Annotated in this window: 107 protein-coding genes, 1 other RNA gene and 5 pseudogenes (1 of these 113 cut by a window edge); 52 read left to right on the top strand and 61 right to left on the bottom strand. The window is 56.6% G+C overall.

Annotated elements, in window-relative coordinates; all coding sequences use genetic code 11:
- Both pepP and FHL16_RS00560 read right to left on the bottom strand, forming a co-directional pair.
- On the bottom strand, positions 1 to 159 hold the start of the coding sequence (pepP, locus tag FHL16_RS00565) for a Xaa-Pro aminopeptidase (RefSeq protein WP_077747170.1). It extends 1,176 nt beyond the left edge of the window; 159 of the gene's 1,335 nt are visible here — the first part of the coding sequence; its start codon is at positions 157 to 159; its stop codon lies beyond the left edge, outside the window.
- A gap of 26 nt (positions 160 to 185) precedes the next feature.
- On the bottom strand, positions 186 to 746 hold the full coding sequence (locus tag FHL16_RS00560; RefSeq protein ID WP_010464994.1) for a YecA/YgfB family protein: 561 nt from the start codon (positions 744 to 746) through the stop codon (positions 186 to 188).
- A gap of 124 nt (positions 747 to 870) precedes the next feature.
- On the opposite strand from FHL16_RS00560, the gene FHL16_RS00555 reads away from it, so the two are divergent.
- The 4 genes from FHL16_RS00555 to FHL16_RS00540 all read left to right on the top strand — a co-directional run bounded on the left by FHL16_RS00555 (position 871) and on the right by FHL16_RS00540 (position 2,295).
- A complete protein-coding gene (locus FHL16_RS00555) occupies positions 871 to 1,080 on the top strand; it encodes a TIGR02449 family protein (protein ID WP_003213954.1) in 210 nt (69 codons plus the stop codon).
- Entirely contained in the window at positions 1,077 to 1,394 is a 318-nt protein-coding gene (locus FHL16_RS00550; RefSeq protein WP_007942435.1) for a cell division protein ZapA, read from the top strand. The genes FHL16_RS00555 and FHL16_RS00550 overlap by 4 nt, the downstream gene beginning before the upstream one ends.
- 30 nt (positions 1,395 to 1,424) lie before the next feature.
- Positions 1,425 to 1,603: non-coding RNA, 6S RNA (ssrS, locus tag FHL16_RS00545), on the top strand.
- Positions 1,604 to 1,689: 86 nt separating this feature from the next.
- On the top strand, positions 1,690 to 2,295 hold the full coding sequence (locus tag FHL16_RS00540; protein ID WP_077747169.1) for a 5-formyltetrahydrofolate cyclo-ligase: 606 nt from the start codon (positions 1,690 to 1,692) through the stop codon (positions 2,293 to 2,295).
- A 35-nt stretch (positions 2,296 to 2,330) separates the two neighbouring features.
- Here the strand turns inward: FHL16_RS00540 and FHL16_RS00535 are convergent, their stop codons facing one another.
- Entirely contained in the window at positions 2,331 to 2,483 is a 153-nt protein-coding gene (locus tag FHL16_RS00535) for a hypothetical protein (RefSeq protein ID WP_007942433.1), read from the bottom strand.
- A gap of 201 nt (positions 2,484 to 2,684) precedes the next feature.
- Between FHL16_RS00535 and FHL16_RS00530 the strand changes: the two genes are divergently transcribed.
- The 4 genes from FHL16_RS00530 to FHL16_RS00515 all read left to right on the top strand — a co-directional run bounded on the left by FHL16_RS00530 (position 2,685) and on the right by FHL16_RS00515 (position 8,059).
- Positions 2,685 to 3,134, top strand: a complete 450-nt coding sequence (locus FHL16_RS00530; protein WP_077747168.1) for an EVE domain-containing protein — start codon at positions 2,685 to 2,687, stop codon at positions 3,132 to 3,134.
- A 121-nt stretch (positions 3,135 to 3,255) separates the two neighbouring features.
- Positions 3,256 to 4,221 (top strand): HlyD family secretion protein, encoded by a 966-nt coding sequence (locus FHL16_RS00525; RefSeq protein WP_077747167.1) that lies wholly within the window; start codon positions 3,256 to 3,258, stop codon positions 4,219 to 4,221.
- On the top strand, positions 4,218 to 6,941 hold the full coding sequence (rbbA, locus tag FHL16_RS00520; RefSeq protein ID WP_077747166.1) for a ribosome-associated ATPase/putative transporter RbbA: 2,724 nt from the start codon (positions 4,218 to 4,220) through the stop codon (positions 6,939 to 6,941). Before FHL16_RS00525 ends, rbbA begins: the two co-directional genes overlap by 4 nt.
- Positions 6,941 to 8,059 carry an ABC transporter permease gene (locus tag FHL16_RS00515; RefSeq protein ID WP_077747165.1) on the top strand — a complete coding sequence of 373 codons (1,119 nt, stop codon included), beginning with the start codon at positions 6,941 to 6,943 and terminating at the stop codon, positions 8,057 to 8,059. The genes rbbA and FHL16_RS00515 overlap by 1 nt, the downstream gene beginning before the upstream one ends.
- Positions 8,060 to 8,149: 90 nt before the next feature.
- Here FHL16_RS00515 and FHL16_RS00510 read toward each other — a convergent pair whose 3' ends face one another.
- Positions 8,150 to 8,557, bottom strand: coding sequence for a flagellar basal body-associated protein FliL (locus FHL16_RS00510; protein WP_010465012.1), 408 nt, complete (start codon positions 8,555 to 8,557; stop codon positions 8,150 to 8,152).
- A 150-nt stretch (positions 8,558 to 8,707) separates the two neighbouring features.
- Here FHL16_RS00510 and FHL16_RS00505 point away from each other — a divergent pair, with 150 nt between their 5' ends.
- Together FHL16_RS00505 and glpT are read left to right on the top strand one after the other, a co-directional pair.
- Positions 8,708 to 9,685, top strand: a complete 978-nt coding sequence (locus tag FHL16_RS00505; protein WP_077747164.1) for an NADPH:quinone oxidoreductase family protein — start codon at positions 8,708 to 8,710, stop codon at positions 9,683 to 9,685.
- 240 nt (positions 9,686 to 9,925) lie between these two features.
- The gene (glpT, locus tag FHL16_RS00500) at positions 9,926 to 11,278 is read left to right on the top strand and encodes a glycerol-3-phosphate transporter (protein WP_010465017.1); all 1,353 of its coding nucleotides are present in this window, start codon (positions 9,926 to 9,928) and stop codon (positions 11,276 to 11,278) included.
- On the opposite strand, the gene FHL16_RS00495 is transcribed toward glpT, so the two are convergent.
- The 7 genes from FHL16_RS00495 to FHL16_RS00465 form a co-directional block, all read right to left on the bottom strand.
- Positions 11,251 to 11,922, bottom strand: a complete 672-nt coding sequence (locus tag FHL16_RS00495; RefSeq protein WP_010465019.1) for a gamma-glutamylcyclotransferase — start codon at positions 11,920 to 11,922, stop codon at positions 11,251 to 11,253. The two genes, glpT and FHL16_RS00495, sit on opposite strands and share 28 nt — an antisense overlap.
- 221 nt (positions 11,923 to 12,143) lie before the next feature.
- Complete coding sequence (locus tag FHL16_RS00490) at positions 12,144 to 13,112, bottom strand: CDP-6-deoxy-delta-3,4-glucoseen reductase (protein WP_010465021.1); 969 nt, start codon at positions 13,110 to 13,112, stop codon at positions 12,144 to 12,146.
- Positions 13,112 to 14,578 carry a 4-hydroxy-3-polyprenylbenzoate decarboxylase gene (gene ubiD, locus FHL16_RS00485; protein ID WP_007942423.1) on the bottom strand — a complete coding sequence of 489 codons (1,467 nt, stop codon included), beginning with the start codon at positions 14,576 to 14,578 and terminating at the stop codon, positions 13,112 to 13,114. Before ubiD ends, FHL16_RS00490 begins: the two co-directional genes overlap by 1 nt.
- Positions 14,579 to 14,647: 69 nt before the next feature.
- A complete protein-coding gene (locus tag FHL16_RS00480; RefSeq protein ID WP_077747163.1) occupies positions 14,648 to 16,648 on the bottom strand; it encodes an acyltransferase family protein in 2,001 nt (666 codons plus the stop codon).
- 144 nt (positions 16,649 to 16,792) lie between these two features.
- A complete protein-coding gene (gene rho, locus FHL16_RS00475) occupies positions 16,793 to 18,052 on the bottom strand; it encodes a transcription termination factor Rho (RefSeq protein WP_007942421.1) in 1,260 nt (419 codons plus the stop codon).
- 248 nt (positions 18,053 to 18,300) lie between these two features.
- The gene (trxA, locus tag FHL16_RS00470; RefSeq protein WP_008150340.1) at positions 18,301 to 18,630 is read right to left on the bottom strand and encodes a thioredoxin TrxA; all 330 of its coding nucleotides are present in this window, start codon (positions 18,628 to 18,630) and stop codon (positions 18,301 to 18,303) included.
- A 120-nt stretch (positions 18,631 to 18,750) separates the two neighbouring features.
- Positions 18,751 to 19,458 carry a FadR/GntR family transcriptional regulator gene (locus FHL16_RS00465; protein WP_077747162.1) on the bottom strand — a complete coding sequence of 236 codons (708 nt, stop codon included), beginning with the start codon at positions 19,456 to 19,458 and terminating at the stop codon, positions 18,751 to 18,753.
- A 257-nt stretch (positions 19,459 to 19,715) separates the two neighbouring features.
- On the opposite strand from FHL16_RS00465, the gene FHL16_RS00460 reads away from it, so the two are divergent.
- From FHL16_RS00460 to ppx, 5 genes are all read left to right on the top strand, one after another.
- Positions 19,716 to 20,501 carry a transporter substrate-binding domain-containing protein gene (locus tag FHL16_RS00460; RefSeq protein WP_077747161.1) on the top strand — a complete coding sequence of 262 codons (786 nt, stop codon included), beginning with the start codon at positions 19,716 to 19,718 and terminating at the stop codon, positions 20,499 to 20,501.
- A gap of 21 nt (positions 20,502 to 20,522) precedes the next feature.
- The gene (locus FHL16_RS00455; protein ID WP_010465033.1) at positions 20,523 to 21,191 is read left to right on the top strand and encodes an amino acid ABC transporter permease; all 669 of its coding nucleotides are present in this window, start codon (positions 20,523 to 20,525) and stop codon (positions 21,189 to 21,191) included.
- Complete coding sequence (locus tag FHL16_RS00450; protein ID WP_010465035.1) at positions 21,188 to 21,838, top strand: amino acid ABC transporter permease; 651 nt, start codon at positions 21,188 to 21,190, stop codon at positions 21,836 to 21,838. Before FHL16_RS00455 ends, FHL16_RS00450 begins: the two co-directional genes overlap by 4 nt.
- Complete coding sequence (locus FHL16_RS00445; protein ID WP_010465037.1) at positions 21,825 to 22,562, top strand: amino acid ABC transporter ATP-binding protein; 738 nt, start codon at positions 21,825 to 21,827, stop codon at positions 22,560 to 22,562. The genes FHL16_RS00450 and FHL16_RS00445 overlap by 14 nt, the downstream gene beginning before the upstream one ends.
- Positions 22,563 to 22,805: 243 nt before the next feature.
- Positions 22,806 to 24,308 carry an exopolyphosphatase gene (gene ppx, locus FHL16_RS00440; protein ID WP_010465038.1) on the top strand — a complete coding sequence of 501 codons (1,503 nt, stop codon included), beginning with the start codon at positions 22,806 to 22,808 and terminating at the stop codon, positions 24,306 to 24,308.
- Positions 24,309 to 24,503: 195 nt separating this feature from the next.
- Here ppx and ppk1 read toward each other — a convergent pair whose 3' ends face one another.
- Positions 24,504 to 26,726: a polyphosphate kinase 1 gene (gene ppk1, locus FHL16_RS00435; RefSeq protein WP_010465040.1), complete on the bottom strand. Its 2,223-nt coding sequence runs from the start codon at positions 26,724 to 26,726 to the stop codon at positions 24,504 to 24,506.
- An 18-nt stretch (positions 26,727 to 26,744) separates the two neighbouring features.
- Complete coding sequence (hemB, locus tag FHL16_RS00430) at positions 26,745 to 27,758, bottom strand: porphobilinogen synthase (RefSeq protein WP_077747160.1); 1,014 nt, start codon at positions 27,756 to 27,758, stop codon at positions 26,745 to 26,747.
- Positions 27,759 to 27,964: 206 nt separating this feature from the next.
- On the opposite strand from hemB, the gene FHL16_RS00425 reads away from it, so the two are divergent.
- Positions 27,965 to 28,588: a DedA family protein gene (locus FHL16_RS00425; RefSeq protein WP_077747159.1), complete on the top strand. Its 624-nt coding sequence runs from the start codon at positions 27,965 to 27,967 to the stop codon at positions 28,586 to 28,588.
- On the opposite strand, the gene FHL16_RS00420 is transcribed toward FHL16_RS00425, so the two are convergent.
- On the bottom strand, positions 28,569 to 29,804 hold the full coding sequence (locus FHL16_RS00420; RefSeq protein WP_077747158.1) for a sterol desaturase family protein: 1,236 nt from the start codon (positions 29,802 to 29,804) through the stop codon (positions 28,569 to 28,571). The two genes, FHL16_RS00425 and FHL16_RS00420, sit on opposite strands and share 20 nt — an antisense overlap.
- A gap of 116 nt (positions 29,805 to 29,920) precedes the next feature.
- Here FHL16_RS00420 and elbB point away from each other — a divergent pair, with 116 nt between their 5' ends.
- Entirely contained in the window at positions 29,921 to 30,589 is a 669-nt protein-coding gene (gene elbB, locus FHL16_RS00415; RefSeq protein ID WP_077747157.1) for an isoprenoid biosynthesis glyoxalase ElbB, read from the top strand.
- 56 nt (positions 30,590 to 30,645) lie between these two features.
- Here the strand turns inward: elbB and FHL16_RS00410 are convergent, their stop codons facing one another.
- The 5 genes from FHL16_RS00410 to FHL16_RS00390 form a co-directional block, all read right to left on the bottom strand.
- Entirely contained in the window at positions 30,646 to 31,101 is a 456-nt protein-coding gene (locus FHL16_RS00410; RefSeq protein ID WP_010465051.1) for a YaiI/YqxD family protein, read from the bottom strand.
- 125 nt (positions 31,102 to 31,226) lie between these two features.
- Complete coding sequence (locus tag FHL16_RS00405) at positions 31,227 to 33,125, bottom strand: FTR1 family protein (protein WP_077747156.1); 1,899 nt, start codon at positions 33,123 to 33,125, stop codon at positions 31,227 to 31,229.
- A gap of 150 nt (positions 33,126 to 33,275) precedes the next feature.
- The gene (gene rhtB, locus FHL16_RS00400) at positions 33,276 to 33,908 is read right to left on the bottom strand and encodes a homoserine/homoserine lactone efflux protein (protein WP_010465055.1); all 633 of its coding nucleotides are present in this window, start codon (positions 33,906 to 33,908) and stop codon (positions 33,276 to 33,278) included.
- A 208-nt stretch (positions 33,909 to 34,116) separates the two neighbouring features.
- Entirely contained in the window at positions 34,117 to 34,698 is a 582-nt protein-coding gene (locus FHL16_RS00395; protein ID WP_077747155.1) for a mechanosensitive ion channel family protein, read from the bottom strand.
- A complete protein-coding gene (locus FHL16_RS00390; protein ID WP_077747154.1) occupies positions 34,698 to 36,608 on the bottom strand; it encodes an ATP-binding cassette domain-containing protein in 1,911 nt (636 codons plus the stop codon). The genes FHL16_RS00395 and FHL16_RS00390 overlap by 1 nt, the downstream gene beginning before the upstream one ends.
- 50 nt (positions 36,609 to 36,658) lie before the next feature.
- Here FHL16_RS00390 and FHL16_RS00385 point away from each other — a divergent pair, with 50 nt between their 5' ends.
- Entirely contained in the window at positions 36,659 to 37,123 is a 465-nt protein-coding gene (locus FHL16_RS00385) for a TIGR02444 family protein (RefSeq protein WP_010465061.1), read from the top strand.
- Here the strand turns inward: FHL16_RS00385 and FHL16_RS34250 are convergent.
- Positions 37,120 to 38,268, bottom strand: coding sequence for an AlgP family protein (locus FHL16_RS34250; RefSeq protein ID WP_077747153.1), 1,149 nt, complete (start codon positions 38,266 to 38,268; stop codon positions 37,120 to 37,122). The two genes, FHL16_RS00385 and FHL16_RS34250, sit on opposite strands and share 4 nt — an antisense overlap.
- 192 nt (positions 38,269 to 38,460) lie before the next feature.
- On the opposite strand from FHL16_RS34250, the gene FHL16_RS00375 reads away from it, so the two are divergent.
- A complete protein-coding gene (locus FHL16_RS00375; RefSeq protein ID WP_010465064.1) occupies positions 38,461 to 39,126 on the top strand; it encodes an FKBP-type peptidyl-prolyl cis-trans isomerase in 666 nt (221 codons plus the stop codon).
- A gap of 59 nt (positions 39,127 to 39,185) precedes the next feature.
- Here the strand turns inward: FHL16_RS00375 and FHL16_RS00370 are convergent, their stop codons facing one another.
- The 7 genes from FHL16_RS00370 to FHL16_RS00340 form a co-directional block, all read right to left on the bottom strand.
- Positions 39,186 to 39,644: an Rsd/AlgQ family anti-sigma factor gene (locus FHL16_RS00370; protein WP_007899333.1), complete on the bottom strand. Its 459-nt coding sequence runs from the start codon at positions 39,642 to 39,644 to the stop codon at positions 39,186 to 39,188.
- 177 nt (positions 39,645 to 39,821) lie between these two features.
- Positions 39,822 to 40,373 carry a disulfide bond formation protein B gene (locus FHL16_RS00365; protein WP_077747152.1) on the bottom strand — a complete coding sequence of 184 codons (552 nt, stop codon included), beginning with the start codon at positions 40,371 to 40,373 and terminating at the stop codon, positions 39,822 to 39,824.
- A gap of 359 nt (positions 40,374 to 40,732) precedes the next feature.
- Positions 40,733 to 41,971: a heme biosynthesis protein HemY gene (locus tag FHL16_RS00360; protein ID WP_077747151.1), complete on the bottom strand. Its 1,239-nt coding sequence runs from the start codon at positions 41,969 to 41,971 to the stop codon at positions 40,733 to 40,735.
- Entirely contained in the window at positions 41,968 to 43,110 is a 1,143-nt protein-coding gene (locus FHL16_RS00355; protein ID WP_010465071.1) for a uroporphyrinogen-III C-methyltransferase, read from the bottom strand. Before FHL16_RS00355 ends, FHL16_RS00360 begins: the two co-directional genes overlap by 4 nt.
- Before the next feature lie 16 nt (positions 43,111 to 43,126).
- Positions 43,127 to 43,894 (bottom strand): uroporphyrinogen-III synthase, encoded by a 768-nt coding sequence (locus FHL16_RS00350; protein WP_077747150.1) that lies wholly within the window; start codon positions 43,892 to 43,894, stop codon positions 43,127 to 43,129.
- On the bottom strand, positions 43,891 to 44,832 hold the full coding sequence (gene hemC / locus FHL16_RS00345; RefSeq protein ID WP_010465075.1) for a hydroxymethylbilane synthase: 942 nt from the start codon (positions 44,830 to 44,832) through the stop codon (positions 43,891 to 43,893). The genes FHL16_RS00350 and hemC overlap by 4 nt, the downstream gene beginning before the upstream one ends.
- Positions 44,833 to 44,970: 138 nt before the next feature.
- A complete protein-coding gene (locus FHL16_RS00340; RefSeq protein WP_010465077.1) occupies positions 44,971 to 45,717 on the bottom strand; it encodes a LytR/AlgR family response regulator transcription factor in 747 nt (248 codons plus the stop codon).
- A 461-nt stretch (positions 45,718 to 46,178) separates the two neighbouring features.
- Here FHL16_RS00340 and argH point away from each other — a divergent pair, with 461 nt between their 5' ends.
- The gene (argH, locus tag FHL16_RS00335) at positions 46,179 to 47,573 is read left to right on the top strand and encodes an argininosuccinate lyase (RefSeq protein ID WP_010465079.1); all 1,395 of its coding nucleotides are present in this window, start codon (positions 46,179 to 46,181) and stop codon (positions 47,571 to 47,573) included.
- Between the two features lie 121 nt (positions 47,574 to 47,694).
- On the opposite strand, the gene FHL16_RS00330 is transcribed toward argH, so the two are convergent.
- Positions 47,695 to 48,354, bottom strand: coding sequence for a glutathione S-transferase family protein (locus FHL16_RS00330; protein ID WP_010465081.1), 660 nt, complete (start codon positions 48,352 to 48,354; stop codon positions 47,695 to 47,697).
- Between the two features lie 125 nt (positions 48,355 to 48,479).
- Between FHL16_RS00330 and FHL16_RS00325 the strand changes: the two genes are divergently transcribed.
- From FHL16_RS00325 to FHL16_RS00315, 3 genes are all read left to right on the top strand, one after another.
- Entirely contained in the window at positions 48,480 to 48,764 is a 285-nt protein-coding gene (locus FHL16_RS00325; protein WP_010465083.1) for a hypothetical protein, read from the top strand.
- 235 nt (positions 48,765 to 48,999) lie between these two features.
- Complete coding sequence (locus FHL16_RS00320; RefSeq protein WP_010465085.1) at positions 49,000 to 49,245, top strand: TIGR02647 family protein; 246 nt, start codon at positions 49,000 to 49,002, stop codon at positions 49,243 to 49,245.
- 192 nt (positions 49,246 to 49,437) lie between these two features.
- The gene (locus tag FHL16_RS00315) at positions 49,438 to 52,281 is read left to right on the top strand and encodes a class I adenylate cyclase (RefSeq protein WP_077747149.1); all 2,844 of its coding nucleotides are present in this window, start codon (positions 49,438 to 49,440) and stop codon (positions 52,279 to 52,281) included.
- Positions 52,282 to 52,286: 5 nt separating this feature from the next.
- On the opposite strand, the gene rnk is transcribed toward FHL16_RS00315, so the two are convergent.
- The 3 genes from rnk to cyaY form a co-directional block, all read right to left on the bottom strand.
- Positions 52,287 to 52,697: a nucleoside diphosphate kinase regulator gene (gene rnk / locus FHL16_RS00310; RefSeq protein WP_010465090.1), complete on the bottom strand. Its 411-nt coding sequence runs from the start codon at positions 52,695 to 52,697 to the stop codon at positions 52,287 to 52,289.
- 276 nt (positions 52,698 to 52,973) lie between these two features.
- Positions 52,974 to 53,192, bottom strand: coding sequence for a DUF1289 domain-containing protein (locus FHL16_RS00305; RefSeq protein WP_010465092.1), 219 nt, complete (start codon positions 53,190 to 53,192; stop codon positions 52,974 to 52,976).
- Between the two features lie 4 nt (positions 53,193 to 53,196).
- Positions 53,197 to 53,529 carry an iron donor protein CyaY gene (gene cyaY / locus FHL16_RS00300; RefSeq protein WP_010465094.1) on the bottom strand — a complete coding sequence of 111 codons (333 nt, stop codon included), beginning with the start codon at positions 53,527 to 53,529 and terminating at the stop codon, positions 53,197 to 53,199.
- 314 nt (positions 53,530 to 53,843) lie between these two features.
- On the opposite strand from cyaY, the gene lptM reads away from it, so the two are divergent.
- From lptM to FHL16_RS00265, 6 genes are read left to right on the top strand one after another with little or no spacing between them, the layout of a single operon-like run.
- Positions 53,844 to 54,017 carry an LPS translocon maturation chaperone LptM gene (gene lptM / locus FHL16_RS00290; RefSeq protein ID WP_010465096.1) on the top strand — a complete coding sequence of 58 codons (174 nt, stop codon included), beginning with the start codon at positions 53,844 to 53,846 and terminating at the stop codon, positions 54,015 to 54,017.
- A gap of 9 nt (positions 54,018 to 54,026) precedes the next feature.
- Positions 54,027 to 55,274, top strand: a complete 1,248-nt coding sequence (lysA, locus tag FHL16_RS00285; protein WP_010465097.1) for a diaminopimelate decarboxylase — start codon at positions 54,027 to 54,029, stop codon at positions 55,272 to 55,274.
- Between the two features lie 4 nt (positions 55,275 to 55,278).
- Positions 55,279 to 56,109: a diaminopimelate epimerase gene (gene dapF / locus FHL16_RS00280; protein WP_010465099.1), complete on the top strand. Its 831-nt coding sequence runs from the start codon at positions 55,279 to 55,281 to the stop codon at positions 56,107 to 56,109.
- Positions 56,110 to 56,122: 13 nt separating this feature from the next.
- On the top strand, positions 56,123 to 56,848 hold the full coding sequence (locus FHL16_RS00275; protein ID WP_010465101.1) for a DUF484 family protein: 726 nt from the start codon (positions 56,123 to 56,125) through the stop codon (positions 56,846 to 56,848).
- Positions 56,849 to 56,850: 2 nt separating this feature from the next.
- Positions 56,851 to 57,750 carry a tyrosine recombinase XerC gene (xerC, locus tag FHL16_RS00270; RefSeq protein WP_010465103.1) on the top strand — a complete coding sequence of 300 codons (900 nt, stop codon included), beginning with the start codon at positions 56,851 to 56,853 and terminating at the stop codon, positions 57,748 to 57,750.
- Positions 57,747 to 58,451, top strand: coding sequence for an HAD family hydrolase (locus FHL16_RS00265; protein WP_077747148.1), 705 nt, complete (start codon positions 57,747 to 57,749; stop codon positions 58,449 to 58,451). The genes xerC and FHL16_RS00265 overlap by 4 nt, the downstream gene beginning before the upstream one ends.
- 200 nt (positions 58,452 to 58,651) lie before the next feature.
- Here FHL16_RS00265 and sutA read toward each other — a convergent pair whose 3' ends face one another.
- From sutA to glnK, 4 genes are all read right to left on the bottom strand, one after another.
- Positions 58,652 to 58,972 (bottom strand): transcriptional regulator SutA, encoded by a 321-nt coding sequence (gene sutA, locus FHL16_RS00260; RefSeq protein WP_077747147.1) that lies wholly within the window; start codon positions 58,970 to 58,972, stop codon positions 58,652 to 58,654.
- Positions 58,973 to 59,073: 101 nt separating this feature from the next.
- On the bottom strand, positions 59,074 to 59,499 hold the full coding sequence (locus tag FHL16_RS00255; protein ID WP_008030499.1) for a secondary thiamine-phosphate synthase enzyme YjbQ: 426 nt from the start codon (positions 59,497 to 59,499) through the stop codon (positions 59,074 to 59,076).
- Between the two features lie 214 nt (positions 59,500 to 59,713).
- Positions 59,714 to 61,051 carry an ammonium transporter gene (locus tag FHL16_RS00250; protein WP_010465110.1) on the bottom strand — a complete coding sequence of 446 codons (1,338 nt, stop codon included), beginning with the start codon at positions 61,049 to 61,051 and terminating at the stop codon, positions 59,714 to 59,716.
- A gap of 37 nt (positions 61,052 to 61,088) precedes the next feature.
- Positions 61,089 to 61,427: a P-II family nitrogen regulator gene (gene glnK / locus FHL16_RS00245; RefSeq protein WP_002555808.1), complete on the bottom strand. Its 339-nt coding sequence runs from the start codon at positions 61,425 to 61,427 to the stop codon at positions 61,089 to 61,091.
- 417 nt (positions 61,428 to 61,844) lie between these two features.
- On the opposite strand from glnK, the gene FHL16_RS00240 reads away from it, so the two are divergent.
- Positions 61,845 to 62,105 carry an accessory factor UbiK family protein gene (locus tag FHL16_RS00240; protein ID WP_010465113.1) on the top strand — a complete coding sequence of 87 codons (261 nt, stop codon included), beginning with the start codon at positions 61,845 to 61,847 and terminating at the stop codon, positions 62,103 to 62,105.
- Positions 62,106 to 62,525: 420 nt separating this feature from the next.
- Entirely contained in the window at positions 62,526 to 63,053 is a 528-nt protein-coding gene (locus FHL16_RS00235) for a BRO-N domain-containing protein (RefSeq protein ID WP_077747145.1), read from the top strand.
- Here FHL16_RS00235 and FHL16_RS00230 read toward each other — a convergent pair.
- Positions 63,050 to 63,328 carry a HigA family addiction module antitoxin gene (locus FHL16_RS00230; RefSeq protein WP_077747144.1) on the bottom strand — a complete coding sequence of 93 codons (279 nt, stop codon included), beginning with the start codon at positions 63,326 to 63,328 and terminating at the stop codon, positions 63,050 to 63,052. The genes FHL16_RS00235 and FHL16_RS00230 overlap by 4 nt on opposite strands.
- Positions 63,329 to 63,622: 294 nt before the next feature.
- Here FHL16_RS00230 and FHL16_RS00225 point away from each other — a divergent pair.
- The 11 genes and pseudogenes from FHL16_RS00225 to FHL16_RS00175 form a co-directional block, all read left to right on the top strand.
- Positions 63,623 to 63,859, top strand: a pseudogene (locus FHL16_RS00225) (magnesium chelatase domain-containing protein); the annotation flags it as partial.
- A 124-nt stretch (positions 63,860 to 63,983) separates the two neighbouring features.
- Complete coding sequence (locus FHL16_RS00220) at positions 63,984 to 65,264, top strand: site-specific integrase (protein WP_077747143.1); 1,281 nt, start codon at positions 63,984 to 63,986, stop codon at positions 65,262 to 65,264.
- The gene (locus tag FHL16_RS00215; RefSeq protein ID WP_138739000.1) at positions 65,261 to 66,943 is read left to right on the top strand and encodes a site-specific integrase; all 1,683 of its coding nucleotides are present in this window, start codon (positions 65,261 to 65,263) and stop codon (positions 66,941 to 66,943) included. Before FHL16_RS00220 ends, FHL16_RS00215 begins: the two co-directional genes overlap by 4 nt.
- Positions 66,944 to 68,962, top strand: a complete 2,019-nt coding sequence (locus tag FHL16_RS34290) for a hypothetical protein (protein WP_238706144.1) — start codon at positions 66,944 to 66,946, stop codon at positions 68,960 to 68,962.
- Positions 68,959 to 69,363: a hypothetical protein gene (locus tag FHL16_RS00205; protein WP_077747141.1), complete on the top strand. Its 405-nt coding sequence runs from the start codon at positions 68,959 to 68,961 to the stop codon at positions 69,361 to 69,363. The genes FHL16_RS34290 and FHL16_RS00205 overlap by 4 nt, the downstream gene beginning before the upstream one ends.
- A 151-nt stretch (positions 69,364 to 69,514) precedes the next feature.
- Positions 69,515 to 70,189 (top strand): annotated as a pseudogene (locus FHL16_RS00200) (ATP-binding protein); the annotation flags it as partial.
- 61 nt (positions 70,190 to 70,250) lie between these two features.
- Complete coding sequence (locus FHL16_RS00195) at positions 70,251 to 72,533, top strand: hypothetical protein (RefSeq protein WP_138738999.1); 2,283 nt, start codon at positions 70,251 to 70,253, stop codon at positions 72,531 to 72,533.
- Positions 72,534 to 74,627 carry a hypothetical protein gene (locus tag FHL16_RS00190; protein ID WP_077747140.1) on the top strand — a complete coding sequence of 698 codons (2,094 nt, stop codon included), beginning with the start codon at positions 72,534 to 72,536 and terminating at the stop codon, positions 74,625 to 74,627.
- Positions 74,628 to 74,838: 211 nt separating this feature from the next.
- Positions 74,839 to 75,129, top strand: a complete 291-nt coding sequence (locus tag FHL16_RS00185) for a hypothetical protein (protein ID WP_046487096.1) — start codon at positions 74,839 to 74,841, stop codon at positions 75,127 to 75,129.
- Positions 75,122 to 76,495: a tyrosine-type recombinase/integrase gene (locus FHL16_RS00180; protein ID WP_238706143.1), complete on the top strand. Its 1,374-nt coding sequence runs from the start codon at positions 75,122 to 75,124 to the stop codon at positions 76,493 to 76,495. The genes FHL16_RS00185 and FHL16_RS00180 overlap by 8 nt, the downstream gene beginning before the upstream one ends.
- A 537-nt stretch (positions 76,496 to 77,032) precedes the next feature.
- Complete coding sequence (locus FHL16_RS00175; protein WP_077747138.1) at positions 77,033 to 77,863, top strand: inositol monophosphatase family protein; 831 nt, start codon at positions 77,033 to 77,035, stop codon at positions 77,861 to 77,863.
- 131 nt (positions 77,864 to 77,994) lie between these two features.
- On the opposite strand, the gene FHL16_RS00170 is transcribed toward FHL16_RS00175, so the two are convergent.
- Positions 77,995 to 78,420: a hypothetical protein gene (locus tag FHL16_RS00170; protein WP_046487091.1), complete on the bottom strand. Its 426-nt coding sequence runs from the start codon at positions 78,418 to 78,420 to the stop codon at positions 77,995 to 77,997.
- Positions 78,417 to 80,273, bottom strand: coding sequence for a DEAD/DEAH box helicase (locus FHL16_RS00165; protein ID WP_077747137.1), 1,857 nt, complete (start codon positions 80,271 to 80,273; stop codon positions 78,417 to 78,419). The genes FHL16_RS00170 and FHL16_RS00165 overlap by 4 nt, the downstream gene beginning before the upstream one ends.
- Between FHL16_RS00165 and FHL16_RS33960 the strand changes: the two genes are divergently transcribed.
- Positions 80,272 to 80,415 carry a hypothetical protein gene (locus FHL16_RS33960; RefSeq protein WP_156176573.1) on the top strand — a complete coding sequence of 48 codons (144 nt, stop codon included), beginning with the start codon at positions 80,272 to 80,274 and terminating at the stop codon, positions 80,413 to 80,415. The two genes, FHL16_RS00165 and FHL16_RS33960, sit on opposite strands and share 2 nt — an antisense overlap.
- 168 nt (positions 80,416 to 80,583) lie before the next feature.
- On the opposite strand, the gene FHL16_RS00160 is transcribed toward FHL16_RS33960, so the two are convergent.
- The 3 genes from FHL16_RS00160 to FHL16_RS00150 all read right to left on the bottom strand — a co-directional run bounded on the left by FHL16_RS00160 (position 80,584) and on the right by FHL16_RS00150 (position 84,964).
- On the bottom strand, positions 80,584 to 82,488 hold the full coding sequence (locus FHL16_RS00160) for a UvrD-helicase domain-containing protein (RefSeq protein WP_077747136.1): 1,905 nt from the start codon (positions 82,486 to 82,488) through the stop codon (positions 80,584 to 80,586).
- A 2-nt stretch (positions 82,489 to 82,490) separates the two neighbouring features.
- Entirely contained in the window at positions 82,491 to 84,473 is a 1,983-nt protein-coding gene (locus tag FHL16_RS00155) for an ATP-dependent nuclease (protein WP_046487085.1), read from the bottom strand.
- Between the two features lie 272 nt (positions 84,474 to 84,745).
- Positions 84,746 to 84,964, bottom strand: coding sequence for a helix-turn-helix domain-containing protein (locus FHL16_RS00150; protein WP_077747135.1), 219 nt, complete (start codon positions 84,962 to 84,964; stop codon positions 84,746 to 84,748).
- Between the two features lie 105 nt (positions 84,965 to 85,069).
- Between FHL16_RS00150 and FHL16_RS00145 the strand changes: the two genes are divergently transcribed.
- The 5 genes and pseudogenes from FHL16_RS00145 (at position 85,070) to FHL16_RS00125 (ending at position 89,844) form a co-directional block, all read left to right on the top strand.
- Positions 85,070 to 85,630, top strand: a complete 561-nt coding sequence (locus tag FHL16_RS00145; protein ID WP_046487081.1) for a hypothetical protein — start codon at positions 85,070 to 85,072, stop codon at positions 85,628 to 85,630.
- On the top strand, positions 85,627 to 87,015 hold the full coding sequence (locus FHL16_RS00140; RefSeq protein ID WP_077747134.1) for a DEAD/DEAH box helicase: 1,389 nt from the start codon (positions 85,627 to 85,629) through the stop codon (positions 87,013 to 87,015). The genes FHL16_RS00145 and FHL16_RS00140 overlap by 4 nt, the downstream gene beginning before the upstream one ends.
- A gap of 621 nt (positions 87,016 to 87,636) precedes the next feature.
- On the top strand, positions 87,637 to 87,969 hold the full coding sequence (locus tag FHL16_RS00135; protein ID WP_077747133.1) for a DUF2790 domain-containing protein: 333 nt from the start codon (positions 87,637 to 87,639) through the stop codon (positions 87,967 to 87,969).
- A gap of 219 nt (positions 87,970 to 88,188) precedes the next feature.
- A pseudogene (locus FHL16_RS00130) lies at positions 88,189 to 89,217 on the top strand (OprD family outer membrane porin); the annotation flags it as partial.
- Positions 89,218 to 89,628: 411 nt separating this feature from the next.
- Positions 89,629 to 89,844, top strand: a complete 216-nt coding sequence (locus tag FHL16_RS00125) for a hypothetical protein (RefSeq protein ID WP_138738998.1) — start codon at positions 89,629 to 89,631, stop codon at positions 89,842 to 89,844.
- Positions 89,845 to 90,131: 287 nt separating this feature from the next.
- On the opposite strand, the gene FHL16_RS00120 is transcribed toward FHL16_RS00125, so the two are convergent.
- From FHL16_RS00120 to FHL16_RS00065, 12 genes are all read right to left on the bottom strand, one after another.
- Complete coding sequence (locus FHL16_RS00120; protein WP_238706142.1) at positions 90,132 to 91,361, bottom strand: MFS transporter; 1,230 nt, start codon at positions 91,359 to 91,361, stop codon at positions 90,132 to 90,134.
- 116 nt (positions 91,362 to 91,477) lie between these two features.
- On the bottom strand, positions 91,478 to 91,732 hold the full coding sequence (locus FHL16_RS00115) for a heavy-metal-associated domain-containing protein (protein WP_077747444.1): 255 nt from the start codon (positions 91,730 to 91,732) through the stop codon (positions 91,478 to 91,480).
- Between the two features lie 51 nt (positions 91,733 to 91,783).
- The gene (locus FHL16_RS00110; RefSeq protein WP_077747130.1) at positions 91,784 to 92,332 is read right to left on the bottom strand and encodes a general stress protein; all 549 of its coding nucleotides are present in this window, start codon (positions 92,330 to 92,332) and stop codon (positions 91,784 to 91,786) included.
- 61 nt (positions 92,333 to 92,393) lie between these two features.
- The gene (locus FHL16_RS00105) at positions 92,394 to 92,891 is read right to left on the bottom strand and encodes a TPM domain-containing protein (RefSeq protein WP_077747129.1); all 498 of its coding nucleotides are present in this window, start codon (positions 92,889 to 92,891) and stop codon (positions 92,394 to 92,396) included.
- Between the two features lie 2 nt (positions 92,892 to 92,893).
- On the bottom strand, positions 92,894 to 93,694 hold the full coding sequence (locus FHL16_RS00100) for a TPM domain-containing protein (RefSeq protein ID WP_077747443.1): 801 nt from the start codon (positions 93,692 to 93,694) through the stop codon (positions 92,894 to 92,896).
- Between the two features lie 41 nt (positions 93,695 to 93,735).
- Positions 93,736 to 94,368 carry a LemA family protein gene (locus FHL16_RS00095; RefSeq protein WP_077747128.1) on the bottom strand — a complete coding sequence of 211 codons (633 nt, stop codon included), beginning with the start codon at positions 94,366 to 94,368 and terminating at the stop codon, positions 93,736 to 93,738.
- A gap of 1 nt (position 94,369) precedes the next feature.
- The gene (locus FHL16_RS00090; protein WP_138738997.1) at positions 94,370 to 94,651 is read right to left on the bottom strand and encodes a hypothetical protein; all 282 of its coding nucleotides are present in this window, start codon (positions 94,649 to 94,651) and stop codon (positions 94,370 to 94,372) included.
- A 630-nt stretch (positions 94,652 to 95,281) separates the two neighbouring features.
- Positions 95,282 to 97,711 carry a heavy metal translocating P-type ATPase gene (locus tag FHL16_RS00085; protein ID WP_077747126.1) on the bottom strand — a complete coding sequence of 810 codons (2,430 nt, stop codon included), beginning with the start codon at positions 97,709 to 97,711 and terminating at the stop codon, positions 95,282 to 95,284.
- 22 nt (positions 97,712 to 97,733) lie between these two features.
- A complete protein-coding gene (gene ppk2 / locus FHL16_RS00080) occupies positions 97,734 to 98,609 on the bottom strand; it encodes a polyphosphate kinase 2 (protein WP_138738996.1) in 876 nt (291 codons plus the stop codon).
- 319 nt (positions 98,610 to 98,928) lie between these two features.
- Positions 98,929 to 99,576 (bottom strand): methyltransferase family protein, encoded by a 648-nt coding sequence (locus FHL16_RS00075; protein ID WP_077747125.1) that lies wholly within the window; start codon positions 99,574 to 99,576, stop codon positions 98,929 to 98,931.
- Between the two features lie 2 nt (positions 99,577 to 99,578).
- Positions 99,579 to 99,848 (bottom strand): DUF2933 domain-containing protein, encoded by a 270-nt coding sequence (locus FHL16_RS00070; RefSeq protein ID WP_077747124.1) that lies wholly within the window; start codon positions 99,846 to 99,848, stop codon positions 99,579 to 99,581.
- A 75-nt stretch (positions 99,849 to 99,923) separates the two neighbouring features.
- Positions 99,924 to 100,331, bottom strand: coding sequence for a DUF305 domain-containing protein (locus FHL16_RS00065; protein WP_238706141.1), 408 nt, complete (start codon positions 100,329 to 100,331; stop codon positions 99,924 to 99,926).
- Positions 100,332 to 100,996: 665 nt separating this feature from the next.
- Between FHL16_RS00065 and FHL16_RS00060 the strand changes: the two are divergent.
- The 4 genes and pseudogenes from FHL16_RS00060 to FHL16_RS00045 form a co-directional block, all read left to right on the top strand.
- Positions 100,997 to 101,232 (top strand): annotated as a pseudogene (locus FHL16_RS00060) (OprD family outer membrane porin); the annotation flags it as partial.
- Between the two features lie 548 nt (positions 101,233 to 101,780).
- Positions 101,781 to 102,266, top strand: a complete 486-nt coding sequence (locus FHL16_RS00050; protein WP_077747123.1) for a hypothetical protein — start codon at positions 101,781 to 101,783, stop codon at positions 102,264 to 102,266.
- Positions 102,267 to 102,719: 453 nt separating this feature from the next.
- Positions 102,720 to 102,950 (top strand): annotated as a pseudogene (locus tag FHL16_RS34285) (TIGR03756 family integrating conjugative element protein); the annotation flags it as partial.
- Positions 102,951 to 103,106: 156 nt separating this feature from the next.
- Positions 103,107 to 104,476, top strand: a protein-coding gene (locus FHL16_RS00045; protein WP_138739012.1) for an IS3 family transposase whose coding sequence is annotated in 2 segments (ribosomal slippage) — positions 103,107 to 103,575 and positions 103,575 to 104,476 — 1,371 coding nt in all. Because the reading frame shifts where the segments join, the coding sequence is not laid out codon by codon here.
- 218 nt (positions 104,477 to 104,694) lie between these two features.
- On the opposite strand, the gene FHL16_RS00040 is transcribed toward FHL16_RS00045, so the two are convergent.
- The 8 genes from FHL16_RS00040 to FHL16_RS00005 all read right to left on the bottom strand — a co-directional run.
- On the bottom strand, positions 104,695 to 105,090 hold the full coding sequence (locus FHL16_RS00040; protein WP_077747122.1) for a DUF6957 family protein: 396 nt from the start codon (positions 105,088 to 105,090) through the stop codon (positions 104,695 to 104,697).
- A 239-nt stretch (positions 105,091 to 105,329) separates the two neighbouring features.
- A complete protein-coding gene (locus FHL16_RS00035; RefSeq protein ID WP_077747121.1) occupies positions 105,330 to 108,488 on the bottom strand; it encodes an efflux RND transporter permease subunit in 3,159 nt (1,052 codons plus the stop codon).
- Positions 108,485 to 109,969, bottom strand: a complete 1,485-nt coding sequence (locus tag FHL16_RS00030) for an efflux RND transporter periplasmic adaptor subunit (protein WP_077747120.1) — start codon at positions 109,967 to 109,969, stop codon at positions 108,485 to 108,487. The genes FHL16_RS00035 and FHL16_RS00030 overlap by 4 nt, the downstream gene beginning before the upstream one ends.
- A complete protein-coding gene (locus FHL16_RS00025) occupies positions 109,966 to 111,222 on the bottom strand; it encodes a TolC family protein (RefSeq protein WP_077747119.1) in 1,257 nt (418 codons plus the stop codon). The genes FHL16_RS00030 and FHL16_RS00025 overlap by 4 nt, the downstream gene beginning before the upstream one ends.
- 101 nt (positions 111,223 to 111,323) lie before the next feature.
- Complete coding sequence (locus tag FHL16_RS34280) at positions 111,324 to 111,665, bottom strand: hypothetical protein (protein ID WP_042933189.1); 342 nt, start codon at positions 111,663 to 111,665, stop codon at positions 111,324 to 111,326.
- 248 nt (positions 111,666 to 111,913) lie between these two features.
- The gene (locus FHL16_RS00015; RefSeq protein WP_077747118.1) at positions 111,914 to 112,783 is read right to left on the bottom strand and encodes a sterol desaturase family protein; all 870 of its coding nucleotides are present in this window, start codon (positions 112,781 to 112,783) and stop codon (positions 111,914 to 111,916) included.
- Between the two features lie 68 nt (positions 112,784 to 112,851).
- Positions 112,852 to 113,598: a helix-turn-helix transcriptional regulator gene (locus FHL16_RS00010; protein WP_238706140.1), complete on the bottom strand. Its 747-nt coding sequence runs from the start codon at positions 113,596 to 113,598 to the stop codon at positions 112,852 to 112,854.
- Positions 113,599 to 113,815: 217 nt separating this feature from the next.
- On the bottom strand, positions 113,816 to 114,115 hold a 300-nt coding region (locus FHL16_RS00005), incomplete at its 5' end, for a DUF411 domain-containing protein (protein WP_274595788.1).

Raw genomic sequence — 114,115 nt, 5'->3', positions numbered from 1 at the left:
GAGGTACTGGAAGTCGCTGTCCTGCCGGTAGACGTGCTCGACGTCGCGGTTGCGTATGGCTACTGCGGCGGCGGGCAGGATGGCGATGCTGTTGGGTTCCATCTGCGCCATCAGGGCCTTGCGGCGACGGCTGTATTCCGATTTCGGGATATGAATCATGGGCAGATGGCGTTCCCTGGCAACAATTAATGCAGCGACGGCTTGGCCGCAGCCGGCTCTTCCGCTTTTTTGGTTTCGGAGAACAGCAGCAGCGGCGCAACGCGCAGGTATTCCATCACTTCCATGTAGTCGCTTTCGCCGTCTTCGGACTCTTCCAGGGCGTCTTGCACCTGGGAAATGGCCGCCAGATCCTGCAACACTTCGGTGGCTTCGGTGCTCAGCATGCTGCTGTCACGGCAGTTCAGGCCGAAACCGCTGAGAAAGCCCTGGCACCATTGGCCCAGTGCCGCGGCACGGTCAGCCAGTGGCGCGTCATCGGTCGGCAGCAGCAGAACGACAGTGACGTCGTCGCCGGTGAGCTCGCCCTTGACCATCTCCTGCAAGCCGATCAAGGCATTGCGGACATTATCCTGGGGCTCAGTTTCGAGCAGTTCGGCGGCATCGACCAGCCAGCCTTCGGCATCGAAACCGGCACCGGCGCAGCTGCGGCCGAGCAGCAGGCCGTGCAGTTCGGCAGGCGAGACGTTATGACCGCTGGAAGTCAGCAGGGTGGCGAAGGCTTGGTACGGGGAATTCTGAATGGGCATGGGCAGCTAGGCGCCAGACGGCGCTATGTCTAGAATGAAGGCCTTGTATCCTACATCGACAGACTCGCCAAGACTATTAAAGGCTGTCCGCCCGTTACCCCCATCAGACTATTCAGTGGACACAATGGAAGACACCGACCTGCAAGCGCTGATGGCCAGACTCGAACTGCTAATTAATCGGGTCGAGCAACTTAAGAGTCAAAACGGACTCCTATTAGCTCAGGAAAAAACCTGGCGCGAGGAACGCGCTCACCTCATTGAAAAGAACGAAATCGCCCGGCGTAAGGTCGAATCAATGATTTCGCGCCTCAAGGCCCTGGAGCAAGACTCATGAGTTCAAGCAATAGCGTTACCGTGCAGATCCTCGATAAAGAATATTCGATCATCTGCCCCCAGGAAGAGCGCAGCAACCTGGTGAGCGCCGCCCGTTACCTGGACGGGAAGATGCGTGAAATCCGCAGCAGCGGCAAAGTCATCGGCGCCGACCGCATTGCCGTGATGGCCGCGCTGAACATCACGCACGATCTTCTGCACAAGGAAGAACGCCCGGATGTGCAGGCCAGTGGCTCGACTCGCGAGCAGGTTCGCGACCTGCTGGATCGCGTCGATCTGGTGCTTGCCACCGATCCGGACGTCACCAAGGGCTGAAACACGAAACCGCTTGGGGTATACTCGCATCACTCCCTGGGGTGCTTGCCAGTTGACCACGTCCCTGAGCCGATTCGCACTACCCTGGAGGCTGCACGTTGGGCTGGTGTGCATGTCCGCTAGACGGAAAGCCTTAAAGCCTACTGCATCTTCCACCTTGAACTTTCGGGTTCAAGGGCTAAGTCAGCAGCGGTTCATCCGGGGAGCCTGATTCCAGTCCGATGCCGGTTTAAATACCGGCATCGGCTTTTTTACGGGTACGCTTTACGTATCTGTCCTGTCGAAGCCTGAATCCATGACCGAACCTGCGCTGCTGCCCCGCCCGCAACTTCGACGCATGCTGCGCAAGGCCCGCCGCGCACTGCCCCCCAGTCAGCAACGCCAGGCTGCTCGCGGGCTGTACAAGCAATTGGCTCAGCAGCCGTTGTTTCGCCGGGCCAAACACATCTCCCTCTACCTGCCCACCGACGGTGAAATCGACCCGCGCCTGTTGCTGCGCGCAGCGCAACGTCGGGGCAAGGCGACTTATCTACCGGTACTCAGTGCCTGGCCGCGGACCAAAATGGTGTTCCAGCGGATTCGTCCCGGTGAAAAACTCAAACCCAACCGCTTTCGTATTCTCGAACCCCGGCACAACCTCGCCCGCCAGCGCAAAGTCTGGGCGCTGGACCTGGTGCTGTTGCCATTGGTGGGATTTGACGACGTCGGCGGCCGCCTGGGAATGGGCGGCGGTTTCTACGATCGAAGCCTCGCCTACCTGGCGCGGCGAAAAAACTGGCGCAAGCCGACGCTGCTGGGCCTGGCCCATGAATGTCAGAAGGTAGAACGATTGGCTCAGGCGAGCTGGGATGTGCCGTTGCAAGGAACGGTTACCGACAAGGCGTGGTATTTCGCAGGCTAGACGCCACTGGAATCAGCGGCGCCCGAAAAACACGCTCAGCGCTTGAAGGCCGACGGCTGTTGTTGCTGTGCGATTTCGATTGGCGCGTCAGTCTTGTTGTTCCACAGGCTTTGGGCATAGCCGGTGGTCACGACGCCGAGGCCGAACAAAATAACCAAAATCCATAGTAAATCCGGTTTGCGTTTCATCGATTGCCCCCCAAAGGCACATCAACACGATGACAGCAGCGGTTTCCGTTGTAGGTGTAGGCCGTGCAGCAGCGTCAAGCTTAGAAGGCCGGCATTTTGCGGCAACGTGAACTGACACGCAAACGCTGGCGTCAACCGACTGTCGGTTTGTCATAAAATTGCCCGACAACTTGCCCAATCACCTCGCAAGGAGCAAAAACCATGGCCTATTGGCTGATGAAATCCGAGCCCGATGAACTCTCGATCAAAGACCTGGCGAAGCTTGGCAAAGCGCGCTGGGATGGGGTTCGCAACTATCAGGCGCGTAACTTTTTGCGGACGATGGCGGTGGGCGACGAGTTTTTCTTCTATCACTCCAGCTGCCCGGAGCCCGGGATTGCAGGGATCGGAAAGATTATTCAAGCGGCGTATCCGGACCCAACGGCGCTGGAGCCGGAAAGTCATTACTACGATCCAAAGGCCACGCCAGAGAAAAACGCCTGGAGCGCGATTGATGTTGCGCATGTCGAGACGTTTTCCAAGGTGTTGAAGCTGGATTACTTGAAGCAGCAGACGGCGTTGGCCGAGATGCCATTGGTGCAGAAAGGCTCAAGGTTGTCGGTGATGCCGGTTACCGCCGAGCAATGGACAGCGGTGCTCGGCCTGCGCTAAACAAGCTGAACCGCCCGACGCTCTGGCCTGGATCGGTCAGACGTGACACCCCGTTGACGGATATCAAGTCGCCCCGCCGCTTGCCTGTCAGACTACGACGCTACAGACGCAGGATGCCGACATGTCGATTCACCGCCGCTCTTCACTTTTTTTCGCCTTTTTACTGGGGGCAGTGTTACTGGCCGCTGGGGGTTTTGGTTATTGGAAGTCGACCCTTAGCCGACTGCCCGAAGGGTTGTATGTCGGTAATGGCCGACTTGAAGCCACTGAAGTACAGATCGCCAGCAAAACAGCCGGCCGGCTGGCCGAAGTCCTGGTCGATGAAGGCGACAAGGTGACCAAGGGTCAGCTGCTGGCACGCATGGACACCCGGACCCTCGAAGCCCAGCGCAACCAGGCCGAAGCCGAAGTGATACGCGCCCGGGAAAACCTCAATGCCGCCCAGGCCAATGTGCAACTGCGCCAGAGCGAGCAACGGCTTGCCCACCAAGAGCTCAGCCGTTCTCAGGAATTGTTCAAGCGCGGCTTCTCCAGTGGCCAGACCATCGATCAGCAACAATCTCGCTTCGAAACGAGCAACGCGGCCGTCACCGCGGCCCGTGCGCAGGTGTCCGCCGTCGGCGCCGCCATTGGCGCGGCGCAGGCACAAGTCGCTCAGCTGACCAGCGAGATTGACGACAGCAGCCTGCGGGCGCCCATTGACGGGGTGATTCAGCTGCGCATGGCCGAACCCGGTGAAGTCCTCGGTGCCGGTGGGCGGGTGTTGTTGCTGATTGATCCGAACGATCAGTACATGAACCTCTATCTCGCCACATCCGTAGTGGGACGCCTGGCGGTCGGTGATGAAGCGCGGATCCTGCTGGACGCCCTGCCCGGCCAGCCGTTGCCGGCGAAAATCAGCTTCGTGGCAGCCAAATCGCAATTCACCCCCAAAGAAGTCGAGACCCGCGACGAACGTCAGAAACTGGTGTTTCGGGTCAAGCTGCGCCTGACCCAACCCAGCAGCGTGCCCCAGGCCAAACCGGGGATGCCCGGTAACGGCTACGTGCGCACCGCGCCCATTGGCTGGCCGGCCAATCTTCAATGACCGGCCTGGCGCTGCAAGCCACCGGCCTTCAGCACCGTTACGGCCAACAGCAGGTGCTGACCGACATCACGTTCAGCCTGCCCGCCGGCACCCGGTGCGGCTTGATCGGTCCGGACGGCGCCGGGAAATCCAGCCTGCTGGGATTGATTGCCGGTGTGAAGACGCTGCAAGACGGCCAACTGGACGTGCTCAGCGGCTCGATCCAGGACCGGCGCCACCGTATCAGCCTCTATTCGCGAATTGCGTTCATGCCTCAAGGCCTGGGCGGCAACCTGTATCCCGAGCTGTCGATCAGCGAAAACATTCACTTCTTCGCCACTTTGTTCGGCCTGTCCGGAGCCGAATGCGATCAGCGCATGCAAAGTCTGTTGCTGGCCACCGACCTGCAGCGGTTTGCCGAGCGCCCGGCGGGCAAGTTATCGGGCGGCATGAAACAGAAGCTGGGCCTCTGTTGTGCGCTGATTCATGAACCCGACCTGTTGATCCTCGATGAACCGACCACCGGCGTCGATCCGCTGTCCCGGCGGCGCTTCTGGGAATTGATTGATGACGTCCGGCGTCAACGTCCGCAATTGACGCTGTTGGTTGCCACCGCGTACATGGAAGAGGCCGAGCAATTCGAACACTGCCTGATGCTCGATGGCGGCAAACTGATTGCCGCCGGCTTGACCCGCGACCTCGGAGCAGCGACCCCCAGCGGCAAGCTCGATGAGGCCTTTACTCACTTCCAGGGCGACAGCGGCCGTGACAACCAGCCGCTGGTGATCCCTGCCCGAACCAACGCCACGGCCGACATCGCCATCGAAGCCCATGACCTGACCCTGCGCTTCGGCGATTTTACGGCGGTGGACAAGGTCAGCTTCGCCATCGGCCGCGGCGAGATCTTCGGGTTTCTGGGCTCCAATGGCTGCGGCAAAACCACCACCATGAAAGTCCTCACCGGGCTGATCCCGGCCAGCGAAGGCCGCGCCACGCTGCTGGGCAATCCAGTGAATGCCAAGGATCTTGCCACCCGCAAACGCGTCGGCTTCATGTCCCAGAGTTTCTCGCTCTATGGCGAACTCAGCGTGCGGCAGAATCTGGACTTGCACGCCCGGCTGTTCGATTTGCCCAAGGCCGAGAGCGCACAACGCATCGATGAGCTGATCCAGCGCTTCAACCTGGGCAGCGTCGCTCATCAGCCGTCCGGAGCACTGCCACTGGGCCTGCGCCAACGCTTATCCCTGGCGGTGGCGGTGCTACATCGCCCCGAAGTGCTGATCCTCGACGAACCGACGTCCGGCGTCGACCCGGCCGCACGGGATGATTTCTGGCGGCTGCTGATCGAACTGTCTCGCGAACAGGGCGTGACAATTTTCCTCTCCACGCATTTCATGAACGAAGCCCAGCGCTGTGACCGCATCTCGCTGATGCACGCCGGCAAGGTCCTGGCCTGCGACACCCCGGCGGCTCTGCAACTGCAGTTCAAGGGCCAGACTCTGGAGGCGGCGTTCGTCACCTGCCTGGAGCAGGCCCAGGGCCCGATCGTAACGGCGGCGCCACCAACGCCCATCGACACGACGCTCGCCCCCGTCGCCCCGATGCAAGACAGCCGCTTCAGTTTTGGACGGTTGCGGGCGCTGGCGAGTCGTGAAGGCAAGGAGTTGCTGCGCGATAAAGTGCGCATGGCCTTTGCCCTGCTCGGGGCGATGTTCATGATGGTGATTTTCGGCTACGGCATTTCCCTGGATGTGGAAAAACTCGCCTTCGCGGTCTACGACCAGGACCAGACGCCACAAAGCCGGGCGTATCTGGAGGCTTTCCGCAGCTCCCGTTACTTCGACGAACAACCGCCCATCAGCGATCCGGCGCAATTGCATCGACGATTACAGCGCTCGGAAATCAAACTGGCGCTGGAAGTCCCGCCGGGATTCGGCCGGGACTTGTTCGCCGGTCGCCAACCCGCTGTCGCGGCCTGGCTCGATGGCGGCATGCCGTTTCGCGCCGAAACCAGCCGCAATTACGTGGAAGCGGTACACCAGGGCAACCTGGTGCAATTGGCCGAGCAGTCCAGCCCCGCACTGAACCGGCAAGCCGCAGCCCAACTGGAAACCCGCTTCCGCTACAACCAGGATGTCGTCAGCGTCAACGCCATCGGTCCCGGGGTGATGGCGCTGATCCTGGCGTTCATCCCGGCCATGCTGACGGCGCTGGGCATCGTGCGGGAGAAAGAACTGGGCTCGATCACCAACTTCTACGCCACACCGCTGACGCGACTGGAGTTCCTGCTAGGTAAGCAAGCGCCATATCTGGCCATCAGCTTGATCAACCTCGCCGTCCTGACGGCTATGAATCGCTGGCTGTTCGGCGTGCCTTTCAAGGGCAGCGGCCTGACCCTGGCCTTCGGCGGGCTGCTCTACGTGCTGGCGACCACCAGCATGGGCCTGTTGATTTCGGCGTTCACCCGAACCCAGATTGCCGCCATTCTCGGCACCATGATCATTACCAGTCTGCCGACCATTCAGTTCTCCGGCTTGATCGTGCCGCGCTCGTCACTCGATGGCGCGGCCGCTGTCATGGGGATGCTGTTCCCGGCGGGTTACTTCCTCGATATTGCCGTTGGCACGTTTACCAAGGCCCTGGATATCCGGCAGTTGTGGCCGCAATGCCTGGCACTGTTCGGGTTTTTCCTGGGGTTTACCGGCCTTAGCCTGGCCATGCTGAAAAAGCAGGAGGCCTGATGCACAAGCTTGCGCACATCCTGCGACTTGGCCTCAAGGAACTCACCAGCCTGCGACACGACAGCGTGTTGCTACTGTTCCTGTTCTATGCCTTCACCGTCGCGATCTACATGCCGGCCGCGGGCTCGGTGATTGGCGTGCACAACGCCAGCGTGGCCATGGTCGATGAAGATCACAGCCACCTGTCACGACAATTGGCGCAAGCCCTGCAGCCGCCGGAATTCCAGGCGCCGGTGTCGTTGCCCTATGAACAACTGGACGATGTGCTGGACAGCGGTCGATTCACCTTCGTCATCAATATTCCGGCCAATTTCCAGGCAGATCTGTTGGCTGGCCGCCAGCCAGCCGTGCAGGTCAACGTCGACGCCACAGCCATGAGCCAGGCGTTCATGGGGGCGGGCTACATCGGACGGATTTTCCAGCGCGAACTGCAGACCTACAGTGAACAAGGCGATGCAGCGAGCAAAGCCCCCGTGCTGCTGACCACCCGAGCGCTGTTCAATACCAATCTGGAGGGCGGCTGGTTCCTGGCGGTGATTCAAATCGTCAACAACATCACCATCCTCGCCATCATCCTGACCGGCACAGCGTTGTTGCGTGAGCGCGAACACGGCACCCTCGACCATTTGCTGGTGCTGCCCCTCACGGCGCTTGAAATCATGCTGGCGAAAATCTGGAGCAACATGCTGGTGGTGGTGCTGTGCACCTGGATCTCGCTGGAGGTGATCGTCAAAGGTGCACTCGGCGTGCCGCTGGCCGGTTCCATGACCCTGTTCCTGATGGTGACGGCCGTTTATCTGTTCGCCAGCACAGCGCTGGGGATATTCCTTGCGACCCTCGCCCGCTCGACGCCGCAATTCGGCCTGCTGGCGATTCCGGTGATCATCCCGATGTTGCTGCTCTCCGGCGGCAGTACGCCGCTCGACAGCATGCCGCAATGGCTGCAATGGGTCATGCAGGGCTCGCCATCGACCCACTTCGTCAGCCTCAGCGCCGCGATACTGTTTCGCGACGCGGGGATCAATGTGGTGTGGCCGGACTTGCTGGCATTGAGCGCCATTGGCCTGCTGTTTTTTAGCGTGGCGCTGATGCGGTTTCGCAAGAGCCTGGCGTCCTGAATCGCGGGCAAGCCGGCGCCCACAGGGTTCTGCTCAGTTCCTGTGGGAGCGGGATTGCTCGTGAAGAGGCCGGCCCGGGCAGCGAGAGACTTACTGAATGATGAGGTTGTTGAACAACAAATCCTCAACCATCGGCTTGCCGGTCTCATCGTTCATCACTTGCTGAGTCTGCTTCAGGGCTTCCTGACGCAGCTTTTCCTTGGCTTCAACGTTGCTCATCGCTTCGGTCGTCTGCTGGGCAAACAACGCCACCAGCTGATTACGGATCAACGGCTCGTTGGCCTTCACTGCCTTGGTCGCCTCCTCACCGGTCACGCGCAATGCCACATCGGCCTTGTAGACCTTGAGCTTCGGCGTACCGTCCAGCCCATAGTTGCCCACGAACGGCGGGCTCAGGGTGATGTAATTGACCTTCGGAGCTTCACCTTCTTTGGCTTCTTCGGCCATCGCTGCCACAGGCAGAGACAGGGCCAGCAACAACATGATCCACGCTTTCACAATTCGCTCCTTATCCGGTTTGCGGCCTAGCATAACGACCCGCCGCTCAAGCACAAGCTTATGGCTGACTATCAGGGTCGGGCATGCTCGTTGACCCATCGACTCACACACCTACACTTATCGGCCATCACTCCCAAAGGAATAGCCCTGATGAAAGCCGTGCTGTGCAAAGCCTTCGGCCCTGCCGAATCGCTGGTGCTGGAAGACGTCGCCAGCCCTGTCGCGAAGAAGAATGAAATCCTGCTGGACGTGCATGCCGCCGGGGTGAATTTCCCGGACACGCTGATCATCGAGGGCAAATACCAGTTCAAGCCGCCCTTCCCGTTTTCCCCGGGTGGCGAAGCGGCCGGTGTGGTCAGTGCAGTGGGCGAAAAAGTCAGCCACCTCAAGGTCGGTGACCGGGTCATGGCCCTGACCGGCTGGGGCAGTTTCGCCGAGCAGGTCGCCGTGCCGGGCTACAACGTGCTGCCGATCCCGCCCTCGATGGACTTCAACACCGCTGCCGCGTTCAGCATGACTTACGGCACCTCGATGCACGCACTCAAGCAACGGGCCAACCTGCAACCGGGTGAAACCCTGCTGGTGCTCGGCGCTTCCGGCGGTGTAGGCCTGGCCGCCGTAGAAATCGGCAAAGCCATGGGCGCCCGCGTGATTGCCGCCGCCAGCAGCGCCGAAAAACTTGCGGTGGCCAAGGCAGCCGGCGCCGATGAACTGATCAACTACAGCGAAACCAGCCTCAAGGACGAAATCAAACGCCTGACCGACGGCCAGGGTGCCGACGTGATTTACGACCCGGTCGGCGGCGATCTGTTCGACCAGGCCATCCGCGCCATCGCCTGGAACGGCCGCTTGCTGGTGGTCGGTTTCGCCAGCGGACGCATTCCAGAACTACCGGTGAACCTGGCGCTGCTCAAGGGCGCGGCCGTAGTCGGCGTGTTCTGGGGTTCGTTTGTCCAACGCCAGCCGCAGGACAACGCGGCGAACTTCCAGCAGTTATTTGGCTGGTTTGCCGAGGGCAAACTGAGGCCGTTGGTTTCGCAGGTGTATCCGCTGAGCAATGCGGCGCAGGCGATCAATGATCTTGGACAGCGCAAGGCGGTCGGGAAAGTGGTGGTACAGGTTCGCTGAACCTTAAAAAGCGGGCCGGATTGTCCGGGCCGCTTTTTCAGGACGCTTGAAATGCCTCATCAACCGCCGCCCAGGACCATTCCCATAACGCCCTTCACTTATACCTGTGCGACATGTTCATAAAGGAACACGCAACTGCCCACATTTCCGCTGTTTGGTCGATGCGAACCGGTGCTATTTTCGGTAACGAAACTGTAACATTCGCATCCGCAGTCAAAACAAGAAATCTGGAGCTCTTGAATGTTTGCTTTCTTTCGTCCTGCCGCACATCAGGCTCCATTGCCTGAAGAAAAAATAGACGACACCTATAAACGCCTCCGCTGGCAGATCTTCGCCGGGATTTTCATCGGGTATGCGGGTTACTACCTGCTGCGCAAGAACTTCACCCTGGCGTTCCCCGATCTGATCGCCCAAGGCTATACGAAGGGTCAACTGGGTGTGGCCATGTCGGCGATTGCCATCGCCTACGGTCTGTCCAAGTTTTTGATGGGCATCGTGTCCGACCGCTCCAACCCGCGTTACTTCCTGCCCTTCGGCCTGGTGGTCTCCGCCGGGGTGATGTTCGTTTTCGGTTTCGCACCGTGGGCGACATCCAGCGTGACCATGATGTTCATCCTGTTGTTCATCAACGGCTGGGCGCAAGGCATGGGCTGGCCGCCAAGTGGCCGCACCATGGTGCATTGGTGGTCGCAGAAAGAACGCGGCCAAGTGGTGTCGATCTGGAACACCGCGCATAACGTCGGCGGTGGCTTGATCGGCCCGCTGGCGATTCTCGGCATGGGCTGGTTCAACGACTGGCACAGCAAGTTCTACGTCCCGGCCGCCGTGGCGCTGCTGGTTGCGGTCTTTGCGTTCATTGTGATGCGCGACACGCCGCAATCGACAGGCCTGCCGCCGATCGAGAAGTACAAGAACGATTACCCGGAAGGCTACGACGCCAGCCACGAAGAAGAATTCAGCGCCAAGGACATCTTCGTCAAATACGTGCTGCGCAACAAAATGCTCTGGTTCATTGCCCTGGCTAACGTCTTCGTCTACCTGCTGCGCTACGGCATTCTGGACTGGGCACCGACTTACCTCAAAGAGGTCAAGCACTTCGACTTCGACAAGAGTTCGTGGGCGTATTTCCTCTATGAGTGGGCAGGCATTCCGGGCACGTTGCTGTGCGGCTGGATGTCGGACAAGGTTTTCCGTGGCAACCGTGGCCTGACCGGCATGGTGTTCATGGCGTTGGTGACCGTTGCGACGATCGTGTACTGGCTGAATCCGCCGGGTAACCCGATGGTCGACATGATCTCGCTGTTCGCGATCGGCTTCCTGATCTACGGCCCGGTGATGCTGGTGGGCTTGCAAGCGCTGGAACTGGTACCGAAAAAGGCCGCCGGTACCGCCGCGGGCTTTACCGGTCTGTTCGGTTACTTGGGCGGGTCAGTCGCGGCCAGTGCGCTGATGGGCTACACCGTAGACTACTTCGGCTGGGATGGCGGCTTCATCCTGTTGGTCGCCGCCTGCTTGCTGGCAATGGCGTTCCTGGCGCCCACGCTGGGGCACAAGCAAATCGCCAGTCAGACCCGCGAAGAAGCGATCGCCTGATCGGCTTTTGATTGGCAGCGCTTGAGCCGCGCCTCCAGATTCCGGTCTGGCATGGCGTGGCTACGCAGGGCGTTGGCGGTCTGCTCGACATAATCGCGAGTGGTGCCGTAACGCCCGCAAGCGTTTTCGAACACATGGCTCAGCACATGATCCGGCAAGTTGCCGGCATAGCTGGGCAAGTGCCGCTCCAACACAAACCCCAAGGCCTGAACCTGGCTTCCGTCTTCGAGACGGCAGTTGAGCCAGTGTGGCCGATAAGACGGGAACGGCATTTCGCGCTGCCAAAGCGCATAAAGCGAGGCTTCCAGTTGTTCTTCGGGCAAACGGTAAGCGAAGCCGCTGCAAGAACCGCCGCGATCCAGGCCAAAGACCAGACCAGGGACTTCCGGCGTGCCGCGATGTTCGTGGGACCACAGGTATAACCCGCGATGGTAGCCATGCACTCGGCCGCGCACTCGCTCCACCGCCGCACATTCAGGGCGCCAGATCAGCGAACCATAAGCGAATAACCAGACGGGCCCGCCCTTGTGTCGAGCCATGGTCGACTGCATCGAGCTGAGTAATTGTTCGTGCGTAAGCTGCGGCCCCAGATCGAGCCGCGGAGGGTAAGCCAGATTCAAAAATGAAGATTCAATGGCGCTCATGGCGAATAGCGTTCAGCTCCCCGCGGATAAAGAATTACTAAATAGAACGCACCGCTGTAACAATAAGGCACATATGTTTTAAGGCAATTTAAGTGCCATGGCACAGTTCTTAAATAATTGCCTTCCTTGGATATAACCTACCGGCATTTATATAAATTTATAAATACCGATCGGCTATATATGGAGTTATAACGATTAGAATCGCGGATCAAGATCGTGGATCAAGATCGTGGCGCGTACGCAAAGACGTCGGCACGCATTTGATGGGCATCCATCCCCGCTTCAACCAACGCATCCAGCGTGCCGTAGACCATGGCCGGTGAGCCGCTGGCATATACGTGCAGCGCTTTCAGATCAGGGAAGTCCTCACACACTGCCTCATGCAACATGCCGCAACGCCCCTGCCAGCCGCATTGATCGCTGACGACTTTATGCAGGAACAGATTGGGCAGTTTCAGCCACTCATCCCAATGTTCGATTTCATAAAAGTCTTCAGGCCGACGCACACCCCAATACAGATGCACCGGATGTTTAAAACCCGCAGCCCGGCAATGTTCGATCAGGCTGTGGATCTGGCCCATGCCGGTGCCGGCGGCAATCAGCACCAGCGGACCGTCCGGCAGTTCCGCCAGATGGGTATCGCCGAACGGCATCTCGATCCGCACCATCGGGTTGCGTTGCAGTTGTTCGATCAGGCTCAGCGCACTGCTTTCGCGCGCCAACACATGAATTTCCAGGTCGCGGCCGGAATGCGGTGCCGAGGCCAGGGAGAAGGCGGATTTCTCGCCGTTTTCACGTTCGATCATCAAATACTGGCCGGCGTGATAACGCGGTGGCTTGCCGGCTGGCGCCCGCAGATGCACGCGAAAGGTATCGCCGCCGACGTCCCTGCATTCAATGACCTGACACGAAAAGCTGCGCACCGGCAGTTCTCCCAGCGCGAGCACGCCATCCCACAGCACGATGCAGTCTTCCAGCGGCTCTGCTATGCAAGTGTAGAACTCGCCATGGTCACGCACACCGCCGTCCTGTTCGACCCGGCCTTCCACCAGCAACGCCGCGCACACGTGACAATTGCCGTTACGACAGCTTTGCGGGCATTCATAGCCCAGGCGCCGCGCGCCATCGAGAATACGCTCGCCGGGCAGAATCTCTAGCACTGCTCCGGAAGGCTGCAAGGTTACACGCATCAATCTATTCCTAACTGATTCCAGATGGCATCGATCCGTTGGGTCACGGCGTCGTCCTTGACGATCACCCGGCCCCACTCGCGAGTGGTTTCGCCCGGCCATTTATGCGTGGCATCGAGCCCCATCTTCGAACCCAGGCCGGAGACCGGCGAGGCGAAGTCGAGGTAGTCGATCGGCGTGTTGTCGATCATCACCGTGTCGCGCTTGGGGTCCATGCGCGTGGTGATGGCCCAGATCACGTCGTTCCAGTCTCGCGCATTGATATCGTCGTCTGTGACGATAACGAACTTGGTGTACATGAACTGTCGCAAAAACGACCAGACACCGAGCATTACCCGCTTGGCGTGGCCCGGATACGACTTCTTCATGGTCACGATGGCCATGCGGTACGAGCAACCTTCCGGCGGCAAGTAGAAGTCGGTGATTTCCGGGAACTGCTTCTGCAGGATCGGCACGAACACTTCGTTCAGCGCCACGCCGAGAATCGCCGGTTCATCCGGCGGACGGCCGGTGTAGGTGCTGTGGTAGATCGGTTTGATCCGATGGGTAATGCGCTCGACGGTGAACACCGGAAAGCTGTCGACTTCGTTGTAGTAGCCAGTGTGGTCGCCGTAAGGGCCTTCGTCTGCCATCTCGCCCGGATGGATCACGCCTTCAAGGATGATCTCGGCGGTGGCCGGCACTTGCAGGTCGTTGCCGCGGCACTTCACCAGTTCGGTGCGGTTGCCGCGCAGCAGACCGGCGAAGGCGTATTCGGAGAGGCTGTCCGGTACCGGCGTCACGGCGCCAAGGATGGTCGCCGGGTCAGCGCCCAGGGCCACGGAGACCGGGAACGGCTGGCCGGGATGCTTTTCGCACCACTCACGGTAATCCAGCGCGCCGCCCCGGTGGCTCAGCCAGCGCATGATGACCTTGTTGCGGCCAATCACTTGCTGACGGTAGATGCCGAGGTTCTGGCGGTCTTTGTTCGGACCTTTGGTGACGGTCAGGCCCCAGGTGATCAGCGGGCCGACGTCGCCGGGCCAGCAGGTCTGCACCGGCAGCATCGCCAGATCGACGTCGTCGCCTTCGATGACCACTTCCTGGCACACCGCGTCTTTCACGACTTTCGGCGCCATCGCAATGATCTTGCGGAAGATCGGCAGCTTGGACCAGGCGTCCTTCAAGCCCTTCGGCGGCTCGGGCTCTTTGAGGAAGGCCAGCAGCTTGCCGATCTCGCGCAGCTCGCTGACCGCCTCGGCGCCCATGCCCATCGCCACCCGCTCGGGGGTGCCGAACAGGTTGCCGAGCACCGGAATGTCGTAGCCGGTCGGGTTTTCGAACAACAGCGCCGGGCCTTTTGCCCGAAGCGTGCGATCACAGACTTCGGTCATCTCCAGCACTGGAGAGACGGGGATCTGGATGCGTTTCAACTCTCCGCGCTGCTCAAGCTGCTGCACGAAATCCCGAAGATCCTTGAATTTCATTGACGATGGCACCCCTAAAATAGGCGTACATCCTACCTGCTCTGCCGCCCGCTGGCAGCTTATCGCTGCTTACTTGGCCGCATTTGCGTTGCCATTGCCCAGTGTCGTGCGGGCTTGCAAGCGCTTGAACAGCGGCTCAAGCACCGGCGCGATAAAGCGCGCACCGACTTCCGACAGGTGATTGTCGTCGGTATACAGCGAATGACCGTCGAGTTGGGCGCGGCACAAGCCCGCGTGATCGCACAGCAATGGCGCCGGATCAACCACGGTCACGCCGGGGTTCGCCGCCGCTATCTGCGCGAACAGTTGGCTGATGAACGCCTGGCGCTTGAAGTGCTCAGCCACTGCTAAACCGACGTCATCGGTCGGACGATGCAGCATGGCCAGGCGGCTGAGGCGGTAAGGCGGGCTGAAGGGTTGCAACGGCGCTTCCTTGATCAGCCAGACGCGATGCCCGCCATTGCGCAATTGCCGGATGGTCGCCTGCAACCCTTCCGCCAGTTGCTGCTCGGCATTGGCCCTTTCGTAACGACCATGGGCATCTTTCAGTGCATGCCCGAGATCGCCTTTCGCATCACCATAGAGATACAGGCTCCAGCGCGCGACAAGCACCACATCGCCCACCGACTGCGGCTTCAACTCCTGCTCGACCCGGCGATTGAAACGGGCGCACCGTTGATCGTGCTCAAGCCCTTCCACCGGGAGGCAGCCCGTGGAGCTGGCGAGAATCACGCTGACGCCATGCTTCTGCGCCCCCTCATCGAATACCGGAATCAGCGCGGTGGCGTGACTGTCGCCCCAGACCAGCACCCGTGACGACAACGCCGGCGCCCCGTAGTGACAGAAGAGCTTGTCGTCAGGGGTTTTGTCGTCGGCTAAACAGCGCATCAGTTCCGGACGCCATTCCTTCGCCTTGGCGTACTGCAACGCTTGATCGGACAGGCGCGAAGGCAAGCCATGGGTCCAGCGCAACGTTTGCCCGGCCAGCCCCAGCACCAGTACACCGACGCCCGCCGCCACCAGCATCTGCCGACGCCCCGCCAGCAGCCGTCGTTCACGGAACGGCGTCTCGACAAATTTCCACGACAAGTAGCCCAGCACCAGGGTGAGCAGAATCAAGCCGGCAATATCAAACGGGCCGGGCTCCTCGACACTGGCGTAACTGGCGAAGACAAACACCGGCCAATGCCACAGGTACCAGGAATAGGAAATCAGCCCGACGCCGACCAGTACGCGACTGGCCAGCAGCCCCCCGACCAGGGTCTGCCGATGGCCGTTGGCCCAGATCAGTGCAACCACGCCCAAGGTCGGCAACAACGCCGCGACACCGGGGAATGGCGTGCTTTTGTCGTAACCTACTATCGCCAGCAGAATCAACCCGAACCCGGCCAGGCTGACCACTTGAGCCCCGGCGGTGGTCAGGCGCCATTGGCTTCTGGGCGCCACGGCCAGCATGGCGCCGGCCAACAACTCCCAGGCGCGCATCGGCAACAGGAAAAACGCTTTCTCAGGGTGATGCGCAACGGCCCACACACTGAGCCCGAAAGACACCAGCAATACGGCGAACAGCGCCAGACGCCAGGCTTTCAGGCGACTCGACAACAGCGTCAGCAACAGCGGGAAAACGATATAGAACTGCTCTTCAACCGCCAGCGACCAGGTATGCAGCAACGGCTTGAGGTCGGAAGCAACGTCAAAGTAGCCGTCCTGACGCATGAACAGGATGTTGGAGACAAACATCACCTGGTAACGCACCGAGCGCCCCAGTTCTTCATAGTCCTTGGGCGCTAACAGAAACCAGCCCACCGCCAGCACGGCAATGATCATGGCAAACAGCGCGGGGAGGATTCGCCGGGCACGGCGGGCCCAGAAGTCGACAAAGCTGAAACGCCCGGCCTGACGCTGGTTCCAGATGATCGAGGTGATCAGGTAGCCGGAAATCACAAAGAAGATGTCCACGCCGACGAACCCGCCGGTAAACCCTGGAACGCCAAAATGGAACAGCACCACGGCAATCACGGCGATTGCGCGTAAACCGTCGATATCCCTTCGATAAGCAAGCGTGCTCATAAACAGTAAGGCCAGTCAGTTGATTGTTTTTACGATCGTTTTTTTGTTTTCTAACTGACCGGAGTTAATCACAAACCTCCCATTTTTCTGGCAAAAAAAATGGCGCCCCGAAGGACGCCATTTTAAGCGGATGTAAAAACCGCCTTACTTACGCTTCATCGACAAGAAGAACTCGTCGTTGGTCTTGGTCGTTTTCAGCTTGTCGACCAGGAACTCGATGGCCGCAATTTCGTCCATCGGGTGCAGCAGCTTGCGCAGAATCCACATGCGCTGCAACTCGTCGTCGGCCGTCAGCAACTCTTCGCGGCGGGTGCCGGAACGGTTGATATTGATGGCCGGGAAGACGCGTTTTTCAGCGATACGACGGTCCAGAGGCAGTTCCATGTTGCCGGTGCCTTTGAATTCTTCGTAGATCACTTCGTCCATCTTCGAGCCGGTTTCAACCAGCGCGGTGGCGATGATGGTCAGCGAACCGCCTTCCTCGATGTTCCGCGCGGCGCCGAAGAAACGTTTCGGTTTCTCCAGTGCGTGGGCATCGACACCACCGGTGAGTACTTTGCCGGAGCTCGGGATCACGGTGTTGTAGGCACGAGCCAAACGGGTGATGGAATCGAGCAGGATCACCACGTCTTTCTTGTGTTCGACCAGGCGCTTGGCCTTCTCGATCACCATTTCTGCAACCTGCACGTGGCGGGTTGGCGGCTCATCGAACGTCGAGGCAACCACTTCGCCGCGCACGGTGCGCTGCATTTCGGTCACTTCTTCCGGACGTTCATCGATCAGCAATACGATCAGGTGAACTTCAGGGTTGTTACGAGCGATGTTGGCGGCGATGTTCTGCAGCATGATCGTTTTACCGGCTTTCGGCGGTGCAACGATCAGACCGCGCTGGCCTTTGCCGATCGGGGCGCACAGGTCGATGACACGACCGGTCAAGTCTTCGGTGGAACCGTTGCCGGCTTCCATCTTCATGCGCACGGTCGGGAACAGCGGGGTCAGGTTCTCGAAGAGAATCTTGTTTTTCGCGTTCTCGGGACGATCGTAGTTGATCGTGTCGACCTTGAGCAGCGCGAAATAACGCTCGCCTTCCTTCGGAGGGCGGATCTTGCCAACGATGGTGTCACCGGTGCGCAAGTTGAAGCGACGGATCTGGCTCGGCGAGACGTAGATATCGTCTGGGCCGGCGAGATAGGAAGCGTCAGCGGAGCGCAGGAAGCCGAAGCCGTCCTGGAGAATCTCCAGCACGCCATCACCGGAGATTTCCTCGCCGCTTTTCGCGTGCTTTTTGAGCAGGGAGAAAATCACGTCCTGCTTGCGCGAACGGGCCATATTTTCTATGCCCATCTGTTCGGCCAATTCGAGCAGTTCGGTAATCGGCTTTTGCTTGAGTTCAGTCAGATTCATATAGGAATGACGTAATCATTTATGGAGGGGGGGAAATTAAGCTTTTGGCTTAATGAGGCCGCGCCGCAGAGAAGGCGACAGGATCGCGTACTTATTCGAAAAGGAGTGCGTCGGCGACGGCTAGCAGGGGGCAATGGAGAAACCAGTGCGGGGCCGAATGTACCACCTGAGTTTCGGAGCGTCTAGCCCTCAATAACGAAAAGGCCCCGCATTATGCGGGGCCTTTTCATGACGCTTTATAACAACGCTTAAATGTTGGCGTCGAGGAAGGCCGCCAGTTGCGACTTCGACAGTGCGCCGACCTTGGTCGCTTCAACGTTGCCGTTCTTGAACAGCATCAGAGTCGGGATACCACGCACGCCATGCTTGGCCGGGGTTTCCTGGTTCTCGTCGATGTTCAGCTTGGCAACGGTCAGTTTGCCTTTGTAGGTTTCAGCAATTTCGTCCAGGACAGGAGCGATCATTTTGCAAGGGCCGCACCATTCAGCCCAGTAGTCGACCAGTACAGCGCCTTCGGCCTTGAGGACGTCGACGTCGAAGCTAGCGTCGGTGACGTGTTTGATAAGATCGCTGCTCATGGAAGTCTCCAGGTTGTAAGCAAAAAAACGTGGCCCATCATAGCCGCCCTTCCCTCGTTCAGGAAGGTGCAGTTGATTGAGTCTCGCTATGGTGGCGCATGACTTTGGGTATAGCTCAAGTCACGGGGTGGCGGGAGCGACGAAGGCAATTCCGGTACGCAGGGCTGCATTGCGTACATGTTCCTGCATGGCTTTCTGCGCCGCGCCGGACGAACGCCGGGCTAGCGCACGGAGGATTTTGCGGTGTTCCTGCCAGGTTTCCATGGCGCGTTCGGCCCGGATGAACGGTAGCTTCTGGCTCTCCAGAAAGATGTCGGCGCTGGCCGTGAGGATGCTCAGCATCGCCTGATTACCGCTGGCCAGCAGGATGCGTCGGTGAAAATCGAAATCCAGTCGTGCCGCCGCCTCGAAGTCGCCTGCCTTCAATTCGTTGCGCATGGCGGCCACGTTGTCTTCCAGCGTATCGAGCTCGTGAGTGCTCAGGGTCACCGCGGCCAAACCGGCGGCAAAACCTTCCAGGGCATAACGCAACTGGAAAATATCCAACGGCGATGCCTGGGCTGCGAAGGGCCAGCTCAGTGCCGCATCGCCGCGCGGCAAATCCACCGGCGACTGCACGAATACGCCCTTGCCCGGCTGGATGCTGATCACGCCCAACGCACTCAACGACGACAGCGCCTCACGCAGGGACGCCCGACTCACCCCCAATTGCACCGCCAGATCTCGCTGCGAAGGCAAGGCATCGCCCGGCGCGAAACCCTGTTCGGTGATCAGTTTACGGATGGCTTGCAGCGCCACTTCAGGTACGGCTCTGGAAATCAAATTCATGGTTTTTTCAGACGAACCAGGACAATGAGCGGCTAGTTGTAAAGCTATTCGCAGCCCTCGGCAAGTCGTGCCCCATGGGGGTTCGGCACGTTTCACGGATGCGCCATGAGGGTGCGAAACGCCCATTCACTGTTCAGACCAGTAAGACCGAAAGAATCCAGTAAAACCGTGGCCTGCGGCCCCCAAATCCGCTTCTTGGCATGGCCCGTGCTCTGTCGATCCGCAGAATTCATTCCTCGTCGATTCGGAGATTCGCCATGACCCTGCGTTACAGCGCCCTTCTCACTGCCCTGTTTGCCAGCCTGATGTTGAGCCAGGCACCCGCTCACGCCGACGGCCTGGAGGATGTAGTCAAACGCGGCGTCCTCAAGGTCGCCGTGCCTCAGGACTTTCCGCCGTTCGGCTCGGTCGGCCCGGACATGAAACCCCGAGGCCTCGACATCGACACCGCCAAACTGCTGGCCGAGCAACTCAAGGTCAAACTTGAACTGACCCCGGTCAACAGCACCAACCGCATTCCATTCCTGACCACCGGCAAGGTCGACCTGGTGATCTCCAGCCTGGGCAAGAACCCCGAGCGCGAGAAAGTCATCGACTTCTCCAGCGCCTATGCGCCGTTCTACCTCGCCGTGTTCGGTCCGCCGGATGCCGACATCAAAGGCCTGGACGACCTCAAGGGTAAAACCATCAGCGTCACCCGGGGCGCCATCGAAGACATCGAGCTGACCAAAGTCGCTCCCGAAGGTGTGACCATCAAACGCTTCGAAGACAACAACTCGACCATTGCCGCCTACATCGCCGGGCAAGTCGACCTCATCGCCAGCGGCAACGTGGTGATGGTCGCGATCAGCGAGAAAAACCCTAAACGCATTCCAGCGTTGAAAGTGAAGCTCAAGGACTCGCCGGTCTATGTCGGCGTGAACAAGAACGAGCCGGCGCTGTTGGGCAAGGTCAATCAGATCCTCGCCACCGCCAAAACCGACGGCGCACTGGAGAAAAACTCCCAGACCTGGCTGAAAGAGCCATTGCCGGCCGACCTCTGATCGTCGCTCGGGAGATTTGATATGGCCTATCAGTTCGACTTTCTGCCGGTGGTGCAAAACACCGATCTGCTACTGCGCGGCGCCTTATTCACCCTTGAACTGACGGCCATCGGCGCGGTGCTGGGTGTGGGGCTGGGCATCGTCGGGGCGCTGGTGCGGGCGTGGAACATTCGCCCGTTCTCGGCGATCTTCGGGGTCTACGTCGAGTTGATCCGCAATACGCCGTTTCTGGTGCAGCTGTTTTTCATTTTCTTCGGCTTGCCGTCGCTGGGAGTACAGATTTCCGAATGGCAGGCGGCGGTGCTGGCGATGGTGATCAACCTCGGTGCCTACTCGACCGAAATCATCCGCGCCGGTATCCAGGCGATCCCCCGAGGACAGCTGGAAGCCGCAGCGGCCTTGGCGATGAGTCGATTCGAAGCGTTCCGCCACGTGGTGCTGCTGCCAGCGCTGGGCAAGGTCTGGCCGGCCCTGAGCAGCCAGATCATCATCGTCATGCTCGGCTCGGCGGTCTGTTCGCAAATCGCCACCGAAGAATTGAGCTTTGCCGCCAACTTCATTCAGTCACGCAACTTCCGCGCCTTTGAAACCTATGCCCTGACCACGCTGCTGTACCTGTGCATGGCGCTGCTGATCCGCCAACTGCTGAACTGGATCGGCCGTCGCTACATATCAAGGAGCAGCCAATGAGCGATTTCACCTTCTGGGACGTCGTGCGCAACCTGCTCACCGGCCTGCAGTGGACCCTGGCGTTATCGCTGGTGGCGTTTATCGGCGGCGGGCTGATCGGCTTGCTGATCATGGTCATGCGCATCTCGAAAAAGCCTCTGCCGCGTAACATTGCCCGCACTTACATCGAGCTGTTCCAGGGTACGCCGCTGTTGATGCAGCTGTTTCTGGTGTTTTTCGGCGTGGCGCTGGCCGGTGTGGAGATTTCGCCGTGGATGGCGGCGGCGCTGGCCCTGACGCTGTTCACCAGCGCCTATCTGGCGGAGATCTGGCGCGGCTGCGTCGATTCGATTCCCAATGGTCAGTGGGAAGCCTCGTCAAGCCTGGCGCTCAACCCGCTGGAGCAACTGCGCTACGTGATTCTGCCGCAAGCGCTGCGGATCGCCGTGGCACCCACCGTGGGCTTCTCGGTGCAAGTGGTCAAAGGCACCGCCGTGACCTCGATCATCGGTTTCACCGAACTGACCAAGACCGGCGGCATGCTCGCCAACGCGACGTTCGAACCCTTCATGGTCTACGGCCTCGTCGCCCTCGGCTACTTCCTGCTTTGCTATCCCTTGTCCCTCAGTGCGCGCTACCTGGAAAGGAGACTGCATGCCTCTGCTTAGAATTTCGGCCCTGCATAAATATTACGGCGACCACCATGTGCTCAAAGGCATCGACCTGAGCGTCGAGGAAGGCCAGGTGGTGGCGATCATCGGCCGCAGCGGCTCGGGCAAATCCACCTTGCTGCGCACCCTCAACGGCCTGGAGTCGATCAACGACGGCGTAATTGAGGTCGACGGCGAATACCTCGATGCCGCTCGCGCCGATTTGCGCACCTTGCGGCAGAAAGTCGGGATGGTGTTCCAGCAGTTCAACCTGTTCCCGCACCTGACCGTGGGCGAGAACGTGATGCTCGCGCCGCAAGTGGTGCAAAAAGTGCCGAAGGCCAAAGCGGTCGAGCTGGCGCGGGAGATGCTGGAGCGGGTCGGGCTGGGCGAGAAGTTTGATGCCTTCCCGGACCGGCTGTCGGGCGGGCAGCAGCAGCGCGTAGCGATTGCCCGGGCGTTGGCAATGTCTCCCAAAGTCTTGCTGTGCGACGAAATCACGTCAGCGCTGGACCCGGAATTGGTCAATGAAGTGCTGAGCGTGGTCCGGCAACTGGCCAAGGAAGGCATGACACTGATCATGGTCACCCATGAAATGCGCTTTGCCCGGGAGGTGGGGGATAAGTTGGTGTTCATGCATCAGGGCAAGGTGCATGAGGTGGGGGATCCGAAGATTCTGTTTGCGAACCCGCAGACGGCGGAGCTGGCGAACTTCATCGGCACAGTTGAAGCAGCAGGCTAACCCTTTTGTGGCGAGGGAGCTTGCTCCCGCTGGGCTGCGCAGCGGCCCTAAAAACTATCACCTCGTTTTCACTGGATCGCATGTGCAGGTTTTGCGACTGCTGCGCAGTCGAGCGGGAGCAAGCTCCCTCGCCACAGGAACTCATGCCGTCCGTGCTCTGGATCAAGGCTTTGAACGCTGCGCGTTGGCGGCAGCGTTTGATCGTGGCAGGATGTCGAGGTTATCGACCGAGACCCCATGACCATGCCGCAATCCCAAGCCAAGAATCTGTCCCTGATCGCCGCAATCGACCTGGGCTCCAACAGCTTTCACATGGTCGTGGCCAAGGCCCAGAACGGCGAAATCCGTATTCTCGAGCGCCTCGGGGAGAAAGTTCAGCTGGCCGCCGGCATCGACGAAGAGCGTCAGCTCAACGAAGAATCCATGCAGCGCGGGCTCGATTGCCTGAAGCGTTTTGCCCAACTGATCAACGGTATGCCGCCCGGTGCCGTGCGGATCGTCGGCACCAACGCCCTGCGTGAAGCCCGCAACCGCGGTGAATTCATCCGCCGCGCCGAAGAAATCCTCGGCCACTCGGTGGAAGTCATCTCCGGCCGTGAAGAAGCGCGCCTGATCTACCTCGGCGTGTCCCACACCCTCGCCGACACCCCGGGCAAACGCCTGGTGGCCGACATTGGCGGCGGCAGTACCGAATTCATTATCGGCCAGCGCTTCGAACCGCTGCTGCGCGAAAGCCTGCAGATGGGCTGCGTCAGTTATACCCAGCGTTATTTCAAGGATGGCAAGATCACCCCGGCCCGCTACGCCCAGGCGTACACCGCAGCGCGGCTGGAGATCATGAGCATCGAACACGCGCTGCATCGCCTGACCTGGGATGAAGCCATCGGCTCCTCGGGCACCATCCGCGCCATTGGCCTGGCGCTGAAGGCGGGCGGTCATGGCACGGGCGAGGTCAACGCCGAAGGCCTGGCCTGGCTCAAGCGCAAACTGATGAAGCTGGGCGATGTCGAGAAAATCGACTTCGAAGGCATCAAGCCTGACCGCCGCGCGATTTTCCCCGCCGGCCTGGCGATTCTCGAAGCGATCTTCGACGCCCTAGAACTGCAGCGCATGGATCACTGTGAAGGCGCCCTGCGCGAAGGCGTGCTCTATGACCTACTGGGCCGTCATCACCATGAAGACGTCCGTGAGCGCACGCTCAGCTCGCTGATGGAGCGTTATCACGTCGATCTGGAACAAGCGGCGCGGGTCGAGCGCAAAGCCCTGCATGCCTTCGATCAGGTGGCCAAGGATTGGGAACTGGATGACGGCGTCTGGCGCGAACTGCTCGGCTGGGCGGCCAAGGTCCATGAAGTGGGCCTGGACATCGCTCACTATCAATACCACAAGCACGGCGCCTACCTGATCGAGCACTCGGACCTGGCCGGGTTCTCCCGTGAAGACCAACTGATGCTCGCGTTGTTGGTGCGCGGTCACCGACGCAACATTCCCCGGGACCGGTTTGCCGATTTCGGCGAGGACGGGATCAAGCTGATTCGTCTGTGCGTGCTGCTGCGCTTTGCGATCCTGTTCCATCACATCCGTGGCACCCAGGAAATGCCGCAGGTCGTCTTGCACGCCAAACGCGACAGCCTCGATGTGTTGTTCCCTGAAAACTGGCTGGACGAAAACCAACTGACCCAGGCCGACTTCGCTCTCGAAGCGGAATGGCTCACCCGAGTCAGCTTCACGCTGAACGTGCGCTAAAAACCGCAGCGATCACATTCCCTGTGGCGAGGGAGCTTGCTCCCGCTGGGGTGCGAAGCGCCCCCGTCTATCCCTGAAAAGAAGGGGACTGCTACGCAGTCCAGCGGGAGCAAGCTCCCTCGCCACAGGTAGAAAGCTGAAACCAAAAAGGGCGATCCATGTGGATCGCCCTTTTTTTGCCCAACAGAATCTGCGTCAGCGAACGGCGAGAATCGGACTGCCCAGCCGCTCCAGCAAGGTCGCCTGCGCGCTGCGCGGGTTCTGGTTGCCGGTCGGCGTGTTGCGGATGTAGCGACCGTCCGCCTGCAGGCTCCAGCTGTGGGTGTTGTCGGTCAGATAAAGCTCCAGCTCTTTCTTGACCCTCATGATCAGCTTCTTGCCCTCGACCGGGAAGCAAGTCTCTACGCGCTTGTCGAGGTTGCGCTCCATCCAGTCGGCGCTGGACAGGAACATCTGCTCTTCACCGCCATTGAGGAAGTAGAACACCCGGGTGTGCTCCAGGAAACGCCCGATGATCGAGCGCACATGGATGTTGTGCGACACCCCGGCGATACCCGGACGCAGGCAGCACATGCCGCGCACCACCAGATCGATACGCACCCCGGACTGACTGGCCTTGTACAGCGCGCGGATGATCTTCGGATCGGTCAGCGAGTTGAATTTGGCGATGATGTGCGCCGGTTTGCCATCGAGGGCGAACTGGGTTTCCCGGGCAATCATGTCGAGCATGCCCTTCTTCAACGTGAATGGCGCGTGCAGCAGCTTCTTCATGCGCAGGGTTTTCCCCATGCCGATGAGCTGGCTGAACAGTTTGCCGACGTCTTCGCACAAGGCGTCGTCCGAGGTCAGCAAGCTGTAGTCGGTGTACAAGCGGGCGTTGGCCGCGTGGTAGTTGCCGGTACCCAAGTGGGCGTAACGCACGATCTCGCCGGCTTCGCGACGCAGAATCAGCATCATCTTGGCGTGGGTCTTGAAGCCCACAACGCCGTAAATCACCACCGCACCGGCCGCTTGCAGACGGCTGGCCAGTTGCAGGTTGGACTCTTCGTCGAAGCGCGCACGCAACTCGATCACCGCGGTGACTTCCTTGCCGTTACGCGCGGCATCCACCAGCGCATCGACAATTTCCGAGTTGGCGCCGGAGCGGTACAGGGTCTGGCGGACCGCCAATACATGCGGGTCCTTCGCGGCCTGGCGCAACAGGTCGACCACGGGAGTGAAGGACTCGAACGGGTGCAGCAGCAGAATGTCCTGCTTGCTGATCACGCTGAAGATGTTCTCGCTGTTCTGCAGCAGTTTCGGGATCTGCGGGGTGAACGGCGTGTATTGCAGCGCTCGCTGACTGTCCAGGCCGGTGATGCTGAACAGGCGGGTCAGGTTGACCGGACCGTTGACCTGATACAGCTCGGTCTCGTGCAGGTTGAACTGCTTGAGCAAGTAGTCGGACAGGTGTTTCGGGCACGTGTCGGCCACTTCCAGGCGCACCGCGTCACCGTAGCGACGGGAGAACAGCTCGCCGCGCAGGGCGCGGGCCAGGTCTTCCACGTCTTCGGTATCGACCGCGAGGTCAGCGTTTCGGGTCAGGCGGAACTGGTAGCAGCCCTTGACCTTCATGCCCTGGAACAGGTCATCGGCGTGCGCGTGGATCATCGACGACAGGAATACATAGTTGTCGCCCGAGCCGCCCACTTCTTCCGGCAACTTGATCACGCGCGGCAGCAAGCGTGGCGCGGGGATGATCGCCAGACCGGAATCGCGACCGAAGGCGTCGATGCCTTCGAGCTCGACGATGAAGTTCAGGCTCTTGTTCACCAGCAACGGGAACGGGTGCGTCGGGTCGAGGCCGATCGGGGTGATGATCGGCGCAATCTCGTCGCGGAAATAGCGGCGCACCCAGGTCTTGATCTTGGTGGTCCAGTGACGCCGACGGATGAAGCGGACCTGATGTTTTTCCAGTTCCGGCAACAGAATGTCATTGAGGATCGCGTACTGACGGTCGACGTGACCGTGTACCAGCTCGCTGATGCGGGCCAGGGCCTGATGCGGTTGCAGACCATCGGCACCGGCCTGCTCACGGGCGAAGGTGATCTGCTTCTTCAGGCCAGCCACGCGAATCTCGAAGAACTCGTCCAGGTTGCTGGAGAAGATCAGCAGGAACTTCAGCCGCTCCAGCAACGGGTAGGACTCATCCAGCGCCTGTTCCAGCACGCGGATGTTGAACTGCAGTTGCGAGAGCTCGCGATGGATATACAGGCTGCTGTCATCCAGACCGGGAATCGCAATCGCTGGCGCCGCTGTTGCGGTTTCGGTCACCGCCGCGGGTGGAGCGGGTTCCAGCTCCGGCGGCGTCTCGGCGATTTGCTCGACCACGGGTTGAGCTTCTTTTACGGCAACTTCAGTGAGTCCTTCGGTATTCATGGAATGTTCCTGGGAGGGCTATTTCTGCTCTCGTAACAATTGAGCGGCGCGCACGGCAAAGTAAGTCAGGATGCCATCAGCCCCTGCACGTTTGAAAGCGGTCAGGGATTCGAGGATAACCCCTTCGCTCAACCAGCCATTCTGGATGGCCGCCATGTGCATGGCGTATTCACCGCTGACCTGATAAACAAAGGTCGGCACTTTAAATTCTTCTTTGACCTGGTAAAGGATGTCCAGATACGGCATGCCTGGCTTGACCATGACCATGTCCGCGCCTTCTGACAAGTCCGCCGCCACTTCGTGCAGGGCTTCGTTGCTGTTGGCCGGGTCCATCTGATAGGAGGCCTTGTTGGCCTTGCCCAGGTTCAGCGCCGAACCTACCGCATCGCGGAACGGGCCGTAATAGGCGCTCGCGTACTTGGCAGAGTAAGCCATGATCCGCACGTTGACGTGATCGGCCAGCTCCAGCGCTTCGCGGATGGCCTGGATGCGACCGTCCATCATGTCCGACGGGGCCACCACCTGTGCGCCGGCCTCGGCGTGGGATAGCGCCTGCTTGACCAGGGCATCGACGGTAATGTCGTTCTGCACGTAGCCCTCTTCGTCGAGAATGCCGTCCTGGCCGTGGGTGGTGAACGGGTCCAGAGCGACGTCAGTGATCACACCCAGTTCCGGGAACTGCGCACGCAAGGCGCGGGTGGCGCGTTGGGCGATGCCGTTCGGGTTCCAGGCTTCAGCGGCGTCCAGGGACTTGAGCTCCGGGGGCGTGACCGGGAACAACGCCACTGCCGGAATCCCCAGTTCGACCCACTTGGCCGCTTCTTCGAGCAACAGATCGATGGTCAGACGCTCAACCCCCGGCATCGACGCGACTGCTTCGCGACGGTTTTCACCGTCCAGCACGAACACCGGCAGGATCAGATCGTCGACGGTCAGAACGTTTTCACGGACCAGTCGACGCGAAAAATCATCACGGCGATTGCGACGCAGGCGGGTTGCAGGAAACAAACGGTTGGCGGGGGTAAAGCTCACGGCAGACTCCTGAGCCCGCTGGCGTGCGAGCGTGACAGTTATAAGCGGCCATTATGACCGTGGTATTACAGTTATGTGCACCCCTGCGGCAGGTAGTCGCATTCCATTGTCCTTGTAGGAAATGTTCACGTCGAGACACATTTGGACACTTTCATGAATGTTCACGAAGGGTTAGGCTGCGCGTTCATTTCGCCAGCATCCAGACAATGCTCCAACAATTTCTTCAGGAATTCGGCTACTTCGCCCTCTTTCTCGGCACGTTCTTCGAAGGCGAAACCATCCTGGTGCTCGCAGGCTTCCTCGCGTTCCGCGGATACATGGACATCAAGATCGTCACGATCGTGGCGTTCTGTGGCAGTTATGCCGGCGATCAGCTGTGGTATTTCCTCGGGCGAAAACACGGTCGCAAATTGCTGGCGCGCAAACCACGCTGGCAACTGATGGGTGACCGGGCGCTGGAACATATCCGCAAACACCCGGACATCTGGGTGCTGAGTTTCCGCTTCGTCTATGGATTGCGCACGGTCATGCCGGTGGCGATCGGCCTGTCGGGATATCCGCCGGGGCGTTATCTGCTGCTCAACGGGATTGGTGCTGCGATCTGGGCGACCGCACTGGCCGCAGCGGCGTATCACTTCGGCGCGGTGCTTGAGGGCATGCTGGGCAGCGTCAAGAAGTACGAGCTGTGGGTGCTTGGTGCCCTGCTGGTACTGGGCCTGGGCTTGTGGCTGCGCCGGCGTTTCAAGAATGCCCGTCTGGCGAAGAAGATCTACGCCGACGAGCAAGCCGAGCTGGCCAAGGCCGCCGAGACTAAGACGCCAACCGAGTGAAGCGGTCCCTGCAACAGTAGAGACCAATGCCGCTGAGCAGGCTGTAGCTGAACAGGCCGATCCAGCCCACTGCGCTGGCCGGCCACAGCCCGACTACCGGCGCCAGCCACACCAGCGGCACATTCGATGCCAGGCGCAGCAGCTCCAGTTTCAACGCCTGCGGGCGATTCTCCAGGGCCATGCCCAACGTAAACAAGCCGAACGCCACTGCGCCCCAGCCCAACACCAGCGCGGCAGTCGGCAAACGTGGCTCGAGGTTCATCAAATAGCTGCCCAGCGCGATGTAAACGCAGAACTGCAACGCCACATACACCTGCTGACGCCCGTCCAGCGGCACCTCGAATTTGCGGAACTGACTCAGGTCCGGTTTGTTCATCGGGTACTTGGCCGCCACATCCGCCGGCCGCCAGCCGGTGCGCATGAACCAGATCCGCAGCTTGTCCCATGTGCTTTCAGCCCGTCGCGCGTCATCCCAAAGCTGTGCGTAAAACTGCACGTTCGCCCACAACGGATTCCAGCTTGCCAACGGCGTGGTCACGCCGAAAATCACCGGCTCGTTGTCGTCCTCTTCCTGGAACGAGCCAAATAGACGGTCCCAAATAATGAACACCCCGCCGTAGTTGCGATCCATGTAGAGAGCGTTCTGTGCATGGTGAGCCCGATGATTGGACGGCGTGACAAAGAACCACTCGAACCAGCCGAGCTTGGGAATGTGTTTGGTATGCACCCAGAACTGATAGAGCAAGTTGAGTGCGGCAACGCTGATGAACACCAGCAACGGCACGCCGAGCACCGCCATCGGCAGGTAGAAAATCCAGCTCAGCAGAAAGCCGGTACTGGTCTGGCGCAGGGCCGTGGAGAGGTTGTAGTCCTCACTCTGGTGATGCACCGAGTGCGCGGCCCAGAGGATGTTGCGCTCATGGCCCATACGGTGCAGCCAGTAGTAGCAGAAGTCATAGAGGACGAAGGCAAACATCCAGACCCAGACGCTGTCGGCCGACAGTTCGAACAGCGCCAGGTGCTGGAGGGCAAACGCATAGGTCACCAGGCCGACGCCTTTGGTCAACAGGCCGGTAGTGGTCGACAACACCCCGGTGCTGATGCTGTTGATCGCGTCCGCCAGCCGATAATTGCTCAACCCGCGCCAGCGGTCCGCCAGCAGCTCGACGGCAATCAGCACAAAGAAAAACGGCACCGCATACAGAATGAAGTCCATTGACGCGCCCTGATCGGAATCTTGAGGACAGATGCTAGGTGTAGCCGCGAATTAACCCTATGGCAACGAGTGACAAATTAGTGGACATTTAACGCCATGAATCTGGAGAAAAACCCATGAGCAAAAAAATTGCAGTGATCCTTTCCGGCTGTGGCGTGTACGACGGCGCCGAGATCCACGAAAGCGTGATTACCTTGCTGCGCCTGGACCAGCGTGGCGCCGAGGTGCAGTGCTTTGCCCCCAATATCTCGCAATTGCATGTGATCAATCACCTGACCGGCGACGAAATGCCCGAGTCACGCAACGTGCTGGTGGAATCGGCGCGGATCGCCCGGGGCAACATCAAGGACATTCGTGAGGCCAGCGTCGAAGACTTCGACGCGCTGATCGTGCCGGGTGGGTTTGGCGCGGCCAAGAACCTGTCGAACTTCGCCATCGAAGGCGCCGGTTGCACCGTCCAACCGGACGTCCTGGCGTTGACCGAAGCGTTTGCCGAAGCGGGCAAACCGGTGGGGTTGATGTGCATTTCGCCGGCGCTGGCGGCGAAAATCTATGGGCCGGGTGTGACTTGCACCATTGGCAACGACGCCGATACCGCCACCGCCATGAACAAGATGGGCGCCACTCACCAGGATTGCGCAGTGAGCGACATCGTCGAAGACAAGGCGCGCAAACTGGTCTGCACCCCGGCTTATATGCTGGCCCAGAGCATCAGCGAAGCCGCCTCGGGGATCAACAAACTGGTCGACCGTGTCCTCGAACTGACCCACGAAAACGACGCTTAACGCGGTCAAATTGTGGGAGTGAGCCTGCTCGCGCCCACCTTTGATTTGAGTAAGGCTCAGGCTTTACGGGTCAGCCGAGTGAGTATCCGGTCAAGCGCATTGGCGAACGCCTGCTTCTCGCGCTCACCAAACGGCGCCGGCCCGCCACTCATCTGGCCTTGTTCACGCAGATCGGTGAACAGGTTACGCACTGCCAACCGATCGCCCATGTTCTGCGCATCGAATTCCTTGCCCCGCGGGTCCAGCGCTGAAACGCCGTTTTTCACCAGCCGATCGGCCAGCGGCACATCGCTGCAAATCACCAGTTCACCTGGCACCGCGTGTTCCACCAGATAGTCATCGGCGGCATCCGGGCCGCTGGGCACAACGATCAGCTTCACCAGAGCCAGGCCAGGTTTGATCTGTGGCTGCCCCGCCACCAGCACCACTTCGAACTGGCGCTTGAGGGCGAACTTCACCACCAGATCCTTCGCCGCCCGTGGGCAGGCGTCGGCATCGATCCATACGCGCATTATGTTTCCCTCCGTTAAAAGCTTCGCGGGCAAGCCTCGCTCCTACAGGATTCGCGCGTTATTTGGGGCCGCGTACAACCTGTAGGAGCGAGGCTTGCCCGCGAATATGAGCGCAGCGAATGCTCTTAAGAAACCTGCACCCGCCGCTTCTCCGCCATCCAGCTACGGCCATACAGCACCACAATCGCAACGATCGCCAAGCACTGGGCACTCAGCGAATACGCATCCGCGTGGATCCCCAGCCAGTCGAAGTCAAAGAACGGCACCGGCCGGGTGCCGAAGATTCCGGCTTCCTGCAACGCCTTCACGCCATGCCCGGCGAACACCACCGACAGCGCGCAGAGCAAACCGGCGTTGATGCTGAAGAACAACGACAGCGGCAGTTTTTGCGAGCCACGCAGGATCACCCACGCCAGCCCGACCAGCAACACCAGCGCCGTTGCACCACCGGCCAACACTGCGTTATGCCCCGCAGGCCCCGCCTGCAGCCACAGGGTTTCGTAGAACAGAATCACCTCAAACAGCTCGCGATACACCGAGAAAAACGCCAGCGTCGCAAAGCCGAAGCGTCCGCCGCCGCCCACCAGGCTGCTCTTGATGTAATCCTGCCAGGCTGCCGCGTGACGACGGTCGTGCATCCACACGCCCAGCCAGAGCACCATGACGGCGGCAAACAACGCCGTCGCACCTTCCAGCAATTCACGCTGCGAACCGCTGACATCAATCACATAGGCCGCCAGTGCCCAGGTCGCCAGACCCGCCAACAACGCCAGGCCCCAACCGACGTTGACGCTGCGAACCGCCGATTGCTGGCCGGTATTGCGCAGGAACGCCAGGATCGCCGCCAGCACCAGAATCGCTTCGAGGCCTTCACGCAGCAAAATCAGCAAACCGGAGATGTAGCTCAAGGACCAGCTCAAGCCGTCGCTGCCCAGCAGCCCGGCGGACTCCTTCAACTTGGCCTTGGCCGCGTCCAGACGCTGCTGGGCCTGGGCCACCGGAAAACCGTCCTGCAACGATTGACGGTACGCCATCAGGGACTTTTCGGTGTCCTTGCGCACGTTGGCGTCGACGTTGTCCAGCGAGCTCTCGACCAGTTCGAAGCCTTCAAGATACGCCGCTACCGACAAGTCATAGGCTTGATCATGATCACCGGCACGGTAGGCCGCGAGGCTCTTGTCCAGGGTGGCGGCGGTGTAGTCGAGCAACTGCGCCGGGCCGCGCTTGACCTGCGGCGGTTGCGCCCGCTGCGCACGGAACGTCGCGGCGGCTTGCGGGCCATCGGCGGCCTGCACTTCGGCTGGCGTCTGACGAGCGAGGTCGGCGATGTTGTAGGTCTTTTCGGATGTGGCGGCGGCCGGATCGGCGCTGAAACCGGCGATGTAGGTTGCCAGGTCCCAACGCTGGCGATCGTCCAGTTGATCGGCGAAGGCCGGCATGTCCGTGCCTTCGACGCCCAGGCCCACTGTGGTGTAGATCGCGTACAGACTCAGGTGATCCAGGCGCGCCGTGTCACGCAGATTGGCTGGCGGCGGCGTCAGACCGACACCCGCCGGGCCGTCACCGGCCCCCGTATCGCCGTGGCAGACCGAGCAATGCTGGGCGTAAAGCGGTGCACCACGGGTCGGATCCGGGGTAATGATCGGCGCCTGACTGACTTCATAGGCCACGGCCAGTTTCGCGCCGAGTTGCCGAGCCTGACGGGCCACGTCCGCGCCGTCCTGACGGGCATCGATTGCATTGCGCAACGTGCTGACGCCCTGCTCCAGCCCGGCTTTTTCAGGTTTGGCCGGCATCGCGGCGATCAAGCCTTGCAAGACCTTGATGAATTCCAGTTGCTCGCGGTATTCGGACTCGTCGACGACCTTGCCCGCTTGCACCGTCTGCGGGTAATCCGCACCGATGTAATCGAGCAAATGCAGGGCTTGCGGCGCGCCTTCCACGGTGGAAGCCAGCAGATTGAAACTGCACAAGGCAAACAGCGGCAACACCAGCCAGGCCAGGAAACGGGACGGGGCAGTCATGAATGAATCTCAATTGGAAATACGAAGTAACACATTGTTCACTTCCAATGACTTTCACTCAAGCTTTGTTAGCAAGTACCGGCGTTTCTGCAGGGGCTCCGGACATGAAAAAGGCGACCTCGGAGGTCGCCTTTTGTGTTCCTTGGTGCTTTAAACCGCAGCTTTGCGCAATGTCGCCATAAACGCCGCCGCACCGATGAACAGCCCGGCAAAGGTCCGGTTCATGCGTTTTTGCTGCTTGGGCGTGCGCAACAGGCGCAGCACCTTCGACGCCAACCCGGTGTACCCGGCCATGACGATCAGGTCGACGCAGACCATGGTCACACCAATGATCAGGTACTGAGCGAGCAGCGGTGCGTGAGGATCAATGAACTGCGGCAACACCGCCAGCATGAACACCAGAGCCTTGGGATTGCTGATATTGACCAGGAACCCACGGAACACCAAAGCCAGCGGCTTGCCGATCTGACGCACGGCCGCGTCGTCACTCATGTCGCTGGGCAGCGCGCGCCATTGCTTGACCGCGAGATAAACGAGGTAGGCCACACCGAACCATTTGATCGCATAGAAAGCGGTGGCTGATGCCGTGAGAATCGCACCCACACCGGCGCCGACAATCGCGATCTGTACCGCCAGGCCCAATTGCAGGCCCAGGGCGTTCCAGTAACCGCGCCAGAAACCGTATTGCAGACCGCTGGACATCGACGCAATGGCGCCGGCACCGGGAGACAGACTGATCACCCAACAGGCGGCAAAAAACGCCAGCCATGTTTGAAGCTCCATTGCACACCTCGACTCAGACTTGTGACAGACGTCTAAGCTAATGCGGCTTTGGGCTGATGACTACCGATTTTTTGAAGGATAGAGCGACTGCCGACCAACGTTTTATGACTTTTGGTCCCATCGCGAGCCGGCTCACGCCCACAGTTGAAATACGTTCCCCTGTGGGAGGAGCCTGCTCGCGATAGCGGTGTGTCCGGCAACAGAAGGTTTACTTTTCGATCCCGCTCAACGGAAACACATCACTCCCGCGCCAGCGCCGAACCGAACGCTGGAAGAACAGACTGTTGGGCACTTGCACCATGGCGCTGCCGGTACCCAGTTCTTCCGCTTCAATCAGCGTGGTGTAAAGCAGATTGATCGCCACCACCCGGCCTTTGACGCCGGGTTTGTCGGTGGTGTCCACCAACTCGACGACGTCACCGATGCGGAACGGGCCGACGGTGAAGATCAGGATCGCGCACAGCAGGTTGGACAGCACGCTCCACATGGCGAAGAACGCCACTGCCGCGACCGCAACAAACCCGGACAACGCGGTCCAGAGCACGGTGGCCGAGACTCCGAGGCGTTCGAGTACGAAAATCAGCGCACTGCCCATGATCAGCCAGCGCAAACCTCCGCGCAGCGGCATCAGCAGTTGCGGTGGAAACGGGTAGCGCTCGCCCAGGCGCGTCAGGCATTTAGCGACGAAGCGCTGGGCAAAGTAACCCGCCAACAGAATCAGCAGGATTTGCGCAGCGAACCAGATCGGCTCGCCCCACCCCGCCGGCAGCGGCAGCTTGAAGGCTTCCATCAGGACAGCGCCTCCAGCTCCGCCTGCATGCTTTCGAGCAGTTCCAGGGCTTCCATCCAGGCTTCTTCGAGTTCGGCTTCACGCACCTTCAACTTGGCCTGTTCAGCCAGCAGATCGCGCAAATCGTTCTTGCGCGCCGGTTCGTAAATGTCACTGTCGCCGAGGCTGGTATCGATCTTCGCCAGTTTCTCGTGCAGCTTGCCCAACTCGGTTTCGAGCTTGTCAGCCTCACGCTTGTGCGGTGCCAGTTGCTGACGCAACGCAGCAGCGGCCTGGCGCTGGGCCTTCTTGTCGGTCTTGTCCGGGTTGACCGGGGTGTTGCTGACCGGCGCATTGCGCTGACGGTAGTCGACCAGCCAGCGGGCGTAGTCTTCCAGATCGCCGTCGAACTCCTCGACCTTGCCGTCGGCCACCAGATAGAAATTATCGGTGGTGCTTTTGAGCAGATGACGATCGTGAGAGACCACCAGCACCGCGCCACTGAATTCCTGCAGGGCCATGGTCAGCGCCAGGCGCATTTCGAGGTCCAGGTGGTTGGTCGGTTCGTCGAGCAGCAACAGGTTCGGCCGATCCCAGGCAATCAATGCCAGGGCCAGACGGGCCTTTTCGCCACCGGAGAAATTCAGCACCGGCTCGTCGATACGCGCGCCACGGAAGTCGAAACCGCCGAGGAAGTCGCGCAGGGTCTGCTCGCGTTCGGTCGGCGCCAGACGCTGCAAGTGCAGCAACGGGCTGGCCTTGGAATCGAGGGAATCGAGCTGATGCTGGGCGAAGTAGCCGACGACGGTGTTCTCACCACGGGTCAGGCGCCCGGCCAACGGCGAGAGTTCACCGGCGAGGTTCTTGATCAGGGTCGACTTACCGGCACCGTTCGGGCCAAGCAAACCGATCCGCGCACCGGGGGTCAGTTGCAGCTTGACCTTCTCCAGCACGGCTTTGTCGCCATAACCCAGGCGAGCGTCCGACAGATCGATCAACGGGCTGGAGATTTTCTGCGATTCACGGAAGACGAAGTCGAACGGCGAATCGACGTGGGCGGCGGACAGCTCTTCCATCCGCTCCAGCGCCTTGATCCGGCTCTGGGCCTGACGGGCCTTGGTGGCCTGGGCCTTGAAGCGGGCGATGTAGCTTTCCATGTGCGCACGTTGCGCCTGCTGCTTCTCGTAGGCCTGCTGTTGCTGGGCCAGGCGTTCGGCACGGGCGCGTTCGAAGGCGCTATAACCACCGCGGTACAGAGTGATCTTGCGCTGGTCAACGTGGGCGACGTGATCGACCACGGCGTCGAGGAAGTCCCGGTCGTGGGAAATCAGCAGCAAGGTGCCGGGATAGCTTTTCAGCCATTCTTCGAGCCAGATGATGGCGTCGAGGTCCAAGTGGTTGGTCGGTTCGTCGAGCAGCAGCAGGTCCGAGGGGCACATCAAAGCCTGCGCCAGGTTCAGACGCATCCTCCAGCCACCAGAGAAATCTCCTACCGGACGATCCATTTGCTCGTTAGTGAACCCAAGACCGGCCAGCAGCTTGCGAGCCCGGGCGTCGGCGGTGTAACCGTCGGCACTGTCGAGTTCCGCGTGCAGACGGGCCTGAGCGGCGCCGTCATGCGATGCTTCGGCAGCGGCGAGGTCGCGTTGCACCTCACGCAGGCGCAGGTCACCATCGAGCACGTAGTCGACCGCCAGGCGTTCGAGGGTCTCGATTTCCTGACGCATGTGGGCGATGCGCCAGTCGGCCGGCAGGAAGCAGTCACCCGAGTCCGGGTGCAGTTCGCCCCGAATCAAGGCGAACAGGCTCGATTTGCCGGCGCCGTTGGCACCGATGAGGCCGGCTTTGTGGCCGGCGTGCAGGGTCAGCTCAGCGTCTTCTAGCAGACGTTGAGGGCCACGCTGTAAAGTCAGGTTCTGAAGTCGAATCATAATGGCGGCGGAGTCTACCAGCTTCGCTCGCAACTGGCGCGAGTAGCACTATGTCCTCTGACCTGTGGAGCTTTTCCCTTACCACCTACGCGCGTCCCGGCATTGAAGACGCGTGCCTGACGTTGCAGTCGGCGGGTGTGAACGTGTGCTTGCTGCTATGCGCGTTGTGGCTGGGAGAACGGGGCGTCACCTGTAACGAACAACGCTTGCAGTTGCTTCGCGATATAGCCGGACCTTGGGACGCAGATGTCGTGCAACCGTTGCGCGCCTTGCGAATGCAATGGAAAGCCGCCGCCAGCGAGGATGCCGGACTGGATGATCTGCGCGAACAAGTGAAAGCACTGGAGATGGAAGCCGAACGGCATCTGCTGTTGCGACTGGAACGTGTGGCGCAGAGTTGGCCGCAGTATGAGGTGACCGATTCAACGGCCTGGCTGGAAGGTGTGGCGGCAGGCGCCGCCCACCTGAACCGCGACGCGCTGCATCAGCTGCGCGTCGCGGCAACCGGCACTTAAGAAGCGCTGGCTGGGGTGGTGCTGGTGCTCGACGGTGCGGCTGGCGTTGGCGCAGTCGATGGGGTCGAGGGGGTGGCTGCTGCCGCTGGCGAAGCCGATGCAGCTGGAGTCGCTGGCTTGGTAACTGGCGCAGTAGCTGGCTTGGCAGCAGCGGCAGGCTTTTTCACGGCCGGTTTGACGGCAGGTTTTGCAGCTGGCTTCGCGGCAGCAGGTTTTGCTGCAGCTGGTTTGGCTGCTGGTTTCGCTGCAGTAGCTGGCTTGGCGGCGGCAGCGGGTTTCGCGGCGGCAGCTTTGGCAGCGGGTTTAGCAGCGGGTTTCGCCGCAGCTTTTGCAGCAGGTTTCGCAGCCGGTTTTGCGGCAACGGTTTTAGCCGCGGCAGGTTTTGCGGCTGGCTTGGCGGTAGCAGTTCTTGCAGCGGCAGGTTTTGCAGCAGGCTTCGCAGCAGCCGATTTTGCAGCTGGTTTTGCCGCTGCGGTTTTCGTCACAGCCGGTTTCGCAGCAGCGGTTCTTGCAGCAGGTTTAGCGGCGGCCGTTTTGGCAGCAGCTGGCTTGGCGGCCGTTTTGGCAGTCGTCGATTTAGCCGCTGGTTTTGCAGCGCTGGCAGCAACCGGTTTTTTCGCCGCAGGTTTTGCTGCGGCTTTCACCGGCGCTTTGGCGACAGGTTTGGCAGCAGGCTTGGCCGGTGCTTTGGCAGCCGCCGGTTTGGCAGCGGCTTTCTTGGCAGGTGCCGCAGCAGGCTTGGCCGAACGCAGGGACAACGCCTTGCCGACAGCCTCTTGTACACGACCGATACCCTGGGCCAGTTTCAGGCTTTCTTGAGCATCGCGCTTGAGTTGCAGAATGTAGCTGCGCGTTTCGGATTGACGATCCTTGAGGGCATCGAGCAAGTCCTCAAGTTCTTTCACCGCACCCTTCGCTTTGGTTTGTGCCTTGGCTTTACCGGCAGTAGCGGCGTCCTGCAACTTGGTACGGGATTTGTGCAATTTCTCCTGCGCTTTTCCGCGCTGCTTTTCCAGTTTGGCGAGCAGTTTTTCAGCATCAGCCAAGGCTTGGGAACAAGCGTTTTCCAAATGATCGAGCAGGCTGCCCGAGAGTTGTTGGAGTAAGTGCAACGGGGTATTTACAGGCTTCTTGGTGGCCGACATGGTTTACCTCCTGGCTGACGTGGGTGCGGCTCATACTAGACCTCTGATGACACCGCCGCTAGGGCATGTTGACAGTATCGAAAGCGCTGCGTTGCAACAGATTGAAATTCTTCTGCGCGGGTGCAAAACCAGTTCACCTTTGAGCGCACTCACACTGGCATAATCCACCGCATCTCAGATCGGAGTGTGCCCATGTCGCGCTACTTTTTTTTATCGTTGTGTGTGTGTTTTTCCGTGGCCCAGGCCGCCGAAAAAACCACCCCGAACGAGGCCCACGATCTTGCTTACAGCCTAGGTGCGAGCCTGGGTGAACGCTTGCGCCAAGAGGTGCCGGATCTGCAACTCCAGGCATTGCTCGACGGTCTGCAACAAGCCTATCAAGGCAAGCCACTGGCATTGAAAGACGAGCAGATCGAACAGATTCTGGCCGAGCACGAAGCCCAGGTCGCCGAGCAACCCGCCCTGCCACAAAGTGAAGTCGCGCTGGAAAAAGAGCAGCGCTTTCTCACCGAGGAAAAAGCCAAACCGGGTGTTCGTGAATTGGCGGATGGCATTTTGCTGACCGAGTTGGCACCGGGCACGGGGGCCAAGGCAGGCCCTGATGGCAAGGTCGAAGTTTTATATGTCGGACGCCTTCCCGACGGCACCGTGTTCGATCAGAACAGCAAGCCGCAGTGGTTCAGTCTGGATAGCGTAATCAGTGGTTGGCGCAGCGCATTGCAAAACATGCCGGTCGGTGCGAAATGGCGCCTGGTGATTCCGTCGTCGCAAGCCTATGGCGCGGACGGTGCCGGCGACCTGATCGCTCCGTTTACGCCGCTGGTGTTCGAAGTCGAATTGCGCGGCGCCACAAGCTGAAAACCGAGAACGAAAAACGGCGCGCATAGCGCACCGTTTTTTAGTCTTGCAGGAGAGGTTCAGGCCTGAACCGAGTCCTCTTCCTTGTGAGCAGTGTGCAGCACTTCGATCAGGCAATCTTCCAGTTCGAAGCGTTCGTGCAACAGCCCGCCCAGCTCCTTGAATTTCTCTGCCACGCACTTGCCTGCATCACACAGGTCGTTGAACGCCAGCAGCTTCTCGGTGATGACGTCGATGCGCGGGTAAATCGTCTCGGCCAGCTCCAGCCCGCGAGTATCGCCAAAAGCCTTGGCTTCGCCGGTCAGCTGTTCGTAGATTTCGAAGTGCCCGGCAGACACGTAGTCGACCAGCACGCCGCAGAATTCCTGCAACGGCTTTCGGTTTTCGCCCAAAGCCTCTGGCTTGGCACCGAGAGCATCGTAGGCTCGAACCAGTTCGTGACGCTCCTGCAACCAGCGATCGATCAGCAGATGCACTCCACCCCAACGTTCCTGAGCATTCTGACAACTTTCGAGCATGGTGATCTCTCTTCCCTTGTGGGTCATGCTGCCCTACACCTGTCGCAGTCTTGATCATCAAGAATCGGCCAGGCAGAGCGCCATCGAGCAACATAATTCCAATGACACGTGCGGGCCAGATTATGCCCGCGCGACAATGGCTTCAAGGTACGCAGGAGATAAAGTTCATACAAGTGTTTAATCACCCGCCAGCCCCCGGTGCGACGACACGCCGCTGAGCGGTCGCTTGCAGGCAAGCCAGACAACGCGCAGCAGCAGATAAACACTCAGAATTGTCACCGCCATGAAGAGCAGCAGACTCCACTCCGGGATGCTCAGGTCGAACAGCGTCCAGGAGATTTCTGCGCAATCTTCGTCCCCTTTGAACATCCGCGTCACTTTGCACAGCCAGGGCACGTTCTCGTATAAGGCCTGCGGATTGGTAGAGCAGGTCGATAGCTGATGCGCCGGATCGCTTTGCAACAAGACTTGCCGCCAAGCCGCGACCATACCGGCGAGACTGCATGACAAACCGAGCAGCCAATAAAGAAAAGTCCCGAAGCGGCCGGGGCCATGCACCGAAGCTGTCAGGCAGACACCGGTGAACAACGCCAGGCAGACTCGCTGCAAAAGGCATAACCCGCAAGGCTTGAGGCCGATTGCGTATTCCAGGTAATAGGAAACGCCCAAGGCCAAGGCACCTGCAATAAAAGCCATGAAAAACAAGGAGCGTGAGCAGGCCAAAAACATGGCTTATCCGTAACAGTAGAGACAGGCGGTTACGGTAGAGGAAAGCGCGCCAGCCTTTCAAGGCAGGCCGGCACGGACACTTCACCAGAAGTGTAGGGAATTCCCGACAGCGTCGGGAGGACTTGATGAAGTCCCGTGTAGGACAAAGCCGATCAGGGATTACAAAGCTAAACATTCAGCGAAATTCGAGCGGCCGGATCGCGCCCAGGAACGACTCCCGCCCCAGGCGCAGCCTGCATCCGGCTGCTGAGCAGTCGTCATACATTTAAACGCGATTGGCCTGATGAAACCGTGGTGCTCGCTTTACAACTGCTTCGCAGCCGGACGCAGGCTGCGCCAGCTGCTACAGAAGGAATACGTCAGGCGTAAACGGGCGCTGGGAGTGGTGCCGCCAGCAGGCGCTCATCCAGCAGGCCCAGACCTTCCTGAAACAGCTGATTGCTGCGCTCTGTGTCGCCGAGCTGAGCGAGCAACCGCGCCAGTTCCGCACAGGCTTCCGGGTTGCGCTGGACCCGCAAACTGCTTTCCAGATAGTCCCGCGCCTTGCCCCACAGACTGCTTTGCAGGCACAGGCGGCCGAGTGTCAGCAGAAGGCTTGGGTCGGCCGGATGATCCTTGAGCCAACCCTCCGCCATTTGCAGTTGACGAGCCGGATCGCTACCACGCACCAGACCGTAGAGACGCGCCAGATGACTGTCGTACTTGCGCTTCAGCGCTGTGCGCAGAACCTCCTCCGCTTCGACCTGTGCACCCAGTTGCCGCAGTTGCTCGGCATAGGCCAGCACCAACTGAGGCTCCTGGCGCTGAGCCGAGGTGAGTTGCTGCCAGGCGCGATTGAGCGATTGCAAACCCACCGTGCCGTCCGCTTCCTGATGCGCCGCCAGGGAAAGGTTTTCACCCCACGCCCGTCGCTCCAGATCGGCCAGCTCGGCGGGAGGCAAGACTTTATCCTTGCGCAGCTCCGGCAGCAGGCGAATCACTGCCGACCAGTCGCCGCGCTGCTGATGCAGACGCTGCAACTGGCGCAAGGTCTGGACGTTATGAGGATGACGCTCGTGCATGGCTTGCAGGGTCACCAGGGCGCCTTCGGTGTCGCCACGGTCGTTCTGCAACTGGGCGTGACTCAAGGCAATCGCCAACTCCGCCTGGGGCTGGCGTTCGAGGGCGCGCTCCAGCAAGTTGTCGCATTCCTCGTAGTGACCTTGTTCATTGGCGGCGCGTGCGGCGCCAAGGTAGTAGAGCAGCGGCTGGCGCTCGGCTTCGGCGGCGCGATGCAAATGACGCTGCGCACTGGCCCAGCGACCTTCCGCCAGGTCCAGCTGACCGTGTTCGATCGCCACTTGCACCCGTCGGCTGCGATTGCGCCGCGACCACGGATTGACCACGCCGCTGGACGTCATCACCAGCTCAACCAACGCCTTGATGCCCCAGAACACCAGCCAGAGCACCGCGACCAACGCCAGGGTGGCCCACAGACTCGCTTCATAACGGAAGGTCTTGTAGGCAATCAGCACGTAACCGGAATGCTCGGCGATCGCCAGGCCCAGTGCGGCGGCTGCGGCGATGACCAGAAACACGATCACATAGAGGCGTTTCATGGCGTGGCCTCCTGCGCAGTGTTCGCGGCCGGTTTTGCCATCGGTTTGATCGAGTCTTCGGCGTTGACGTTACGCCGCTCCAGATACCCCTGAACCGCACTCAATGTCCCGGTCAGGTCCGGCGTGACCACAGTGACCGGCTGCTTGCTCAACTCGCCCACCTGCTCAAGCATGACTTTGCTTTGAGGGTTGTCCGGGTTGAAGTTGCCCGTCAATACATCACGCGCCTCAGCCAGCGCCTGGGTGTAGACCGCTGCCTGGCCATTGAGCGCGGCCCATTGCGCCTGCTCCAGCGCCAGGCTCAGCGCCAGACGCACCTGACTGAGGCTCTGCCCTGCCAGCAATGGACGAACATTTTTGTCAGCATTGAAGTCGATGCGGATGTAGCGCGAAATCTGATCCCACCACTGCGCCCAACGACTGGCTCCATCGCCATCGGCCGTCAGGCCCAACAGCGATTCGCCACGATCCTTGTACTCGGGGGCCAGCTCGGTGAGGTTGATGACCTGATCGCGCAGTGCGCCCAATCGCAGGAACAACCCGGTGCGATCCGGCTGTTCTGTGCTGCGCAGCGCCACTAGGGTTTTGGCCACTTGCTCGCGAGCTGCGAAGGCACCGGGATCGTTCTGTTCACGCAGAATTTCATCGGCACCCTGCACCAGGGCCTGGGCGCTGCTGATGTCCTGCAGCGCAGAAAGGCGCAGGCTGGCCAGACGCAACAAGTGCTCGGCTTCGGCCAGACGCCAATCCTTGCGACTCGCACCGAGGACCGTTTCCAGACGCTGATTCAAGCGTTGCTGATCGCCTTGCAACTGCGCCACCAAACGGCTGCGAGCGTCCAGTTCTTCGGCTGCAGGCATTTGTTCAAGGCGCGCGCTCAAGCGCTGTTCATTGAGTTTCAGGCTCTGCGCCTGATCGCTCAACGCCTGGACCTGGCTCAACTGCTGCTGAGTGTTGGCTTGCAGGTGACGCACCTGCCAGACACCCCAACCGCCCACGGCAACACCGGCGGCGCCCAACAGCAGCGCGACGATTGCCAGCCCATTGCCCCGGCGCTGCACTGTGGCAGGTGGTGGAGTTTCAACCGGCGCTTCAAGCACCGGCAGCACGTCATCTTTAGGCAAGGCTGTTTCGCTCACGTATCCATCCTTTGCATTAGAGAACGGGTTCGGGATGCTCCCGTAACACCGTCAGCAAAGCCGTGGCGCTGGCGCCACGACAATCCACAACTGTTTGGGCCCCGGCGGCACGTGCCAGCTCGGCGACCCTGGGGCTTGGAACAAACAACGGCAACCGCGCCATTTCAGGCCAGGCATCGCCTGCCAATTGGCGCAGGTGCTCAAAACCCTGCCCACTGCTGACCACCAGCCCGTTCAAGCGTTCCGCTTCGATCCGGTCAGGCAGCACCGTCGACGGGTAGTGAGGCAGTCCACGACGGTATAACTCCAGATACTCGACACTAGCACCAAGCTCGCGCAAACGCTCAGCCAGCAACTCGCGCCCGCCCTCCCCGCGCAAGATCAGCACCCGCGGATCGGGTCGGGCAATCGCCTCGCGCAACGAGGGCAACTCAAGCAAGGCTTCGCTGTCATCGCCCTCGGCGGGGAAACTCACGTCCAGCCCGTTATCCGCCAGGATCTGCGCCGTCGCCGCGCCCACGCTGAACCAGCGTGGGGACGGTGGCTGTGGCCAATACTGATTGAGCAGGTCAACGCCCATTCTCGCGGCCGGTTTACTGACCACGATCACCGCACAGTAACGATCCAGCCCCTGAATCACCTCGCGCATTGTGTCAGAGACAGCAATCGGCTCGATCTCCAGAAGCGGCAAACTGCTGCTGAAAATCCCCGCTTGCGACAAAACGCTGGCCAGCGCCGCCGACTCATCTGCGGGGCGCGTCAGCAGCAGGCGCCAGCCCGTCACTCGTGACCTGCCTCGCCATAGACCGCTTTCAGAATGTCGGCGGCGCCCTGGCTCAGCAAGTCTTCAGCGACTTGCACACCCAAGGCTTCTGCATCGGCCCTTGGCGCACGAGCCTCGGCGTTGAGCAGCAGGCCGCCGCTCGGATCGCCCACCAGACCGCGCAACCAGATCTGCTCGCCTTCAAGCACGGCGTAGCAGGCGATTGGCACTTGGCAGCCGCCATTCAGATGTTTGTTGAGGGAACGTTCCGCGGTCACGCGGGTGGCGGTGTCCTGGTGATGCAACGGCGCCAGCAGGGCGTGAATTACGCTGTCGGCGCTACGGCATTCGATGCCGACCGCGCCTTGGCCACCGGCCGGCAAGCTGTCGTCGACACTGATTGCCGAGGTGATGCGATCTTCGAAGCCGAGACGAATCAGGCCGGCAGCCGCGAGGATGATGGCGTCGTATTCGCCGGCATCAAGCTTGGCCAGGCGCGTGTTGACGTTGCCCCGCAGGAAGCGGATTTCAAGGTCCGGGCGGCGAGTCAGCAGCTGAGCCTGACGGCGCAGGCTGGAGGTGCCGACGATGCTGCCTTGCGGCAACTCATCCAGGCTGGCGTAGGTATTGGAAACGAACGCATCGCGCGGGTCTTCACGCTCGCAGATGCAGAACAGACCGAGGCCTTCGGGGAAATCCATCGGCACGTCTTTCATCGAGTGCACGGCGATGTCGGCTTCGTTTTCCAACAACGCGGTTTCGAGCTCCTTGACGAACAGGCCCTTGCCACCGATTTTCGACAGGGGCGAGTCGAGCAGCTTGTCGCCACGACTGACCATGGGCACCAGCGTCACAAGCAAGCCCGGATGAGCCTGTTCCAGACGTGTCTTGACGTATTCGGCTTGCCACAGGGCAAGAGCACTTTTGCGGGTGGCGATGCGGATTTCGCGAGAGGACATGGATCAATCCGTACTGAATAGATACGGCGGATAATAACAGCTCAGCCAAATCCACTTTGACTTGTATCAGAAACTACGTGGCCTCCCTGGCCCCGGACGTCCAACAAACGGGTGTGAAGTTCGCTTCTGATCAGCGAATCAAAGCTGTTGCATCATTTTTCGTACGCCGGCCACATGGCGACGGCTGACGATCAGGGCATCGCCATTGAGGCCTTTGAGGAACAGCTGAAAATGCCCCAGCGGCGTGCGCTGCAAGCGTTCGATGCGTTCGCGGGCGACCAGAGCGTTGCGGTGAATGCGCACGAAACGGTCGCCGAATTCATCTTCCAGGGCCTTGAGCGGTTCATCCAGCAGCACTTCGCCGCCTTCATGGCGCAAGGTCACGTATTTGTGGTCGGCAATGAAGTAGACCACCTGACCCAACGGGATCAGCTCAATGCCTTTACGTGTTCGGGCACTGATGTGGCTGCGGGGGCCGCTGCCGCTTTCGGCGGCTGGACGGGTCAGGGCGGCGAGCTGGACGCGATTGGGCCGCTCGGCTTTTTTCAATGCATCATGTAAATGTTCGGTTCGCACAGGCTTCACCAGATAGCCCACGGCGCTGGCCTGCAGGGCTTCCACGGCAAATTCATCGGGCCCGGTGCAAAACACCACGGCGGGCGGGGTTTCGCGTTCGCACAACCGGGCAGCCACTTGCAGGCCATCAAGGCCTGGCATGCCGATATCGAGCAACACGATATCCGGCTTGTGACTGTCGATCAGCGCTAACGCCTCTTCGCCGTTCGTGGCGCTGGGCTCCAGGACAGTGTATCCCTCGAGTTCGCCAACCATTCGGCTCAGGCGCTCGCGGGCTAGGGGTTCGTCATCAACGATCAGGACATTCATATTGCGCTGGATTCCTGCGTGAGTCTCGCACAAGGATAGCGTAGACAGGTGAAGTGACGTCCGTCACCGCGATCCACGCTAAGACTAGCGCGAGGGCCAAAAAGTGCCGCGAGACCGGCGGCTAAATTTTCATCTGCCAATTGATTGGAGGCTCTGGCCCGCATAAGCGAGGTATCGCCGTAGGGTTTGCCGATACACAATATGAACACCCCCTCTTCTTATAGTCAGCCGCAGCGCCGAGAAGTGCGCTGTTCCTATTGTCCAACTGTAGACGGTTGCAGGGACGATATTGCTCAATCGGAAAATATCGTTGCGCAATTTCCCACAAGGCATGTCCCGAGTATGGACCCCGCCTTGTGAAAAAAACCTGTCGACCAGCGTCAGCGACAGGATTGGCAACCCTGTTATTATCCGCGGCAGCTTCCACCGTCATTTTTTCTTCAGCCGACACGAGCGAATTCATGAGCACTGACAAGACCAATCAGTCCTGGGGCGGCCGCTTCAGTGAACCCGTCGACGCCTTCGTCGCCCGCTTCACCGCCTCCGTCACTTTCGACCAGCGCCTGTATCGCCACGACATCATGGGCTCGATCGCCCACGCCACCATGCTGGCCAAGGTCGGCGTGCTGACAGACGCCGAGCGCGACAGCATCACCGATGGCCTGAAGACCATCCAGGGTGAAATCGAGGCCGGTCAGTTCGACTGGCGCATCGACCTCGAAGACGTGCACATGAACATCGAGGCGCGCCTGACCGACCGCATCGGCGTCACGGGTAAAAAACTGCACACCGGGCGCAGCCGCAACGACCAGGTCGCCACCGACATCCGCCTGTGGCTGCGTGACGAGATCGACCTGATCCTCAGCGAAATCACCCGCCTGCAAAAAGGCTTGCTGGAGCAGGCCGAGCGCGAAGCCGGCAGCATCATGCCGGGCTTCACCCACCTGCAAACCGCGCAGCCGGTGACTTTCGGGCACCACATGCTGGCCTGGTTCGAAATGCTCAGCCGCGACTATGAGCGCCTGGTCGACTGCCGCAAGCGCACCAACCGCATGCCGCTGGGCAGCGCCGCGCTGGCCGGCACCACTTACCCGATCGACCGCGAGTTCACGGCTCAGTTGCTGGGCTTCGATGCCGTGGGCGGCAACTCGCTGGACAACGTGTCTGATCGCGACTTCGCCATCGAGTTCTGCTCGGCCGCGAGCATCGCGATGATGCACTTGTCGCGGTTCTCCGAAGAGCTGGTGCTGTGGACCAGCGCCCAGTTCCAATTCATCGATCTGCCGGACCGTTTCTGCACCGGCAGCTCGATCATGCCGCAAAAGAAAAACCCGGACGTTCCAGAGCTGGTGCGTGGCAAGACCGGCCGTGTCTTCGGCGCGCTGATGGGCCTGCTGACCTTGATGAAGGGCCAGCCACTGGCCTACAACAAAGACAATCAGGAAGACAAGGAACCGCTGTTCGACGCGGCCGATACGCTGCGCGATTCGCTGCGAGCCTTTGCCGACATGATCCCGGCGATCAAGCCCAAGCACGCGATGATGCGCGAAGCGGCGCTGCGTGGTTTCTCCACCGCGACTGACCTGGCTGACTACCTGGTACGCCGCGGCCTGCCGTTCCGTGATTGCCACGAAATCGTTGGCCATGCCGTGAAGTACGGCGTGGAAAGCGGCAAGGACCTGGCGGAAATGAGCCTGGAGGAGCTGCGCAAGTTCAGCGACCAGATCGATCAGGACGTATTCGCCGTGCTGACCCTGGAAGGCTCGGTGAACGCCCGCGACCATATCGGCGGGACTGCGCCGGCGCAGGTGAAGAAGGCCGTGGCGCGCGGTCAGGCATTGCTCGCCAGCCGCTAAAAGCTTCGCGGGCAAGCCTCGCTCCTACGGGATCTGTGTCGCCCCGCAATTGCGCGAACGACACCGATCCCGCAGGAGCGAGGCCTGCCCGCGAAGACTGATTCAAGAACGCTACAAAACCCTACTTCTTGGAAGCGACCATCGCCATAAACGCCGGCATCGCCGCTTCCTTGTCCGCCGCAATCCGCTGTACGTTCGGGTTCTGCTCCAGTCGCTCCAACAGCGCCCTGGCCGCCGGCATCTCGGCCAGCAGATCGATATCGAACAGCTTATGCGCCACCGCACAGGCCAGTGGAACGCTGTACAGGAAGTACAAATCCGCAATGCTCAGACTGTCCCCTGCCACATAAGGGGCGAACTTGCCGTGCCTGCCCAACGCGGCAAAGCCTGCCAGCAGCTCGGTCTTGGTCTTGTCCCTGATCGCGTCCGGCACCTGCATGCCGAAAAATGCCTGGGGATAACAGGCGCGAGCCGGCAACTCGATGTACAACTCGATTTCCTTGGCCACTGCCAGCACTTGCGCCCGCTCGAACGGGTCGCTCGGCAGGAGCGGTATACCGTTCTGACTTTGCTCGATGAACTCGAGGATTACCGCGGTTTCATTGATGAAACCCTGCTCGGTGCGCAAAACCGGCACCTTGCCGCGCGGACTGATGGCCAGCGAGTCCGGGCTTGTGCCGGCATAAAACGGTACTTCTTCAAACGGCACGCCCTTCTCCAGCAGCGCCAGCTTGACCATGTTGTAGTAGTTACTGACGGAAAATCCATAAAGCTTGAGCATCACAAAGCCTCCAGGCCGTGCGGGGTTGGCAGTGCCTGTTTATAGAACGCCTAAGCGATTCCTGCCAGCAGCATCACAGCGCTGAATGCAGGTAAACTGGCCGCCTTAAACTTGAGGAGCCTGCCATGAGCGAGCCAACTGATATCGATAGCGACGAAGAAGAATTCACCGAAACCACCCTGATCGAAGCCATCGAAAACCAGATCGAAAGCGACAACCCGCCTGCGGCCAAGGCCACGTTCAACAAGCTGACCCTGGTGGGTTACGAGCGCGAGGAAATCCTCAACCTGATGGCCCATGTGCTGGCGGTAGAAATCGACGCAATCCTCGAAGAAGACCGCGCGTTCAACACCGAATGGTATGAAACCGCCCTGCGTGCATTGCCAGAGTTGCCGCCGGAAAAGAAGTAACCCCGATTCCGTAGGAGCGAGGCTAGCCCGCGAAGGGTGCGCTGAAGTTTTTCCAGACAAACCGTGTCATCGTTCTTCGCGGGCAAGCCTCGCTCCTACGCACCCCGCTGGCGCACCACCCTGCGGGGAATGCATCCCGAGGCGAAAAAACCCTGTCGCGAGCACTGGACATGCCGCACGAGTGGGCTCACCTTAGGGGCGCTGTCGTCCAATTCCTAGAAAGTCTGGAGTCCTTATGTCGCTTACCCCTGAGTTGGTTGCCGAACTGGAAATCCTCGCACTCTTCAACCTGGACAGTTCCCAGGAAGGTTTGAAAATTCATCAGACCGCTGCCCCGAAAGCCATTGCTGCCGCCCAAAGACTGTTCGACAAAGAACTGATCACCCAGCCAGATGGTGGTTATCTGACCAGTCTGGGTCGTGACGCCGCGCAAAATGTGCAAACCGTTCTGACCATTCTCAACGTCCAGGAAACAGCCTGAGCATTACCGTAGCGCCCACGGAAACCCCTGCTACGGGATTTCCGCGGGCACACTTTGTGACTTGACGTCGCCTCGCGGTAGAAATCTGGCGTCAAAAATACAAATTCAGCTTAAAAGTCCCGCGTCCGAGGCGCTAAACTGCCCCCATCCGCAGACCCCACGTCCGAGCTTCGCGAGCCGGTTTGAGCTGACATGACCCGCACCCATGAAATCCGCCCCGATCTGGACGAGGGAATCGACCGCAAGGTTCTCAGCCAGCTGCGCGCTCGCTTTCTGAAGCTCAACGAAGGCCGCATGGCCCGTGCCATGGAAGGGCTGTCGCCCCGCCAACAAACGGTGCTGACGCTGCTGCCGCTGTTTTTCCACGTGAATCACCCGCTGTTGCCAGGTTATGTGTCGGGCAGCACGCCAGCCGGGCTGTCGAATTTCGAGCCTGACGCCAACGCCCTCGCCGAAGCCCAGCGCCTGACCCGATCGTTTTCCTATAAGCCACGCCACGGCAGCAATCCACCGCGACCGATCCACGGACTATTCCTGATGGGCAGTCTGGGCACCCTGGCCCAGGCGGATCAAAGCGACATGGACGTGTGGGTCTGTCACAGCCCGGACTTGAACGAGAACGAACTCGCCGAGCTGCGCAAAAAGTGCCAGTTGCTTGAGGCCTGGGCCGCCAGCCAGGGCGCCGAGGCGCATTTCTTCCTGATCGACCCGGCCCGCTTCGTGCTCGGCGAGCGCGATACGCAATTGAGTTCGGAAGACTGCGGCACGACCCAGCACTACCTGCTGCTGGATGAGTTCTACCGCACCGCAATCTGGCTGGCCGGCCGCACGCCAATCTGGTGGCTGGTGCCAGTCTACGAAGAAGCCGCCTACGACCGTTACACCCACACGCTGCTGTCCAAGCGCTTCATCCGTGCGGACGAGTCGCTGGATTTGGGGCATCTGGCCTATATCCCGCCGGGGGAATTCATCGGCGCCGGGCTCTGGCAGTTATTCAAGGGCATCGAGTCGCCCTACAAATCCGTGCTCAAACTTCTGCTGATCGAGGTGTATGCCAGCGAACACCCCAAGGTCCATTGCTTGAGCCTGCGCTTCAAGCAGGCGGTATTCGCCAATCAACTGGACCTCGACGAGCTCGACCCCTACATCGTGGTCTACCGACGCATTGAGGAATACCTCACCGCGCGGGGCGAGCCGGAGCGCCTGGAGCTGGTACGCCGCGCGTTGTACCTGAAGGTCAACCGCAAGCTCACCGGCAGCAGTCGCACCCAGAGCTGGCAACGTTCGCTGCTTGAGCGCCTGGCTCACGAATGGCACTGGGATCAGCGGCAGCTGGCGCTGCTCGACAGCCGCAGCCAATGGAAAGTCCGCCAAGTCAGCACCGAACGCCGAGCCCTGGTCAATGAACTGAACTACAGCTACCGCTTCCTGACCCAGTTCGCCCGCAACGAGCAAACCGCCAGCCTGATCAACAAACGCGACCTCAACGTGCTGGGTCGGCGGCTGTATGCAGCCTTTGAGCGCAAAGCGGGCAAAGTCGAGTTCATCAACCCCGGCATCGCCCCGGACCTGGCCGAAGACACCCTGACCCTGGTGCAAGCACCCAACAAGAAAGAACCCGGGCAAACCCAGTGGGGCTTGTACAACGGCAGCCTGGCAGCCCACGAGTGGGAACATTTCGCGCCGATCAAGCGCAGCCGCCAATTGCTGGAGCTACTGACCTGGTGCCACCGCAACGGCGTGATCGACAGCAGCACCCGCCTCGCCTTGCACCCAGGCACCAGCGATTTGAGCGAGTTCGAACTGTTCAACCTGCTCGGCAGCCTGCAACAAAGCATCGCCCTGCCGTTGGCGACGGTTGCCGAAGAGCCCTTGCTGCGCGCCAGTGTGCCGAGTGAAGTGCTGATTCTGGTAAACGTCGGCGTCGATCCGCTCAAGCACCATCGCGACCTGAATATCCTGATGACCACCGAGCGCACCGACTCCCTGAGCTACGCCGGTGTCCGGGAAAACCTGGTGCTGACCCTGGACCAGGTCACGCTCAACAGCTGGAACGAAGTGCTGGTCAACCGCTACGACGGCCCCCACGCCCTGCTCGACTGCCTGCGCGATTACCTCAACAACTTGCCGAACGGTCCACAACAACCCCGTTTGAGGGTGCGTTGCTTCTGCCACAACCGGGCGCAATTCATTGCACGGCGGGTCGAAGAGGTCCTCGATACGGCGCAGAACCTGCTGCTGAGCCAGCTCAATCATCGCTACCTGCTACAGGTCCAGCAGCATTACCACGTGCTGGAGTTGGTGCCCGGTCAGGTCAATCACGTCGCCCTCACCACGCTGCCGGCGCTGTTCGATTACCTGGGCGAAGAACTGGCGAGCTACAGCCCGCTGCACCTGGACCCGATGGCACTGGAATACCACGACCTGGCGCTGATCCTGCCCATGGGCCAGCCCGAATGCATTCAAGTGTTCTACCGAATCACCGAACAGCAGGCGGAGCTGTACGTACTGGATGAATTCAATGCCCTGTGGCAGCAGCGCTTGCCCTATCACGACGAACAAAGCCTGCTGGTGCCACTGCAACGGTTCCTGCAATCAATCCAGTACCGACGCGACGCGTTGCTGCCGATGAACGCCGCCCAGCCCCTGAACCTCGACACGTTGTATTACCAGCTACTGCCGTCAGGTCCTGGCCGGGCGCGTCGCGTCGAAACCCGGCCGGCGCCGCAAACCCCGATCAATAAACCGTTCTACGACGTGCAGGCGATCATCGGCAAAGCCGCGCCGGGACAGGTGCAGGTCACGTTGTATTGCAATCAGCGGGAGTTTTCAGAGCTGGAGTATGGCGACCATTTGTTTAGCGTGGTCGCCCAGGAGATCGTCGAGCAGCGCCGGGAAATCGAGCGCTATCGCTGCTACATCACCGACCTGGACTTGTCGGGCCTGCTCGGTGATGGTCAGAGTTCAAGCAATTTGTATTTGCGCTACAAGGCCGACCTGGAGCGCGCGTTGAATGAGGCGCTCGAGCAGGTCTAAGCGGTTTACTCCGGAAAATGACCGCCCCCGGCCGGCTGGGATTCAACTTCCAGCAGGGTCAGTTTGAGGGTTTTGCCGCCTGGTGCTGGCCAGTCGATGTGCTGGCCAACTTTAAGGCCGAGCAGCGCGCTGCCGACCGGCGCCAGAATGGAAATCTTGCCTTCGTCGGCGTTGGCGTCCTTGGGATAAACCAGGGTCAGGTGATAGTCCTTGCCACTGCCTTCTTCGCGGCAATGCACACGGGAATTCATGGTGACGACATCGGCGGGCACTTCTTCGTGACCGACCACGGTATCGGCGCGATCCAGTTCGGTTTGCAGCGCAATGACGCCCGGCAGCGTGTCATCCAGGCTGTCGATCAGGCGCTCCAGACGTTGCACGTCCAGACGAGTAAGGGTGATGGAAGGTGTGGTCATGATTGAGGCAGACTCCTTTCTTCTGCACAAAAAAAGCAAAACCCCGCCAGAAAAAGGCGGGGTTTTCACGAGCCTCGATGGGTTGAGGCGTTTCTGGACACTATCACAGCTCAATAAATATACAAGTGAGTGGCGACCACGCACCTGCGCTGACATTTTTGAGAGAGGCTTGCCTGTGGCGAGGGAGCTTGCTCCCGTTCGGCTGCGCAGCAGTCGTAAGCTTTTTGGGGCCGCTTCGCAGCCCAGCGGGAGCAAGCTCCCTCGCCACAAAAGCTCTTATGCCAAGGCTTTGCGCTGGACTGCCTGGGCGCAGATCACACGCCGACGATCATCATCCGCCGAGCGCCATTCGCGGATGTCTTCGACATGGCGAAAACAGCCGAGGCAGACCTTCTGTTCGTCCAGCCGACACACACCGCTGCACGGCGAAGGCACGGCCGGGCTGACATTGCTGTAGAGCGGTTTGGGCGGACGAACGGGCGCAGGCTGGGTCACGGTCTCACAGGCCTTCGAAATCGAGCTCGACGTCAGCTTGCTGCTTGACGATGCGCTCAAGCATCTCGCCCAACTGTTCTTCACTCTTGTCGCACATCCAGCGCTCGCTCTCTTCGTCGTAATCGAAGTGGAAACCACCGGACACGGCCGCAAGCCACAGCTGACGCAGGGGTTCCTGGCGGCTGAAGATCAACTGGCTGCCGTTTTCGAACTTGACGGTGAGCACACCGGCCGAGCTCTCCAGATCGATATCCAGGCCACTATCGTCAAAAATATCCTCCAGCGTCTGCTGGGTGGCATCGACCAGGTCATGGAAACGGGCTTCGGTCAAACTCATTACGGCAACCTCAAAAAGTGTCTGTTCACGCTCAAGCGCCGCAAGATACGGGCGAGCCCCGGTGATTGCAAAGGATAACGACCCACGGTGATCACGAATCCTGTGGGAGCGAGCCTGCTCGAGAAGGGCCCATCATATTCAACATCAATGTTGACTGACACTACGCCTTCGCGAGCAGGCTCGCTCCCACAGGGATTGCGCCCGGCTGACCAGCATCGTGCCAAGCCCCGCCGGACGGGAGCCCCGTCGCATAGGCAAGCTGACGGGTGGCCGGTATACTCCGGCGCAATTAATGCATTTTCAAGGATTTCGCCATGAAGCGCCTGATCTCTTCCCTTGCTGCGCTCGTCGCGGTTGCCTGCCTTGTGTCGGCCTGTGGTCAAAAAGGCCCGCTGTATCTGCCCGACGATTCCCAGGATCCCGCCGAGCAGGCTCAGTCCTCGCAAAAGCAGCCGTCCAAAGCACACAAGCACGACGTCTACCAATAAGGGAACGCCATGGACGCTTTTAATTACCGTGGCGGGGAGCTGTTTGCCGAAGGTGTGGCCCTGTCGGCCATCGCCGAACGTTTCGGCACACCGACCTACGTCTACTCCCGCGCGCACATCGAAGCCCAGTACCTGGCATACGCCGATGCGCTGGTCGGCATGCCGCACCTGGTCTGCTTTGCGGTCAAGGCCAACTCCAACCTGGGTGTACTGAATGTCCTGGCCCGTCTTGGCGCCGGTTTTGACATCGTCTCCCGTGGCGAGCTGGAACGCGTACTGGCCGCCGGCGGCAGCGCCGACAAGATCGTTTTCTCCGGTGTCGGCAAGACCCGTGACGACATGCGTCGCGCCCTGGAAGTTGGCGTCCATTGCTTCAACGTCGAATCCACCGATGAGCTGGAGCGTCTGCAAGTGGTCGCCGCCGAGCTGGGTGTTCGCGCACCGATCTCGCTACGTGTGAACCCGGACGTCGATGCCGGCACGCACCCGTACATTTCCACCGGTCTCAAAGAGAACAAGTTCGGCATCGCCATCGCCGACGCCGAAGACGTGTACATTCGCGCCGCCCAGTTGCCCAACCTGGAAGTGGTCGGCGTCGATTGCCACATCGGTTCGCAACTGACCACCCTGCCGCCGTTCATCGACGCCCTCGACCGCCTGCTGGGCCTGGTCGACCGCCTCGGCGATTGCGGCATCTACCTGCGCCACATCGATCTCGGTGGCGGTTTGGGCGTGCGTTATCGCGATGAAGAGCCGCCATTGGCTGCCGACTACATCAAAGCCGTGCGCGAGCGTCTCGACGGTCGCGACCTGGCGCTGGTGTTCGAGCCGGGCCGTTTCATCGTCGCCAACGCCGGCGTGCTGCTGACCCAGGTCGAGTACCTCAAGCACACCGAACACAAAGACTTCGCCATCGTCGACGCGGCCATGAACGACCTGATCCGTCCGGCGCTGTACCAGGCCTGGATGGATGTCACCGCCGTGCGCCCGCGCACTGCAGCAGCGCGCGCCTACGACATCGTCGGCCCGATCTGCGAGACCGGCGACTTCCTGGCCAAGGATCGTGAACTGGCCCTGGAAGAAGGCGATCTGTTGGCCGTGCATTCGGCCGGCGCCTATGGGTTTGTCATGAGTTCCAACTACAACACCCGCGGCCGCGCCGCCGAAGTGTTGGTGGACGGTGATCAGGCATTTGAAGTGCGTCGCCGTGAGACGGTAGCCGAGTTGTTTGCTGGCGAAAGCCTGCTGCCGGAGTAATCCCATGCTGCTGCGTTTTACCAAGATGCACGGCCTGGGCAACGACTTCATGGTCCTCGACCTGGTCAGCCAGCACGCGCACATCCTGCCCAAGCACGCCAAGCAATGGGGCGATCGGCACACCGGCATCGGTTTCGACCAGTTGCTGATCGTCGAAGCGCCGAGCAACCCGGACGTGGACTTCCGCTACCGGATCTTCAACTCCGATGGTTCCGAAGTGGAACAGTGCGGCAACGGTGCGCGCTGTTTCGCCCGCTTCGTGCTCGACAAACGCCTGACCGCCAAGCGGCAGATTCGCGTCGAGACCAAAAGCGGCATCATCGAACTGGATATCCGCAGCGACGGCCAGATTGGTGTCAACATGGGCGCACCGCGCCTGGTACCGACCGAGATTCCATTCGACGCGCCAGAACAGGCCTTGAGTTATAAGCTCGATGTCGAGGGTACGACCGTCGAACTGGCCGCCGTGTCCATGGGAAACCCCCATGCCGTGTTGCGGGTCAGCGACATCAACAACGCACCGGTGCATGAACTGGGACCGAAAATCGAACACCACCCGCGCTTCCCGGCGCGGGTCAACGTCGGTTTTCTCCAGGTCATCGACCGGAACCGTGCGCAGTTGCGCGTCTGGGAACGTGGCGCCGGGGAAACCCAGGCCTGCGGCACCGGCGCCTGCGCTGCTGCAGTGGCCGCGATCAGCCAGGGGTGGATGGATTCGCCGCTATTGATCGACCTGCCCGGCGGGCGTCTGTCCATTGAATGGGCGGGCCCTGGCCATCCGGTCATGATGACCGGCCCGGCAGTCCGCGTTTATGAAGGACAAGTGCGTCTTTGAGAGAGTCGAATCCATGAAAGATAAGCCCCAGGTTCCCGCCCCACAGCCCGACGAATCCCCTTCCGAAAGCCTTGAGGCGGCGGCGATTGCCGCGTACCTGGAGGCTCATCCGGATTTCTTCGTCGAGCACGAAGAACTGCTCCCGGCCTTGCGCATTCCGCACCAGCGCGGCGATACCGTCTCGCTGGTCGAACGCCAGATGAAGATCCTGCGCGACCGCAACATTGAGTTGCGTCATCGCCTCTCGCATTTGATGGACGTGGCCCGCGACAACGACCGCCTCTTCGACAAGACCCGCCGCCTGATTCTGGCGCTGATGGATGCCAGCAGCCTGGAAGACGTGGTGATCAGCGTCGAAGACAGTCTGCGCCAGGACTTCCAGGTGCCTTTTGTCAGCCTGATCCTGCTGGGTGACAACCCGATGCCGGTGGGCCGCTGGGTCACCCATGCCGACGCGCAAACGGCCATTGGCGGCTTGCTCTCGGAAGACAAAAGCGTCAGCGGCAGCCTGCGCGATCACGAACTGGACTTCCTGTTCGGCGAAGAACAGCGCAAACAGATCGGCTCCACCGCCGTTGTCGCCATCAGCCATCAAGGCATCCACGGCGTCCTGGCCATCGCCAGTCGCGACCCGCAACACTACAAAAGCTCGGTCGGCACGCTGTTCCTGAGCTACATCGCCGAAGTCATGGGTCGCGTGCTGCCTCGGGTCAACAGTTCCCTGCGCTCGGTACGCTGACCATGGAACGGCAACTGGACGCTTACTGCGAACACCTGCGCAGTGAGCGGCAGGTGTCGCCCCACACGCTGCACGCCTACCGCCGCGACCTCGACAAAGTGCTGGGCTGGTGCGTCAAACAGAACATCAGCAGCTGGGCCGCGCTGGACATTCAGCGTCTGCGCAGCCTGATCGCGCGCCTGCATTCCCAGGGTCAATCTTCGCGCAGCCTGGCGCGACTGCTGTCGGCCGTCCGTGGGCTCTATCATTATTTGAACCGCGAAGGTCTTTGCGATCACGACCCGGCCAACGGCCTGGCACCGCCCAAGGGCGAAAGACGGCTGCCGAAAACCCTCGATACCGACCGCGCGCTGCAACTGCTTGAAGGCGCGGTGGAGGATGACTTCCTGGCACGTCGGGATCAGGCGATTCTGGAGCTGTTCTATTCCTCGGGTTTGCGCCTTTCGGAGCTGACCGGGCTTAATATGGATCAGCTGGATCTGGCCGACGGCATGGTTCAGGTGCTCGGCAAAGGCAGCAAGACTCGCCTGCTGCCGGTCGGCAAAAAAGCGCGTGAAGCCCTGGAACTGTGGCTGCCGTTGCGGGCCATGACTAACCCGGCAGACGATGCGGTGTTCGTCAGCCAGCAAGGTCGGCGCCTTGGCCCCCGGGCGATTCAGTTGCGGGTCAAAGCCGCTGGTGAGCGCGAGCTGGGGCAAAACCTGCACCCGCACATGTTGCGGCATTCCTTTGCCAGCCATTTGCTGGAATCCTCGCAGGACCTGCGCGCCGTACAGGAATTGCTCGGCCACTCGGACATCAAGACCACCCAGATCTACACCCACCTGGACTTCCAGCACCTGGCCACGGTCTACGACAGCGCCCATCCACGGGCCAAACGCATTAAAGGCGATGATTCATGACCATCCAATTGATCACCTTCGACCTCGACGACACCCTGTGGGACACCGCCCCGGTGATCGTCAGCGCCGAAGCCATACTGCGTGAATGGCTGACCGAGCACGCACCGAACCTGGGCGCGGTGCCGGTGGAGCATTTGTGGGCTATTCGGGAACGGATCCTGACCCTCGAACCGAGCCTCAAACACCGTATCAGCGCGCTGCGGCGCCGGGTGTTGTTCCATGCGCTGGAGGAGGCCGGATACGACCACGGCGAGGCGTCGGACCTGGCCGACAAGAGTTTTGAAGTGTTTCTGCATGCCCGGCACCAGATCGAGGTGTTTCCCGACGTCGAGCCGACGCTGGAAACCCTGGCCAAGCATTACGCCCTGGGTGTGGTCACCAATGGCAACGCCGATGTGCGCCGGCTGGGACTGGCCGATTACTTCAAGTTTGCGTTGTGCGCCGAAGACATCGGCATCGCCAAGCCCGATGCGCGCCTGTTTCATGAGGCATTGCAACGGGGTGGTGCGACGGCGGAGACGGCGGTGCATATCGGCGATCATCCGGGGGATGACATTGCCGGGGCGCAGCAGGCGGGGTTGCGGGCGATCTGGTTTAACCCGGCGCGCAAGGCCTGGGAAGCCGAGAAGGCACCGGATGCCGAGATTCGCAGTTTGACCGAATTGCCGGCGTTGCTGGCTCGGTGGAACGCCCAACACTGATCCTGAATTCACATACAACCCTTGTGGGAGCGAGCCTGCTCGCGAAAGCGGTGGGTCATCCGACACCTATTTTGAATGTGTTGACCCCTTCGCGAGCAGGCTCGCTCCCACAGTGGATAGTGCCAAGTCCATACCTTTTCTTCTCCCATGAAAAAGCCCGCAGCGACGGCGGGCCTTTTCAGCAAGCCAATAGCAGACGCTTAGATAGGCCGGCTGCCGTACTTGTTGTCAGGCTTCTTGGGCGGATCGGCGACCACATTGGCCTCCACTTCCTGCACCTTGCCGCCCCGTGCCAGAAACTCTTCCATGGCCTTGGCCAGGGCGTCGCGTTCCTTGTTCTTGGCTTCGACGCTCGGCAGCTCGTCAACCGACACCGCAGCCTTGGCTTTGCCTTTGGCGGTCGGAACGGGCGTTTCACCGCCGTCGTCTTCAGCGACGTCTTCGGCCGCTGCTTCCAGACCTTCTTCGGTTTCGTCGTCGCCTACTTCGAGGTCGTCGTTTTCCAGATCATCGTCGCTCATGTTCTACCTCATGACTTGCGAAAAGCAGATTAGTTATAGCCCAGCTTCACCGTCTGTCGACAGCCGCCGGAAAAATTCAATAACCGCTGGTGACCAGCGGTTCATGCCTCTTCACCGTGCACGGTGGCGAGGACTTTACGGGCACCGCCAAAATCACGGTGCTCGCCCAGATAAACACCTTGCCAGGTCCCCAGCGCCAGTCGGCCTGCCGAAATCGGCAAACTGAGCTGACAGCCAAGCACGCTGGCCTTGAAGTGCGCCGGGAGGTCGTCCAGGCCTTCGTCGTTATGCTCATAGCCGTCTGTTCCTTGTGGGATCAGACGATTGAAAAATCGTTCGAAGTCGCGACGTACCGCCGGATCGGCGTTCTCGTTGATGGTCAACGACGCCGAGGTATGCTGCAGCCACAAATGCAACAGACCGACCCGGCACGCCTTGAGTTCAGGCAGGCCGGCGAGTAACTCGTCCGTTACCAGATGAAAGCCCCGGGGCCGTGCCCGCAGGGTAATCAGAGTCTGTTGCCACATACAGTTCTCCGCACGTTCGGGGCGCATTCTAGCGCGCTCTGGGAAAAAACAAAGGCCCTAATATTCCTTCAATCATGTAAGCCATTGGCCGCAGAAAAACGCCCGTCGTAAACGCCACTAAACGTGTACGAAAAAACCTTTCAGCAGTCTCTTCACTGACAAACGCCAGACAAAAAAATGCCCGGCAAGCCGGGCAAGTTTTTTATGCGCGTGCTTACAAGTTGTAGCCGCGTTCGTTGTGGAGTGCCAGGTCGATGCCGACGGCCTCTTCTTCTTCCGTGATACGCAGACCCATGACAGCGTCCAGGACCTTGAGAATGATGTAGGTGACGATCGCGGTGTAGATCACCGTGAAGCCCACGCCTTTGCACTGAATCCAGACTTGAGCGGCGATGTCGGTGACGGTGCCGAAGCCACCCAGGGACGGTGCGGCGAACACACCGGTCAGGATCGCGCCGAGGATACCGCCGATGCCGTGCACACCGAAGGCGTCCAGGGAATCGTCATAACCGAGTTTGCGTTTCAGCGTGGTGGCGCAGAAGAAGCACACCACGCCCGCTGCCAGGCCGATGACCAGCGCGCCCATCGGGCCCACGGTACCAGCGGCCGGGGTGATGGCGACCAGACCGGCCACAACACCCGAAGCGATACCCAGTGCACTTGGTTTGCCGTGAGTGATCCACTCGGCGAACATCCAGCCCAGTGCAGCGGCGGCGGTTGCGATCTGGGTCACCAGCATTGCCATACCGGCGGTGCCGTTGGCCGCAGCGGCGGAACCGGCGTTGAAACCGAACCAGCCGACCCACAACATCGCGGCGCCCATCAGGGTGTAACCGAGGTTGTGCGGTGCCATCGGGGTGGTCGGGAAGCCTTTGCGCTTGCCGAGCACGATGCACGCAACCAGACCGGCCACACCGGCGTTGATGTGCACCACGGTGCCGCCCGCGAAGTCGAGCACACCCCAATCCCACATCAGGCCGCCGTTGCCGGACCAGACCATGTGCGCAATCGGTGCGTAAACCAAGGTGAACCACACGCCCATGAAGATCAGCATGGCGGAGAACTTCATCCGCTCGGCGAAGGCACCGACGATCAGCGCAGGGGTGATGATGGCGAAGGTCATCTGGAAGGTGATGAACACCGCCTCAGGGAACAGCGCCGCAGGACCGGTCAGGCTCGACGGCGTGACACCGGCGAGGAATGCCTTGCCCATGCCACCGAAGAACGAGTTGAAGTTGACGACGCCCTGCTCCATGCCGGTGGTGTCGAACGCGATGCTGTAGCCATAAATGACCCACAGAATGCTGATCAGACCGGTAATGGCGAAGCACTGCATCATCACGGAAAGAATGTTTTTGGAGCGAACCATGCCGCCGTAGAACAGGGCGAGGCCGGGAATGGTCATGAACAGCACGAGGGCTGTCGAGGTCATCATCCAGGCGGTATCGCCGGAGTTGAGGACTGGGGCCGCCACTTCGTCTGCCGCCATAGCCAGGCTGGGCATTACGAGGGACAACAGGGCTCCTAGCCCTGCGAATTTACGCAGAGTCATATTGTTTTCTCCTGGGGCGTTGGGTTTGTGGCGGCGTTTAAATCGCGTCGGTATCGGTTTCGCCGGTACGGATGCGAATCGCCTGTTCCAGATTGACCACGAAGATCTTGCCGTCACCGATCTTGCCGGTGTTGGCGGCCTTGGTTATCGCCTCGATAACTCGGTCCAGATCCTTGTCGTCAATGGCGACATCGATCTTTACCTTAGGCAGGAAATCGACCACGTATTCCGCGCCGCGATACAGCTCGGTGTGACCCTTCTGCCGACCGAAGCCTTTGACTTCAGTAACGGTAATGCCCTGCACGCCGATCTCGGACAGCGACTCGCGCACGTCGTCCAGTTTGAACGGCTTGATGATGGCAGTGACTAGCTTCATGAAAACTCTCTCCCGAATTGGTGGACTTGCCCCAGGAAAACAAACCCGACTCAAGTCTAAGCGCAGTGCCTGGCTTTGTAACGCATCGTCGACCTTACCTGCCCGTCCGACGCCAGCTAACCGCTCCTCACGAAACAACTCCCCGTTCCGCTTGGCGCACTGCATTCGTCACAGCGACTGCATCAGTGCATGGGTTACGACTGACTAAGCAGAAAGCTTGCCATCTCGCCAAAACCCACTGAATTCAACCCCTTGACCGCCGCCAACAGCCCCTTTCCTTAATCGGCCCCACGGATACGCACAACAACAGTGCGCAGCCGTCTGTCCACATGCGCGAAAAGCGTGCATCCCTGCTGACGGAATTGACTATAGACACTGCGTGATACACTGCCCGCCATTGTTGACAGGACATTTCCCATGCTCGCACCCAAAGATTTCCTCGACGCCCTGAGCGGCACCGCCTCCCGCCTCTTCAGCGGCGAAACCCCATTGCCGAAAAGCGAAATCGAAAGCCAGTTCAAGGCGTTGTTGCAGAGCGGCTTCAGCAAGCTGGACCTGGTGAGCCGGGAAGAGTTTGATAGCCAGATGGTTGTGCTGGCGCGGACCCGGGCACGGCTGGAAAGCCTCGAAGCGAAGGTTGCGGAGCTGGAAGCGAAGCTGAATCCGCCTGCCGAGTAACCCACCAGACAATGCAATCCCCTGTGGGAGCGAGCCTGCTCGCGATTAGAGTCACCTCGGTCTACCAGCCTTCCCACACTGGACCGACCAACCCTGTAGGACCTGCCAAAGGCTGCAATCTCCTGATCTGCCGCCCCGCCACCATCTCGGCAACGTCCTACAAAGATCACCACCGCCGTCCGATAGCGCCGTGAAGCCCAGGCTCCTAAGCTCATTCTCAGCTGAATATTCAGCACTGGGTTTGGCGACCTGGAAGCTTAAGGCGTACGACGACCATCTCTCGAGTCATGGCGGCTGTGCGTGGGAGACCTTCGGGTCTGCCGGGTTCCTTTTGCTCCGGTTCGCCAACCCGCGTACAGCTGCCACCCAATTGTTTGGCGACGATTGACGGCAGCCTCTTTAGCAAAAGGAGCTGTATTAATGAGTTGCGATAACGCTTATCTAGTCCCTCACGTCTTCACCCGCCACAAACTCCACCTCCACGCGCTTTTGATCGAAAACCAGCCTTGGTTCAGCGCCCGAGACCTGGGCCGTCTGCTTCGCCTTTTCCTCGACGAACGCGCCGTCCGAAAACTCGATCCCGATCAACATCAATCCGCGCGAGTCGTCATCCACGGCACCCTCGAAAACACCCTGATGATCAGCGAATCCGGCGTGTACGCCCTGCTTGTCTACCACTACTGCCCCGAATACCGAGGCCTGCGCGAATGGCTGACCCACAACGTAGTGCCAGCCCTCAGAGACGCCCAACATCCGGCAACAAGCGAACGCCCGATTCTGAGTCTGTTGAACTGGCCGGAGATGTCGCTGAGTTTGCTGCACTGGAATAACCAGCCGTGGATTCGGTTGCAGGATGTTCCGCACATGCTTGCGGAGGGTGAACGGGTGCAACGGACGGTCAATGCGCCTTGGTGGAAGCGTGCTTCGCGGATGTTGCAATCGCTTTAAGTATTTAAAGCCCTACCACGTTCGATTCCAGCTTCCCGCAAATCGTAAGTCGCTTGCAGGTTCAGCCAGAACTCGGGCGTGGTGTTCAGGTGGTCAGATAGCTTCCCCGCTAGATCAGCACTGACACAACGCTGTTGCATCACGATATCGTTGACCACATTTAACGGTTCGTTCAACGAATGGGCGAAAGCTGACTCTGAAATGCCCAACGGTTCAAGAAACTCCTCCTGAAGAATTTCGCCAGGATGAACGGGCCGCATTCCATTACTGTTCATTATCCTCTCCGAAGTCAGCGATCAATTAATGATCATAAGCAGCCCAGCCAGACAGACAAGAGCGCTCACCCACTTTCACCGGCGTCCGTCATTGTTCTAGGCAAGGTCCTACAAAAACATCATCCCGAGACCCATTACGTCGGCACCCCACGCTCGCTTACGCTTCATCACCAGAAAGACACTCGCAACATCCAGTGAAAGTTTGTCGCCTCATTCGTAACGCCGAAGAACAACACCCCGACTACCCTTCAAAAAACCGCAGGAAGCGGTTCCCGTAAAGCTCAAGGAACGACCATGTCCCTCTCCATCGTCCACAGCCGCGCCCAGATTGGCGTGGATGCGCCCGCCGTTACCGTAGAAGTCCATCTGGCCAACGGCTTGCCGTCGCTGACGATGGTCGGTTTGCCCGAAGCAGCAGTGAAGGAAAGCAAGGACCGGGTACGCAGCGCGATCATCAATTCAGGCCTGCAATTTCCGGCGCGGCGCATCACGCTGAATCTCGCGCCTGCGGACTTACCTAAAGATGGTGGATACAGGTTAGGTGAGCCTATGGACGGCGTACCTGCAATGTTTCACCCTATGGACATGGACGGTTTTGTTCGGTCAGCTCATTTGAGAACTGACGGTCAATACCGCATGAAAACGGGGGTTAAATTTGTCACGGCAAGAATATATTTCCTTTACTCCTCATCGAGTTCAAATAGATGGAAATGAGGTTCAATGGACGACTGGATCTCAACTGAGTGCGGTGAACGGCCTTCCACAAATATTTTGGTCTTGTGGACTTCCTTGGCGTGAAGCAAATCTTTGGCTAATGCTGCAAGCAACCCAATATCAAAAAGATATTGAGACTGTAAAATCCAAAGCCACATCCATACACGCTTATGCGAAATGGCTCGAAGAAGCGCAAACGAACTGGTGGGACTTTCCTGTAAAAGAGCGCGACAGATGCTTGGTCAAATACAGGGGGTTTTTAATAAGCTCAAGAAAAGCTAACCTCATAGCTCCTTCTACCGCAAGCCAGCGCATGCGCGTTGCTATCCAGTTTTATAGATGGCTCAGACATAACGGGTTGATATCTCCTGAGTGGCCGATGTGGCGGGAGCGTTTTTTGAGCTTAAAATTTAACAATGCTTTTGGCTTCGAACGCACTTTTGCCGTTAATAGCACAAACCTGTCGATACCTAATCGCTCGTCCCCAGGGGAAAAACTGGAAGATGGACTATACCCCGTATCGGAAAATGACAGATCAAAAATACTTGAGATAGCTAGAGAGCACTGCTCAACGGAAATACATCTATTATTGATGGCCGGATTTTTTACTGGGATGAGAATTCAAACACTATCAGACCTTACGATCCCGACATTAGAAAATGCGGTTCAAGATCCCTCTTCTGAAGGTCTGTACCGACTTGCAGTGGGTCCGGGAGCGACACCCCCTGTTGCTACCAAGAACGGCGTGACTGGCCACGTGTGGATAACGAAACCGCTTTTAGACTCTCTGAAGGAATATTGCTATAGCGCACACCGTTTGTTGCGCGAGTCAAAAGCCAAACCTGAATATAAAAACCACGTTTTCTTGACCCGATTCGGCAATCTTTATTCAGTACGTGATAAAGATCGCTCCCCAGCATTAAATGTGGCAATGCATAACCTAAGAGCAATTGGGCGCCGCCATGGCGTGAATGCACTGAACAATTTCAAATTCCATCAGACTCGCTGCACATTTGCTACATCACTGGCGCGCCTCGCCATAAGGGCTGGTGGAGCGATACACGCAATTGCGATTGTGAAAGAAGCACTGCTGCACCGAGACGAATCAACAACGATACGATATATAAGGTTTGTAGAAAAAACACCTATAAAAATATCGATGGCAAATGAATTTACTAAAGCATTCTTTGGTGCAACAGGAAATTCAGGCGGTAACACGTGAAAGATATAACTCCCGACCTGACTTTTGATGGTGTGGAATATGGTCGACTTGAAACGCCATGGAGTCTAAATTCCTTAGTGTACAAAGGCGCCTCACAACTCCCTATTGATAAAGCGACACCCGCGATCAATAGAGGCGTATTTGGAAGTCCGAATCCAACAAGAATCCCCCTTGCCGAAAAATTTTTTAACATACTTCAAGGAGCCATCGTCGCTGGTAAAAGTCCAGCAACATTGAAGGGCGCATATCAGAGGTTGCGCAAGTTATACAAATGGAGTGACGAAAACAACTTCGAAATTACCGAGTCCACAGTCGAATCAATATTTCTTGACTGGAGTGATTCTTTAATAGCTGAGGCGCGAGCAAAGAATACCAATTCAGATACGCCGTGGACTTGCGCTGTGGCTGTCGGGGCATTGATTGACGAGGCGCTGAACAGAGAAAGGCAGATCATCAGCTATACGCGACTTCGTAAAAAATACGGCGTCAAAGGATGGCGAAAGACTGGCGAAAAAATCAACTTTGAAAAGTTATTCGTAATGGGTGAGGCGCTGCTGGACGTTTGCAACTCGCTTAGCAGAGAGACCATTCAAGGAGATCTGCCAGCACTTTTAAAATTTAGATCTGGAAAAGAGCTAGAACACTGGTGCCGATTAGTTCCATCGGAAAAATTAAAGAATGGGTTGGATGGTGCAACCAACAAGAGCAGTAAGCGCGCACTTTGGATAAGCGATACTTCATGGCGCACTCGCCATCCATTGATAAACCTGCGGCTAGAAGCAGAGTTATTGATATTTATAGCCCAAACACAAATGAACCTTTCGCAGGCCTCCAGACTTGAGAATGGAAAATTCACTTACCAAAGTTTCAGTGGCGGTTACCATGTAAAATCGATGTTTAAAGAGCGACGCCAGGGTGAAGTGGAATTTGACGTACATAGCGAATACCGCACTCACTTCGAGACCTATCTCGGCTGGCGTAATTCCCTATTTCCTGTAGAAGGGCTCCTCTTTCCGCTTACATCTCACTTCCAGCGAGCATCCACTACCTCAACCAACTTTGCTGCTACCAGAAAATTACTGAAACAAATCGATGTAGAGTACATCTCACCGAGGAGCCTCCGTCTTGCGAAGGTTAATTGGTTGCTTAGAAAAATTCGTGATCCAAACCTCGTAGCAGAAATGGCGCAGCACGAAGAGTCGACACTCCTAAGTCAATACGAGCGTCCAAGCTATCAAGCCGCGTTAGCTGAAATTACTAGATATCACCAAAAAACCGACCCGGCCTTTTCTCCACCGGGGCCTGGAGTATGTGTTAAGCCAACCCCTCTGGCTGCGAATGCGATACCAAAAAATGCGCCTGCGCCAGACTGCGCAAACCCTGCTGGCTGCCTATTCTGTCAACACCAACGAGACATAGCTGACATCGATCATGTGTGGTCTTTGTTTAGCTATCGCCACCTCAAATCTTTGGAACTAGCCTCTCAGCGACCTAATGGCGCTGCCCGAGACAAACATCCGGCGCAAATGGCTATTGAGGAGATCACTCGAAAAATTGCAGCCTACAAAGAAGTCGAGGCGTACAAAGCATGGGTGATAGAGGCGGGTGCTCGAATTGAGGAAGGCCGTTATCACCCAAAGTGGAACGGGTTCGTTAGACTTATGGAAATGAGAGTTTAAATGACCGCACTCGATTACCGCCTGGCACTTGGAATAGAACTTCCCTTTGTCACGCCAAATGCTGAGAACTTTCATCCTGCTACCTGGCCCCCCCTGCCAGACTTTCCAGTTGTGATAGACCAGTCAGGTATAGTCGTAAGCCGCTATGGAGACACAGTGTGGGATCTCTCTGCTTGGGCAGGGAGACCACTACAATTAGACTTTCAGGACTCAGGCGAACGATCTGGTGGTTTATCGACGGAAAGTGCTGCAATGGCGCGGCTTATTTCCGCATGGTGGCTATGGGGGCCGCGACCGGTAAATAATGCAGGAACATTAAAATCCCGCTTTACTCACCTATTTCCGATTTTCAAGTTATGCACTAACGAAAATGTAAACTGCTCCAATCTTTACAAAAATCCACATATTGTGGACAAAATTCCAGATATTCTTTCTTCGTCTCTCGCTGAACCAGCCCTAATCTTACTTCATACCCTCTACGAGCAACGATTTGAATTTGGCCATTTGATCCTTGACAGAGAATCGCTTCGACGGCTAAGCGGCGCTGTGTCGAAGCACGAAGGATCACAAACCGCTTATATCCCGCCAAGGATATGGACTTATCAGGTCAATCGTCTTCGGGAGTTCCTCGAAGACTACCATGCCTGCTCAGAGCAAATAGCAGGCTGCTATAATGAGTGCATCAATCTCTATAAAAACCTGTACGGATCTCTGGATAATATTTTTGATCCAAAAGTTCGACGACAGTCAAAACACTTTGGTCAGGGCCCATTTGGTTCATTCAGTGATATCGCTCGAAAATACGGGCTGCTGGACACGTTCAAAAAGTGGATCAATGGACCAGAGGCTGCTGATTCGAAGTGCGCGGTTTCCACACTCGGCAGTTATATGTCGTTAGCTACCAAGGTCGGCAACGCTTACATACTAAACTTCTCACTCATGAGAATTGAAGAAGCTTGGAAGCTAAGATACGAATGCCTGCAAATTGAAAAAGATCCACAGTTCGGCTTAATTTATACCATTGGCGGAATCACTACAAAGACACTTGAAGACAAAGATGCTAGGTGGGTCACCTCACCTTCAGTAGAACTTGCAGTAAATGTTTTGAGGCATGTGATAAATCTGAGATTCAAAACCGCGTCTGAACGCCTCGGCTCAACGATTCCTGCTGATCAGATATCTAATCCAACTTTTAATATTCGCCAATATGAACCTTGGTCTCGGGGAAATGGGTGTGGTAAACCATTCACTGTACGCCCCTCCTACCCTAGCTATCTTTCAATTATCGAAAGCTATCCCTTATTATTCGATAAAACGCAGACATTGATACAAGAAGCGGACTTGGAGTATGCAAGGCTCATCACACCGTCACTAAACGGTGACGAATTCTCTGTAGGTAGACCGTGGCCTTTCGCCTGGCATCAACTCCGCCGAACAGGTGCAGTTAACATGCAAGCATCTTCGTTGGTCTCCGACCCCTCAATACAATATCAACTTAAGCACGCTACTCGCGCCATGTCTCTTTACTATGGCAGAGGATTTTCTAGAGTGAGATTGGACCCAGTAGCGCATGCCACCTATTTAAAGGCAATGTATGAGGTGCTTGGGCAAGAGATTACAAGATTACTTACCCCCCGATTTGTTAGTCCATTTGGTGAGACTCATAAAACACAGATACTAAAAATTGTCTCGTCATCGGACGCGAAGGCGCTAGTCAAGTCCGCGAAAAAAGGATTAGTCAGCTGGCGTGAGACGCTAATAGGAGGCTGTACCAAAAGAGGAAATTGCACCCATGGCGGTGTAGACAACATCATTCGTTGCGGCGGTGGAGATGGGAAACCGGCTTGCGCGGACGGCCTATACGATAGAGAGCGAAAATCGGAAATTATTCAACTTGGAGACGATATACAGGACCTCCTATCTTTCGCCCATCCGGGTTCACCATACTACGACTCGCTAATCTCCCAAAACAAGGCGGTTGTAAACGTTCTTAAATTCTTAGACATGGATATTATATGAGCAAAGCAGAAGAAGCATTTAGGGAAGCTTTTGAGCGACTTAAAAAGAATGAGCCTATTAGAGTCGCGAAGGGCTCCATAATATCTCAGAACCTCATAGCTAAGGAGGCAGGAACTGATCCTACCGCACTCAAAAAGGCGAGATTTCCAAGTTTAATCGCGGAGATACAACATTGGATTAGTGCGAATGCACTTCCAGCGAAGGTCTCCACTAGGCAAAAAAATATCAATCAAAGAGCCAAGAATCGTACGTTTCGAGACCAGCTCGAAGAGATCAAAAAGCAGCGTGACCTGATCGCTTCTCAGTTGGTAGAAGCTGATGCCAAGATACTGGAATTAACACTTGAGTTGGAAAGATACCGGTCCTCGGTTCTGCCCCCGAATGTGACCCGGTTGCGCTAGGTCGGTTTAAGGCTGTCCAACCGCAGACATTTTTGAGCGAACTGGAGAAAATTTCTGGCGCAAGTATGGACATTGTCAATTCATGCCGCAGGCCAGTAAAAACGGGGGCTTCGTAAAATGTCCATAGTCGACGTACAAGCCGGTGGTACGTCGGTTTGATCTGGCGATCGCCTTGGGGATTCTGTCCGCCAGCGTGCAGGTGCCGACATTGACACTGGATGACATTGAATGCCTGGGAGAACTGGCACTGTCAGGCGCGGTACGTGCCGTGAGAGGCGTATTGCCGGCTGCGCTGGCCGCACGCAAGGCCGGGCGGTCGCTGATGGTGCCGCGGGCGAATGCCGAGGAAGCCTGCCTGGCGTCGGGATTGAAGGTGTTTGCCGTGGATCACCTGCTGGAAGCCGTTGCGCACTTCAATGGACATACGCCGGTCGAACCCTACGTTTCCAATGGCTTGCTCTATGCCAGCAAACCCTATCCGGACTTGAATGAGGTGCAGGGGCAAATCTCGGCCAAGCGCGCATTGCTGATTGCGGCGGCTGGGGCTCATAACCTGCTATTTAGCGGACCGCCGGGGACTGGCAAAACGTTGTTGGCGAGTCGTTTGCCGGGTTTGCTTCCACCGCTCGCCGAAAACGAGGCGCTGGAAGTCGCAGCCATTCAATCCGTCACCAGTTGCGTGCCCTTGAGCCATTGGCCGCAACGACCGTTCCGCCAGCCCCATCACTCGGCTTCCGGCCCTGCATTGGTGGGCGGTGGTTCTAAACCACAACCCGGCGAAATCACCCTAGCCCACCATGGCGTGCTGTTCCTCGACGAACTCCCATTTTGACTTTTTAGGTTTGGTTGTCAAAATCGAATTTAGACCGTCAGATCAAGGGTTTACCATGGCATTTCCGTCCATCGAATCGTTGCCAATCTTCTCAAATGGGGTCCACTATGATCACTATCCGTATGAGCAGCTGAATGAATACCAAAGGGCAATATTTACCGACGCAACGTCGAGCCGTGGTCGGCTATGTTCATCAGTGAAGCAGATTACGCTTAAAAGCTTTGAGTGCTACCTCCAGATAACCCGTCAGGCGGCAACTCCGCGATCGCAATCGAAATTCCGAAAGGTGGCGGAAGGCTTCCTAGGTTTTTTATATTCAGAAAAACATATTGAAACGACTCCGCTACTTCGCGCCCAACGAGCGAGGTTTTTCATATCAATAATTCCTTTCCTATCAGAGAAATACCCCACCAAGAAAGATTATTCATTCCCCTTGACTATCGAAGAAATAAACAAATACATAAGTGTGCTGAATAGCTTAGAGCAATGCCCCCAAAAAATAGAATATTGGCGAGGATGGCCGTTGCTGAATGTTTCTGGAGGGATGCATTTTCTTCCCTTATGGGCGTTTTACCGAAAGCTTGGTGCCAACTTTACAAGGAAACTCTATTCTGAAACTCATATCTTCCTATCAGGAAGGCGTTATCGAGCAATGCCAATGCTATCGAATCTAGGAGATTTTATAGAGACTCAACCATTGGATATCACACCTACACACTTAACTTCAGACGTATTCATGAGCGAATTCTGGGATCGTTTTGTGAAGTATTACGTTACAACAGCATATGATAGCGGAAAAGGTCAGAAACTAAGCACCATCGCATCGGCCTGGAACGTACAATTCTCAGCTTTCGTGCGCAACCAACTCATTCCAGCATCCCTACTAAGTGGGGGGTATGCTGGATTACCCGTGTTACCAAAGAGACTCTATACCGATGCGGCTTCAAGAATCAGCACTGGAAATGACGGAACACTCGTTCATTCAAAATTATTGCACGATATTCCACTAGAGATTACCGACCAAGCGGCTATCTACCACATCTTTGACAGCCTAAACTCATCAATGAACGACTTAACAACCTGGGCTAAAGCTGAAGTCGCAGATCTGGACGCCAGACTAAATCGACGATTGCGAGAAGCGCCGAATGGAACACTGCGCTGGATCGGTGGATCTGGAGAAAACGAGGGAGGCCAAATTCAATGGATGAGAGATCGGAATAATCCAGCGTGCTTTGCTAATGCAGCACGAAATATCGAAGAGCACTCCTATTCATATATAATGGAGCGAGCTGTCCAAATTTTTGCTTCGCCATTTGCAGAAACAGCATATGAGCTAGGATTAGCAACAACAAGCTCATTGTACCCACACTGCCTACTACTCGTAAGTCTGTATCCAAAAATCACCGTTGGTTTCTTGGAAAACTTGGAGATATATGATGAGCATGGGAAAAAAATTGGTTTCATCCCAACCGACAACGGGTATCAATTAGTTGGATATAAACTTCGTAGAGGGCACCGTGAAGCTGAGCAGACTATTAGCCTTTGCGAGTACGGTGCATATCTTGTTCAACAAATAATCGACGTCACCGACTACGGCAGACGATACCTACAATCTATTGGAGATGATAATTACAGATATTTATTATTATCCGCAGTTAGAAGCTTCGGCAAATTTCAGCGACCAAAGTTAGCTTCGGTTACCACATCACCCATCCCAATAGAAAGACTGGTATCCGGCTTAAAGAAATACACGAACCTAGATCATGCTGAAGCTACGTACCTCGCACAACGCGCTAATCTCTCCACAATTCGCGCGACCGCTGGAGTAATGATCTATTTAGAATCAAAAAGCGCAAAAAAAATGTCCGAAGCTCTTGGCCATAAATCATTTGATCCATCGTTGTTAGCGCGCTATCTCCCAGCACCCATTTGGGATTTCTTTCAGGATCGATGGATTAGAATTTTTCAAGCAGGAATAATTATCGAAGCGATGGATGGGAGCCCATACAAACTGAAGGCTTCAGGTTTTGACAGCTTAGAGCAGGTTGAGGAGTTTTTATTAAACCACTCGATACAACTCCCCCCTGAGGAATCAAACACTCGCTTTAGCGAGGCGCGGCCCGACAGCTCTATATTGGTATCACTGAATGAACAAATTTTTGAAGAACTATTAAAGCTTAATGATTCAAGGTACAAATCTAGCAGCCATTTACAATCAAGTCTTTGGAAAGATCTCAGCTCTAAAATAATCACTCACGTTGACTCATGCCTTAGTGATCGACCAGACATCCAGCTTGCACTCTCTAACGCTAAAAACAAACTAGGGATAACCATTTAAATGAACGCGAAAGAAAATATTCACGCGCTGGCCTTTCTGGAAGAAATGTTCCCCTCCCAGAAAACTCGGTTTGAGAGCGAATGGTTGACCTCGGACTTTGATTCCAACGCATGGTGCTTTGATTTCGCGCACGGGTATAGATTTTGTGTAAATTTCAACGTGGAGCTCGAGGACGGGTCTAAACTTTCCGACCCCAAAAACAAAAAATTATTGAAATTATTCAAAAACTGGATAACTGTTCAGAATACCCAGAATTTAAATCAAGGTGTAAAACCAGGTAGTATCACCGCGTACGCTAACACGCGAAGAGCGATAAACATCATTGACTACCTTTTGCTGAACAGTTCGCGCCTTAAGCTCGCCAGCCATGGATTAAACCTTCTAACAGAAAACGATGTCGCATCGTTTTTTTATCAGTTGTCGAGTTCGGAAAAAATTGCTGAAGGGGTCTATAACTGGCGGCAAACTGTGGTCGATTTCCTAAGAAGATCCAGTGAGTGTAGCGATCAGATTGTCTTACGTTTCGCTGAAAAAAATCCCGATCTCTATGTTTTAATGATTCAAAATGAAACAGCATATGGCCTTTCGCCAAGCGAAACTCTTAAAGTCAAAATATGGCTACATGAGAACGATTATTATAGTCCCATTCTCAGCTCGGGGTACAGGTTAACGGTAAGCATCACCCGACTGGCATCACACATCTATAAAAATACCCTTGTGGGGGGCGCTATAAAAAGTGCTTTACCTGAGCTAAATCTGGCCCCTTATCCGGGGATGACAACTGAGTACAATGTCGTTGGGGTTCGCACGGCAAATGAAGACTCGATGTCAGATCGACAGTTTACCAAATATTATGCAACTTTTATGGCGATAAACAAACTGCCAGAATTAGGAATTGAAATTCCCAGTCATGCTTTTACTAAGCTCAGTTTGAGTGCTTTGAAAGCGCACCTAAATTTAGCGCAAACCATGCGTTTTAAGACATTGAGGCCGAGTATCCTATTACCTGCGCTGCAAAAGGCTATCGATTTTATTTACGAGTACGGAGAAGACATTTTCCAATCTGCTTCTGCTGTCATTGCTGCTCAAGCAAAGTATGGGGAGAGCGTAAACGATCCTGATTCGGATTGGTGGGTTCGCAAAGCTATCACACCTCGCCTAGCTGGGTTAGGAGTCCAATGCTGGAGTCTTAGCACCAAGATGCTGGCTGGCAAAAAACTCTCTAAAGAACTTAGAGAAAACAAAGTTCAGGAGTATTTTAACAGGCTCCGCAGTAACGAGGGGCTGTGGGAACTGTTACGAGTATATTATGGCGCAGCGCAATTGATCATCGGATTACTGATGGCGCGGCGCCAATCGGAACTTAAAAGCTTGATGCCGTTTGAGTGCCTTGATGACTCAAAGCGAAATTTAATATTTTTTAACGCAAAATCCGGATTTTTATCCAATAAACAAATTTTAAAAAGACCCATTCCAAGTATCGGCGTTCACATTATTGAAACATTGGAAAACTTCCAAAGCCTGCTGCTCAAAAATAAACTCATTATTGAACATACATATTTGTTCGCCCCGCCTGACAGATATGCAAAAGGACTAAAAAAGAGCTTACATTCGCCTGCCTACAATAGAAGTATTGATTTTTTCTGCGACTACATTGAGGCACCTCGAAACAGCGAAGGATCAAGATTTTATTTCCGCCAGCACCAACTGAGGCGCGGCTTTTCGATGATATTTTTTTGGGGCAATTCATTTGGTGGCCTCGACACATTAAGATGGTTCTTGGGCCATGCAGATCTTGAACACCTCTATCATTACATTACTGAAGCCACTCCCGGAGAAGTACTTCGCGGGGTAAAAGCAGCTTATCTGGCAGACTCCTTAGCGGCTGGCGATAAAGAGGTATCCAATGAACTCGCGGCAGCTCTACTTTCACATTTTGGAACATCTGAATTTACCATACTGGATTCTCAAGAAGTAGAAATCTACTTGGAAACACTAATCGAAAACCACTCGCTAACTGTCGAGCCACATTTTATTAAAATAGACGACGCAACTACATATAGGCTGGTAACTAAGCTGATAAAATCAATATGAACAAAAACTCCATTCGACAATCAACCTTTACAATTTACTTCTCGATATTGCCTCTCATCCACACAAATATCAGAAATCAGCAATAGGAGCTTTCTTAAAATCACAAGGCTCATTAGCTCGACACTCAGCTCCGGATAAAAACATCTATCCTTGCTCTTTAAATACGTTGAAGACCCGTGCTGATTGCTTTCTTGCAGGAGGCTTTGAGGCTATGGATCATGCAAGAATTTTGGCACTAAAAGTGTGTTCCCCAGTAGTGGTTCTGATTTCTGCTCAAGACAAACCTAGAACGTTAAAAGACGACGTCATTGCTCTTAAAAAAGAAATACAGTTTCTCAACGAAGAAATTCTTTGCTACACCATCGCATTAGAAACAAGCATGGAACAGGCGAGAGCGTACGCCAAGAAGACAAACAATATAGTAAATATTCAACTCTGCGAAAAACAACAATCGGAAATTTATGCACTATTGAAATATCCCAGAGTCACGACCAATGACTAAACTTTATCGTTTGACATCAGCGCACTTTCAGCTACCTTTAGCTCTACTTTCCGATCAAACATATATTTTCAACTCGGCTTCGTACATCCCGATGCTTCGCTACCCTAACGGTACATGGTGTCACTACTCTAATTGCTACATGCATTCTCTTTATAGAAAAGGATTGTCTCGCAATAACAAAGGCGGAACATTAAAAACCTATGCGGGCAACATAAGCCATTTACTGCGTTTTTGTTCGGATAACGCGATTGATGTTGCGCAAATGACCGATAGCCTCTTTATACTATTCATGCAGACGTTGCTTAACAACAAGAAATCATTGTCTACGACACACACACTTCGGTCGACAACTTCAATACTTACGATAGGGAAAAACTGTATCGACTTACTGGCCTATATCGGAAAAATCACCGGTAGAGATGAGTTTGTCGGTAAAGATGGAGTGATCAGAGCTGAAAAAAGAAAAGCTGAAATAGATATTGGGAAGGGAAGAAAGCGCATCACCAAATACTATTGGCATCACCGTTCATTTCCTGAGCCATCGCCTGACAAAAAAAGATTCCCGATTACTGAGGCTCATTCGAATGCCATTATCGACGCAGCCGCTGGTACTGAGGACCTATTTCTCAGAAAGCGTAGATTCGTGATGCTTAAACTACTCGCCCATACTGGTTGCCGACGTTCTGAACTGGTTTCGATAACGACGCATGATGTATATGCAGCGCTTCATGAGCCTATCATCGGATTAAAATTGATGACGGCGAAAAAGCGCGGAAACTCAATCCATCATCGATACTTGCCCATCTCAATTCCGGATTTAAAATTCATCGTTTCTTATATTGAATTTAACCGACTCCCAAAAATTAAATCTCTGGGAGTTGAGGACGATGGCTTGCTGTTTATCAGTGCACGCACTGGAAAGGGCCTAATGCCAAATACGATCACACAAGAGATCTCAGAGTTGGCGGGACTAGCTGGCATCAATGAGCGCTTATCTCCACACATGTACAGACATCGCTTCATCACTCAATATTTCATAAAATTGATTATTCAGCATGACTTTAACAATTCTGATGAGTTCAGGAACTTACTAATCAACACTGAATCCTTCAAACGTGAGGTGCAACAATGGACAGGTCACACAAACATTAATTCTTTAGACAACTACATACATCTTGCTTTCTCAGATATATCCAACAGAAAAGAAGTTGTGGAGGCGGCAATCCGCAGCGAGCACCTTTCATCGTTACTACAAACTGTCAAAATGGCCCAAGCAGAAATAAAAGCGGGATTTTCCTCATCATCAGTTAATGAGCTGCTGAATACGATATCCGAATATCTAAATGAGCTTCAGCACTCGGCCTAACAAGCGTTATTTGGAATTACCAATCTTCTACTAGCACACCAAAATCAAAAGCAAATCAGATCATGGCCGATGTTTTCGAGTGGCCGTTCACGTACATTGCACAGCGATTAGCTGATCCGAATCGCTTCCCCCCTCGTTAACCATTGGCTTAAAATTCGCTAAGGTCGCATGCCGGCCCTGAGGTTGGAGAGAATTGTCAGGCCTCCTTATCTTTTGCAGATATGCATTTAGGTGATTGTTTGCTTGCACCACCCAGGCCTTCAACTGGCTCAAAATCTCGGTCAAAGCTTGCTGCCCGTTCCAAGAATCTGCTCTGTTTGAGAGACCGCTTTTCCAGACCAGAGCGGGCTATCCGCCTGTATTCGACAATCTGCTTAAGCTTTAAAAGTATCTTCTTTGGTCTTCTCATGATGATCCTGGGGTATCGATATGGAACGACTTGCTATAAACGATGTGAATTGCAATCGGTATGCCTATCATGCGCCACAGCAGCCTTGGAGACATTCCCTGAGCGGTTTATCAGCCTTGAGGAGCCTTATGCCTGGTCCAAATCTTTCTGAACTACTTGCTCAAGTAACAGAGATCGTTCAACACGCAGGCGCTCTCCTCGCGGCCGAGTGGAGTCTTCCAGAGGGACCTCGAGGCATTGGTGACAAGGCCGCGATCGATGTCGAAATCGAATGTTTCTTGCGGCCAGAACTTCTCAGCGTGTTCAACTGCGATTTTTGGGGCGAAGAGACCGGGCACGTTCTGACAGGGCAGTCGTGGTGTTGGGTTGTAGACCCTAACGATGGCACCAGTGATTTTTTGAATGGCATGAAGGGATCAGCGATATCAGTAGGGCTACTGCATAACACCATTCCCGTGATGGGGGTCGTATACGCGCCAGTGACTTCTGAGGGGCACCCCGACTGCATCGGTTGGGCTGAGGGCACCCCCCATTTGATTCGCAACGGTCGAGCAGTGTCTGTACGCCTCGAGAATAAACAGCTTTCGAATCAGAGCACGATCATGGTGAGTGCAGCAGCGATGACAAAGCCAGAACTCAATCGTGAACTGTGTGCTCCAGGACATTTCCATGCAATGCCATCGATCGCGTACAGACTGGCAAGAGTGGCTGCGGGTGACGGAATTTGCGGCATCTCTCTCTACGCTGTTTCAGCGCATGATGTTGTGGCAGGTCATGCGCTGTTGAGAGGTGCCGGAGGCGTCTTATTGGATGAAAATGGGTCCGAGATTCGCTATGTGACAGAGGCACAGATGATGGCAGTTTCGCAACGCTGCTTTGGTGGATCACCTTCAGTATGTCGCGAGTTGAAAGCTCGTGAATGGAGTCTGGTGCTCGGGGGTTCAAACGCTATTGATTAGAAGCCTGACGATTGACCACCAGAATCGGTCAAAACCATGCTCTACGCGAGTAATTGAACTCTAGGGGTCACCCGATCGTTCCACACAGGACGGGGCACTCTCCGAGCGGTATATGTCCAGTTATACCTGGACTAAGCGACGAGCTTCAGACGAGGAAAGATGGCCACAAAATCGTCTGGGATAGTGGAAAGTATGGCCGTCACTTTCTCTTGTGGAAGACTGGTGGCCAGCATCGCTTCGAGTCTTTCAACTCGTTGGCGTATCGAGGCTGCACGATCCCACTGAATTGCGTATTTCTTTGCGACCTTCTGTTCGATGAGCACCAAGTTGCGACTACTGTCGTAGGTGTATCGCATCGCCACTTTCACAGGACAGTCGTTTTCATCGGTCTCGAGAAAGGTGATCTCAAATATCACACCATTCGATGTCTTACGGGATGCTGATTCGACGTAGGTGTCTTCGAACAGGTTGTCGATGAGGTCGCTAGGCTGAACGCCTCGGCTGATATGGAGAGTCGTCAGTTCGTCAACGAGTAATTTGATAGATTCGAGGCTCATCTCAGCATTTTCCTCAGTTCAGCGATGACTACTTCCACGTGCGCGATCGACTCGGAAAGCGAGCTATTATCACGCTCAGCAACCTTGCCGTACTTCTTAGCCAGCTTGGTATTGATAAAGCTCACCAGTATACCGTCGTTGGGAGTATTCGGCTTTGCCATCGGAACGTGAGCTGCGAATTTCCGATAAAGAGTAGAGCTTTTCTCGTCGATCCCTAGGTCGCTGAGCAGTGTGGCAACTTCATCTTGGGCCTTTTTGGTAAGGATCTCTCGAAGCTGCTTCCGCGCGATCTCTGGTCGTTTTTCCATGAGTGTCGGGTCGATGACTTGGGCGGCTTTCTTCATCTCAGCGTTGCGGATGACGTTCGTCAACTGTGCAAGCACGTCAGCGTCGTAACCCTCTATGCCCGGCAACTCTTTGACTTTCTGGGCCGCAAAAGCATCGATTTCGGCTCGTTTGTCAGAGAAAATCTTGTTGAAATCCAGGTCTTCCAAATAGGAATCCTGATCGCTGACAAAAGCTTCGGAGGAACCAACCCCCGCCAGGGACTCCTCTTTTCGAACGTATTCCTGGTCAGTGATCACGTATTCCTTGGTGCGTTGATGTTTTGCTCGATCAACCTCCTTCTGAAACGAGCTCCACATCTCATCCAGGCCGGTTTCCTCGTGGTAGATCACAACGGCGTTGTTATCAATCTCGAACGCTGTGATCTCCTCTATAGGGATTGCGCGAAGAACCCGGCCGACGATTTGAGCGAAAGCATTCAGGCTTCGATAGGGTCGAAAAAGTGCAAGAACCGTAAGGTATCTATGGTCATATCCTTCCATCAGCATGTTCACGGAGATGACCACGTCGCATTGATTGTTATCGATCGTTCTAAAAGCTGCATCGATGTCCGACTGCTCCATGTAGCTATGAACAATCGCCGCTCTCAGATTTTTGGCCTCGTACCAAGTACGCAAATCCTCGGCATGGGAAATACTGCAGCCCACAGCAAGGATTTTGTGAGGCACTTCAGGTGACGCTTTCTTCAGCTCGGTGAGGTTGTAAATGCTCTGGTCAATCACATCCAGTGAGCATTCCTTGGACAATGCAACGCTGCGCTGAACCCACTCAGGATCTTTGAACCCGAGAACTTCCTCCTTTGATAGCCTAACGCCAGGCTGGTCAGCCAACGTGAAATAGAGTTGATGAGCATTGACCGTTTCTTTTCTGAGCCATTTGACGTAGCGGTCTCTCATCACCTCAGACAGCGGCGTTGTGTGAATCAGCTTTCCGGGCACTTCCTGGTTGTCACCGCGAAATGGGGTTCCAGTTACAAATAGCTTTTTAGCCTTGGCGAAGTAGCCAAGTGTCTTTTGCCAAGTTTCAGCCGGCGCGTGATGCCCTTCATCGACGATGATCAGGTCGAAGAAGTCGGGTGGGACTCGCCTGGTCAGGCACGTAGAGCGGTCGCTGTGAATTTGCTGAATATTGGAGTAAACGATGTGGCTTTGCTCCAAGTTGCGCTGGAGCGTCAGCGAGTTGAACTCGCAAGTGACGGGCAGGTCATTTCCGCTGAAGATCACATCAAAGTTAATCCAGAAATTGTCCTCCAGGAGGTCCTGGGTCTTCCTGATGCTCTGCTTGGTCACAAGACCAGGGGTGATGATCAGGACACGCCCTTTCGCCATTCCAAACGGCACGATGGAAATCAGCCCTGATTTGCCCGTGCCCGTAGGCAGCACGATCAGCGCATCCTGCTCAGGATTGCTTGCAAAATGCTCTTGGGCCTTGATGTAGGCTTCGATTTGAGGCGTCCGCAGCTTACTGTTGCCTAAAATGTTAACGGCAGTGTCGGTAAAGTAATTCATGAAAAACTCTCTGGCGTTTTTCGAGAATCCACGACAAAACCGCCGCTCGAACGAGCAGCATGCGCTTGCGCAGATTGCGATAGAAAGAGAACTGTCGACAGCAACGAAGCTGTGGCGGGCATCGAAATATCCTTATTTCTGAATCAACTGGATCAACAAAGGCGGTTTAGAGGGCTGAACACGCTTTTTAATCATAATAGCCGAATCATATTGCTCAAGGTGCCTTGAATTTTCGAGCCTGCTCATGCCGCCACTGCCGAAGACAGTTCATAGCCACGATACTCTAACTTTGAAGTCTCGCTTAGAAACATCAATTCGATCCGGACGTAATTTGGACTCCGGCTTTGGTAAGCAGCTCGTACAGGATCGCAATTTTTGTTCGTGTGCCACGCGAGGCACAGTAAGTAAATATGACCCGCTGCTTGGCCCGGGTGAAAGCCACAAAAAATCCTGCTGTCGCCTCAATTTCATCCTGGGAAAAACTCCACCACGCGCCGTCATCCAGTCCGACAAAAATGACGGTGTGATACTCAAGGCCCTTGCTCTTGTGGATCGTCATCAATGGAATTGCGTGGACGCCTTCGTACATGTCGAGGGCGTGGGACCAGTCCGTACTGTGGAACGAGGTGGACAGAAGATGTTCCGCCGTCGCGTCTAGCACTTTTTCTAGCCAGGTTCCCTGGTCATAGGCAGGGTTGGAGCGGATCACATGCTCTGGACCCACGAAATTTAGGATGTCGTCAACAAGTGCGCGCGAGGCCGACTTGCTTTTTGGGGAATGGGAGTAACGTGCAGCCAGTTCGGTTGTATAGGTATCCAACTCACGCGCGAGCCTACTCTGCCTGATTGCGTCATCGGCATCGATCCCTCTCATTGACGCGAGCCAATTCTGGCAGGTCGACCAATAACCACCAGCTCGCGGAGTCATTGCGAGGCGGAGAACGGTGACCAGCAACTTTGAGATTTCCTCTGCCATCAGCTCTTGCAGCATCACTTTGCCGACCATTCCAGCTTCGTTACGCAGAGACAAGTTTTCGCTCGCGAAAGCAGGTTCTAAAAGTTCGGCATACTCTCCTGCCTTTTGTCGAACCAGGATGACGAAATCTCGAGGAGCCAGTTTCAGATGGGCAATGTAGGACGCCACTGATCGTGCCAACTGCCGCGCTTCAATTTTCGGACTTGCAAAATCGAGAATTGAGCAACTTTCTCCGTCAATTGTGCCATCAGCCTGAGATACCGGCTGTACGGCTCGCGCGTCTAACGCCTGGGCCAGCACGTGCTGGATACGTACCAACTCCGGCGAAGATCGGTAATTGTTGAAGAGCGAAGTCCGGGCACCTTCGAAATCGGCATCGAAGGCAGAAAAAGGATCATCCATCGCCATTGCCCAACGCATGATCTGCTGCTTGTTATCTCCGACAGCAGTCACGATGGTTTCTGTGCCTCGGAAAATCGTGCTTACCAGATCGTACTGGACCCTGGTGGTGTCCTGGAATTCGTCCATGAACAAATGCGAATAAGTGAGGCGCAGGGCATCCCGTACCATCGGGTTGACTCGCAACAACAGTTCAGCGAGACGGCCAATCATCGCGAAAGACAGCACACTTTTGCCGCCGTTGTGGAGTGACTGTTGCCAGAACGCATCTGCCGCCCATTGTTCGACAGTTGGGGCCGGCCATCCGTCTACAGGCAGCGGTAAGCCGAGCAGGTGCTGGCGCTCAAATGTTTTTGGCCCAATTCCACGCACGTCATTTTTCGTTCCGATTATCGAAGGCGGCGCTGGAAGCTCATGAAGGAACTCACGAAAATCTCGTTCATTGTGAGTCGCGATCTCGTAATCGGGTCTTGGCCGCCAGCGATCCGGCAACGCCTGACCGAAGCGGTCGACCAATCCTTTTGCAAACGCATCAAACGTCATGGAGTCGAAGCGGCTCGCATGGGTGTGGTGGCAGCGCTGGCGTACGCGTGCTGCCAGATTTGACGCAGCATCGCGCTTGAAACTAATAGCTAGAATGCGCCGAGGAGATGGGGCCGCATCAGTCTGAAGGAGAAAGGCGGCGCGCTGCGCGAGCAGTTCTGTCTTGCCAGCGCCCGGCCCCGCAATAACGGACCGATTTTTTCGCGAACGAGCCACCGTCAGCGCATTCGCCTCCAGAGCTTTCACCCCTACGGGCTTCCAGTCCTCGGGACGTATTCGGCGTGACGAAACGGCCATGATCAGTCTCGCCTTAAGGAGCTGGCAATATGTCGAACAACTTCGGCTAGAACTGCTGGCATTTCTGCGATCAGACTCGCCTTGCTAATCCGGGCCAATGCCGCAAGGTGCGTAGCTGGCTTGCTATGGGTGAGAAAGTGGTACCGATATTGCGGAAACGATTCCGGGTAGTCCTCGTAGGGCCCCGTGTATACCGCAAGTCCCGGACCTGATGTGCCCAGCACAACTTCCGCCGCCTTGTCGGCGGCCATGCGGGGGCCACCTCCTTTCGGAATCACAGCGGCATAGTCATCGGGGAAGGCATTTAGCATCTCCAGATCAAGGTCCAGCGGCGCAGAGAAGAAGACGTTGTATTTCTTCAGCCTATTCATCCAACCCAACAGGTTGGAGTGGTCAGTTGGGTTGCTCCATTTGTGCATTCCGGCCAACTTTGCGTCGGTCATAATGCCGGATGTGATTTTGAGGATTTTGTCCTTAGGTTCGCCGAACTCAATAAGCTTCTCCAGAGCTGTTTTTACTCGCCCCCAACCTCCACCATCGCGGCCGAGATCCAAGTCCAAGAGAGTTGCGTAAGGAATACCTAGTCCCTTAAGTAAGCGCCAGAAATATTGGACGTGTCTTCCACCGAGAGGGACGATCGCGACGAAAGCTGGGTCGATGAGAAGATCAAGTGCCTCGGCGAGTTGAGGGAGGACGATCCTTTCCGAATCACCCTCAACGAGCAGGACAAACCGCGCGAAGTACAGCTCGGGATAGGCCAATATGGCACCACGCACAAACTTGCTGGCCTCCACATCACCAGCCGGCAGCTCAATTCGCTTCACATTAGATATGCGCGTCTTGGCGTTACAGCGGCAGTAACGAACCTCGCTAGGCTCGACGCGACTAAGAACTGCCGGCGAATGGCTCGTAATTATGGCCTGCGCCCCACTGGCCTCAGTCAACGATCGAACTTGGCGGATGATTCGAGCAAGGAAGTAGGGCGAAAGATGGTTTTCAGGTTCCTCAAGGGCAAACAGTGTGAGCGCAGGAATATGCAGTGCATCCTTTCGAAATCCGTCTACAGAACCTTCAACGACCTCGCGCTCTAAGTCAAAAACGGCGGCGGCCAATGCAAAATAAAATAGCGACTGTTGTCCGTCGCTAAGGGCTTCGATACCTCTTTCTCGTCCGTCAGGCCCCTGCTCAAATATGACTGCAATCTTGTTTATCACCTCCTCAAACCGTCGGCTCACCAGACTGAGCCTAGGCTTGGTATTAGAAGCGTCGTCATGCAGATCTGCCCAGCGCGTTTGCAGGGCCTCGGTGATTGCGGTGATCGCAGACTCGCCTTCAAACGCGGCTGTCAGGCTCTCAGTCGCCTCCTGCACTTTGTCTTCAGTGTCGGAGGACCATTCAATAGCCCTCAGGAGTCGGGCGGCCAGGGTACCGGCAGTTGCACGGATTTGGCCGGCGGCATCCCGGCTAGCTGGAGTGTAATAAAGTTGTATAAGGCCCCGATCGGTTACAGCCACTGGCTGGTATTTGTCCTCTGCGGGCTCCTTATCCAGGCTATCGATCCAAAAGAGATTCTGTGAAACCTCTCCCTCAAGCGTGCCGTCGTCGTCCCATTGTGCTTCAAGCCGCATTCGGCAAACGGGCGCTTGGGCCGCTCTCGTAATCAGCATGTGCCGAAATGAAGGGGCGATGATTTCTGGGGTTGCAGACCCGTCCAGCAACTCAGGGAAGGCAATAAGCGCCTCGATGTAGAGTTCTTTGGAATCGCGGCTCTCAGGATCCTCTCCGGGGGCGAGGTGGAAATCCGAAAATGATACGGTGCGCTGCGCCCGCGTGACCCCGAACATCTTCGACATAGCCTGCAGAAGCGCAGTTTTACCCGCAGCGTTAGGACCAACGATTGTGGTGACCTCAGCTGAGATAGGGATGGCAATCTCATTCGGGCCGAAACAGCGAAAGCCAGATACCGTGATCGACTCGATGCGCACAGGTTCCTTCCTCAATGCGGTAACGGGCACACATGCTCGTTACTATCCGGCGAGGTTAGCGCAGTATCCCTTCGCGCACAGCCCTCTAACCCCCGATTTTTGGGCCACTCTGGCCAATTAGGTATTTTGGCCAAGGCTATCAGCTACGGGATAGCAGCAAGCTGATTTCAGCCCCCCAAGCACCAGTGCGAGCATCCCCCTCGATCCATCGGCGAGCCTTGCGAAAATCGGTCAGTGCTTCTTCAGAGAAGGGTCGATCTAGAGTCAGGGCTCTAACGACTGATGTATGGCAGCAGGGTGTGAGGTTGGCAATCCAGTTGGTATGCGATGCGGTAGAGCTTCTCGATCGTAAGGTTGACTTCGCCTCTCTCGATCCTACCGACATAGCTGCGATCCATCATACATACGTGCGCTAAAGCATCTTGAGATAGGCCTACCGATATCCTTCGCTCACGGATGTTCTGCCCGAGATCCTTTGCCAGCTGATGCATAACCGCCTCGACTTACTCAAGGCGAAACTATCCGTCGTTTGCGGACTAGGTGGCGACGGATTATAATCCGCATTTGTATAGCTATTTGCATTCCTAGGTGCCTGCATGAAACCGGCTACATTTAAGTTAAACAGGCACATCTGCGAGTTACTCCAGGAAGAGAAACTCCAACGATTCACCACTCTCGACCTTCGAGATGCCTACGCTCAGAAAATAGCCCCATCAGATATCGGTCTCGGTGAGCTCTGGAAATATGTATATGAGCAGGTCCGCCGCTTGAAGCATGTCGGATGGATTCGGCAAGATGAAGTGCGTCGAAAACGAGGACAGGTCTTTCACGTGCTAGACAAGCCAGAGCTTCTCTCTGTTGAACTCGTCGACTGCAATTTCATGAGTTGTTCCCCTCAGCAAGGTCAAAGCCCTACTGCGAGTATTCTTAAACCGTTTGAGGCGCCTTCCCAACGGCTTGAGACGTTGGCCAAAGAAATTCGGTTGGACTTGCTCACATCCATGGGCGAGGCTGAGCGGTATAAACAGCTCTTGAATGAAATGCCACAGCTGAAAGTCTGGGTTGAAGATAATTACATTGAGGCCCGCGATCGAAGCTCTCGGCTACTTGGTCACCTCAAGGCTGTCGAGAAGACCTTAAAGTCGCTAGCCGCATGAATGTCTCTCTGCGCGCCTGGCAGACTGCATGCGTTGATGCAGCTCTATCTCGTTATAAGCATTCTCCGCATTTTTTTTGCCAAGCAACCCCTGGTGCAGGAAAGAGCAGAATGGCGGCGGAAATCGCCCGTCAACTATTGCTCTCCGGTGAGATTGATCTTGTGCTCTGTTTTGCTCCGTCCTGCCAAGTAGTAGAGGGATTGAGGAATACATTTTCAGGTGTGTTAAACCGCCAGTTTGATGGCCTATTAGGCTCTATTGGTGTCGCCACCACTTATCAAGGCATGCATCATCAGGGTGAAGAATTCTGGAGGCTGCTTGATAAATATCGAGTCTTCGCAGTGTTCGATGAGATCCACCACTGCGCAGGCCATGACCCACTTTTTAGCAATTCTTGGGGGCAGATCATTCTGCAGAGGGTTCAAGACAGAGCTGCCTATACCCTTGCGCTATCAGGTACACCTTGGCGGTCGGATGAGAGAGCTATTGCATTGGCAAGGTACTCAAATCCGGAGGGCCGCCTGATCTGCGACTTTCTCTACGGCATTGAGGAGGCGATATCAGACAAGGTATGCCGTCCTCCCCGTATCGTGCTGATCGATAACAATGCAATAAGACTGACAGAGCAAGTGGGTAACAGCTCAACGGACGTTGTTTATCCCAGCATTGCCCAGCTCCTCACTGAGTCTCCCGTTAATTTTGAGGACTTACTCTCTAACGATGAGATCGTGCAACAGACCATCGAATTGGGCTGTGAACGGCTAAATGAGATCCGGAAGGTCACCCCAAATGCCGCGTGCTTGGTGGTAGCGACTAACGTCCGGCACGCCAATCAGATTGCCTCTATTTTGATGGCCCGCGGTGAAAATTGTTTGGTCGTCACAAACCAGACTCCCGGGGCTCAAGGCCTTATTGATAAGTTTCGCAATAGCAATGATCGCTGGATCGTGGCAGTGGGGATGATTAGCGAGGGCACCGATATTCCAAGACTGCAGGTCTGCTGCTACCTCAGTAGGATTCGCACAGAACTACATTACCGGCAGGTGCTGGGGCGGGTGTTGAGACGCATGGGAGATATTGATGAGCATGCATGGCTATATGCGCTTGCAGAGCCCCTTTTGCAACAATTCTCCCAGCGGATTGCCGAGGATCTTCCAGAGGATCTGGCCGTTCTGGATTATGTTCAAGGCGCCAGCTCGCGTTTTGCATGGGAAAAAAATAGTGAGCTCGAAGCACCCTTCGATGGCTCAACTGAAATTTCGATACACCGTGCAGTTCCTCAAGTAGAGGGTGAACTATCGTTCGTAGGGGATGTAGAGAGAAAAGGCCTCTACGAACTGGATATCTCGTCAAGCTTTCGAACAGAGATTCTTGCTTATTATTGAATTCCGGCACCGCATGATGATTGCTAGATCCTTCAGATCAGCCAGAGCAGCCTGGACCGGAACCCATAGCTGCCAGTCATTTGTGTCTACAGAGTCAGGGGCAATTCAATCAGAGGGCAGTTCAGCGGCACGCTCTGGGGCTCTGTAAATATTCTATAGCGAGGGATGGTGGTGCCATCGTACGTGTTTGTCGGTTCGTGAAGATACCTACGATGAGGAAGTATACCCGGCCTTCGAATGACTGACTGATGGGTTGCCGATTGCCTTCCTGACCGGCAGCTGTTGGCCGTTTTTGTCTGTCGCGAAGGACGGCAACTGACCGTGAAGCGGTCAGTCATGACAGATAAAAAGCGACCAAGTGAAGTCGTTCGCTATGGGGATATGTATTTTTGAATAAGAGGCTCGTAGATACTCAATATGGAATTCGAGCGAGTTTTGATGCTGGTACGACCATACAACGTACTCCGCCAAAAAATTAAATTCCTAAGAGTTGCGCTCACAAGTACAGGGGGAAAGGGGGAAAGGGGGAAAGCTTACACATAAGTAATATTCGCGGCAGCTTTCTGAAAGGCTTCATTGGTTATTCTCTATTCAGAAGTTAGTGAGAACCAGGAGATAATCATGAAATCACTCAAAGCACTTTTTGCCGTCACTATTTTGACCTTGTCGTCATTGGCCATGGCTGAAGGCGGCGGTGACCGCGTTTACGGTCGGATGATGCAAGAAAACCAACAGGCGATGGAGCAATATGCCTTGAAAAATGGTAAGGCCATCCCTGAGGTTGTTCATTATGAATATGGTATGAACCTCGATATTCAGAAGGTGATCAGTGTCACGCAAGCCAACAAAACCTGTAGTGTTGCGCCTTCGCGCATGACTTATGAAGACTCGGCGGGCAGGCTTAATACCGTGGAGTACAAGATTATGGGTACCAACTGCCCACACGGAAGCTAACCCCTAAAGGTCATATCTACGTCAGATCATTCATTAGGCTTTTTAAGCATGCTTACTGGTCGCTGACATAGAAGTAATTTTCAGGTCACGCTGGAGTTATCTTTTGTATGAAATTATGTCTGCCGGCACTTAGAGGGAATCCCTACGTGTCGGTGGCTTTTTATAATGACAAAAATATTTCATAAAGAAACTCTGCCAAGCTAAAGCCTGGGGTGTTAAATGAACAATAAAAGCTTTTATGGTCTTTCTCTCATTGCCCTTGGTATGAGCATGGGGCAAGTTGCAGTGGCCGTTGAGCAAAAACCTGAGGGGTTCATTGAAGGGAGCACCTTTAGTCTTCTCAATCGTAATCTCTATTTCAATCGTGACTATCGAAAGGGTCAGTCAAGTCCTACAGGCAATGGCTACGCTGAAGAATGGGCTCATGGGATTATTGGACGTTTTGAGTCGGGCTTTACCCAAGGCACCGTCGGGTTCGGCATTGATGCATTTGCAATGGTAGGACTCAAGCTTGATTCGGGTGATGGGCGCTCGGGGGCTCGAAGCTCAGTGGATGTCATGCCCTACAACAGCAAAGGCCAACCTGAAGACTCTTACTCAAAAGTAGGCGGAGCCGCGAAGGCTCGCTTTACGGATACGGTGGTCAAAGTAGGAGACGTCTTTCCATCCACGCCTGTCGTGGCATATGGCGATTCTCGACTGCTGCCAGAGAGCTTTAGGGGGGCAACGTTTACCAATATAAGCATTAAAGACCTGACCATTCAGGGGGGCCGGCTGCATGCGATGAGCCAACCCAATTCGAGCAGCATGCGTGACGGATTTTCGACTTTCTATGCCGGTGCTGTTGATGCTCCGTGGATTGCCTACCTAGGGGGCGATTACACCGTTAATGAGCATGTTGGTGTGAGTCTTTACTCCAGCCAATTTAAGGACGTTTGGAATCAGTATTACGCTGGCACTTCCTTTAGTTATCCGCTCTCAGACAACATCGCGTTGATCGGTGGATTTAATTACTACCGCGCGGTCGACGAGGGTAAAAAACTCCTAGGCAGCTTTGATAACAACATCTGGAGCGGCAAAACCGGGGTCAAATTCGGCGTCCACACGGTGACCGTTGGCTATCAGCGCAGCAACGGCAATGACGACTTCGACTACCTGCGCCAATCAGACTCGATTTTTCTGGATAACTCCATCCAGTACAGCGACTTCAACTCTCCGAAAGAGCAATCCTTGCAGCTACGCTACGAACCAGTCGCTCATTGATCATGATCAACTACTCGGCATTGAGCGCTGCGGAAAAAAAAAGTTATTGCTCACGGCAAGACGAAGCGAAACAGCTCAGCCCAAGGATCAAACTGCTGCTCAACAACCGTGTACGAAATGCTTTTTTCATGGGGACGCCGTTCATGGTGGGCCTCGGGTTAATGTGCATCTGGGTTAGAGCATGGTCTGACTGTGGTCATCTAATAAGCGCTGCAAGGGTGCCCGACCAAATAGCCAGAACATCAAGGGGTCAGGAAGCTGTCCATAATGGTCGAGGTAACCAGCCACCTCCGCGCTGAAGGGAAAGTTGCAGCAAACTCTTGTAGAACACGACGCATTAATCAAGGTTCAGGAACAGCAGGCCCTGGCGCTGGCAACCAAGGGCTGACGGAAGCCGTGCAGCGTCAGGAAGTGGTCCTGGCTGGTCTGGGCAGTGAAAAGTTCGACCTCGAACCGCGTCTGACTGATCGCGCCCATTACCAGGAGTCAGTCGCTCAACAGCACGACGACGAGCGCCAGGCCACTGAACAGCGCCAGCAGTGCCTGGAACACGAACTGACTGAACTCCGGCAGCACCTACTCGCTCAGCAAACCCGCCTAGGTGGACTGTAAACACGGGAACAGCGCCTGGCGCAAGACAACGATCGCCTACAAAACACCCTCCTCAGGGCCAAGGACGCACTCACCCAAAGCCGCAGCGTACATGAGCACCTGATATTTCAATTCGCCGCGGCAGCTGAAAGCGCTGCACCTAAGCAGGAAGTCGCTACTGCGCCGTAAACTTAAAAGATTGACAACGTTTTATCGCTTTATCATTCGTTAATCGAGACAGCATGATGTTCGTGATCGAAATCAGACTGGGCTTTTAATACCTCGAGAAATCTAACGCCCTACTTTTTTCATTTTTGCTTGCTCGATCGCGCGGATACTGAACGAGAGCATAAATCAGGAAGCATTAGTAAATGCGGCAGCCCAAGGCTTAGCAAGAAGCCAAGCACTGTGAGGCTCGCGCTCAGAACGAAAGAGGCACCTGGCAGATAGACAGTACTGTAGAGGATTCCACCGACCGCCGACCCTAAGGTTGTCCCAAGACTGGACGCTGCCGTTTGCTTGCCTAGCTCCCAGCCCTGCGCACTTCCAGCCTTGGCCGAGATCCAGTAAGTGAGGATCGGCGACAGGATGCCGGCGCTGGCAGCGACCGCACCGATCACGACCAGCATCAACATAAAATCAGATGCCCAAGGTACAAGGAACAACCCAGCTGCCAGCACGGAGAGTGCGGGCGCGATGAGCCAGCGGGTCGTGTCCGGCTTAAACCAGGGTGAGAATACGATTGCTTGCATCCCAAACATCACCAAGCTGCACTCGGTGAACATCAGCGCAATCTGATATGGACTCAAACCAAGTTCCTGTTTACCACGTAGTGCGAGCCCGACCTCGAAGGCCCCGACGCCGACCGAAACGATGAACGTGAGAATAAGGAGTTTTGGCACGAGCCATGTTTTTTGATCGGCCGAGGCCTTCGATATCTTCGTTGACCGACCAAGGACGTCGATACTTGGTAGAGCAAACGCAACTCCACCAGCCACTAAAAAGGCGAGTAACCCCGTCGCCGCGAGCGGAACCGCGACTGATCCTGGCGGCAAGGCGAGGTTGAAGGTATCTGCGGCAAAGCGCGTTACGAACACGCTCAGCATCGGTCCAAGCAGGAAGCCGCTAATCCCTGTCATGCTGACGAACGCAAGCCGACGGGCTCGGCCCTGTTCAGTCGTCGTGACGTTTCCTATCACCGCCGCAACTACAGGCGTCACGGCGGCGGCGAACATGCCGCTCAGAAAACGCTCGGCGTATACAGCGACGAGACTCTCAACAAACGAGAAAACCAACATGGTTACGCCAAAGCCGAGGAGTCCAATAAGCAGTACACCACGCGGGCCGCGTTGATCGGAAAGTCGACCCCACAGGGGGGCGAATAGAAAAAGTGAAAGGGTATAGATAGCCGTCAGTAATCCCGTGTGCCGGGAAACTTGCGCAGCATCACCTCCCGCGCCCAGGAGTCGCTCAATCAGGTAGGGCAAAAGTGGAAGCACTATGCCAAAGCCAATCGACACAGTGAACACGCTCAGCATAAGCGTGACCATAGTCGCGATGGGCAAACCTGCTGAGCGCACGCTGGTGACCCTCATGTAGCCACAGGCCATCGAGTCATGCCTGCGGTCTGACTGCTGGGCATCATAGGGACGAGTTAACTGCAGCAACCGCCCTTGGATTGATGACTGGACGCGGCCTTAGCCATATCCACGCCATAGCCCGCGCCTTTAACGGCCGATTTCAGTTGATCGGGTGAGGTCAGTTGCTCGTCATAACGTACCGCAGCCTCGCCGGTCGAGAGCGACACTACTACGTCATGGACTCCGGGAATTGCTTTCAGCGCGTTTGCCACCTTGCTGGTGCAGCCGTCACACGTCATACCCGTTACGTTCAACGTTTGATTTTGCATGGTGATACTCCTTTTCATGATAGGGAATACAAACATTGCAGTAATACGCTTTTAGTCTCCTGCATGGACCTTCACCTTCTCATGCAGATCAATACTTGCCGGATTGCTTGACTCAAGGATTGCTTTGGATCTCGCCATCTCGTCCGAGGATCCATGGGCTACAACAAGAAATCCATCAGCTTTGACGGCTTGCTCGTACTGGATAACGCTGTCCTTCGGAATGCCGATGCTGAAAAGCGCAGCGCCAAGCGCGCTCAACCCACCGACCAGAATTGCACCCTCGACAGCGGCAACGACGATCCCTGCCAAGTGACCAAGCACCATGACAGGCCCGATCACAGGAAGGGTCAGAAATATTCCGCCGAAGAACAGGCTCCAAAGGCTGCCCCAAAATGCGCCCTTCTTACCCCAAAATTTAATTCGGTCGCCGACATTGTAAAAACCCACAACCTTTTCCTCGGAATGAAAACCTTGTCCGACGATACTGAAATGCGTCATGTCGAAACCACTGGCAGCAAGTTTGCGGACAGCGTCCTCTGCATCCTGATGATGAACGAATACAGCGACTACAGCGTCATGTTGATCCAGTTGGAGTGTCATGCTCTGTTCCTCGGTTGAGCGTGCTTGAGTTTTTTGGTTGGCACCAGCGATAGAGGGCTCCTCAGAGAACCATTGGTTTATCCGGTAATTCATTCGGCTCAACGCCGGCAATGGGAAAGTGTTTCGTCAGATGCTGTGTAACCGCCTGAACACCGCTGACTACGCCGTGTTCGTAATTGGATTGTTTGAAGGCGACTTCCATCTGGAGGCAAATGCTTTGCCATTCTTGAGAGCCTACTTTCACGTGTATCCCGCGATCGGCAACAATCTCCACGTCCCGGTCAGCGAGCAATAGATAAATCAGCACACCGTTATTGTGAGCGGTGTCCCATACACGCAACTGCGAAAAAACATCGACAGAGCGCTCGCGCGCGGACTGGCCCTTGAAAAGCGGTGTGCTATCCAGGGCGCCCTCAACAACGAAACGGATTTCTCCGGTGTGTGCAGCTTCACTGGCTTTGATCGCTTGCTCTATCACGATCAACGTTTCGTGGGGGAAAGCCCGATTGACCTGCCAGTGGGTCATAACAAGATGGTTCAGAATGCGTTTGATATTCATGGTTACCATCTCCCCGATGCGCCGCCACCGCCAAACCCGCCTCCGCCTCCGCCGAAGCCACCACCGCCTCGACCGAATCCTCCACGATGCCCCCCCATGCCGTATCCGCCCATACCGCCACCGACCAACGTGAACAAGAGCGCCATCACTCCCGCACCCAACGCGATGAGCAGTGCGCCGGCCACCAACCAAGCGATAACGGCCACAACCCCTCCAGTGACTAGCGCGCCTGGAAATCTGCCCAAAACGGGGCGCAGAACACTGCCGATCACGAGCGCAAGAATAAAAACGAGCGGCCCATACTGCTGAATATCTGTAACACCGCCGATAGGTTGTGCGTTGGGGGTAGGCAACGGTTCGCCATCAATTACCCGGATCATCTGGTCGAGCCCGGCAGCAATGCCACCGTAGAAGTCTCCTTGCTTGAAGCGCGGCGTGATGATCTCGCTGATTATGCGCTTGCTGGTGGCGTCATTGAGCACGCCCTCAAGCCCGTAGCCTACTTCGATACGAAGCGCACGGTCGGTCTTCGCGACAACCAGGATTGCGCCGTCATCCACTTTTTTCCGGCCTAACTTCCATTGCTCAGCAACTCGTAAAGCATATTGTTCGATCGCTTCCGGCTGGGTGCTGGGGACAATGAGAAGTGCGAGTTGAGTGCCTTTCTTGGCTTCAAACGTCCGTAAAATTTGCTCAAGATTGGCTGTCTGATCTGCGGTGAGCGTCGCTGTCTGGTCAGTGACCCGGCCAGTCAAGGGAGGGACTGCAACTTGAGCACCCACGAGGAAAGACCAGCAAAGCATTAAGACAAACAACGACGCGGCGCTTGTCGTGCGCACCATGGTCACTTGGCTGCTCCCTGACTCCCGCTTGAGGGAAGAGCAGGCGCTGACCCAAAATCTACTGTGGGAGGCTTAGCGATCTCTTTTTCGTTTGCTACCGTGAAATTAGGCTTCTCTTTGTATCCGAATGCCATCGCCGTCAAATTGGAGGGGAACGAGCGAACCGTGACGTTAAATTCCTGCACTGACTTAATGTAACGATTGCGTGCCACTGCAATGCGGTTTTCGGTACCTTCCAGCTGCGCCTGCAAATCGCGAAAACTGGCGTCTGCCTTCAGTTGCGGGTAGTTTTCGCTCACTGCCAGCAACCGGGACAACGCTCCGGAAAGCTCGCCTTGTGCAGCCTGAAACTTGGCAAAGGCGGCCGGGTCATTGAGCACCTCTGGCGTCACTTGTATGGAGGTCGCCTGTGCCCGCGCCTGCGTCACTTGGATTAGTACTTCTTTTTCATGCGCAGCATAGCCTTTGACGGTATTGACCAGATTAGGTACCAGATCCGCCCGACGCTGGTATTGGTTTACTACCTCAGACCAACTCGCTTTTATTTGCTCATCGTTGCTCTGGAATGTGTTGTAGCCACAGCCACTTAGGTTTAAAGCAACCAGCGTTGCCAGGAGGATCCATAATTTGCGCATTTTATTTTTCCAAAAACAGGTTTTCAAACCGGACAACATTGTGACTGTTGCGCCTTTCGGCAATATCCTTGCCATGTTTTGGTTGCGAAGACCAAGTACTACCTATAAAAACTCTTCGCCACGGAGCGGCAATACCGCTCATCGCATTGCTAATAATGAGATCTTTTCGGATCCATCGCCGTTTGCATTTATTTGTGTACCAATTGCAGTGACGGTTTTGTGTGCCCGACGATTTCACACCCATGCCATTTAGATTAGACATGTCATCCTGCATCGCGTTCATGTACTCGGCCATCAATGTACAACGATCTTCAGGTATATTTTTCCTGAAGTCTGGACAGTGTTGGTCATACTGGCAGAGTCAAATGAGAGCCGAGAGGAATAAAGTCAGAGTTGATATAAATCAGATGAAAAATTTCAGTTTCATGAATTTTCCCTCTTTTCTTATGGATAGTGGATAAATTTACAGTACGAGGATGAGGGAAAAGATAGATTGATCTAGGTCAAAGTAACCAGAATGAACCTCCTCCGCTCGTCGCTTGTGATTTGCACCCTGCAAAGCTTTGGCTCAAGGGAAAATATGAGTCAAGAGAGCAGAGGTCTGATTTTCAGTAGCCTTACAGATTTTTTCGCCTGAAACAGGAATGACATCAAATATCGGCGGCTACTTCACACTGCCCTGGCTCTTGATAGTTCATACCGAAACGCAGGGTGTTATAACTAACTCGGGTAGTGCGCATCTGTTTTGAGGGCACGGAGTTGCCACTTCAGCATGAGCTACATCACCTGCCTGGCAATCCACTGACCTCGTGTTGCCACACTGCGGCAGCAAGGCTTGCGTACAAGGTCGCGACAGTGTCGGTTTCCTCTTGCCGCATGATCGGGCCCGTGGGACAAATCGGCCGGCTTAGGCTTATACCGAGACGCCCGAGGAAGCCTGCGCGCCGGCCGTAGGTGTAATTTGTTGCCGTACACGCTTGATACCGGCGAGCTTGGTCCGCTTGAGTAGCAAAGCGTTGATTGCCACGACGGCCGAACTACCCGACATCGATAATGCTGCAATTTCTGGCGACAAAGTAAACGGGTAAAAGACGCCGGCTGCCACAGGGAAGGCGATCAAATTGTAACCAACCGCCCACCATAGGTTCTGATGCATCTTGTGCAGGGTGGCACGTGACAGTTCTATAGCACCGACGACATCGTACGGGTCGCTTTTCATCAAAATGACCTGCGCGCTTTCAATAGCCACGTCGGTGCCGGCACCGATCGCGAAACCTACATCGGCCTGGGTCAGGGCCGGCGCATCATTGATGCCGTCGCCTACCATGCCAACTTTGTGCCCCTGCGCTTGAAGCTCCTTAAGCTTGGATGCTTTCTGGCCTGGAAGCACGTCGGCCAGCACTATATCAATACCAAGCTCCTTGCCGATGCGATCGGCCGTGGCTTGATTATCGCCGGTAATCATCGCCACCTTTACACCGCGCTCCTGCAACTTGGCGATCGTCGCCATGGAGGTCGGCCGCACGGCATCAGCGATGGCGATCAGGCCGATCAGCTTTCCGCCGCGAGCGACATACACTACGGTGCGGCCCCCACCCTGGAGTCGGAAGGCTTCTGTGGCCAGCGCCTGCAATGGGATGTCTTCGGACTCCATCAGCTTGAGGTTTCCGAGCAGTACCTTCTCACCGGCGATCATCGCGTGAGCACCCTGACCATCGATGTTGGTAAAGCCCGTCGCGACCTCGGCCTGCGAGGTCCCCAATCTTTTGAGCACCGCCAACGCCAAGGGATGCTCCGAGAATTTCTCTACCCCCGCAGCGGTAGCCAGCAACTGAGCTTCGGTGACGTCCTGGGCGGTGACCATCTCTACCACGTCAGGCTGCCCTAGTGTGAGTGTGCCCGTCTTGTCGAAAACGATGACGGTTAGCTTGGTAGCGTTCTCAAGTGCGGCGGCGTTTTTGAACAAGATGCCGTTCATAGCGCCGAGCCCTGTACCGACCATTATGGCCATCGGGGTGGCGAGGCCCAAGGCGTCGGGGCAGGCAATAACGAACACCGTGATCGTTAGCGTCAAAGCGAACAGCAGTGGCTGGTCCAGGACCCAGAACCACACGCCGAAAGTGAGCAAACCAATGGCAATGGCTGCTAGAACCAGCCACTGCGAGGCTTGATCAGCGAGTAGCTGCCCGGGCGCCTTGGAGTTTTGGGCTTCCTGGACGAGTTTGACAATCTGGGCCAATGCCGTGTCGGCGCCAACCTTCGTGGCTTTGTAGCGGAAGCTACCACTTTTATTGATCGTGGCGCCAATGACGGCATCACCAAGAGCCTTCTTCACGGGCATCGATTCGCCGGTCAGCATAGACTCATCGACCTCAGAGTTACCCTCGATGATTTCGCCATCAACCGGAATCTTGTCGCCTGGCTTGATGATAACTGTCTCGCCTGTCAGCACCTCCGAGGTGGCCACCTCGGTCTCGACGCCAGCGCGTAGCACCGTGGTCATCGGCGGGGCCAGATCCATAAGGGCCCGGATCGCATCTGAGGCACCCGCGCGTGCACGCATCTCAAGCCAGTGGCCCAGTAGAATGAAGACCAGCAGCACGGCTGCCGCTTCGTAGAACACCTCGCCTTCGTAGAGGAAGGTGGCCCCCACACTGAACACATACCCAGTGCCGACCGAGAGTAAAATCAGGGTCGCCATGTTGACCACCCGGTTGCGCGCAGCACGCCAGGCTGCGATGAAGAAAGGCCAACCCGGATAGGCGATCGCGCCAGTGGCGGCGATGAACAGAAAAACCTTCCGATTGAGGTCGAACGGAGTTGCGAAATCGCCGAACATCTTGCCCATTGGCGAGTACAGGAAGACAGGAATTGCGAACAACAGGGCAACGAAGAAGCGATTACGCATATCGTTGGCCATGTCCTGCATCGACATGCCGGGCGCATGGCCCATATCGTGCGTCATTTCACTCATCGGTTGCGCGAGCTTGACGCTGTGGCCCGCATGGGGATCACTCCTCGGTGCCATTTCCTTCGGCGCATGTCCCTTGCTACCGCCATGCGCCACGTGGCCTGTATGCGCGTCTTCGGTCATCTTGTGATCTGTAGGCTCGCAGACGTGAGCGGGAACGAGTTCACCACGGCAGTGGTAGCCGCAGTCAATGATGCGTTGCCGGATCTCTTGAAGCGACGTTTTCGCTTCGTCAAAGTGCACGGTGGCACTCCCGGCCACATAGTTCACGTCGACATGATGGACACCCGATAGCATTGCAATCTGTCGGTGGACGCCGGCCGCGCTCAGGGTGGAGATTAACTCCCCCACTTCGAAGGTGCCTGTTTTCATGTTCGCTCCTGAGGGGCTGACATCAGCGCGCCAGTTTCCCAGCGTCGACGCAATTGGGCGTGAATTCGAATACGATGTCCCGATCCGGCTCGACGAGCTTGTTCTTCTTGCCCGCGTAATGTAGTCGGGAGAGGACGTCGCGTATAAGATTTAGACGCGCTAGCCGCTTATTGTCAGCCCGTACGATGCGCCACGGTGAAATAGCGGTATGCGTTCGCATCAGCATTTCGTCGCGCGCGGCGGAATACGCCTTCCAACGTTTAATGGCTACAGCATCGATCGGACTCGTCTTCCATTGCTTGAGCGGATTACGTTGCCGCTCGTCTAGACGGCGCCGCTGCTCGTCCTTGCTGATATCGAGGTAATACTTCAGCAGCTTGATACCTGAGTTGACGAGCACTTCCTCGAACTTCGGCACCGATTGCATGAACTCCTCATGCTCGTCATTAGAGCAAAAGCCCATCACATGCTCGACGCCGGCACGGTTGTACCAACTTCGATTGAACAGAACGAGCTCCCCAGCCACAGGGAGGTGGACGACGAAACGCTGGAAGTACCATCCACTGCGCTCGCGATCGGAGGGTTTGTCGAGTGCCACGACGCGCGTTTCGCGCGGGCTTAGGTGCTCGACGACGCGCTTGATGCTGCCGTCCTTACCGGCGGCGTCTCGCCCCTCCAGCAGCACGAGAATCCTATCGCCGCAGCCGATGAAGTGCCTCTGCAGCTTGACCAACTCAATCTGCAAAACACGAAGCTGAGTTGCATAGTCATCAGGTGGGATCAATGCCTCGGTTTGCCCTCTGCTGACAATACGCTCCGCTGGCAAAATATCTGCGCCGCCTGTAACCGGCAGAGCGAATGCATCACGTCCCCTGACATTTTTTTTCTTTTTGCTCATGGAAGTACTCCATCGCCCAGCTCGGACCTTCAGGGCAAAACTGATTGATCTTGGTGACCACCGATTCGATCTGGATCGTTGTTACGTACGCAGATTTTTTAGGCGCTTACGCGCTGTCTGCACACGTACCCGATACGGGTACGTCCCTTGACATTAGGCTCGTTCTGCTGAGGTACAAGACCCGAGCAATCAACAGATGGAATGGGATTGATGCGTTGCTTGCGTTGTTGAACCTGCTAACACGATTCAGGTATTGGTCCATAGCCGCCGGAATAAACCGAGTTAAAGGAGTGCCAGCGAGCCTTCAGGCAACATCGCTTCAGGTGGCCGATAGCCGCTTGCGCAGCGATGGCAGAAAGCGTGGTGTCTTCGCCGCATAATCTTCGAACTCCGCGCCGAACTGCTTACGCATCTCCACCTCTTCTGTGATAGCCAACCGCGCATACATCACTAGCAAAATAGGAAACATGAGCAAGGTCAGCAACGTCGGCCACTGGAACAGAAAGCCCAGCAGAATAAGTACGAACGCAACGTACTGCGGATGGCGGATATGCGCATACGGGCCTGACACGGCGAGACCTTTGCGCTGCTGCGCGTGGTACAGGACATTCCACGCGCTGGACAGTAAATAGAAGCCGAAGCCAAGGAAGACATAGCTGGCGATGTGCAGCACACCGAAGTGCGGATCGCCCTTCTCTCCGAGTAACGTCGACCACAGATGGCCGGTGTTGTGGGACAGTAGGTCGAGGCTCGGAAACTTCGTCTGAAGCCAGCCCGACATCAGGTAGATGGTCAGCGGGAAGCCGTACATCTCGACGAACAGAGCGACTATGAAGGCTGCGAACGCCCCGAAAGTGCGCCAGTCGCGTGCGGTCTGAGGCTTGAAGAAACTGAACGCGAATATGATGAAGATGGCCGAATTGAGGATGACGAGCGTCCACAGTCCGTAAGACGGGGTGTCGTGCATGACTAATCTCCAGTCTTGGGCGGCTGCGATGGTCCAGGGGGGACTTTGGTCGATGGGTCTCCATGTTGGTGACCATGGCCGCCGTGCATGAAGAAGTGCATCAGCGGGCACGCCAGCAGCAGTAGAAACGGCAGCGCGCCGAAGAAGTGGACACGGTGCTCGCTGAACAGGAAAAACGCAGCAATGGCGCCAAAAACGATCAACCCGATCAAGTAGCGCGAGCTCCAGAAGCCTGGTGGCTCAGAGTTGTGCTGGAGGTGGTCGTGATTCACTAAATTCTCCTTCAAACCGACGCGGGTATTTCTTTTAAAAACGCAGCGCATTGATAGACTTTGGCCTCACCATAGTCATGGTTTTTTATTCGCTTTAATCCACTGATCGAATACGTCGATTTCCTTCTTTTGCGCGGCAATTATGTCCTTGGCCATATGGAGCATCTCCTGATTTTTTCCGCTCTTGAGTTCGGCTTGCGCCATTTCGATTGCCATCTGGTGGTGCATGCGCATGTTGGCCGCGAAGTCATAATCCGCATCACCAGTCATGGACATGCCGCCCAGTTGCTTCGTGATCTTCGATTGATCCATCTGCTCGGAAGGCATCGGCATCGGCATCGGCATCGGCATCGTTTCGCTTTTCGCGGGTTCTGCGGCATTGGCCAACGTCGGCGCTGCTGCCATTACCGCAACAACCATCGCTACCGCCCTCATCAACAAAGTGAACCGGCTAGCGCTGTTGTGCTTGATATACTGTGACATTGTGAATCTCCTGTTAGGGCGGGAGGGTTGGCCATTGCCCACCGAACACGGAAATTGCTATTTCTGAACCGCATGAGGCCTGACCAACCCTAAGTGCCAACCATTTTTCGGCAACGCTGATCCCATTCACAACAGGCCCTGACGCAATCTCCCATACCTCCATCGACTCGTTTACAGCCCTGGGCGCAAGCCTCACAGAGGCTCGGCGCAAACCCCGCACACGTGGAGGTGGAAACGGAACCGCTCAACAAAAATTGGCCGACGTCTAATAGATTTTCATCACAGTTGATCATTAGACGAAAATGTTCGGCCTCAAGATGTTTACCCCAAGCCTCAAGACTACCAAGCGTAACTCGAGCAAAATGCTGTTTCACAACGCTCAAGTAAGCACATACCCAAAGGCTCACATTTCACCCTAGACCACGTTTGACGGACAGTCGACTGAAATTAAGATTACATTCCTGTCAGCTTCTAGTTGGTTAGCATTTCGATGCGCATAGGTGTTAAGCACCATCCGAGCCTATTTAGCTGACGAGGTGTAAACCACGATGCACTGTCAGGAATGACATTAACAGAGCAAATATCATACCTGACACATAAGTAATGTTAGCGGCAGCTTTCTGACAGGTATTACTGACTAATATCTAATTACAATTAATTAGCGCTCGGAGAAAACCTACTCGAATGCGAACAGTTTCTATATGCGCCGAGGAGCTGATGGCGCCCCACTACAGGACCAGAAGCGTTGGAGCGTGACATCGAAGCTAAGTACATCATTCAAATCGGCTCTCTGAAAGACATGTCTTTGCGTGTTCGCCAAGCGACGACTCGGGCTACTGCCTTCGAATCTGATTTGGATGAGGTTCGTCTGATTGTCGAGTACCCACTGCAACTGCTTTAACGAGCGCTAACCTGCAGCATCAATTGTTCGATTGCTAGGTACACCCCGTCTCCTTGTTATTCCTTTGGTGGGAGGCGGCTTAGGCGCCCTTGTGGCGCCTTTTTTTTATTTCTTGGTCATGGCCTTACACGAATTTCGAGCAGGCTTGGTCAACAAACGACCATCAACGTAAACACCAGCTCTCCGCCTGCTAGCCACATTGACCACCATCAGCGTCGCCTTCACGCGTCGCTCTCTTTGATAAGCTCGGTGCATGATAAGGCGGAAAAACCTTCCGAGCGGCAGACATGACAATCCCGTGGCATGAACGCCGCCGCCTGCTGGTGGGTATCGATGCCGAGCCGGCGGACGCGTAACTCAGGAAAACTGTGCAGCGATGCGCAAGCTGTTGCACATCATCTTTGGTGTGCTCAAATCGGGCCAACCATTTGGCCCGGACTTCTTGATCAAGATCAACCCGAGAGGCGATTCGGAGCTATATTTTTAGTTGTGCTGTTCCTTCGCGCAGAGCGGTTAAGTTGCGCGTTCCCATTGAGCGGAATCATGATATGAAACTGACAAAGCTAACCGCGTTCCTGATAGGCGCATCACTCACCCCAGCCTGGGCATTGGCCGCGCAAGGCACTGAAGGAAGCCCCATGCCCCTAGCACAACAACCAGCCGTCAATGTCGAAGAATTTGATAAGCACATGGCACAGGCTCAAGAGCATCTGAAGAAGATGGAGGAGGTTATGACCGAGATCCAACAAGCCAAGGACCCCAAGGAGCGTCAGAAACTCTTGCAGGAGCATCAAGCGATGATGCAACGCGGCATGGGAATGATGGGGGACTTGTGGGGCCGAGGGATGATTGGGCGTCAAATGATGAAAAGCGGGATGATGGGCTGGAAGGATATGGGGGACCGATACTCAGCGATGACCCCGGAGCAGATGAAGCAGCACCAGTACATGATGGATCGGTACATGGGCATGCAGCAGATGATGATCGATCAGCTGATGCAGCGCCAACACCAAATGGATATGCAGCCGCGTTAACCAGCTCCACAGCCGCCGGAAAGGCGCTGACCAATGCCTTTTTGAATTTACACTTTGAACTCAGTACGTAACCTCGGGTTGCAAGATTGGCAAGTTCATTGCGATCTTGGAACAAGGTTCGGATCTGAAAACTCTTTCTCGGCTGGGGAACGTCAATAAAGAGGGAACCCGGCGGCTGAAGTTCCTAAAGTAGACTCTGCTTAAAACCAATCCTGCACCCCATATATTGGCCTTGGAGCGATTGGCAACACGCCAGAATCAAGCACAGCAACGTGCGGTGGCTGCACAGCGCCTGGTGAGCAACAAGGCCTGCGCGTGAGAAAGAGCTGATCGAGACGGAGACGGCAGCCACATCGACTGTAACTGGCGCAAGCGACGCTAAAGGTGCTGTCGCGCAGGGCGGAGTGACGTCCCGCAAACTCTCATGCATACCTCCACGCTACCGGAGGGGGGGTAACGGGTGCCGTTGTGGCGAACTATTCGGACAGGGGGTTGAATCCCTGGACAGAAATATCTGGCCTCGGCTCGCCGAACGCAATTTCCCAAGCTGGCAACGACGCAACCACGAATCACATCGGCGAAAACAACATCGCAAAATTTTAAGAGGTCGATGTAATCGGGCACCCTGGGGGAGCGACTTTCAGTCAATTCTCCAGCGCGTCGGGGTATGTGTGTAAGGGAGCAATCATGCGTAAGCGTCTGGTCAATACATCTTGGCATTGCTCTCATCCCCGTGCTGGCGCTGCTGGGGAGCTTTCACAAGTGACCAGATTTTCTAAAAATGGTGTCAGTTCAAATGATCTGACCCCGAAATGTTGGACATCAACATCCAGGGGTGTCATGAAAAAGTACACAGAGCAGGCGAAATTGTCGGTTGTTGAAGATTACTGTTCGGGGAGCGCAGGTCACAGAGAGGTCGCGCATCGTCACGGGGTCAATGCCTCTTCGCTTCGAAAGTGGATTGCGGCATATCAGGCGCTTGGTGCCGCAGGCCTCAAAAGTAAAAGAAAGAAGAACTACAGCCCTGAGTTCAAGCTGAATGTATTGCAGCGTATGCGAGAGGAAGAGCTGTCCTATCGCCAAGTCGCTGCCCTGTTTGATATCCGGAAATCCGACATCATTGGCGAATGGGAGCGCAGGTATGATGCAGGCGGTTCGGAGGCCTTGTCCCGGCAGCCAGGAAGCGGACTTCACAAAAAAATGACAAACCCTATCCCGTCCATTCAGCTTGAATCTTCGGACGATGAAGCTCGTACGCGTGATGATTTGCTGGCCGAATTGAGCCAGTTGCGGATGGAAATTGCTTATTTAAAAAAGCTCGATGCCTTGGTTCAAGCGAAGGAACGAGCAGCGCAGCGGAAAAAGCGCAAATCGTGATTGAACTGAGGCAGGAGCACCCTCTGGAAGGCCTTCTGAAATTGGCTGGCCTGGCCCGTAGCACTTTTTACTATCAACAAAAGGTGCAGCAATCCGTTGATAAATACGCGGAGCTGAAGTCCAGAATTTGCTCAATTTTCGACGAGCACAAGGGCCGATATGGCTATCGCCGTATCACTGCTGCCGTTCGGCGAGCTGGCCACCTCGTGAACCACAAGACTGTTCAGCGCCTCATGGGCGAGCTTCAGTTGAAAAGCCGTGTGCGCATAAAAAAATACCGGGCCTACAGAGGCGAAGAGGGTCAGGTAGCGCCGAACCTGCTGAAACGGAAGTTCGATGCCAAACGACCGAACCAGAAATGGGTAACCGATGTGACGGAGTTTCGGGTCGGGGGGCAGAAGCTTTATCTCTCGCCGATCCTTGACCTCTATAACGGCGAAATAATCGCCTTCAAGACCGCGAGGCGCCCGCTGTTCGACATGGTTGGTGCGATGCTACGGCAAGCTTTTGAGAGGCTGCGGCCACGCGATAAACCAATCTTGCATTCCGACCAGGGATGGCAGTACCGGATGCCTATCTACCGCCGCGTGCTGAACGAGCGTGCGGTAAAACCAAGCATGTCCCGCAAAGGAAATTGCTATGACAATGCGGCTATGGAAAGCTTTTTTGGCACGTTGAAATCCGAGTTCTTTTACCTGAACAAATTCAACAGTCTCGATGAGCTTGAAGCAGGTATAGAGGACTACATACACTACTACAATCATTCGCGAATCAGGCTGAAGCTAAGTGGCCTGAGCCCTGTGGAATACAGGACTCAAGCACGGCGGGCATAGAAGGCGTCCAACATTTCGGGGTCAGATCACAAATGAGGTGGACACCATCGCCTTAAGCGATGGCATCAGGAGGGCGTGTTGCCCAGACGCTTACCACCCGCGGGGCGAGACAGCTGATTGTCTGCTCTCAAACGCCAGTGCTGAATCCAGCCTAGAGGGGTATGAGCTTACTTGAAGCATCCCTCGACAACGCCTCGGGGGGTGTAGCAATACGTGCATCAGCGTAGGCTCAGTAAAAATTCCAGATCTGCACCTAACCTGCGACCGCCTCTCATCAAGACATAGACAGTGTTTTGAGTTTCGAATAGGCATTCATGAGTGAACGAAACTTCATATGAGCTTTTAACCCAGTCTCCTGGAAGAAAACGCCCACGACTGTCTTCAATGACGCAAAGCGCATAAACGATGCTGGCCGCGAGGCCCAGCGTCGCAAGCATTCTAGCCTGCTCGTCGGAAACGGATACATCGATCAACGTCCAATCAGCTACCAAGCAGTACGCTCTGCCCGGAAAATGCGCCTCAACAAACGACACCGCTTCGGCATCGCTCAGAACACTGCCGATCAAGCTGTTTCCTTTACCAGCCAGTAAATCGATCAAGCCCGACACTTCCATACATTCCTCCGGGTTTGCCTAAGAAGAAATATGCCTTCGTTCTTACAACCTATCCGCATCGAGAAGGACTTATTAGCCTCCGGCGTCGATCTCTATCAGCTGTGTTTTGGCGCATTGCCGATAGAGTTCGATCCCGGATTGATTATAAGGCCCGTCCTCTGTCCAATCAGAAAGCCAGACCGCTGGATGATATTGCGCATGCAACCAGGAGCCGTGCAGCAGTGGCGGACACGATTACTTCATAGTCCGCTTCCTTGCGAGAGTTTAGATTCAACAGCGAGGCGCCGGAGGCGCATCAAGCGGTAAGCTGCCGGAATAACAAACAGGGACAGTAAGGGCGCGGTAACCATGCCACCGACCATGGGCGCGGCAATGCGGCTCATTACTTCGCTACCGGTACCGCTACCCAATAGGATCGGCAACAGGCCAGCAATGATGACGGCTACAGTCATGGCCTTGGGTCGAACACGCTGCACGGCTCCTTCGCTAATCGCTGCGATTAGTCCACGCTCAGTACTGTCGCCGGCCTCTACACGCTCGGCCCAGGCGTTTTTTAAGTAGAGCAGCATGATCACACCGAATTCGGCAGAAACACCCGCCAGAGCAATGAAACCGACGCCAGTAGCCACCGACAGGTTGAATCCCAGCAGGTAGAGGAACCACGCCCCACCGGTAAGGGCGAACGGCAAGGTGGCCATGATCAGCAAAGCCTCGTCGAATCGGGCAAACGTCAGGTACAGCAGTACGAAAATGATCAGCAGCGTGGCGGGCACCACCAGTTTGAGCCGTGCGTTGGCTCGTTCAAGAAACTCGAACTGTCCCGAGTAACTCAGGCTCATGCCTGGCTGCAGCTTGACCTGCTCACTCACAACCCGACGCAGATCGGCAACCACGGAAGCAATGTCCCGGCCACGCACGTCGATATACACCCATCCGGAAGGTCGGGCATTTTCGCTCTTGAGCATCGGCGGGCCTTCACTGACTTTGACCTTCGCCACGGTACCAAGAGTGATCTGACTCCCCAAAGGGGTGTAGATTGGCAATTGCTCCAGGGCGCCGAGCGAGTCACGCCACTCACGGGGATAACGTACGTTGATAGGGAAGCGTGCGAGCCCTTCAATGGTCTCGCCAACGTTCTCACCGCCAATAGCACCGGCCACGATCGACTGCACATCAGCGATATTCAATCCGTAGCGGGCAGCGGCTTTGCGGTCGATATCCACATCGACGTAACGCCCACCGGTTAATCGTTCGGCCAGTGCCGAACTGACACCGGGCACGTCCTTGGCCGCGCGCTGGACGGCCTGCGTGGCTGCATCGATCTCCATCAAGTTGCTGCCGGCAATTTTTACTCCGATCGGACTCTTGATCCCGGTGGCGAGCATGTCAATGCGGTTGCGGATCGGTGGTATCCAGATATTAGTCAGGCCAGGGACCCGTACCACTCGATCCAGCTCTTCCACCAATTTTTCCTGGGTCATACCAGGACGCCATTGCTCGCGAGGTTTGAACTGGATAGTGGTCTCGAACATCTCCAGCGGCGCGGGGTCGGTGGCAGTTTCAGCGCGGCCGGCCTTACCGAAGACGTGTTCAACTTCGGGTACTGTCTTGATCAGACGGTCAGTCTGTTGCAGCAACTGCGCTGCTTTCTGCGCCGACAATCCCGGCAGAGCCGAAGGCATATAGAGTAAATCGCCCTCGTCCAGCGCAGGGAGGAATTCGCCACCCAAACGGGAGATCGGCCACAACGCGCTAAGGAAGACCAATAAAGCGATCAACAGGGTGACTTTGGGCCGATGTAACACCGCATCCAGGGCCGGTTGATAGATCCTGATCAACCAGCGGTTCAGAGGATTCCGGTCCTCTTTGGGGATCCGTCCACGAATCCAGTAGCCCATCAGCACCGGCACCAGAGTTACCGAAAGCCCGGCCGCCGCTGCCATGGCATAGGTCTTGGTGAAGGCCAATGGGCCAAACAAACGACCCTCTTGAGCCTCCAGTGTGAACACCGGGATGAACGATAGGGTGATGATCAGCAGGCAGAAAAACAGCGCCGGTCCCACCTCCGCCGCCGCTTCGGTTATCACATGCCAGTGACGTTCGCCCTTCAACTCCTCCCCAGGATGGGCCACATGCCAAGCCTCGATCTTCTTGTGGGCGTTCTCGATCATTACCACGGCGGCATCGACCATGGCGCCGATGGCAATGGCAATCCCGCCAAGGGACATGATGTTGGCGTTGATCCCTTGGTAGCGCATAACGATGAAGGCAATGAGCACCCCCACCGGCAAAGAGATAATGGCCACCAGGGATGAGCGCAGGTGCCAGAGGAATACTGCACAGACCAACGCGACGACGATGAACTCCTCGAGCAGTTTGTAGCTGAGGTTTTCCACGGCGCGGTCGATCAGCTTGCTGCGGTCGTAGGTGGTGACGATTTCCACCCCGGCCGGCAGGCTGCTTTTCAGATCGTCAAGTTTGGCTTTAACCGCGGCAATGGTTTCGCGAGCGTTCTTGCCGCTGCGCAGAATCACCACGCCGCCGACGGTCTCGCCTTCGCCGTCGAGTTCAGTGATGCCGCGACGCATCTCCGGCCCCAGCTGGATCGTCGCCACGTCGCCGAGGGTCACTGGTACGCCACCCGCACCCAGCTTGAGCGGAATCGCACGAAAGTCGTTGAGTGTCTTCAAATAACCGGAAGCGCGCACCATAAACTCGGTCTCCGCCATCTCCAGTAACGCACCACCGGTTTCCTGATTGGCCTTGCCGATAGCCTCGGTCACCGCTGCTTGAGTGATGCCCAGGTTGGCCAGTTTCAGCGGATCGAGCTGCACCTGGTACTGCTTGACCATGCCGCCCACGGTGGCCACTTCCGCAACGTTGGGCAGGGTCTTGAGTTCGAACTTGAGGAACCAGTCCTGCAAGGCGCGCAGTTGCGCCAGGTCGTGTCCGCCACTGCGATCCACCAGTGCGTACTGATAGATCCAGCCCACGCCTGTGGCGTCGGGTCCCAAGGACGGTTTGGCGGAAGCCGGCAGGCGGCTTTGGACCTGACTCAAGTATTCCAGCACCCGCGAGCGGGCCCAATACAAATCGGTACCGTCTTCAAACAATACGTACACGAAGCTGTCGCCAAAAAAAGAATAGCCGCGTACGGTCTTAGCCCCCGGCACCGAGAGCATGGTGGTAGCCAACGGATAGGTCACCTGGTTCTCAACTATTTGCGGCGCTTGTCCCGGATAAGGGGTGCGGATAATCACCTGAACATCGGAAAGGTCTGGCAATGCATCGATGGGCGTGCTCTGAACCGACCAGACGCCCCAGACCGTGACGAAGATCGTCGCCAGCAGCACCAGAAAGCGGTTTGCCACTGACCAACGAATCAGGGCGGCGATCATGGCTGGCCCCCTAGTTTTTCCAGGTGTTCAACGCGCAAACCATCATCGGTTTGGCTAACCGAGACCCTAACCTTCTCGCCAGTCTTGAGACCTTGAATGAGAGCAGGGTCAGCCAATGGGAAGGTCATGGTCATACCAGGCATGCCCAGCGTCTTGAACGGACCAAGGGCAATTGTTACGTCTTGGTTATTGATCTCGACGATCTGCCCATCCGCCTCATGAAAGCTGGAGGCTGCTGCGCTGGGTGGTGACATTTCCAGCGTGCTCGCAACAATGCCCTTGAGACTGGCCTCAGAGTCGAGCAGAAACTGTCCAGAGCTGACTACCTGCTGGCCTTCTTCCAACCCCTTTAAAACCACCGTCTTGCCTTCGTTTTCCTGCCCGAGTTGCACTTCTATGGGGCGGTAGCGACCAGCGTCTTCGGCGAGCATCACCAAGACTCGTCGGCCGGTGCGAATGATTGCCTCGCTCGGCACCCACAGCACACTTTGTTCGGTCGAACGATTCAGGTGCACCTGGGCCGTCATACCCGGCCTGAGTCGCCCATCCAGGTTGGGCAGTTCGACCCGCACACGCACAGTTCGGCTGTCGGGATTGGTTTCGGGCAAAATCGCACTGACCGTGCCCTTAAGCACTGTGCCCGGAAAGGCTGGCAGACGTGCTTCGACCGCTTGCCCCATGATGATCGATCCAGTCTCCGACTCTGGAACGGCCACTGCCAGCCAGACGCTGCTCAAGCCATTGACTCGAGCCAGAGTCTCGCCGGCCGCCACGGTCATACCCGAACGTACATTCAACTCTTGCAGCACACCGCTTATGGGGCTGGTGATCGTCAGGACCGGCTGGGTCTTGCCGCTTCGCTCCACTTGAGCAATCAACGTCGCTGGCATCCCGGTCAAGCGCAAGCGTTGGCGCGCTGCCGCCAGCAAGTCGGCATCGCCACTGCGTTTGAGTGCGAGAAACTCTTCCTGAGCAGCGGCCCACTCCGGGACCAGGATATCGGCTAAAGCCGCATGGGCTTTGAGCACATCGCCTGGAGCACGGGCATACACCCGCTCCACAAAGCCAGCAGTACGCGATTGAATCACCGCAACATCCCGCTCGTCGAATGCCAGCACACCGACCACGTCCAGGCTGGAAGCAAGCACGCCGCGAGTGACTGTGGCCAGTCGTAAGCCGAGATTCTGGGTCAGGCTGGGGTCAATACTGATGGCCGCACTGTCCGCTGCAGCATCAGCGTAGCGGGGCTTCAACTCCATATCCATAAAGGGAGATTTGCCTGGTTTATCGAATTTCTGTTGCGGCTGCATCGGGTCGTACCAATACAGTACTTTGCGTTCGCCTTGCGTTTTAGGGGCCTGTTCGGCGGTGGTCTCAGGCATTGCACTCATGCGCTGCTGAGCGAGCCAGTAACCGCCGGCAGCGCCCAGGGCAATCGAGAGGCCTGCCAGCACAGCCCCTTTCCAGATTCGAGCGCTCATTGATTGGTGTCCCCATAAGCAAAATACAAGCGAGCACTGGTGAGGGCTCGCTGTTCTTCGAAGTCGATCTGTTTGAGGCGGGTCTCGATGAGTTCACGTCGGGCAGCGATGACAGCGGCCAAGTCGCTTTTACCGGCGCGGTAGCTGGCCATGGTCAGCCCAACCTTTTCCTTGGCTAGGGGTAACAGGCTGTCCTGGCTGCGGCGCACAGCACGGTTCAGACGCTCGTATTCGGCCAAATCGTCCTCCAGTTGCTGGGTATGTTCACGTGAAAGCGCTTCGCGCTCGGCCTCCAACTGATTCAGTTCGGCGTGTTTGGCGGCGATCTTCGGGTTTTGTCGGGAGTCGGGGAACAGTGGCAGGTCGAACGTGAACTGCACGCTGACCATGTCGCCGAACTGACGGTCGCGGCGCTGGTAATCAAGTTCCCAACTCCAGTCGGACTGCTTTTCCGACTCTGCTTCACGGACCTTGGCCTGCGCTTCGCGAGTCATTGGGACGAACGCCGCCAGTGCGGGGTGATGCTGCAGCTTATGCGGATAACCCGAGGCGTCGATGGGCCACTCGGGCAACCTACCGACGGGCTGGTCATTTGCGGCCGGACCTATCCAACGTCGGAGAGCCGCTCTGGCCTGTGCCCGCAGGCGGATCAGGTCGTCTTGTTGCTCCGCCAACTGAGCCGCCTCCTGTTTCGGCGTTACTGCATCGGCAGGCTGAGCACGACCACCGGCGATCTGCGCCCGGACGGTATCAGCCAACAGACGGTTCTCACGGTAAAAATCCTGAAACAGCGCCTCTTTACGCTCGACGGAGTAGCTGCTGATCCAGGCCAATGCTGTGGCCTGACGAACGTTCAGGCGCTCGACACGGCCTTCGGCCGCGGCTCGATCTACGGCCGCCTCGGCAACTTCGATGCGCGCCCGACGCTTGTCACGGTTGGGCACCTCCTGCATGACGCCGACCATCTGCATGGTCATGAAGTCCTGCTCGAGGCGCCAGCGGTCAGGGCCGCCGATGGGGTAGTTTTGTACGCCCAGCAGGAGCTTCGGGTCGGGTAGTTCGCCGGCTGGAATGGCGGCGCTGCTGGCGGCTTGCAGTTTGGCCGCTTGGGCGGTCAGCGATGGTGCATTGTTTTCAGCCAACCGTAAGGCTTCGTCGAGGGTCAGGGGCGCAGCAAGGCTTGGCAATGCCAGCACGCTTGCCGCCAGGGCAGCCACGAGGGGCCAACCGGTGCAGTAGCACTTGGAATTCATGTTCACGATTCCTGTGATGATCCACTGCGCGCCTTGTGAAGCATGCGCGCAGATATGCCATCCCGCGCCAGAGCAGGATGAGACTCAGTGTCGTACAGGAATCAAGCGCGAGGCGGTCGCCACACCCCGGACGGGGCCTGAGTAGGCAGGGAGTCGCTGAAGATTGTTAGCATCTGCGGACTGGACAAACGGGTGGCAGGTTTCCCAAACGACACTTGTAGCAGACTGGCGCTCCTGCATTCCTGGCCAGGTTTGCAGGGTTTGCCGTGATCGGCGGAGCTGCTCAAGTCAAGGCAGCAGTCCTGGTTCATATCATCCATCATGGTCATGCCCGTCGTTTGCATCGGGCAAGGTTCTGTCGGTGACTGAATGCCCGCCATCCCGCTCAGGGGAAGCGCCAGACTGATCAGGAAAATGAGGCAACACCGCAGATAGCGTTTCATGCGAGGGAGTCTAGTCGCTGGTGACGGGCTATACCATTACGAATCTGTCAGGAAGAGCCTGCCAGACAGCATTTGCAGATCAACATGAATTCCCTCTCTTAGAAACAAGGACTCGCTAAACAACGACGCCCAATTCCCTGAGCATGGAAGTAGTTACAGCTCACAGCATGCCGCTCGAATCATGTTAGATCGGTTTTGCCTTTAGTGTGGCCTCGGTAGCTGCCGTAGCTACAAAGTGAGGGAGCCCACTAGCCTTTGTTTACCCGGCCATGCTCAAAGGGTTCGATGAGCTGTCCAAGGTAGTTTTGGGGGTAATCCTTTTCATGCAATCCGACCTCAGCTTGGCCTAGTTTCCCCACACTGTCGTAGAACGTGCCAAACAGTCGGTCCCACACCATCAGAAACTCACCAAAGTTGACCTGGGCGTCCTCAAAGTCGCGCTTGTGATGCCAGCGATGAATTTCGGCAACCCCAATGATGTGGCGCAACCATCCCAGCCGGTAGTCCAGGTTCGAATGCTGAAAGGCCAAGTGCACTGTTAGAACTCCAAACCAAGTGGCCACAACTGCGGAGGGTGCGCCTGATGCGAACAGGATCACCAGCCCCGGACTCGCCATAAGCACCGCGTGCAACGGATGTCGTCGCTCCCCGTTCATCCAATACAACCGCTCGGCGCTGTGATGTGGCATGTGAAAACGCCACAGCCAATGCACTCGGTGACTGATCCGGTGCATGACATATAGGCTCAGATCGAGTACGGCGATGACTAGTAGCAACTGCAGCCACAGCGGGCTCTCGATCGGAAAGAGACGAACCGAAGCTGGCACCGCATCACCAAGCTTGACCAGGACTCCAGCTGTGAATTGAATGACAGAAAGGTTCACCAACATGTGCAGCAGGTCTGTCGCGGTGTCGTGATGATCCTCAAGCCAAGCTTCTCGGAAAGGTTGGATGCGCTCCAAACCAGCAATGATCAAAAGTCCCACTGCAGCAACTAGGGGAGTCGTGGGCCAATACGGTACGCCGGTATACAGCGTCCAGATCATGAAGGCAGCAGAGCCGCCAAACACGAGTGGATAGCTCACCCACCGTAAGGCGAATCGTAGAAAGGAAGGCATTGCTCAGCTCCTAGATATGGAACCATCACAATATGTTAAGAGGTGAGCTTTCGACTTGAACGAAAGAGCTAAACCTCCTGGATATGAACATCTGCCAAGGCGGATGACGGATCGATACCCAGTAGCGCCCGGAATGTCCGGGAGAAATGAGCCGAGTCTGAAAAGCCCGCCTCATGAGCCGCGTCGGTCAGCCGTGCACCTTTTGCCAAATGCTGCAGGGCTTGCGTGAGACGTAACCATCTCGCGTAACTGCGAAGCGGCAGCCCCGTCTGCTCCACGAACCAATGAGAAAACCGCGTGGGGGATAGATGCACCACCGCGGCCAACTCTTCGCGTCCCATTTGGCCTCTGCTCAGCGCCTCAATGACCTTGATCAAGCGAGGATCTGGGGGCGGGAGATCGGGCAGTCGCAGTGCCTGGCGCACCCCGGTCCTAACCTGGAGATCAGTGTGTCCTGGCTCGTGCAGTGCGTCGACTATCGGCGCTACGTCCGCCGGAGTGATCCAAATCACCCTCGCTTCTTCCGCACCCCGCAGAGCGCGGGCTTCCTCGGACAGCGCATCCACATAGATCGACAGAACGTGACCGGCGCTCAGTTGGTGTTTCATACCGGCCGGAATGAAGATGGCGCCCCCTGTTTGAATACCCATCGGGGTTTGAACCGATACAGTTGAGTCGAGGCCAACTGAGATCTGATGTGCTTGATGGAGGTGCCATTCTTGGTGACCGGCACGGCCATAAAAGACACCGATACCAGGGCCAACCCATGCATGACCCGCCCAGCGCACGGTCTCTGCTGTAACCCAGCTTTTCATTCTCTAGCTCGGCCTACTTCCACTTTTTTCCGTGCTGACTGCACACGTATAGTCATTCGGCATCTGACTGCGGCATCGTATTGATGCTGGGCCATGATGGGCTATTCGTGCGCCGACTCCCAATTTCTTTACCGTGCTTGCGCACCTGGATAGTTGAGAGTTTTTGCCGACGCCGGTTCGACCGCTTTGCCACCGTTCGGGTAATGAACTTTTGTGATTAGTTTGCCGGGTACTCAGCGATCACTTGGTCAGTACCTGCTTTGCTCAGACCGATGACCTGATACGCATCCTGCTTCCCACCAGCCTCCATACCAGGCGAGCCTGCCGGCATCCCCGGCACAGCAATCCCAATAAGGTCATCGCGTTTGCTCAAGGCAACTATTTGCTCAGCTGGTACGTGGCCTTCAACAAATTTTCCGTTGATCACTGCGGTGTGGCAGGACGAGAGTCGTGGAGCAACACCGAGATCCTGCTTGACCGCGCTCATGTTGGTTTCTACATGATCAACGACGGTGAA

This window comes from Pseudomonas sp. FSL W5-0299, from assembly GCF_005930655.1.
GTDB lineage: Bacteria > Pseudomonadota > Gammaproteobacteria > Pseudomonadales > Pseudomonadaceae > Aquipseudomonas > Aquipseudomonas mandelii.
The sequence above is the reverse complement of the archived record's forward strand: the minus strand, read 5'-3'. Positions and strand labels throughout refer to the sequence as shown.

Excerpts from the sequence above, each read along its gene's own strand:
- FHL16_RS00040 (WP_077747122.1), bottom strand. The coding sequence starts at position 105,090 with ATGGAAGTGTCGGGCTTGATCGATTTACTGGCTGGTAAAGGAAACAGC.
- FHL16_RS00420 (WP_077747158.1), bottom strand. The coding sequence starts at position 29,804 with ATGGACTTCATTCTGTATGCGGTGCCGTTTTTCTTTGTGCTGATTGCC.
- rho (WP_007942421.1), bottom strand. The coding sequence starts at position 18,052 with ATGAATCTGACTGAACTCAAGCAAAAGCCGATTACCGAACTGCTCGAA.
- lysA (WP_010465097.1), top strand. The coding sequence starts at position 54,027 with ATGGACGCTTTTAATTACCGTGGCGGGGAGCTGTTTGCCGAAGGTGTG.
- FHL16_RS00135 (WP_077747133.1), top strand. The coding sequence starts at position 87,637 with ATGAAATCACTCAAAGCACTTTTTGCCGTCACTATTTTGACCTTGTCG.
- FHL16_RS00075 (WP_077747125.1), bottom strand. The coding sequence starts at position 99,576 with ATGCACGACACCCCGTCTTACGGACTGTGGACGCTCGTCATCCTCAAT.
- FHL16_RS00560 (WP_010464994.1), bottom strand. The coding sequence starts at position 746 with ATGCCCATTCAGAATTCCCCGTACCAAGCCTTCGCCACCCTGCTGACT.
- FHL16_RS00515 (WP_077747165.1), top strand. The coding sequence starts at position 6,941 with ATGCACAAGCTTGCGCACATCCTGCGACTTGGCCTCAAGGAACTCACC.
- FHL16_RS00325 (WP_010465083.1), top strand. The coding sequence starts at position 48,480 with ATGAGCGAGCCAACTGATATCGATAGCGACGAAGAAGAATTCACCGAA.
- FHL16_RS00185 (WP_046487096.1), top strand. The coding sequence starts at position 74,839 with ATGGATCATGCAAGAATTTTGGCACTAAAAGTGTGTTCCCCAGTAGTG.
- FHL16_RS00170 (WP_046487091.1), bottom strand. The coding sequence starts at position 78,420 with ATGAGCCTCGAATCTATCAAATTACTCGTTGACGAACTGACGACTCTC.
- FHL16_RS00205 (WP_077747141.1), top strand. The coding sequence starts at position 68,959 with ATGAGCAAAGCAGAAGAAGCATTTAGGGAAGCTTTTGAGCGACTTAAA.
- FHL16_RS00535 (WP_007942433.1), bottom strand. The coding sequence starts at position 2,483 with ATGAAACGCAAACCGGATTTACTATGGATTTTGGTTATTTTGTTCGGC.
- FHL16_RS00165 (WP_077747137.1), bottom strand. The coding sequence starts at position 80,273 with ATGAATTACTTTACCGACACTGCCGTTAACATTTTAGGCAACAGTAAG.
- FHL16_RS00250 (WP_010465110.1), bottom strand. The coding sequence starts at position 61,051 with ATGACTCTGCGTAAATTCGCAGGGCTAGGAGCCCTGTTGTCCCTCGTA.
- FHL16_RS00230 (WP_077747144.1), bottom strand. The coding sequence starts at position 63,328 with ATGAACAGTAATGGAATGCGGCCCGTTCATCCTGGCGAAATTCTTCAG.
- FHL16_RS00445 (WP_010465037.1), top strand. The coding sequence starts at position 21,825 with ATGCCTCTGCTTAGAATTTCGGCCCTGCATAAATATTACGGCGACCAC.
- ppx (WP_010465038.1), top strand. The coding sequence starts at position 22,806 with ATGCCGCAATCCCAAGCCAAGAATCTGTCCCTGATCGCCGCAATCGAC.
- FHL16_RS00025 (WP_077747119.1), bottom strand. The coding sequence starts at position 111,222 with ATGAATTCCAAGTGCTACTGCACCGGTTGGCCCCTCGTGGCTGCCCTG.
- FHL16_RS00390 (WP_077747154.1), bottom strand. The coding sequence starts at position 36,608 with ATGATTCGACTTCAGAACCTGACTTTACAGCGTGGCCCTCAACGTCTG.
- rbbA (WP_077747166.1), top strand. The coding sequence starts at position 4,218 with ATGACCGGCCTGGCGCTGCAAGCCACCGGCCTTCAGCACCGTTACGGC.
- FHL16_RS00455 (WP_010465033.1), top strand. The coding sequence starts at position 20,523 with ATGGCCTATCAGTTCGACTTTCTGCCGGTGGTGCAAAACACCGATCTG.
- FHL16_RS00160 (WP_077747136.1), bottom strand. The coding sequence starts at position 82,488 with ATGGCCGTTTCGTCACGCCGAATACGTCCCGAGGACTGGAAGCCCGTA.
- FHL16_RS00460 (WP_077747161.1), top strand. The coding sequence starts at position 19,716 with ATGACCCTGCGTTACAGCGCCCTTCTCACTGCCCTGTTTGCCAGCCTG.
- FHL16_RS00115 (WP_077747444.1), bottom strand. The coding sequence starts at position 91,732 with ATGCAAAATCAAACGTTGAACGTAACGGGTATGACGTGTGACGGCTGC.
- FHL16_RS00330 (WP_010465081.1), bottom strand. The coding sequence starts at position 48,354 with ATGCTCAAGCTTTATGGATTTTCCGTCAGTAACTACTACAACATGGTC.
- FHL16_RS00490 (WP_010465021.1), bottom strand. The coding sequence starts at position 13,112 with ATGCGTGTAACCTTGCAGCCTTCCGGAGCAGTGCTAGAGATTCTGCCC.
- sutA (WP_077747147.1), bottom strand. The coding sequence starts at position 58,972 with ATGAGCGACGATGATCTGGAAAACGACGACCTCGAAGTAGGCGACGAC.
- FHL16_RS00405 (WP_077747156.1), bottom strand. The coding sequence starts at position 33,125 with ATGACTGCCCCGTCCCGTTTCCTGGCCTGGCTGGTGTTGCCGCTGTTT.
- FHL16_RS00195 (WP_138738999.1), top strand. The coding sequence starts at position 70,251 with ATGGCATTTCCGTCCATCGAATCGTTGCCAATCTTCTCAAATGGGGTC.
- FHL16_RS00105 (WP_077747129.1), bottom strand. The coding sequence starts at position 92,891 with ATGAATATCAAACGCATTCTGAACCATCTTGTTATGACCCACTGGCAG.
- FHL16_RS00480 (WP_077747163.1), bottom strand. The coding sequence starts at position 16,648 with ATGAGCACGCTTGCTTATCGAAGGGATATCGACGGTTTACGCGCAATC.
- FHL16_RS00395 (WP_077747155.1), bottom strand. The coding sequence starts at position 34,698 with ATGGAAGCCTTCAAGCTGCCGCTGCCGGCGGGGTGGGGCGAGCCGATC.
- ppk1 (WP_010465040.1), bottom strand. The coding sequence starts at position 26,726 with ATGAATACCGAAGGACTCACTGAAGTTGCCGTAAAAGAAGCTCAACCC.
- FHL16_RS00120 (WP_238706142.1), bottom strand. The coding sequence starts at position 91,361 with ATGCTGAGCGTGTTCACTGTGTCGATTGGCTTTGGCATAGTGCTTCCA.
- FHL16_RS00240 (WP_010465113.1), top strand. The coding sequence starts at position 61,845 with ATGCTCGCACCCAAAGATTTCCTCGACGCCCTGAGCGGCACCGCCTCC.
- FHL16_RS00100 (WP_077747443.1), bottom strand. The coding sequence starts at position 93,694 with ATGCTTTGCTGGTCTTTCCTCGTGGGTGCTCAAGTTGCAGTCCCTCCC.
- FHL16_RS00370 (WP_007899333.1), bottom strand. The coding sequence starts at position 39,644 with ATGCTCGAAAGTTGTCAGAATGCTCAGGAACGTTGGGGTGGAGTGCAT.
- rnk (WP_010465090.1), bottom strand. The coding sequence starts at position 52,697 with ATGACCACACCTTCCATCACCCTTACTCGTCTGGACGTGCAACGTCTG.
- FHL16_RS34290 (WP_238706144.1), top strand. The coding sequence starts at position 66,944 with ATGACCGCACTCGATTACCGCCTGGCACTTGGAATAGAACTTCCCTTT.
- FHL16_RS00095 (WP_077747128.1), bottom strand. The coding sequence starts at position 94,368 with ATGCGCAAATTATGGATCCTCCTGGCAACGCTGGTTGCTTTAAACCTA.
- FHL16_RS00010 (WP_238706140.1), bottom strand. The coding sequence starts at position 113,598 with ATGAAAAGCTGGGTTACAGCAGAGACCGTGCGCTGGGCGGGTCATGCA.
- FHL16_RS00375 (WP_010465064.1), top strand. The coding sequence starts at position 38,461 with ATGTCGCGCTACTTTTTTTTATCGTTGTGTGTGTGTTTTTCCGTGGCC.
- FHL16_RS00360 (WP_077747151.1), bottom strand. The coding sequence starts at position 41,971 with ATGAAACGCCTCTATGTGATCGTGTTTCTGGTCATCGCCGCAGCCGCC.
- FHL16_RS00530 (WP_077747168.1), top strand. The coding sequence starts at position 2,685 with ATGGCCTATTGGCTGATGAAATCCGAGCCCGATGAACTCTCGATCAAA.
- glnK (WP_002555808.1), bottom strand. The coding sequence starts at position 61,427 with ATGAAGCTAGTCACTGCCATCATCAAGCCGTTCAAACTGGACGACGTG.
- FHL16_RS00255 (WP_008030499.1), bottom strand. The coding sequence starts at position 59,499 with ATGTGGCAACAGACTCTGATTACCCTGCGGGCACGGCCCCGGGGCTTT.
- elbB (WP_077747157.1), top strand. The coding sequence starts at position 29,921 with ATGAGCAAAAAAATTGCAGTGATCCTTTCCGGCTGTGGCGTGTACGAC.
- FHL16_RS00505 (WP_077747164.1), top strand. The coding sequence starts at position 8,708 with ATGAAAGCCGTGCTGTGCAAAGCCTTCGGCCCTGCCGAATCGCTGGTG.
- FHL16_RS00265 (WP_077747148.1), top strand. The coding sequence starts at position 57,747 with ATGACCATCCAATTGATCACCTTCGACCTCGACGACACCCTGTGGGAC.
- rhtB (WP_010465055.1), bottom strand. The coding sequence starts at position 33,908 with ATGGAGCTTCAAACATGGCTGGCGTTTTTTGCCGCCTGTTGGGTGATC.
- FHL16_RS00085 (WP_077747126.1), bottom strand. The coding sequence starts at position 97,711 with ATGAAAACAGGCACCTTCGAAGTGGGGGAGTTAATCTCCACCCTGAGC.
- FHL16_RS00175 (WP_077747138.1), top strand. The coding sequence starts at position 77,033 with ATGCCTGGTCCAAATCTTTCTGAACTACTTGCTCAAGTAACAGAGATC.
- ubiD (WP_007942423.1), bottom strand. The coding sequence starts at position 14,578 with ATGAAATTCAAGGATCTTCGGGATTTCGTGCAGCAGCTTGAGCAGCGC.
- xerC (WP_010465103.1), top strand. The coding sequence starts at position 56,851 with ATGGAACGGCAACTGGACGCTTACTGCGAACACCTGCGCAGTGAGCGG.
- FHL16_RS00030 (WP_077747120.1), bottom strand. The coding sequence starts at position 109,969 with ATGAGCGCTCGAATCTGGAAAGGGGCTGTGCTGGCAGGCCTCTCGATT.
- FHL16_RS00145 (WP_046487081.1), top strand. The coding sequence starts at position 85,070 with ATGAAACCGGCTACATTTAAGTTAAACAGGCACATCTGCGAGTTACTC.
- FHL16_RS00315 (WP_077747149.1), top strand. The coding sequence starts at position 49,438 with ATGACCCGCACCCATGAAATCCGCCCCGATCTGGACGAGGGAATCGAC.
- FHL16_RS00465 (WP_077747162.1), bottom strand. The coding sequence starts at position 19,458 with ATGAATTTGATTTCCAGAGCCGTACCTGAAGTGGCGCTGCAAGCCATC.
- FHL16_RS00150 (WP_077747135.1), bottom strand. The coding sequence starts at position 84,964 with ATGCATCAGCTGGCAAAGGATCTCGGGCAGAACATCCGTGAGCGAAGG.
- FHL16_RS00275 (WP_010465101.1), top strand. The coding sequence starts at position 56,123 with ATGAAAGATAAGCCCCAGGTTCCCGCCCCACAGCCCGACGAATCCCCT.
- hemC (WP_010465075.1), bottom strand. The coding sequence starts at position 44,832 with ATGTCCTCTCGCGAAATCCGCATCGCCACCCGCAAAAGTGCTCTTGCC.
- FHL16_RS33960 (WP_156176573.1), top strand. The coding sequence starts at position 80,272 with ATGAAAAACTCTCTGGCGTTTTTCGAGAATCCACGACAAAACCGCCGC.
- FHL16_RS00090 (WP_138738997.1), bottom strand. The coding sequence starts at position 94,651 with ATGAACGCGATGCAGGATGACATGTCTAATCTAAATGGCATGGGTGTG.
- dapF (WP_010465099.1), top strand. The coding sequence starts at position 55,279 with ATGCTGCTGCGTTTTACCAAGATGCACGGCCTGGGCAACGACTTCATG.
- FHL16_RS34280 (WP_042933189.1), bottom strand. The coding sequence starts at position 111,665 with ATGAAACGCTATCTGCGGTGTTGCCTCATTTTCCTGATCAGTCTGGCG.
- FHL16_RS00320 (WP_010465085.1), top strand. The coding sequence starts at position 49,000 with ATGTCGCTTACCCCTGAGTTGGTTGCCGAACTGGAAATCCTCGCACTC.
- FHL16_RS00015 (WP_077747118.1), bottom strand. The coding sequence starts at position 112,783 with ATGCCTTCCTTTCTACGATTCGCCTTACGGTGGGTGAGCTATCCACTC.
- FHL16_RS00425 (WP_077747159.1), top strand. The coding sequence starts at position 27,965 with ATGCTCCAACAATTTCTTCAGGAATTCGGCTACTTCGCCCTCTTTCTC.
- FHL16_RS00450 (WP_010465035.1), top strand. The coding sequence starts at position 21,188 with ATGAGCGATTTCACCTTCTGGGACGTCGTGCGCAACCTGCTCACCGGC.
- FHL16_RS00180 (WP_238706143.1), top strand. The coding sequence starts at position 75,122 with ATGACTAAACTTTATCGTTTGACATCAGCGCACTTTCAGCTACCTTTA.
- FHL16_RS00525 (WP_077747167.1), top strand. The coding sequence starts at position 3,256 with ATGTCGATTCACCGCCGCTCTTCACTTTTTTTCGCCTTTTTACTGGGG.
- FHL16_RS34250 (WP_077747153.1), bottom strand. The coding sequence starts at position 38,268 with ATGTCGGCCACCAAGAAGCCTGTAAATACCCCGTTGCACTTACTCCAA.
- FHL16_RS00540 (WP_077747169.1), top strand. The coding sequence starts at position 1,690 with ATGACCGAACCTGCGCTGCTGCCCCGCCCGCAACTTCGACGCATGCTG.
- FHL16_RS00365 (WP_077747152.1), bottom strand. The coding sequence starts at position 40,373 with ATGTTTTTGGCCTGCTCACGCTCCTTGTTTTTCATGGCTTTTATTGCA.
- FHL16_RS00035 (WP_077747121.1), bottom strand. The coding sequence starts at position 108,488 with ATGATCGCCGCCCTGATTCGTTGGTCAGTGGCAAACCGCTTTCTGGTG.
- argH (WP_010465079.1), top strand. The coding sequence starts at position 46,179 with ATGAGCACTGACAAGACCAATCAGTCCTGGGGCGGCCGCTTCAGTGAA.
- FHL16_RS00140 (WP_077747134.1), top strand. The coding sequence starts at position 85,627 with ATGAATGTCTCTCTGCGCGCCTGGCAGACTGCATGCGTTGATGCAGCT.
- trxA (WP_008150340.1), bottom strand. The coding sequence starts at position 18,630 with ATGAGCAGCGATCTTATCAAACACGTCACCGACGCTAGCTTCGACGTC.
- FHL16_RS00555 (WP_003213954.1), top strand. The coding sequence starts at position 871 with ATGGAAGACACCGACCTGCAAGCGCTGATGGCCAGACTCGAACTGCTA.
- lptM (WP_010465096.1), top strand. The coding sequence starts at position 53,844 with ATGAAGCGCCTGATCTCTTCCCTTGCTGCGCTCGTCGCGGTTGCCTGC.
- FHL16_RS00050 (WP_077747123.1), top strand. The coding sequence starts at position 101,781 with ATGAAACTGACAAAGCTAACCGCGTTCCTGATAGGCGCATCACTCACC.
- FHL16_RS00065 (WP_238706141.1), bottom strand. The coding sequence starts at position 100,331 with ATGTCACAGTATATCAAGCACAACAGCGCTAGCCGGTTCACTTTGTTG.
- FHL16_RS00110 (WP_077747130.1), bottom strand. The coding sequence starts at position 92,332 with ATGACACTCCAACTGGATCAACATGACGCTGTAGTCGCTGTATTCGTT.
- cyaY (WP_010465094.1), bottom strand. The coding sequence starts at position 53,529 with ATGAGTTTGACCGAAGCCCGTTTCCATGACCTGGTCGATGCCACCCAG.
- glpT (WP_010465017.1), top strand. The coding sequence starts at position 9,926 with ATGTTTGCTTTCTTTCGTCCTGCCGCACATCAGGCTCCATTGCCTGAA.
- ppk2 (WP_138738996.1), bottom strand. The coding sequence starts at position 98,609 with ATGAGCAAAAAGAAAAAAAATGTCAGGGGACGTGATGCATTCGCTCTG.
- FHL16_RS00190 (WP_077747140.1), top strand. The coding sequence starts at position 72,534 with ATGAACGCGAAAGAAAATATTCACGCGCTGGCCTTTCTGGAAGAAATG.
- FHL16_RS00235 (WP_077747145.1), top strand. The coding sequence starts at position 62,526 with ATGAGTTGCGATAACGCTTATCTAGTCCCTCACGTCTTCACCCGCCAC.
- FHL16_RS00385 (WP_010465061.1), top strand. The coding sequence starts at position 36,659 with ATGTCCTCTGACCTGTGGAGCTTTTCCCTTACCACCTACGCGCGTCCC.
- FHL16_RS00550 (WP_007942435.1), top strand. The coding sequence starts at position 1,077 with ATGAGTTCAAGCAATAGCGTTACCGTGCAGATCCTCGATAAAGAATAT.
- FHL16_RS00495 (WP_010465019.1), bottom strand. The coding sequence starts at position 11,922 with ATGAGCGCCATTGAATCTTCATTTTTGAATCTGGCTTACCCTCCGCGG.
- FHL16_RS00340 (WP_010465077.1), bottom strand. The coding sequence starts at position 45,717 with ATGAATGTCCTGATCGTTGATGACGAACCCCTAGCCCGCGAGCGCCTG.
- FHL16_RS00410 (WP_010465051.1), bottom strand. The coding sequence starts at position 31,101 with ATGCGCGTATGGATCGATGCCGACGCCTGCCCACGGGCGGCGAAGGAT.